116 protein-coding genes, 1 tRNA gene and 1 other RNA gene (1 of these 118 running past the window's edge) are annotated in these 110,266 nt (G+C 75.5%); 66 read left to right on the forward strand and 52 right to left on the reverse strand.

All coding sequences use genetic code 11. The annotated features are described in order from the left end of the window. Positions 1–30: 30 nt before the first annotated feature. On the reverse strand, positions 31–432 hold the full coding sequence (locus ACI781_RS00600) for a hypothetical protein (protein ID WP_456564127.1): 402 nt from the start codon (positions 430–432) through the stop codon (positions 31–33). A gap of 81 nt (positions 433–513) precedes the next feature. Between ACI781_RS00600 and ACI781_RS00605 the strand changes: the two genes are divergently transcribed. Further along, positions 514–2,055 carry an acetolactate synthase large subunit gene (locus tag ACI781_RS00605; protein WP_456564128.1) on the forward strand — a complete coding sequence of 514 codons (1,542 nt, stop codon included), beginning with the start codon at positions 514–516 and terminating at the stop codon, positions 2,053–2,055. Between the two features lie 120 nt (positions 2,056–2,175). Continuing rightward, positions 2,176–4,824 (forward strand): putative bifunctional diguanylate cyclase/phosphodiesterase, encoded by a 2,649-nt coding sequence (locus tag ACI781_RS00610; protein WP_456564129.1) that lies wholly within the window; start codon positions 2,176–2,178, stop codon positions 4,822–4,824. A gap of 4 nt (positions 4,825–4,828) precedes the next feature. On the opposite strand, the gene ACI781_RS00615 is transcribed toward ACI781_RS00610, so the two are convergent. Together ACI781_RS00615 and ACI781_RS00620 are read right to left on the reverse strand one after the other, a co-directional pair. Then, a complete protein-coding gene (locus tag ACI781_RS00615; protein ID WP_456564130.1) occupies positions 4,829–5,908 on the reverse strand; it encodes an acetate/propionate family kinase in 1,080 nt (359 codons plus the stop codon). Further along, a complete protein-coding gene (locus tag ACI781_RS00620) occupies positions 5,905–8,307 on the reverse strand; it encodes a phosphoketolase family protein (protein WP_456564131.1) in 2,403 nt (800 codons plus the stop codon). The genes ACI781_RS00615 and ACI781_RS00620 overlap by 4 nt, the downstream gene beginning before the upstream one ends. 236 nt (positions 8,308–8,543) lie before the next feature. Here ACI781_RS00620 and ACI781_RS00625 point away from each other — a divergent pair, with 236 nt between their 5' ends. The 7 genes from ACI781_RS00625 (at position 8,544) to ACI781_RS00655 (ending at position 13,203) form a co-directional block, all read left to right on the forward strand. Then, complete coding sequence (locus ACI781_RS00625; RefSeq protein WP_456564132.1) at positions 8,544–9,794, forward strand: CpaF family protein; 1,251 nt, start codon at positions 8,544–8,546, stop codon at positions 9,792–9,794. After that, complete coding sequence (locus ACI781_RS00630; RefSeq protein WP_456564133.1) at positions 9,791–10,648, forward strand: type II secretion system F family protein; 858 nt, start codon at positions 9,791–9,793, stop codon at positions 10,646–10,648. The genes ACI781_RS00625 and ACI781_RS00630 overlap by 4 nt, the downstream gene beginning before the upstream one ends. Further along, complete coding sequence (locus ACI781_RS00635) at positions 10,645–11,577, forward strand: type II secretion system F family protein (protein ID WP_456564134.1); 933 nt, start codon at positions 10,645–10,647, stop codon at positions 11,575–11,577. Before ACI781_RS00630 ends, ACI781_RS00635 begins: the two co-directional genes overlap by 4 nt. 29 nt (positions 11,578–11,606) lie before the next feature. Continuing rightward, positions 11,607–11,813 carry a hypothetical protein gene (locus ACI781_RS00640; RefSeq protein WP_456564135.1) on the forward strand — a complete coding sequence of 69 codons (207 nt, stop codon included), beginning with the start codon at positions 11,607–11,609 and terminating at the stop codon, positions 11,811–11,813. Beyond that, the gene (locus ACI781_RS00645) at positions 11,806–12,219 is read left to right on the forward strand and encodes a TadE/TadG family type IV pilus assembly protein (RefSeq protein ID WP_456564136.1); all 414 of its coding nucleotides are present in this window, start codon (positions 11,806–11,808) and stop codon (positions 12,217–12,219) included. Before ACI781_RS00640 ends, ACI781_RS00645 begins: the two co-directional genes overlap by 8 nt. Then, complete coding sequence (locus ACI781_RS00650; protein WP_456564137.1) at positions 12,216–12,698, forward strand: hypothetical protein; 483 nt, start codon at positions 12,216–12,218, stop codon at positions 12,696–12,698. Before ACI781_RS00645 ends, ACI781_RS00650 begins: the two co-directional genes overlap by 4 nt. A 331-nt stretch (positions 12,699–13,029) precedes the next feature. After that, complete coding sequence (locus ACI781_RS00655; protein ID WP_456564138.1) at positions 13,030–13,203, forward strand: hypothetical protein; 174 nt, start codon at positions 13,030–13,032, stop codon at positions 13,201–13,203. Positions 13,204–13,381: 178 nt separating this feature from the next. Here ACI781_RS00655 and ACI781_RS00660 read toward each other — a convergent pair whose 3' ends face one another. Together ACI781_RS00660 and ACI781_RS00665 are read right to left on the reverse strand one after the other, a co-directional pair. After that, the gene (locus ACI781_RS00660; protein WP_456564139.1) at positions 13,382–14,563 is read right to left on the reverse strand and encodes a beta-propeller fold lactonase family protein; all 1,182 of its coding nucleotides are present in this window, start codon (positions 14,561–14,563) and stop codon (positions 13,382–13,384) included. Between the two features lie 102 nt (positions 14,564–14,665). Beyond that, positions 14,666–15,373 carry a DUF4230 domain-containing protein gene (locus ACI781_RS00665; protein ID WP_456564140.1) on the reverse strand — a complete coding sequence of 236 codons (708 nt, stop codon included), beginning with the start codon at positions 15,371–15,373 and terminating at the stop codon, positions 14,666–14,668. Between the two features lie 313 nt (positions 15,374–15,686). Here ACI781_RS00665 and ACI781_RS00670 point away from each other — a divergent pair, with 313 nt between their 5' ends. Further along, positions 15,687–16,310, forward strand: a complete 624-nt coding sequence (locus tag ACI781_RS00670; protein ID WP_456564141.1) for a hypothetical protein — start codon at positions 15,687–15,689, stop codon at positions 16,308–16,310. A 30-nt stretch (positions 16,311–16,340) separates the two neighbouring features. Here ACI781_RS00670 and ACI781_RS00675 read toward each other — a convergent pair whose 3' ends face one another. Continuing rightward, complete coding sequence (locus ACI781_RS00675; RefSeq protein ID WP_456564142.1) at positions 16,341–17,279, reverse strand: hypothetical protein; 939 nt, start codon at positions 17,277–17,279, stop codon at positions 16,341–16,343. 206 nt (positions 17,280–17,485) lie between these two features. On the opposite strand from ACI781_RS00675, the gene ACI781_RS00680 reads away from it, so the two are divergent. Beyond that, positions 17,486–17,713 carry a hypothetical protein gene (locus ACI781_RS00680; protein WP_456564143.1) on the forward strand — a complete coding sequence of 76 codons (228 nt, stop codon included), beginning with the start codon at positions 17,486–17,488 and terminating at the stop codon, positions 17,711–17,713. 16 nt (positions 17,714–17,729) lie between these two features. Here ACI781_RS00680 and ACI781_RS00685 read toward each other — a convergent pair whose 3' ends face one another. From ACI781_RS00685 to ACI781_RS00710, 6 genes are all read right to left on the reverse strand, one after another. Further along, positions 17,730–19,733, reverse strand: coding sequence for a protein kinase domain-containing protein (locus ACI781_RS00685; RefSeq protein WP_456564144.1), 2,004 nt, complete (start codon positions 19,731–19,733; stop codon positions 17,730–17,732). Between the two features lie 49 nt (positions 19,734–19,782). Beyond that, the gene (locus ACI781_RS00690; RefSeq protein ID WP_456564145.1) at positions 19,783–21,048 is read right to left on the reverse strand and encodes a hypothetical protein; all 1,266 of its coding nucleotides are present in this window, start codon (positions 21,046–21,048) and stop codon (positions 19,783–19,785) included. A 5-nt stretch (positions 21,049–21,053) separates the two neighbouring features. Continuing rightward, positions 21,054–21,815, reverse strand: coding sequence for a septum formation family protein (locus tag ACI781_RS00695; RefSeq protein WP_456564146.1), 762 nt, complete (start codon positions 21,813–21,815; stop codon positions 21,054–21,056). A gap of 178 nt (positions 21,816–21,993) precedes the next feature. Then, positions 21,994–24,633 carry a LuxR C-terminal-related transcriptional regulator gene (locus tag ACI781_RS00700; RefSeq protein ID WP_456564147.1) on the reverse strand — a complete coding sequence of 880 codons (2,640 nt, stop codon included), beginning with the start codon at positions 24,631–24,633 and terminating at the stop codon, positions 21,994–21,996. Beyond that, complete coding sequence (locus ACI781_RS00705; protein ID WP_456564148.1) at positions 24,630–25,010, reverse strand: group I truncated hemoglobin; 381 nt, start codon at positions 25,008–25,010, stop codon at positions 24,630–24,632. The genes ACI781_RS00700 and ACI781_RS00705 overlap by 4 nt, the downstream gene beginning before the upstream one ends. A gap of 133 nt (positions 25,011–25,143) precedes the next feature. Continuing rightward, entirely contained in the window at positions 25,144–25,380 is a 237-nt protein-coding gene (locus tag ACI781_RS00710; RefSeq protein WP_456564149.1) for a hypothetical protein, read from the reverse strand. Positions 25,381–25,441: 61 nt separating this feature from the next. On the opposite strand from ACI781_RS00710, the gene cutA reads away from it, so the two are divergent. The 13 genes from cutA to ssrA all read left to right on the forward strand — a co-directional run bounded on the left by cutA (position 25,442) and on the right by ssrA (position 38,397). Continuing rightward, entirely contained in the window at positions 25,442–25,849 is a 408-nt protein-coding gene (gene cutA, locus ACI781_RS00715) for a divalent-cation tolerance protein CutA (protein ID WP_456564150.1), read from the forward strand. Positions 25,850–25,864: 15 nt separating this feature from the next. Continuing rightward, complete coding sequence (locus ACI781_RS00720) at positions 25,865–27,634, forward strand: putative bifunctional diguanylate cyclase/phosphodiesterase (RefSeq protein WP_456564151.1); 1,770 nt, start codon at positions 25,865–25,867, stop codon at positions 27,632–27,634. A 66-nt stretch (positions 27,635–27,700) separates the two neighbouring features. After that, entirely contained in the window at positions 27,701–28,813 is a 1,113-nt protein-coding gene (prfB, locus tag ACI781_RS00725; protein WP_456564152.1) for a peptide chain release factor 2, read from the forward strand. 163 nt (positions 28,814–28,976) lie between these two features. Next, the gene (ftsE, locus tag ACI781_RS00730; protein WP_456564153.1) at positions 28,977–29,666 is read left to right on the forward strand and encodes a cell division ATP-binding protein FtsE; all 690 of its coding nucleotides are present in this window, start codon (positions 28,977–28,979) and stop codon (positions 29,664–29,666) included. Positions 29,667–29,707: 41 nt separating this feature from the next. Continuing rightward, entirely contained in the window at positions 29,708–30,601 is an 894-nt protein-coding gene (gene ftsX / locus ACI781_RS00735; RefSeq protein WP_456564154.1) for a permease-like cell division protein FtsX, read from the forward strand. Positions 30,602–30,814: 213 nt separating this feature from the next. Next, positions 30,815–31,291 (forward strand): SsrA-binding protein SmpB, encoded by a 477-nt coding sequence (gene smpB, locus ACI781_RS00740; RefSeq protein WP_456564155.1) that lies wholly within the window; start codon positions 30,815–30,817, stop codon positions 31,289–31,291. A gap of 358 nt (positions 31,292–31,649) precedes the next feature. Further along, entirely contained in the window at positions 31,650–32,573 is a 924-nt protein-coding gene (locus tag ACI781_RS00745; protein ID WP_456564156.1) for an NADP-dependent oxidoreductase, read from the forward strand. After that, on the forward strand, positions 32,570–33,466 hold the full coding sequence (locus tag ACI781_RS00750; protein ID WP_456564157.1) for an amidohydrolase family protein: 897 nt from the start codon (positions 32,570–32,572) through the stop codon (positions 33,464–33,466). Before ACI781_RS00745 ends, ACI781_RS00750 begins: the two co-directional genes overlap by 4 nt. Next, positions 33,463–33,846 carry a VOC family protein gene (locus ACI781_RS00755; protein ID WP_456564158.1) on the forward strand — a complete coding sequence of 128 codons (384 nt, stop codon included), beginning with the start codon at positions 33,463–33,465 and terminating at the stop codon, positions 33,844–33,846. Before ACI781_RS00750 ends, ACI781_RS00755 begins: the two co-directional genes overlap by 4 nt. Before the next feature lie 57 nt (positions 33,847–33,903). Further along, positions 33,904–34,773, forward strand: a complete 870-nt coding sequence (locus tag ACI781_RS00760) for an SCO6745 family protein (protein WP_456564159.1) — start codon at positions 33,904–33,906, stop codon at positions 34,771–34,773. 78 nt (positions 34,774–34,851) lie between these two features. Beyond that, a complete protein-coding gene (locus tag ACI781_RS00765; RefSeq protein ID WP_456564160.1) occupies positions 34,852–36,462 on the forward strand; it encodes an SLC13 family permease in 1,611 nt (536 codons plus the stop codon). Positions 36,463–36,710: 248 nt separating this feature from the next. Then, the gene (locus tag ACI781_RS00770) at positions 36,711–37,850 is read left to right on the forward strand and encodes a magnesium and cobalt transport protein CorA (RefSeq protein ID WP_456564161.1); all 1,140 of its coding nucleotides are present in this window, start codon (positions 36,711–36,713) and stop codon (positions 37,848–37,850) included. A 173-nt stretch (positions 37,851–38,023) separates the two neighbouring features. Next, positions 38,024–38,397: a transfer-messenger RNA gene (ssrA, locus tag ACI781_RS00775) on the forward strand. Between the two features lie 210 nt (positions 38,398–38,607). On the opposite strand, the gene ACI781_RS00780 is transcribed toward ssrA, so the two are convergent. Together ACI781_RS00780 and ACI781_RS00785 are read right to left on the reverse strand one after the other, a co-directional pair. Continuing rightward, on the reverse strand, positions 38,608–39,477 hold the full coding sequence (locus tag ACI781_RS00780; RefSeq protein ID WP_456564162.1) for an alpha/beta fold hydrolase: 870 nt from the start codon (positions 39,475–39,477) through the stop codon (positions 38,608–38,610). Continuing rightward, positions 39,474–40,145 carry a DUF998 domain-containing protein gene (locus tag ACI781_RS00785; RefSeq protein ID WP_456564163.1) on the reverse strand — a complete coding sequence of 224 codons (672 nt, stop codon included), beginning with the start codon at positions 40,143–40,145 and terminating at the stop codon, positions 39,474–39,476. Before ACI781_RS00785 ends, ACI781_RS00780 begins: the two co-directional genes overlap by 4 nt. A 312-nt stretch (positions 40,146–40,457) precedes the next feature. Between ACI781_RS00785 and ACI781_RS00790 the strand changes: the two genes are divergently transcribed. From ACI781_RS00790 to ACI781_RS00805, 4 genes are all read left to right on the forward strand, one after another. Beyond that, positions 40,458–40,646, forward strand: a complete 189-nt coding sequence (locus ACI781_RS00790; protein WP_456564164.1) for a hypothetical protein — start codon at positions 40,458–40,460, stop codon at positions 40,644–40,646. Between the two features lie 62 nt (positions 40,647–40,708). Next, entirely contained in the window at positions 40,709–41,566 is an 858-nt protein-coding gene (locus ACI781_RS00795; protein ID WP_456564301.1) for an alpha/beta fold hydrolase, read from the forward strand. A gap of 70 nt (positions 41,567–41,636) precedes the next feature. Next, on the forward strand, positions 41,637–42,635 hold the full coding sequence (locus ACI781_RS00800; protein ID WP_456564165.1) for an alpha/beta hydrolase: 999 nt from the start codon (positions 41,637–41,639) through the stop codon (positions 42,633–42,635). Positions 42,636–42,686: 51 nt separating this feature from the next. Continuing rightward, entirely contained in the window at positions 42,687–43,382 is a 696-nt protein-coding gene (locus ACI781_RS00805; RefSeq protein WP_456564166.1) for a dienelactone hydrolase family protein, read from the forward strand. A 66-nt stretch (positions 43,383–43,448) separates the two neighbouring features. Here the strand turns inward: ACI781_RS00805 and ACI781_RS00810 are convergent, their stop codons facing one another. Next, positions 43,449–43,817 carry a YybH family protein gene (locus ACI781_RS00810; protein ID WP_456564167.1) on the reverse strand — a complete coding sequence of 123 codons (369 nt, stop codon included), beginning with the start codon at positions 43,815–43,817 and terminating at the stop codon, positions 43,449–43,451. Positions 43,818–43,951: 134 nt separating this feature from the next. Between ACI781_RS00810 and ACI781_RS00815 the strand changes: the two genes are divergently transcribed. Then, the gene (locus ACI781_RS00815; protein ID WP_456564168.1) at positions 43,952–44,125 is read left to right on the forward strand and encodes a hypothetical protein; all 174 of its coding nucleotides are present in this window, start codon (positions 43,952–43,954) and stop codon (positions 44,123–44,125) included. Positions 44,126–44,180: 55 nt separating this feature from the next. Next, positions 44,181–45,734: an adenylate/guanylate cyclase domain-containing protein gene (locus ACI781_RS00820; RefSeq protein ID WP_456564169.1), complete on the forward strand. Its 1,554-nt coding sequence runs from the start codon at positions 44,181–44,183 to the stop codon at positions 45,732–45,734. Positions 45,735–45,767: 33 nt separating this feature from the next. On the opposite strand, the gene ACI781_RS00825 is transcribed toward ACI781_RS00820, so the two are convergent. Together ACI781_RS00825 and ACI781_RS00830 are read right to left on the reverse strand one after the other, a co-directional pair. Beyond that, entirely contained in the window at positions 45,768–46,793 is a 1,026-nt protein-coding gene (locus tag ACI781_RS00825) for a potassium channel family protein (protein WP_456564302.1), read from the reverse strand. A gap of 101 nt (positions 46,794–46,894) precedes the next feature. Continuing rightward, positions 46,895–48,655, reverse strand: a complete 1,761-nt coding sequence (locus ACI781_RS00830; RefSeq protein ID WP_456564303.1) for a class I adenylate-forming enzyme family protein — start codon at positions 48,653–48,655, stop codon at positions 46,895–46,897. A gap of 93 nt (positions 48,656–48,748) precedes the next feature. On the opposite strand from ACI781_RS00830, the gene ACI781_RS00835 reads away from it, so the two are divergent. The 3 genes from ACI781_RS00835 to ACI781_RS00845 all read left to right on the forward strand — a co-directional run bounded on the left by ACI781_RS00835 (position 48,749) and on the right by ACI781_RS00845 (position 50,752). Next, the gene (locus ACI781_RS00835) at positions 48,749–49,600 is read left to right on the forward strand and encodes a patatin-like phospholipase family protein (protein WP_456564170.1); all 852 of its coding nucleotides are present in this window, start codon (positions 48,749–48,751) and stop codon (positions 49,598–49,600) included. Positions 49,601–49,754: 154 nt separating this feature from the next. Further along, entirely contained in the window at positions 49,755–50,309 is a 555-nt protein-coding gene (locus tag ACI781_RS00840; protein WP_456564171.1) for a PadR family transcriptional regulator, read from the forward strand. Then, a complete protein-coding gene (locus tag ACI781_RS00845) occupies positions 50,306–50,752 on the forward strand; it encodes a hypothetical protein (RefSeq protein WP_456564172.1) in 447 nt (148 codons plus the stop codon). The genes ACI781_RS00840 and ACI781_RS00845 overlap by 4 nt, the downstream gene beginning before the upstream one ends. Positions 50,753–50,807: 55 nt before the next feature. Here the strand turns inward: ACI781_RS00845 and ACI781_RS00850 are convergent, their stop codons facing one another. The 6 genes from ACI781_RS00850 to ACI781_RS00875 form a co-directional block, all read right to left on the reverse strand. Then, a complete protein-coding gene (locus ACI781_RS00850; RefSeq protein WP_456564173.1) occupies positions 50,808–53,264 on the reverse strand; it encodes an ABC transporter permease in 2,457 nt (818 codons plus the stop codon). 19 nt (positions 53,265–53,283) lie between these two features. Continuing rightward, positions 53,284–54,036, reverse strand: a complete 753-nt coding sequence (locus tag ACI781_RS00855) for an ABC transporter ATP-binding protein (protein ID WP_456564174.1) — start codon at positions 54,034–54,036, stop codon at positions 53,284–53,286. A 194-nt stretch (positions 54,037–54,230) separates the two neighbouring features. Continuing rightward, positions 54,231–54,938, reverse strand: a complete 708-nt coding sequence (locus ACI781_RS00860; protein WP_456564175.1) for a response regulator — start codon at positions 54,936–54,938, stop codon at positions 54,231–54,233. Next, entirely contained in the window at positions 54,935–56,125 is a 1,191-nt protein-coding gene (locus tag ACI781_RS00865) for a sensor histidine kinase (protein ID WP_456564176.1), read from the reverse strand. The genes ACI781_RS00860 and ACI781_RS00865 overlap by 4 nt, the downstream gene beginning before the upstream one ends. Positions 56,126–56,207: 82 nt before the next feature. After that, on the reverse strand, positions 56,208–56,726 hold the full coding sequence (locus tag ACI781_RS00870) for a hypothetical protein (protein WP_456564177.1): 519 nt from the start codon (positions 56,724–56,726) through the stop codon (positions 56,208–56,210). 58 nt (positions 56,727–56,784) lie between these two features. Beyond that, positions 56,785–57,273, reverse strand: coding sequence for a MarR family winged helix-turn-helix transcriptional regulator (locus tag ACI781_RS00875; RefSeq protein ID WP_456564178.1), 489 nt, complete (start codon positions 57,271–57,273; stop codon positions 56,785–56,787). Positions 57,274–57,357: 84 nt separating this feature from the next. On the opposite strand from ACI781_RS00875, the gene ACI781_RS00880 reads away from it, so the two are divergent. The 5 genes from ACI781_RS00880 to typA all read left to right on the forward strand — a co-directional run bounded on the left by ACI781_RS00880 (position 57,358) and on the right by typA (position 61,836). After that, positions 57,358–57,921, forward strand: coding sequence for a YceI family protein (locus ACI781_RS00880; protein ID WP_456564179.1), 564 nt, complete (start codon positions 57,358–57,360; stop codon positions 57,919–57,921). 125 nt (positions 57,922–58,046) lie between these two features. Further along, the gene (locus ACI781_RS00885; protein ID WP_456564180.1) at positions 58,047–58,547 is read left to right on the forward strand and encodes a MauE/DoxX family redox-associated membrane protein; all 501 of its coding nucleotides are present in this window, start codon (positions 58,047–58,049) and stop codon (positions 58,545–58,547) included. Then, complete coding sequence (locus tag ACI781_RS00890; protein WP_456564181.1) at positions 58,537–59,301, forward strand: DsbA family protein; 765 nt, start codon at positions 58,537–58,539, stop codon at positions 59,299–59,301. The genes ACI781_RS00885 and ACI781_RS00890 overlap by 11 nt, the downstream gene beginning before the upstream one ends. A 27-nt stretch (positions 59,302–59,328) precedes the next feature. Next, complete coding sequence (locus ACI781_RS00895; protein ID WP_456564182.1) at positions 59,329–59,661, forward strand: hypothetical protein; 333 nt, start codon at positions 59,329–59,331, stop codon at positions 59,659–59,661. Between the two features lie 282 nt (positions 59,662–59,943). Then, the gene (gene typA / locus ACI781_RS00900; protein ID WP_456564183.1) at positions 59,944–61,836 is read left to right on the forward strand and encodes a translational GTPase TypA; all 1,893 of its coding nucleotides are present in this window, start codon (positions 59,944–59,946) and stop codon (positions 61,834–61,836) included. Positions 61,837–61,962: 126 nt separating this feature from the next. Here the strand turns inward: typA and map are convergent, their stop codons facing one another. Beyond that, positions 61,963–62,733, reverse strand: a complete 771-nt coding sequence (gene map / locus ACI781_RS00905; RefSeq protein WP_456564184.1) for a type I methionyl aminopeptidase — start codon at positions 62,731–62,733, stop codon at positions 61,963–61,965. 44 nt (positions 62,734–62,777) lie between these two features. Here map and ACI781_RS00910 point away from each other — a divergent pair, with 44 nt between their 5' ends. The 3 genes from ACI781_RS00910 (at position 62,778) to ACI781_RS00920 (ending at position 64,812) form a co-directional block, all read left to right on the forward strand. Further along, on the forward strand, positions 62,778–63,047 hold the full coding sequence (locus ACI781_RS00910; protein WP_456564185.1) for a helix-turn-helix domain-containing protein: 270 nt from the start codon (positions 62,778–62,780) through the stop codon (positions 63,045–63,047). A gap of 195 nt (positions 63,048–63,242) precedes the next feature. Continuing rightward, entirely contained in the window at positions 63,243–63,737 is a 495-nt protein-coding gene (locus ACI781_RS00915; protein WP_456564186.1) for a DUF5994 family protein, read from the forward strand. 79 nt (positions 63,738–63,816) lie between these two features. Beyond that, the gene (locus ACI781_RS00920) at positions 63,817–64,812 is read left to right on the forward strand and encodes an NAD-dependent epimerase/dehydratase family protein (protein WP_456564187.1); all 996 of its coding nucleotides are present in this window, start codon (positions 63,817–63,819) and stop codon (positions 64,810–64,812) included. 100 nt (positions 64,813–64,912) lie between these two features. Here ACI781_RS00920 and ACI781_RS00925 read toward each other — a convergent pair whose 3' ends face one another. From ACI781_RS00925 to ACI781_RS00945, 5 genes are all read right to left on the reverse strand, one after another. Further along, a complete protein-coding gene (locus tag ACI781_RS00925) occupies positions 64,913–65,935 on the reverse strand; it encodes a sulfite exporter TauE/SafE family protein (RefSeq protein WP_456564188.1) in 1,023 nt (340 codons plus the stop codon). A gap of 233 nt (positions 65,936–66,168) precedes the next feature. Then, positions 66,169–67,590: an MFS transporter gene (locus ACI781_RS00930; protein ID WP_456564189.1), complete on the reverse strand. Its 1,422-nt coding sequence runs from the start codon at positions 67,588–67,590 to the stop codon at positions 66,169–66,171. A gap of 8 nt (positions 67,591–67,598) precedes the next feature. Continuing rightward, complete coding sequence (locus tag ACI781_RS00935) at positions 67,599–68,600, reverse strand: anion permease (protein WP_456564190.1); 1,002 nt, start codon at positions 68,598–68,600, stop codon at positions 67,599–67,601. A gap of 34 nt (positions 68,601–68,634) precedes the next feature. Beyond that, positions 68,635–69,252 carry a DUF47 domain-containing protein gene (locus ACI781_RS00940; protein ID WP_456564191.1) on the reverse strand — a complete coding sequence of 206 codons (618 nt, stop codon included), beginning with the start codon at positions 69,250–69,252 and terminating at the stop codon, positions 68,635–68,637. A 108-nt stretch (positions 69,253–69,360) separates the two neighbouring features. Next, positions 69,361–69,915 carry a sigma-70 family RNA polymerase sigma factor gene (locus tag ACI781_RS00945; protein ID WP_456564192.1) on the reverse strand — a complete coding sequence of 185 codons (555 nt, stop codon included), beginning with the start codon at positions 69,913–69,915 and terminating at the stop codon, positions 69,361–69,363. Between the two features lie 78 nt (positions 69,916–69,993). On the opposite strand from ACI781_RS00945, the gene ACI781_RS00950 reads away from it, so the two are divergent. Genes ACI781_RS00950 through ACI781_RS00970 form a run of 5 tightly spaced genes read left to right on the forward strand, consistent with a single transcriptional unit; the run spans position 69,994 to position 74,940 of the window. Continuing rightward, complete coding sequence (locus ACI781_RS00950) at positions 69,994–70,635, forward strand: zf-HC2 domain-containing protein (protein ID WP_456564193.1); 642 nt, start codon at positions 69,994–69,996, stop codon at positions 70,633–70,635. Then, positions 70,632–72,440, forward strand: a complete 1,809-nt coding sequence (locus ACI781_RS00955; RefSeq protein WP_456564194.1) for a copper resistance CopC/CopD family protein — start codon at positions 70,632–70,634, stop codon at positions 72,438–72,440. The genes ACI781_RS00950 and ACI781_RS00955 overlap by 4 nt, the downstream gene beginning before the upstream one ends. A 32-nt stretch (positions 72,441–72,472) precedes the next feature. Beyond that, positions 72,473–73,204: a YcnI family copper-binding membrane protein gene (locus tag ACI781_RS00960; RefSeq protein WP_456564195.1), complete on the forward strand. Its 732-nt coding sequence runs from the start codon at positions 72,473–72,475 to the stop codon at positions 73,202–73,204. Next, positions 73,201–73,881 (forward strand): SCO family protein, encoded by a 681-nt coding sequence (locus ACI781_RS00965; RefSeq protein WP_456564196.1) that lies wholly within the window; start codon positions 73,201–73,203, stop codon positions 73,879–73,881. Before ACI781_RS00960 ends, ACI781_RS00965 begins: the two co-directional genes overlap by 4 nt. Before the next feature lie 3 nt (positions 73,882–73,884). Continuing rightward, positions 73,885–74,940 (forward strand): hypothetical protein, encoded by a 1,056-nt coding sequence (locus ACI781_RS00970; RefSeq protein WP_456564197.1) that lies wholly within the window; start codon positions 73,885–73,887, stop codon positions 74,938–74,940. Positions 74,941–74,965: 25 nt separating this feature from the next. On the opposite strand, the gene ACI781_RS00975 is transcribed toward ACI781_RS00970, so the two are convergent. From ACI781_RS00975 to ACI781_RS00990, 4 genes are read right to left on the reverse strand one after another with little or no spacing between them, the layout of a single operon-like run. After that, positions 74,966–75,787 (reverse strand): phosphocholine cytidylyltransferase family protein, encoded by an 822-nt coding sequence (locus tag ACI781_RS00975; RefSeq protein ID WP_456564198.1) that lies wholly within the window; start codon positions 75,785–75,787, stop codon positions 74,966–74,968. Continuing rightward, complete coding sequence (locus ACI781_RS00980; protein ID WP_456564199.1) at positions 75,774–76,910, reverse strand: CDP-glycerol glycerophosphotransferase family protein; 1,137 nt, start codon at positions 76,908–76,910, stop codon at positions 75,774–75,776. The genes ACI781_RS00975 and ACI781_RS00980 overlap by 14 nt, the downstream gene beginning before the upstream one ends. Further along, on the reverse strand, positions 76,907–77,716 hold the full coding sequence (locus tag ACI781_RS00985; RefSeq protein WP_456564200.1) for an HAD family hydrolase: 810 nt from the start codon (positions 77,714–77,716) through the stop codon (positions 76,907–76,909). The genes ACI781_RS00980 and ACI781_RS00985 overlap by 4 nt, the downstream gene beginning before the upstream one ends. Then, a complete protein-coding gene (locus tag ACI781_RS00990) occupies positions 77,713–79,260 on the reverse strand; it encodes a mannitol dehydrogenase family protein (RefSeq protein WP_456564201.1) in 1,548 nt (515 codons plus the stop codon). The genes ACI781_RS00985 and ACI781_RS00990 overlap by 4 nt, the downstream gene beginning before the upstream one ends. Before the next feature lie 465 nt (positions 79,261–79,725). On the opposite strand from ACI781_RS00990, the gene ACI781_RS00995 reads away from it, so the two are divergent. The 4 genes from ACI781_RS00995 (at position 79,726) to ACI781_RS01010 (ending at position 81,550) form a co-directional block, all read left to right on the forward strand. Further along, complete coding sequence (locus ACI781_RS00995; RefSeq protein ID WP_456564202.1) at positions 79,726–80,505, forward strand: M23 family metallopeptidase; 780 nt, start codon at positions 79,726–79,728, stop codon at positions 80,503–80,505. A 24-nt stretch (positions 80,506–80,529) separates the two neighbouring features. Continuing rightward, positions 80,530–80,970, forward strand: a complete 441-nt coding sequence (locus ACI781_RS01000; RefSeq protein WP_456564203.1) for a helix-turn-helix domain-containing protein — start codon at positions 80,530–80,532, stop codon at positions 80,968–80,970. Next, the gene (locus tag ACI781_RS01005; protein ID WP_456564204.1) at positions 80,964–81,386 is read left to right on the forward strand and encodes a VOC family protein; all 423 of its coding nucleotides are present in this window, start codon (positions 80,964–80,966) and stop codon (positions 81,384–81,386) included. Before ACI781_RS01000 ends, ACI781_RS01005 begins: the two co-directional genes overlap by 7 nt. 91 nt (positions 81,387–81,477) lie before the next feature. After that, a tRNA-Ala gene (locus ACI781_RS01010) sits at positions 81,478–81,550 on the forward strand. On the opposite strand, the gene ACI781_RS01015 is transcribed toward ACI781_RS01010, so the two are convergent. Then, complete coding sequence (locus ACI781_RS01015) at positions 81,542–82,087, reverse strand: site-specific integrase (protein WP_456564205.1); 546 nt, start codon at positions 82,085–82,087, stop codon at positions 81,542–81,544. The two genes, ACI781_RS01010 and ACI781_RS01015, sit on opposite strands and share 9 nt — an antisense overlap. Before the next feature lie 502 nt (positions 82,088–82,589). Between ACI781_RS01015 and ACI781_RS01020 the strand changes: the two genes are divergently transcribed. From ACI781_RS01020 to ACI781_RS01035, 4 genes are all read left to right on the forward strand, one after another. Then, the gene (locus ACI781_RS01020) at positions 82,590–83,471 is read left to right on the forward strand and encodes a toll/interleukin-1 receptor domain-containing protein (RefSeq protein WP_456564206.1); all 882 of its coding nucleotides are present in this window, start codon (positions 82,590–82,592) and stop codon (positions 83,469–83,471) included. Next, positions 83,459–84,097 carry a hypothetical protein gene (locus tag ACI781_RS01025; RefSeq protein WP_456564207.1) on the forward strand — a complete coding sequence of 213 codons (639 nt, stop codon included), beginning with the start codon at positions 83,459–83,461 and terminating at the stop codon, positions 84,095–84,097. The genes ACI781_RS01020 and ACI781_RS01025 overlap by 13 nt, the downstream gene beginning before the upstream one ends. A 7-nt stretch (positions 84,098–84,104) precedes the next feature. Next, positions 84,105–84,659 (forward strand): hypothetical protein, encoded by a 555-nt coding sequence (locus ACI781_RS01030; protein ID WP_456564208.1) that lies wholly within the window; start codon positions 84,105–84,107, stop codon positions 84,657–84,659. 279 nt (positions 84,660–84,938) lie between these two features. After that, positions 84,939–86,210, forward strand: a complete 1,272-nt coding sequence (locus tag ACI781_RS01035; RefSeq protein WP_456564209.1) for a zinc-ribbon domain-containing protein — start codon at positions 84,939–84,941, stop codon at positions 86,208–86,210. 259 nt (positions 86,211–86,469) lie between these two features. On the opposite strand, the gene ACI781_RS01040 is transcribed toward ACI781_RS01035, so the two are convergent. From ACI781_RS01040 to ACI781_RS01050, 3 genes are all read right to left on the reverse strand, one after another. Then, a complete protein-coding gene (locus ACI781_RS01040) occupies positions 86,470–87,513 on the reverse strand; it encodes a hypothetical protein (protein ID WP_456564210.1) in 1,044 nt (347 codons plus the stop codon). Between the two features lie 628 nt (positions 87,514–88,141). Then, positions 88,142–88,930, reverse strand: a complete 789-nt coding sequence (locus tag ACI781_RS01045) for an SDR family oxidoreductase (RefSeq protein WP_456564211.1) — start codon at positions 88,928–88,930, stop codon at positions 88,142–88,144. A gap of 35 nt (positions 88,931–88,965) precedes the next feature. Further along, a complete protein-coding gene (locus tag ACI781_RS01050; protein ID WP_456564212.1) occupies positions 88,966–89,328 on the reverse strand; it encodes a nuclear transport factor 2 family protein in 363 nt (120 codons plus the stop codon). Between the two features lie 79 nt (positions 89,329–89,407). Here ACI781_RS01050 and ACI781_RS01055 point away from each other — a divergent pair, with 79 nt between their 5' ends. Further along, complete coding sequence (locus ACI781_RS01055) at positions 89,408–90,202, forward strand: MerR family transcriptional regulator (protein WP_456564213.1); 795 nt, start codon at positions 89,408–89,410, stop codon at positions 90,200–90,202. Positions 90,203–90,227: 25 nt separating this feature from the next. Here the strand turns inward: ACI781_RS01055 and ACI781_RS01060 are convergent, their stop codons facing one another. Continuing rightward, positions 90,228–90,863 carry a GPP34 family phosphoprotein gene (locus ACI781_RS01060; protein WP_456564214.1) on the reverse strand — a complete coding sequence of 212 codons (636 nt, stop codon included), beginning with the start codon at positions 90,861–90,863 and terminating at the stop codon, positions 90,228–90,230. A gap of 59 nt (positions 90,864–90,922) precedes the next feature. On the opposite strand from ACI781_RS01060, the gene ACI781_RS01065 reads away from it, so the two are divergent. Next, on the forward strand, positions 90,923–91,111 hold the full coding sequence (locus ACI781_RS01065; RefSeq protein WP_456564215.1) for a hypothetical protein: 189 nt from the start codon (positions 90,923–90,925) through the stop codon (positions 91,109–91,111). Between the two features lie 24 nt (positions 91,112–91,135). On the opposite strand, the gene ACI781_RS01070 is transcribed toward ACI781_RS01065, so the two are convergent. Further along, positions 91,136–91,429 carry a flagellar FlbD family protein gene (locus tag ACI781_RS01070; RefSeq protein WP_456564216.1) on the reverse strand — a complete coding sequence of 98 codons (294 nt, stop codon included), beginning with the start codon at positions 91,427–91,429 and terminating at the stop codon, positions 91,136–91,138. Positions 91,430–91,721: 292 nt separating this feature from the next. Here ACI781_RS01070 and ACI781_RS01075 point away from each other — a divergent pair, with 292 nt between their 5' ends. Then, a complete protein-coding gene (locus tag ACI781_RS01075; RefSeq protein ID WP_456564217.1) occupies positions 91,722–92,420 on the forward strand; it encodes a response regulator in 699 nt (232 codons plus the stop codon). A gap of 22 nt (positions 92,421–92,442) precedes the next feature. Here ACI781_RS01075 and ACI781_RS01080 read toward each other — a convergent pair whose 3' ends face one another. The 7 genes from ACI781_RS01080 to ACI781_RS01110 form a co-directional block, all read right to left on the reverse strand. Continuing rightward, positions 92,443–93,081 carry a response regulator gene (locus ACI781_RS01080; RefSeq protein WP_456564218.1) on the reverse strand — a complete coding sequence of 213 codons (639 nt, stop codon included), beginning with the start codon at positions 93,079–93,081 and terminating at the stop codon, positions 92,443–92,445. Next, complete coding sequence (locus ACI781_RS01085; protein ID WP_456564219.1) at positions 93,075–93,236, reverse strand: hypothetical protein; 162 nt, start codon at positions 93,234–93,236, stop codon at positions 93,075–93,077. The genes ACI781_RS01080 and ACI781_RS01085 overlap by 7 nt, the downstream gene beginning before the upstream one ends. Before the next feature lie 188 nt (positions 93,237–93,424). Next, positions 93,425–94,678, reverse strand: a complete 1,254-nt coding sequence (locus ACI781_RS01090) for a sensor histidine kinase (RefSeq protein WP_456564220.1) — start codon at positions 94,676–94,678, stop codon at positions 93,425–93,427. Further along, entirely contained in the window at positions 94,675–95,052 is a 378-nt protein-coding gene (locus ACI781_RS01095; RefSeq protein WP_456564221.1) for a response regulator transcription factor, read from the reverse strand. The genes ACI781_RS01090 and ACI781_RS01095 overlap by 4 nt, the downstream gene beginning before the upstream one ends. Before the next feature lie 179 nt (positions 95,053–95,231). Then, positions 95,232–95,903 carry a DUF3618 domain-containing protein gene (locus ACI781_RS01100; protein ID WP_456564222.1) on the reverse strand — a complete coding sequence of 224 codons (672 nt, stop codon included), beginning with the start codon at positions 95,901–95,903 and terminating at the stop codon, positions 95,232–95,234. 41 nt (positions 95,904–95,944) lie between these two features. Continuing rightward, a complete protein-coding gene (locus tag ACI781_RS01105; RefSeq protein WP_456564223.1) occupies positions 95,945–96,481 on the reverse strand; it encodes a phage holin family protein in 537 nt (178 codons plus the stop codon). A 3-nt stretch (positions 96,482–96,484) separates the two neighbouring features. Continuing rightward, positions 96,485–97,321 (reverse strand): hypothetical protein, encoded by an 837-nt coding sequence (locus ACI781_RS01110; RefSeq protein WP_456564224.1) that lies wholly within the window; start codon positions 97,319–97,321, stop codon positions 96,485–96,487. A 326-nt stretch (positions 97,322–97,647) separates the two neighbouring features. On the opposite strand from ACI781_RS01110, the gene ACI781_RS01115 reads away from it, so the two are divergent. Further along, positions 97,648–98,490, forward strand: coding sequence for a siderophore-interacting protein (locus ACI781_RS01115; RefSeq protein ID WP_456564225.1), 843 nt, complete (start codon positions 97,648–97,650; stop codon positions 98,488–98,490). Here the strand turns inward: ACI781_RS01115 and ACI781_RS01120 are convergent. From ACI781_RS01120 to ACI781_RS01135, 4 genes are all read right to left on the reverse strand, one after another. After that, complete coding sequence (locus ACI781_RS01120; protein ID WP_456564226.1) at positions 98,487–99,293, reverse strand: enoyl-CoA hydratase/isomerase family protein; 807 nt, start codon at positions 99,291–99,293, stop codon at positions 98,487–98,489. The two genes, ACI781_RS01115 and ACI781_RS01120, sit on opposite strands and share 4 nt — an antisense overlap. 72 nt (positions 99,294–99,365) lie before the next feature. Continuing rightward, positions 99,366–100,280, reverse strand: a complete 915-nt coding sequence (gene ypfJ / locus ACI781_RS01125) for a KPN_02809 family neutral zinc metallopeptidase (protein WP_456564227.1) — start codon at positions 100,278–100,280, stop codon at positions 99,366–99,368. Between the two features lie 76 nt (positions 100,281–100,356). After that, positions 100,357–101,205, reverse strand: coding sequence for a formate/nitrite transporter family protein (locus ACI781_RS01130; RefSeq protein WP_456564228.1), 849 nt, complete (start codon positions 101,203–101,205; stop codon positions 100,357–100,359). A gap of 98 nt (positions 101,206–101,303) precedes the next feature. Beyond that, the gene (locus ACI781_RS01135; protein WP_456564229.1) at positions 101,304–102,893 is read right to left on the reverse strand and encodes a helicase HerA-like domain-containing protein; all 1,590 of its coding nucleotides are present in this window, start codon (positions 102,891–102,893) and stop codon (positions 101,304–101,306) included. Between the two features lie 113 nt (positions 102,894–103,006). Between ACI781_RS01135 and ACI781_RS01140 the strand changes: the two genes are divergently transcribed. The 3 genes from ACI781_RS01140 to ACI781_RS01150 are packed head-to-tail and all read left to right on the forward strand — an operon-like array spanning position 103,007 to position 105,141. Then, positions 103,007–103,408: a hypothetical protein gene (locus tag ACI781_RS01140; protein WP_456564230.1), complete on the forward strand. Its 402-nt coding sequence runs from the start codon at positions 103,007–103,009 to the stop codon at positions 103,406–103,408. Then, complete coding sequence (locus ACI781_RS01145) at positions 103,405–104,661, forward strand: glutathionylspermidine synthase family protein (RefSeq protein WP_456564231.1); 1,257 nt, start codon at positions 103,405–103,407, stop codon at positions 104,659–104,661. The genes ACI781_RS01140 and ACI781_RS01145 overlap by 4 nt, the downstream gene beginning before the upstream one ends. An 18-nt stretch (positions 104,662–104,679) precedes the next feature. Further along, positions 104,680–105,141, forward strand: coding sequence for a nitroreductase family deazaflavin-dependent oxidoreductase (locus ACI781_RS01150; protein WP_456564232.1), 462 nt, complete (start codon positions 104,680–104,682; stop codon positions 105,139–105,141). 112 nt (positions 105,142–105,253) lie between these two features. Here the strand turns inward: ACI781_RS01150 and ACI781_RS01155 are convergent, their stop codons facing one another. Next, positions 105,254–106,225: an aldo/keto reductase gene (locus tag ACI781_RS01155; RefSeq protein ID WP_456564233.1), complete on the reverse strand. Its 972-nt coding sequence runs from the start codon at positions 106,223–106,225 to the stop codon at positions 105,254–105,256. 36 nt (positions 106,226–106,261) lie between these two features. Beyond that, the gene (locus ACI781_RS01160; protein WP_456564234.1) at positions 106,262–107,323 is read right to left on the reverse strand and encodes a winged helix DNA-binding domain-containing protein; all 1,062 of its coding nucleotides are present in this window, start codon (positions 107,321–107,323) and stop codon (positions 106,262–106,264) included. A gap of 47 nt (positions 107,324–107,370) precedes the next feature. Between ACI781_RS01160 and ACI781_RS01165 the strand changes: the two genes are divergently transcribed. The 5 genes from ACI781_RS01165 to ACI781_RS01185 form a co-directional block, all read left to right on the forward strand. Further along, the gene (locus tag ACI781_RS01165; RefSeq protein ID WP_456564235.1) at positions 107,371–107,955 is read left to right on the forward strand and encodes a class I SAM-dependent methyltransferase; all 585 of its coding nucleotides are present in this window, start codon (positions 107,371–107,373) and stop codon (positions 107,953–107,955) included. A 10-nt stretch (positions 107,956–107,965) separates the two neighbouring features. After that, the gene (locus ACI781_RS01170; RefSeq protein ID WP_456564236.1) at positions 107,966–108,175 is read left to right on the forward strand and encodes a hypothetical protein; all 210 of its coding nucleotides are present in this window, start codon (positions 107,966–107,968) and stop codon (positions 108,173–108,175) included. 11 nt (positions 108,176–108,186) lie between these two features. After that, positions 108,187–108,618: a DUF1801 domain-containing protein gene (locus ACI781_RS01175; RefSeq protein WP_456564237.1), complete on the forward strand. Its 432-nt coding sequence runs from the start codon at positions 108,187–108,189 to the stop codon at positions 108,616–108,618. A 108-nt stretch (positions 108,619–108,726) separates the two neighbouring features. Then, the gene (locus tag ACI781_RS01180) at positions 108,727–108,948 is read left to right on the forward strand and encodes a three-helix bundle dimerization domain-containing protein (RefSeq protein WP_456564238.1); all 222 of its coding nucleotides are present in this window, start codon (positions 108,727–108,729) and stop codon (positions 108,946–108,948) included. A 49-nt stretch (positions 108,949–108,997) separates the two neighbouring features. Further along, positions 108,998–110,266, forward strand: partial view of an ABC-F family ATP-binding cassette domain-containing protein gene (locus ACI781_RS01185; protein ID WP_456564239.1) — the 5' portion only. 351 nt of this gene lie beyond the right edge of the window; only the first 1,269 of its 1,620 coding nucleotides appear in the window; the start codon lies at positions 108,998–109,000; its stop codon lies beyond the right edge, outside the window.

The raw sequence follows: 110,266 nt of genomic DNA on the forward strand, positions 1-110,266 counted from the left end.
AGTGGTGTCACACGTGGTGTCGGGACGGCGTCAGGTCCGGCGGGCCAGCACCGGCAGGTAGACCGCGAGCGCCATCAGCAGCATGGCCAGCGGCACGTGCACCACCAGGTTGCCGCGCGCCTCGTCGGCGAGGGAGCCGAGCAGGTACTCGACGACCAGCAGCACGAACAGCGCCGCGGTGGCGCCGACGACCGCGCGCCGGTGCCGCATCCAGACGACGGCGGCGACCGTGGCGAGCAGGGCCAGCACGACCGTCGCCTCGCCCGCGTGCTGGTGCACCTCCACCCAGGTGCCGGCGTCGTCGGTGCCCAGGAAGAGGCCGGCCCACAGGCCCTGCAAGAGCACCCCGAGGGTGGTCAGCCCCACCAGCGCGCTGAACGCCGGGTGCGGGCGGGTGGACGGCTGCTCGGCGGTGGCGGCCCGGTCGCTCACGGGTGGCTCCTCGGTCGGTCCTGCTGGGTCGTGGTGAGTCTGGCGCAGCGGTGACGTCGGCCGCGTGCGAGGCTCCGGCTCGTGAACGGAGCGCAGGCACTGATCCGCACGCTGGTGACCGCAGGGGTGGACGTCTGCTTCGCCAACCCCGGCACGTCCGAGATGCACTTCGTCGCCGCCCTGGACGACGTCCCGGAGATGCGCGGCGTGCTGACCCTGTTCGAGGGCGTGGCGACGGGCGCGGCCGACGGCTACGCGCGGATCGCCGGCCGCCCGGCCGCCACCCTGCTGCACCTGGGCCCGGGGCTGGGCAACGGCCTGGCCAACCTGCACAACGCCCGCCGCGGCGGTGCGCCGCTGGTCAACGTGGTCGGGGACCACGCCCGCTCGCACAAGCGGCTGGACGCGCCGCTGGAGAGCGACATCGACGCCCTCGCCGGCACCGTGTCCGGCTGGGTGCGGCGGTCGCTGTCCCCGGCCGACGTCGCCGCCGACGCCGCCGAGGCGGTGGCCGCCGCGGCCCGCGGCCAGGTCGCCACGCTGGTCCTGCCCGCCGACGTCTCCTGGGACGAGGGCGCCGAGCCGGCCGCGCCGCCCGCCGCCCACCACGCACCGGTGCCCACCACCTACCGGCTCGGTGCCGTCGCCGCCGCCTTGCGCTCCGGCGCGCCGGTGGTCCTGTTCGTGGGTGGGGACGTCGTCGCCTCCGAGGCCGGTCTGCGCGCGGCCGCGCAGGTCGCGGCGGGCACCGGCGCCCGGCTGATGAGCGAGACCTTCCCGGCGCGCACCGTGCGCGGTGCCGGGCTGCCCGCGCTGCCCAAGCTGCCCTACCCGCCGGAGATGGCGCTGGCCTCGCTCGCCGGCACCGCCCACCTGGTGGTGGCCGGCGCCCGCCCGCCGGTGAACTTCTTCGCCTACCCCGGCGTCCCCGGCACGCCCGTCCCCGAGGACTGCACGGTGCACGTGCTGTCCGAGCCGGGGGAGGACGGCGTCGCGGCGCTGCGCGAGCTCGCCGACCTGGTGGCGAAGGAGGCCCAGCCGGAACTGCTGGAGGCCTCCCGCCCCGAGCTGCCCACCGGGCGGCTGACCCCGCGGGCGATGTCGGCGGTGATCGGCGCGCTGCTGCCCGAGCGGGCGATCGTCGTCGACGAGGCCGTGACCTCCGGCGTCGGGCTGGCGGAGCTGACCTCGGGCGCGCCGCGGCACGACTGGCTGGCGCTCACCGGCGGCGCGATCGGCGACGGGCTGCCGATGGCGGTGGGCGCGGCCGTGGCCGCGCCGGACCGCCCGGTGCTGGCGATCCAGGCCGACGGCAGCGCGATGTACACCCTGCCGGCGCTGTGGACGATGGCCCGCGAGCAGCTCGACGTGACCGTGCTGCTGTGCGACAACGGCTCGTACGCGATCCTCGAGAACGAGCTGAGCCGGGTCGGCGCCTCCGGTGGCGGGGACCGCGCGGGCAAGCTGCTGGACCTCGGCGGCCCGGGGCTGGACTTCGTGGCGCTCGCCCAGGGCATGGGGGTGCCGGCGACGCGGGCGACGACGGCCGAGGAGCTGGCCGAGCAGCTGCGGGCCGCGCTCGCCGAGCCGGGACCTCACCTGGTGGACGCCGTCCTGCGCTGAACCGCGCGACCGGTCCGGGATCACCCCGACGGGGGACCCGAGGTTTCGGCAGGTCCAGTTCCGTCACCTGCGGCCCGATGCCTCCCCTGACGACATCGTCGGGGACCGGGAGGCACGCGGGTGACGCGGAACGTGCGGGTGTGGGGTGCGGCCGGAACGGTCGCGGCCGTCGCGCTGCTCGCCGTCCACCTGGCGGCCTACGGCAGCTGGACCGCGACCCACCTCTACTACGGGGTCCAGGTCGCGGCCGCCGCACTGAGCTGGTGGGGCAGCAGCCGGCAGCCGGCCGGGTCCCGCTCGGCGATGCGCTGGATCGCCCTGGGCCTGACGTGCTACGCGTCGGGCAACCTCGCCTGGACGCTGGAGCACGACGTCGACCCGGACACCGTGCTCGGGGGCGGCGAGGTCCTCTACCTGGCCAGCTACGTCTTCCTCGGCCTGGGGCTGTGGCGGTTCGCGGCGGCCCGGGAGCGCACCCGCGAGGTGGTCCTGGCCGGCGGCATCGACGTCCTGGTCGTCTTCGTGTCCGGGCTGGCCCTGGTCTGGCAGCTGTCGCTGACCTCGATGGCCGCCGACTCCGGCCTGACGACGGCCACGCGGCTGATCTGGTCGCTGTACCCCACCCTGGACGCCGTGCTCATCGGCCTGGTGGCGCGGCTGCTGGTCCAGCGCGGGCGCGGCGAGCCGGCCGCGCTGGCGGTGGCCGGCGGTGCGGCCGTGTGGCTGGCCGGTGACCTCGCCTACCTGCTGGGCGCCGACGCCGGGATGATGAACGCCTGGGTCGACACCGGCTGGATGCTCGGGTCGCTGCTGATGGCGCTGTCCACGCTGCCCCGGCGCTCCCCGGCCCCGGGCCCGGCCGACGCCCGCGACGTCCTGCTGCGCAGCGGTCTGGGCCGGCTCACCGTCTGCCTGAGCGCGCTGATCGTGCCGGCCGGCGTGGAGGCGCTCAACGACGCCGCCGGCGCCGAGGACGTGCCCGGGCTGCTGCTGGCCACCACCGGGGTGCTCGTCGTGCTGGTGTTCGTGCGCGCTTCGTTGCTCGTCCGCGGCGAGGCCGCCGCCCGGGCCCGCGTCCTCTCGCAGCAGCGCTACAGCGCGGCCCTGGCCGCGCACAGCTCCGACGCGGTCGCGGTGGTCAGCCGGGACGGCCGGCTGCTCAGCGACCCGGCCGGCCTGCCGCGGGTCGTCCAGGTGCCGGCGGCGGAGGGGGCCGACGCCGGTGAGCTGCTCCGGCTGATCGGGGCCGACCCCGTCGAGGCGCACCGGGCGTTCCGCCGGGCGCTGCAGGCCGGTGGCGAGGTCGTGGACGCGGAGCTGGCCTTCCGGCGCGAGGACCGGTCGGGCTGGATCGGCGTCCGGCTGGTCGACCTCACCGACGACCCGGACGTCGGCGGTGTCGTCGTCCACGTCACCGACATCTCCGACCGCAAGCGCGCGGAAGAGGCGCTGGCCCACCAGGCGTTCCACGACGCGCTGACCGGGCTGGCCAACCGCGCGCTGTTCGCCGACCGGGTCGAGCAGGCGCTGCTGCGCGGCGCCCGCGGGCAGGGGCACGCCGCGGTGGTCTTCATCGACCTGGACGGCTTCAAGGGCGTCAACGACACCCTCGGCCACCCGGCCGGCGACGCGCTGCTGCGCGAGGTCGCCGCCCGGCTGCGCGCGGTGGTGCGCGCCGAGGACACCGTGGCGCGGCTGGGCGGCGACGAGTTCGCCGTCCTGGTCGAGCAGGCGTCGACCGGGTCCGGCGAGGCCGTCGCGACCGCGGAGCGGCTCCTCGCGGCGCTGGCCGAGCCGGTCGTGCTCGACGGGCAGAGCGTCACCGTGTCCGGCAGCGTCGGCATCGCCGTCGCCGATGCCGGGGCCACCGGCGACTCGCTCATCGGGGACGCCGACATCGCGATGTACGCCGCGAAGATGTCCGGCCGCGGCCGGTCGGTGGTCTTCGACGCCGGCATGCGCGCCTCGGCGGTGGCGGCGCGGGAGCTGGAGCAGGAGCTGCAGGGCGCGCTGGCAGCCGGCGAGTTCCGGCTGGTGTACCAGCCGGTGATCGGCCTGGCCGACGACGCGGTGACCGGCTTCGAGGCGCTGCTGCGCTGGGAGTCGCCGCGGCTGGGCAGCGTCTCGCCGGCGTGCTTCGTGCCGGTCGCCGAGGCGTCGGGGCTGATCGAGGAGATCGGCGCCTGGGTGCTGCGGGAGGCCTGCACCGCGGCCGCGGAGTGGCGGGCCGCGCACGGGCGCGAGCTGACCATGGCGGTGAACGTGTCGGCCGTGCAGCTGGCCTCGCCGCACCTGGTGCAGCACATCACCGAGGCGCTGGCCGCCAGCGGTCTGCCGGCGTCCTCGCTGGTCATCGAGGTGACCGAGACGGCGCTGGTCGACGACCCGGAGCGGGCCAGCGAGTGCCTGGCGGCGCTGCGGGCGTTGGGCCTGCGGCTTGCGCTGGACGACTTCGGCACCGGCTACTCGTCGCTGGCGCACCTGCGGCAGTTCACCGTCGACGTGTTGAAGATCGACCGCTCGTTCGTCGCGACCATCGGCGGGGACGGCGTGATGCCGCCGATCGTCCGCGGGATGATCGACCTCGGCCGCACGCTGGGCCTGGAGATCGTCGCCGAGGGCGTGGAGACCGAGGTGCAGCGGCAGCTGCTGGTCGAGGGCCACTGCGACCTGGCGCAGGGCTACCTGTTCGCCCGGCCGCTGGAGGCCGCCGACGCGTCGCTGTTGCTGCTGGCCAGCCGGCCCCGCTCGGCCGACCAGGCGTCCTGACCGGTCAGCGGCCCAGCAGCCGGCGCGCCTCGCGGTCGAGGACGACCTCCTCGTCGGCGGGGACGACGAGCACCCGCACGCGGGCACCGTCGGGGGAGACCCGGCCGGGTGCCGTCGCCGACGGGTCGAGGGCCGCGCCGAGGTGGGCGAGCATGCCGGTGACGGCGGCCCGCACGCCCGCGGAGTGCTCGCCGATGCCGCCGGTGAACACCAGCGCGTCCAGCCCGCCGAGCAGCGCGGTGTAGCCGGCGGCGGTGGTGGCCACCGCGCGGGTGAACACGTCCAGAGCGAGCCGGCAGCCGGCGTCGCCGGTCGCGGCGCGGGCCTCGACGTCCTGCATGTCGGTCACGCCGCCGGTGAGCCCGGCGATGCCGGAGCGGTGGTTGACCAGGTCGCGCAGCTGCGGGACCGACCAGCCGTGCTCGCCGAGGAACAGGACGGCGTCCGGGTCGAGGTCGCCGGTCCGGGTGGCGGAGGGGACGCCGCCGGTGGGGGAGAAGCTCATCGACGTCGCCACGGGGCGGCCGCCGTCGAGGGCGGTGACGCTGCAGCCGCCGCCGAGATGGGCGACGACGGCCCGGCCGAGGTCGGGCACGGTGTCGACGACGTGCTGCAGATTCAGCCCGTGGAAGCCGTAGCGGCGGACCCCGAGGGCGGCGGCGTCGGCGGGCAGCGGCAGCCGGGTCGCGGCCTCGGGCAGCGCGGCGTGGAAGGCGGTGTCGAAGCAGGCGACGTGCGGCAGTTCCGGCCAGCGGTCCCGCGCCGCCTCGACGGCCGCGATCGCGGCGGGCAGGTGCAGCGGGGCGAAGGGCACCAGCTCCCGCAGGGAGGCCAGCAGGGCGTCGTCGACCCGCTCGGGGGCGGTGTGCCGGGGGCCGCCGTGCACGACCCGGTGCGCGACGGCGGTCAGCTCCACGCCGGCGTCTGCCACCCGCGCCGCGAGGTCGGCGACCGCGGCGGCGACGTCGTCGGGCGGGCGGGGGACGTGCAGGTCCAGCACGCGGCGGCCGGCGGCGTCGTGCACCGCGGCCTTGAGCGAGCGGGAGCCGGGGTTGAGCGCGAGGACGGCGCCGCCGGCGCTCATCCGCGCCAGGTCCAGTCCCGCACCTCGGGCATGTCCTCCAGGTGCTCGCGGACGTAGGCGTGGTGCCGCTCGAGCTGGGCGTGGCAGAACGCGGCGAGCTCGGGGCCCCGCTCCGGTGCCCGCCGGGAGCGGCGCAGCGCCTCCAGCACGAGGTGGTACCGGCTCATCCGGTTCAGCACGACCATGTCGAAGGGCGTGGTCGTCGTGCCCTGCTCCTCGAAGCCGCGCACGTGGAAGCGGTCGGCGCGGGTGCGGCCGTGCAGCAGCTGGTGCACCGCGCGGGCGTAGCCGTGGAAGGCGAGGACGACGTCGGTGTCGGCGGTGAACAGCTGCAGGAAGCGGTCCTCGGGGAAGCCGTGCGGGTGGTCCTCGTGCGGCAGCAGCGCCATGAGGTCGACGACGTTGACCACCCGGACCCGCAGCCACGGCACGTGCTCGCGCAGCAGCTCGGCGGCGGCGAGGGTCTCCTGGGTGGGGACGTCGCCGGCCGCGGCGAGGACGACGTCGGGCGGGCCGTCGCCGTTCTCGGTGCCGGCCCACTCCCAGACGGACGCGCCGGCGGCGGCGTGCGCGCGGGCCTCCTCGAGCGTCAGGTACTGCAGGTGGCTCTGCTTGTCCGCGACCAGCAGGTTGACGTGGTCGGTGCTGCGCAGGCAGTGGTCGGCGACCGACAGCAAGGTGTTGGCGTCCGGCGGCAGCCACACCCGCACGACCTTGGACGACAGCGGGATGACGGTGTCGAGCAGGCCGGGGCCCTGGTGGCTGAAGCCGTTGTGGTCGTTGCGCCAGCAGGTGCTGGTCAGCAGGATCGTCAGCGAGGAGACCGGCGCGCGCCACGGCAGGTCGGCGGCGTGCTGCAGCCACTTCACGTGCTGCACGACCATCGAGGCGCTCACCATCGCGAAGGCCTCGTAGGTGGCGAACAGCCCGTGCCGGCCGGTGAGCAGGTAGCCCTCCAGCCAGCCCTGGCACAGGTGCTCGCTGAGCACCTCCATGACGCGGCCGTGCGGGGAGAGGTGGTCGTCGGTGGGCAGCACCTCGGCCTGCAGGCAGCGGTCGGTGACCTCGAAGACGGCCTGCAGCCGGTTGCTGGCGGTCTCGTCGGGACAGAACAGCCGGAAGGTGCCGCCGCCGTCGGCCGTGGTCGTGCGCCGGTAGACGTCGCGCAGCAGCTCGCCCAGCGGGTGGGTGGTCTCGGCGCGGGTGGTGCCGGGGGAGGGGACGTCGACGGCGTAGCTCTCCAGCGGCGGGAGGTCCAGCGGGGTGCGCCGCCGTCCGCCGTTGGCGTGGGGGGTGGCGCCCATGCGCAGGTCGCCGTCGGGGGCGAGCGCGGCGAGCTCGGGCACCAGGGCGCCGTCGTCGGTGAACAGCGTCTCGGGGGCGTAGGAGCGCAGCCACTCCTCCAACAGGGCCAGGTGGGCGGGGTCGGTCTGCACCCCGGACAGCGGCACCTGGTGGGAGCGGGCGGTGCCCTCGACCTGCACGCCGTCGACCTCGTGCGGGCCGGTCCAGCCCTTGGGGGTGCGCAGCACGATCGCGGGCCAGGCGGGGCGGACGACCTCCTCGCCGCCGCGGGCGCGGGCCTGGATGTCGCGGATGGTGTCGTGCGCGGTGCGGAGGGCGGCCTCCAGGTCGCGGAAGACGGCGCGCGGGTCGTCGCCGGCGACGACGACCGGGGCCCAGCCCTGGCTGGCGAGGTAGCCGCAGACGTCCTCGTCGGAGGAGCGGCCCCACACCGTCGGGCTGCCGATCTTGTAGCCGTTGAGGTGCAGGACCGGCAGGACGGCGCCGTCGCGGCGGGCGTCGAGGAAGGCCGGGATCTTCCAGGAGCCCGACAAGGGGCCGGTCTCGGCCTCGCCGTCGCCGACGACGCAGGCGACGAGCAGGTCGGGGGAGTCGAAGGCGGCGCCGGCGGCGTGCACCAGCGCGTAGCCGAGCTCGCCGCCCTCGTGGACGCTGCCCGGTGTCGGCACGCTCACGTGGCTGGGGATGCCGCCGGGGGTGGAGAACTGGCGGAACAGCCGCAGCAGGCCGGCCTCGTCGGGGCCCACCTGCGGGTACACCTCGCTGTAGGTGCCCTCCAGGTAGGTGCTGGCCACCAGCGCCGGGCCGCCGTGGCCGGGGCCGGCGACGTACAGGCACGGGGTGCCGGTGCGCCGGATCAGCCGGTTGAGCTGCGCGTAGATCGCCGACAGGCCGGGGCTGGTGCCCCAGTGGCCGAGCAGGCGGGGCTTGACGTCGGCGTGCTCCAGCGGGCGGCGCAGCAGCGGGTTGGCGCGGAGGTAGATCTGGCCGACGGTGAGGTAGTTGGCCGCGGCCCACCACCGCAGGTCCAGCTCCAGCTCCTCGTCGCCGTAGTGCTCGCCGACCGCGGTGCCCGTGGGGCTCTGCATCGCCATGGCGCCAGTCTGTCGGGTGCGGGGTGGCCGTGGCCGGTCGAGCCGGGGGACGGCGACGTGAACGCGGGAACACGCGGGGGCCCGGCCGCAGCTCCGGCGGGGGTCACCCGTTCCGGTGGTGACCACGCCCCGTGAGCGTGAGCTGTCCACAGGCGGTTGGTCGGCTGCCCCGGGGAGGGGCGGGTTCCTCCTAGAGTCCCGGCGTTCCGGAACGGCGGGTCTCGACGGGGGTGGGTGTGCCGACTGCGGTCAGCGCGCTGGACGTCGTCGACGGCGAGGTCCGCGAGCTCATCCGCCGGCGGGGGCTGGACCCGCTGGCCGACCCGGCGCCGGTGCGGGTGCTGGTTCGTGACGTCGTCGCCGACTACTCGGAGCGGTCGCTGACCTCGGCGCTGCCGCCGATCGGCGACGCGGAGTCGGTGGTGCGGGACGTGCTGGACCGGGTGGCCGGGTTCGGGCCGCTGCAGCGCTACCTGGACGACCCCGAGGTCGAGGAGATCTGGGTCAACGAGCCCGGCCGGGTGTTCGTCGCCCGCCGCGGCCGCAGCGAGCTGACCACGACGATCCTGGGCGCCGGGGAGCTGGCCGACCTGGTCGAGCGGATGCTGCGCACCTCGGGTCGACGTCTCGACATGTCGACCCCGTTCGTCGACGCGATGCTGCCGGACGGGTCCCGCCTGCACGTGGTCATCCCCGACATCACCCGCCGGCACATGGCGGTGAACATCCGCAAGTTCGTGCTGCAGGCGCACGCGCTGGACGAGCTGGTGGCACTGGGCACGCTGACCGCGCACGCGGCCCGCTTCCTGGAGGCCGCGGTCGCCGCCGGGCTCAACGTCCTCGTCTCCGGCGGTACCCAGGCGGGGAAGACGACGCTCCTGAACTGCCTGTGCGCGGCGATCCCGGCCCGGGAGCGGGTGATCACCTGCGAGGAGGTCTTCGAGCTCCGCGTGCCGCTGCCCGACGTCGTCGCGATGCAGACCCGCCAGCCCAACCTCGAGGGCGCCGGGGAGATCCCGCTGCGCCGGCTGGTGAAGGAGGCACTGCGGATGCGGCCCTCCCGGATCGTCGTGGGCGAGGTCCGGCAGGAGGAGTGCCTGGACCTGCTCATCGCCCTGAACTCCGGCCTGCCCGGCATGTGCACGCTGCACGCCAACAGCGCCCGCGAGGCGGTCGTGAAGATGTGCACGCTGCCGCTGCTGGCGGGGGAGAACATCGGCCACGCCTTCGTCGTCCCCACGGTCGCGTCCAGCGTCGACCTGGTCGTGCACGTGGGCACCGACGCCGACGGCCGCCGCCGGGTGCGCGAGATCGTCGCCGTGCCCGGCCGCGTGGAGGACGGCGTGGTCGAGCTCGCCGACGTCTTCACCACCCGCGACGGCCGCCTGGTGCGGGCCGGTGGGCACCCGCCGCACGCCGAGCGGTTCGCCGCGGCCGGGATCCACCTCGCCGCGCTGCTCGACGACGGCGGCCGGTGGGAGCGGTGACCGGCGCGCTCCTCGGCCTGCTCCTGGGTGTCGGCCTGCTGCTGATCTGGCGCAGCGGCCCCCGGGCACCGCAGAGGCGGACGACGCCGCGGCGTGCCGGGCGCCGGCAGCAGCAGCTCGCCGCGGCCGGCCTGACCGGCATCAACGCCGCCCAGCTGGTCGCGCTGCAGGTGGGGCTGGGCCTGCTCGTGCTGGTCGTGGTCCTGCTGACGACGGGCACGGTGACGGTGAGCGTCGCCTTCGCGCTCTTCGGGGCGGCGCTCCCCGTGGTGCAGGTGCGGCGGCTGGCGGCCCGCCGCCGCGCCGACCTGCGCGAGGTCTGGCCGGAGGTGGTCGACAACCTCGCCTCCGCCGTCCGCGCCGGGCTGTCGCTGCCCGAGGCGCTGGCCGCGCTGGCGGTCCGCGGCCCGGAGGTCATCCGGCCGCCGTTCGCGCGGTTCGCCGCCGAGTACCGCAGCACCGGCCGGTTCGGCGAGTGCCTGGACCGGCTCAAGGACGACCTCGCCGACCCCGTCGGCGACCGCATCGTGGAGACCCTGCGGGTCGCGCGCGAGGTCGGCGGCAGCGACCTCGGTCGCGTTCTCCGGACGCTGGCCACCTTCCTGCGCGAGGACGCGCGGGCCCGCGCGGAGCTGGAGACCCGGCAGGGCTGGGTGGTGCAGGCTGCGCGGCTGGCGGTCGGGGCGCCGTGGGTGGTGCTGCTGCTCCTGGCCACGCAGTCCACGACGCTGGCGGCCTACGACTCGGCGGCCGGCACCGCGCTGCTCGTCGGCGGCGGGGTCGTGTGCCTGCTGGCCTACCGGCTCATGCTGCGGATCGGGCGGCTGCCCCAGGACGTGCGGGTGCTGCAGTGATCCTCGGGATGCTGCTCGGCCTGGCCGCGGCGGCCGGCGTGCTGCTGGCCGTCACCTACGCGCCGCCGTTCCGGTCGGTGCGGCTCGTCGACCGGCTCGCCCCCTACCTGCACGACACCCCGCCACCGTCGCGGCTGCTGGGGACGGCGACCGAGCCGGGGCTGCTCGGCGCCGCCCGCCGCCTGTTCGGGCCGGTCGTCACCGACGGCGCCCGCCTGCTGGACCGCACCCTGGGCGGCCGGGTCGCCGTCCGCCGCCGGCTGGACGCGCTGGGATCGGACGCCACCGTCGAGGACTTCCGCGTCGAGCAGGTCGTGTGGGGCGGCCTGGGTCTGCTCGGGGCGGTGTCCCTGGCCGGGCTGGGCTCGCTGGCCGCCGGCGAGGTGAACGTGCTGTCGGTGGTCCTGCTCTGCGTCGCCGGGCTGGTCGGCGGCCTGCTCGGCCGGGACTGGTGGCTGACCCGCCAGGTGCAGCGGCGCGAGGAGCTGCTGCTGGCCGAGTTCCCCGTGGTCGCCGAGCTGCTGGCCCTGGCGGTCACCGCCGGGGAGGGACCCGCCGCCGCGCTGGACCGGGTCGCGCGCCTGTCGGGCGGGCAGCTGGCCCGCGAGCTCGGCGGGGTGCTGGGCCGCGCGCGGGCGGGGGTCCCGCTGACCGAGGCGTTGCAGCAGCTGGCCGATCGCACCTCGCTGGACGCACTGGCGCGGTTCGTCGACGGGCTGCTGGTCGCCATCGAGCGCGGTACCCCGCTGGCCGAGGTGCTCCGCGCCCAGGCCGCCGACGTGCGCGAGGCCGGCAAGCGCCGGCTGCTCGAGGCCGGCGGCCGGAAGGAGATCGCGATGATGGTCCCGGTCGTCTTCCTCGTGCTGCCGGTGACCGTCCTGTTCGCCCTGTTCCCGGGCCTGATCAGCATCGTCTCGCTGGCGTCGTGAGCGCAGCGACCGACCGAGGAGGAGCGCGCATGCGCCTCATCGCCCTGTTCCTGGCCGCGTGGGCGGCCCTCGCCGCCCGGGTGCGCGGGGACGATCCCGAGCGGGGTGACGTCCCCGGCTGGGTGATGATCACCGTGATGACGGCGGCGCTGGTGCTGGCGATCCTCGTGCCGTTCCGCGAGGCGATCGTCGACGCGGTGTCCACCGCGCTGAGCTCCGTCACGAGTGGTGGCTGAGCGGCCGCTGCCGCGGGAGGACGACGGTGAGCGCGGGGGCGCCGTCGTCGAGTTCGTGCTGGTCTCGGTGCTGGTCGTGGTGCTGCTGCTGGCGGTGCTGCAGGTCGCCGTCTACGTGCACGTGCGCAACGTGGTGACCGCCAGCGCGCAGGAGGGCGCCCGGTACGCGGCCAACGCCGACGTGCCGGTCGCGGCCGGCGGCGGGCGGACGACGGAGATCGTCACCGCGGCCACCTCGGAGCGGACCGCGTCGGGGCTGGTGTGCATCTCCACCCAGGAGGTCGACGGCACCGGGCTGACGCTGGTCGTGGTCCGCTGCGCCGGCGCCGTGCCGACGCTGCTGGCCGGGCTGGGGGACCTGCTGCCGCTGGAGGTCTCGGGGCGCGCGGTGCGGGAGGGCCCGTGAGGGCGCTGCTGCGGTGGGCCCGGGCCCGGCTGGCCGCGGGCGGGCACGGTGAGCGCGGCTCGGCGCTGGTCGAGTTCGTGTTCATCGCGCTCGTGGTGTTCGTGCCGCTGGTGTACCTGGTGGCGGGGTTCTCCTCGGTGCAGCGCGGGGTGTTCGCGGCGACGGCGGCCGCCCGGGAGGCCGGGCGGGCGCTGGGCACGGCGCCGGACATCGCGACCGGCCAGGCGCGGGCCGAGCGGGCCGTGGAGCTGGCGGTCGCCGACCAGTCGGTGGAGGTCAGCGACGTGCGGCTGGCCTACGCGCCGTCCGGTGCCGGGTGCGACGCCGCCGGCAGCTACCACCCGACGCTGGCGCCGGGAGAGGAGTTCTCGGTGTGCGTGACGGTGACCGTGCGGATCCCGCTGCTGCCCGAGTTCATCGACGCGAACACGGCCACCGGCCAGTTCGTCGTCGAGCGCGACCGGTACGTCGACGGCTGACGCGGTCCCGGGTGATGACGGCCCAGGCCGGCGGGCCGCGCTGCCCCGGCGGTGGCACCACCGATCGCGCCGGCACCTGGCGCGGCGGGTGGCCGAGGGAGGTGCGGATCGCCGAGAGGAGGGGCCTTCGTCCCTGTCGCCGCCGTCGGCGGGGTTCCTAGGGTCCGCGTCTGTCGGCGCTGCCAGCGGCGAACGAATCGTGGTCTCAGGGGGAGCCATGCGCATCCGCGGAACACTCGTCGTCCCGGCGGTCGTGGCCGCCGTCGTGCTGACGCCCGGAACGGCGTCAGCGCAACCGCAGCCTCATGAGGCGGACCACCCGAATCGCGGCGTGGGGGTCTGCGTCTCGCAGATCGCGATCATGCCGGAGCTCCTCGGGGTGGGGGCCACCAACCTCGGGCAGGCCGCCCGCGTGGCGGCGCAGGAGAGGTTCCTCCTGGAGGAACTCGCCGGTCTGCGGAACACCTGCGGGAACCCGCCCGGCCCTGGCCACCTGTCCGGCTGACGCGCTGCCGGTCCAGCCCGCGGTCGGCGGTGACACCCCGGCCGGTCGCCTGCACCTGGATGCGCATCGCGGTGGTCATCACGGGGCGGGTGACCACCGCGATGCGTATCCGGGCGCAGACGCGGTCGCGCAGGGTCGGCCAGCGGGCGCAGATGCGGTCGCGCCGCGCAGGGGATCGTCAGCCGGCGGGAGCGGCGTCGAGGACGTGCACCGCGCCGTCGCCGTAGCCGGTGACCAGCAGCTGCCGCCCGTCCGGGGTGACGGTGACGCTGGTCGGGTCGACGCCCGCGGGCACCCGCGCGGTCACGGTGCCGGCGGCGACGTCGACCACGCCGACCGTCCCGTCGTCCACGTTCGCCGTGTACAGGTGCCGGCCGTCGGGTGCCCAGGTGACGTCCTGCGGGCCCGCGCCCACCCCGGGCACGGTCCCGGCCACGGTGTTGGTCGCCGGGTCGATCAGCACGACGTCCCCGCCGATGTAGTCGACCACCGCCAGGCGGGTGCCGTCGGGGGAGAACTCCAGGCTGTGCGGCCCGTCGCCGACCGGGATCGTCGCCACCACCGCGTTGCCCGGCAGCGACAGCACCGAGACGACGTCGGAGAAGTGGTTGGTGACGTAGGCCGAGGCCCCGTCGGGGGAGAACGCGATCCAGTGCGGGCTCGGCGGCAGCTCGACCCGCTGCACCAGCGCGCCGGTGGCCGCGTCCAGCACGTCGAGGTGGTCCTCGTCGAAGAACGGCACGTACAGCAGCGACCCGTCCGGTGACGTCGACAGCGCGTACGGGCCGCGGCCCACCGGCACCGAGGCGATGACCTGCCCGCTCGCGGTGTCGATGGTGACGACGGCGTCCACGGTGTACTCCGCGTCGAACGCCGACACGTAGGCGCGCGTCCCGTCGGGGGAGAAGGTGACCATCTGCGGCGGCCCCTGCGGCACCGGGATCGTCGCCGTCGGCTCGCTGCGCGCCACGTCGAACCGGATCACCGCTCCGCCGGCCGGGTCCGCGACGTAGCCGAACGTGCCGTCCGGTGCCAGCACCAGGTGGTGCGGCGCCTGCCCGACCGGGACGACGGCGCCGGCCACCGGCACGGGGTCGCTGGCCGCGGTCGACGGCGCCGGCGAGGCGGCCGGGCTCGTCCGCACACCCGCGCTGTGCCCGGCGTGCGGATCGGGCGTGGCCCCGCCGGCCGCTGCGTCACCGAGGTCGTCGACGAAGCCGCCGCCGGCCTCCGTCCCGCCGCGCCACAGCAGGACCGCGACGGCGGCGCCGAGCAGGACCAGCGCGGCGAGCCCGAGCGCGGTCGCTCGCCGGTGTGCGTGCCGGCGGCGGTGCCGGCCGTGCGTGTGGTGGAGGTCCATGACCCTCGTCCCCCGGTCCGGGCCCCACTCCCCGGGAGGAGCCCGGCCCCGAGCGTAGGGGGAGCGGGCGCCCGGTGCGCGTCCGCGCGCGCGGCCGTGCGGTCAGCCGTCGGCGCCCGGGTCGGCGAACTCGACGGTCACCTCGTCCACGCCGAGCGAGTGCGCCAGCGAGGTGAGCATGTCGCGGGTGCCGTCCTCGGCGCGGTCCAGCAGGTCGCTGTCGCCGGCCGCGGACTCCAGCCGCTGCTCGGCCAGCGAGTACAGCTCGCTCTCGTCGGTCGGGCCGTCGCCCAGGGCGTCCCCGACCCGGTCCAGCAGCCCCCGGTCGCGGTCGAGCACGCGGCTCTCGTCCGGGTCGATGCGGGCCTCGCCGAGCTCCGGCGTGGGCAGCGAGATGGTCGCCGACTCCCCGTCGTCGGACAGCTTCACCGACTCCGGTCCGAGGTGGGTGAAGTCGACGTAGGCGTCCACGGTGCCCGTCGCCAGGAACTGCACGCGCTCGCCGCTGATCACCGACGGCACGTACGGGGTGTCGGACTCGACGTCGACGACGACCTGGAAGCTGCCGGTCGCCGCGTGGTACTCGTCCAGGTCGGCGAGGGAGAGCAGCAGCGGCGTGGTGCTGCGGTCCACGGTCTCCGGCGCGAACGGGTTGCCCCAGCCCACGATCTGCCCGGCGGCCAGCACCCCCAGGCCGACGACGCCCACCCCCACCCCGGCCCGCACCAGGCCCCGGCGGCTGCGGCGGCGGCGCCTCGACGCGGGCGCGGCAGTGGTCTCGGTCTCCCGGTGCTCGAGCAGAGTGGGCATGGCCTACGGGCTCCTCGCGTCGCTGGGGGGATCCCCCGGGCGCTGCGCCTCGCGGGGGTGCTCCCTACAGCGCGCCCGCCGCCGTCCCCATTCCCGCTCCTCCCGGTCCGGGCCGGAGGGCCCGGGCAGGAGGTCCCGCACCGGCCTGCGGGCGGTAGCGGCGGCCCTACCGGCCGAGACGCAACGCTGCCGTCCGCGGACGCCGCCGTCCGCGGACCCTGGCGTTCCGGCAGCCCGGTCCTAGCGTCCCGGCGCACGGAACCGGACCTGACAGGAACCGGACCTGACACGGGAGGCAGCGATGGTGCGACGGGTGGGACTCACGGTGGCGGCGGCGACCGCGACGCTGGTGCTGGGCTCGGGCGGGGTGGCCCTCGCCCACGGTGACGACGACGAGGGCCCGGCCGCCCCCGCGGGCGCGGGGGAGTGGACGCCGTTCCCCGAGGAGGCCTACGAGCCCTTCGACATCGAGGCCTGCGGCGGGCCCGGGGAGCTGGTCACCGTCTCCTCCGGGGACGTGCGGCAGGGCGAGCAGCGCGAGACCGTCCTCGCCGACGGCGCCACGTTCGTCGAGTACCGCGGCGCGCTGACCGTCGACGTGCTGCGGCACTCCGACGGCGCGTCCCTCGACGAGATCGAGGTCTCCGGCGCCGGGTGGGACCTGTTCTCCGCCGACGGTTCCGAGGCCGTCACCTCCATCGACGGCCCGTCCCTCATCGGCGTCCCGCCCGACCCGGTGTTCCAGGCGGCGTTCGAGGCCGTCGGCCTGCCGCCGCTGGTCTACTGGGCCGAGGACGCGGCGCTGGCGCGCGCGGTCACCGATCCCGACAGCGGCGCGGTCGTGCAGGTTGACGTCCTGCGGGTCCCCGCCGACGTCGTCGACGTCTGCGACCTGCTCGACCAGGCGGTGGCGCACCACCACGACGGCGCGCACTGAGCCGGCCGGCCGGCGGCCGGGGTGCGCGGGTCAGGGGACGTAGACGCCCTCGACCCCGGTCACCTCGCCGCCGGCCACGGTCAGCCGGGTGTAGGGGTGCCCGGCGTCGGAGACGGCGGGGGTGCCGGCCAGCGCCCCGACGGACGCGACGGGGACCTCCTCGGCCGACCACGGGTCGAGGTAGGAGGCGGGCGCTCCGGCGCGGACCGGCAGCGCGGTCACCTCGTCGTCGGTGTCCCGGACGTGGTAGGCGCCGCACTGCTCCCAGCCGTTGTCCGGCACCCCGTCGGCGGCGCACGCCGCGGCGGCGTCGGGGCCCTCGAACCACTCGACGAGGTCGACGTAGACGGTGTCGGCGGTGACCGCGCGGACGACGCCGACGTGGTCGCCGTCGGGGAGGTCCCCGGCGACGACGGGGCGGCCGGTGCGGACCGCGACCCGGTCGGCGAGGGCGAACGCCGACCCGGTCCAGCGGTAGCTGACGCCGGCCCAGTGACCGGGGCAGCAGGTCGGGTCGTCGCCCGCGACGGCGGTCCCGGACACGGTGAGCGTCGGGCCGTCGGTGCTGACGGCGGCGCCGGAGAATCGGATCCCCTCGCCGAGGACGCCGAGCGCCGCCGGCTCGCCCCGGGAGACGTCGAAGACGACGACGTGCTCACCGGGCTGCGACACCGGGCTCGGGCAGGCGCCGACGACGAGGACCTCCGCCGACCCGTCGCCGGTGACGTCGGCGCGGGAGGTGGTGACCGTCAGCGCGTCCCAGTCCTCGCCGGGCAGACCGTCGGCGACCCAGGCGGCGCGCGAGGGGCAGCCGGCCGCGGCGAGGGACAGCGACGTCCAGTCCGGCGACACCTCGGGGGCGGCCGGGGCCGCCTCGGCGGTGCCGGTCACCCCGGTGGTGCAGCCGCCGAGCGCGGCGCCGCCGGCCAGGAGGAGCGCGGGGAGACGCAGGGCGCGGCGGCTGGACATCGGGCTGCTCCGGGAGTCGGGCGGGCCTCGTGCCCGCACCCCTTGCATCGGCCCGGGTCCCGTGGGGCTTGAGGGGTGGATGTGACGGATGTGACGAGGTCCGCTCGTCAGGTCTGTGGCCGGCCCACCCGACACGCCGGCCGCCGCCGGCCCGGACACGCCGGGAGCGCGCATACGGCGCGGCACCGGCCGGTAGCAGGGGGTCCATGACGGTTCCCGACGACTGGCGGACCACCCTCGACGGTCTCCCGCTGGAGGCCCGCCTCACCGCCCTGCTGTCCTACGAGCTGGCCTGCGACCGCGCCGCCGGCCAGCCGGTGGAGGTCGCCTCGGCCACCCTCCGCGCGGTCGCGGCGGCCGAGGGGCTGGACGACCGGCAGCCGTGGATCGACGCCGCGGCCCGGCGGATCAGCGCCGGCCTGCGCACCTGGTGACGCCTCCGCCGGGAGGTCAGCGGCGGCGCCACCGGCGCGGCACGACCGGGCGCAGCACCTCGGCCGCGGCCCACGTGAGCGCGGTGGTGACGGCGGTCGCCAGGAAGACGCCGCCCATCTCCCCGGTCGCGCCCGCGGCCACCTGCACGGTCGTGTAGGCCACCGCGCCGACGAGGTTGGAGGCCGCCAGCGCGGCGCGCCAGCCCAGGCCGGGCCGCACCAGCCGCCAGACGACGAGGTCGGCGCCCTGCGCCACCGCGAACGCCGCCGGCCCGGCCAGGCTGCTGCCCGCGCCCTGCTCGGCCAGCACCAGCGTGCCGACGGCGACCGCGCCCAGCACCCACAGCAGGCCGCCGGCGCGGTCCAGCGCGTCCCGGACGCCGAGCGTCAGCCCGAGGAGCACCTCCCCGGCCAGGGCGGTCAGCCCGAAGCCGACCGCGATGCCCAGCGGGTACTGCCCGTCCGCCCGGTCCACGGCCGCCACGAGCGCGACGAACAGCCCGGCCAGCAGCGCGGCCAGCACCGGGCGCACCCGGGACGGCGCACGCGCCGGCGCCGGACCGGCCGGCGGTCCGGCGGCGGGGCCGGGTGGGCGGTACGGCGGCGGCGCCGCGTACCGCGGTGGCGCGGTCGCGGAGCGCGGTGCGGCTGCGTACCGCGGTGGCGCGGTCGCGGAGCGCGGTGCGGCCGCGTACCCGGGCGGGCCCGCGTACTGGGGGGCCGGGGCGTGCTGGGGTGCCGGGTCGGCCCGCCCGCCCCGCGCGCGGCGGGCGAGGAGGGCGGCCCACGGCGCCGGCCGGGACGGTGGCTGCGCCGGCCCGGCGGACGACGGACCCGGCCGGCCGGCCACGGGCGCCGGGGACGGCGCCGCGGGCGACAGCGGGGCGCGGGCCGGCGCGGCGGGGGCCGAGGCGGGAGCGGGGGACGGCGAGGCGGGAGCGGGGGACGGCGCGGCGGGCATCCGGGGTGCCGGCTGCAGCAGCGGCGTCGCCGACCGGAACGCCGGGGCCGGCACCGGCGTGGGGGTCGGCGGTGCGACCTGCCGCGTCTCGGGCTCGGAGACGGGTGCCCCCGCCGCCGGGGTGGCCACCGGGACGGACCAGGAGGTCGGCACCGGCCCGGACGTCGTCGGCCGCGGCACCGGCCGGGGGACCGGCTGCGACGCGGACGCGGCCGCGGGCCCGGCGGCCGGCGCGCTCACCGCCTGCCGGGCCTCGGCGGCGAACCCGCCGGCGGTCGGCGTGCGCCGGGCCGGGTCCCGGGCGAGCGCGCGCCGCAGCACGCCGTCCAGGGCCGGGGGCACGTCGCTCCGCCGCGCCCACAGCGGCGGCGGCTCGGTGTGCAGGTGCGCGTGGTACGCCGCGGGCAGGCCGGTGCTCGGGAACGCGCGGGTGCCGGTCAGGCACTCGTAGAGGACGCACGCCAGCGCGTAGACGTCGACCCGCGGGTCGACGTCCTGCCCGGTCACGAACCGCTCCGGGGCCATGTACTCGTAGGAGCCGATCGCCGTCCCGGTCTGGGTGATGCCGCCGCCGTCCCGGGAGGACCGGGCGATGCCGAAGTCGACCAGGTAGACGAAGGGGTCGGCCGGCGCGCCGGTGAGCAGCACGTTGGAGGGCTTCACGTCGCGGTGCACCAGACCGTCGGCGTGCGCGGCGTCCAGCGCCTCGGCGACCTGCGCGACCACCGACAGCGCCGTCGGCACCGGCAGCGGGCCCCACCGGGCCAGCCGCGACGCCAGGTCCTCGCCCTCGACCAGCCGCATGTCGAGGAACAGCCGGCCGTCGATCTCCCCGTAGCGGTGGATCGGCACGACGTGCGGGCCGCGCAGGCGCGCGCTCAGCCGCGCCTCGCGCTGGAACCGGGCGCGGTAGCCGTCGTCGGCGGCCAGGTGCGGGGCCAGCAGCTTCAGCGCGACGACCCGCTCGTGCCCGGTGTCCCAGGCCCGGAAGACCTCGCCCATCCCGCCCCGGCCCAGCGGCCCGAGCAGCCGGTAGGGGCCGAAGGTCTCTCCGTGCACCCCGCCCCCCGGTTCCGCCGCCAGGGCCCGAGGGTCCCACAGCGACCCGTCACCGGGGCAGCACTCCGATCCCGCGCGCCACCTCGGCGCCGCGCTGCAGCAGCGTCGTCACGTCGCCGACGTCCAGCGGCCGCCAGCGCAGCACCCACACGGCGAACACCCCGTCGCGGACGGCGTAGCGCATCGGGTCGGTCGGCGACTCCACCGCCACCCCGCCGGGCGCGGTGGGGGCGGCGTCGCCGGCGGGCAGCAGCAGCGCGGTCCGCCCGCTGTTGCGCTCGGCCACCGGCGCCTCCGTGTGCAGGGCCAGCCGCGCGGCCGGCGACAGACCGGGCAGCGCGCCCCGCAGCACCGCGAACGCCGTCCCCGGCACCGGGTTGGTCGGCAGCGCCGCGGCGTAGGCGCGCGGGTCCTCGGCGACCAGCCCGTACGTGGCGGCCAGGGAGCCGATGGCGGCCTGCAGCGTGGGCGGCACCCACGGCGCGGCCGGGTCGGCGGCCGGCGCCGGCAGCGGCTCGGCGAACGCCTGCGGCCGGGCGAACGGCCGGCACGCGGCGGCCAGCGCGTCACCGGCGTCGCGCGCCCACAGCAGCATCCGGTCGAGCTCGGGCACCGTCGACACGTAGCTGGAGCGCCGGAGCCGCAGCGTGCCGAACCGGTACTCCAGCTCGAACAGCGGCAGCCCGGCGCCGCCGCGCAGGACGGCGGCCAGCGGCCCGGTGACCAGCCGCTGCACGAACCCCTCGGGCAGCGGCGCCTCGCTCATCAGCGTGAGCCCGGGCAGCCCGAACTCCTCGAGCTTGGTCTCCGCCTTCGACGGCCACCAGCCCAGCGACTTGTTGGTGATCCAGAAGCGGGGCAGCAGGGCGGCCTCGGGCACCTGGGCCGCGGCGCCCGTCGCCGGCAGGGTGATGAACAGGTTGTCGGCCTCGGTGGAGGAGACGAACCGGCGCGGCGCGTTCCACAGCCGGCTCATCGGCGGCGCGATCTTGACGAACCAGAAGGTGTGGTTGCCGGCCGGCTCGTCGTCGCCGTCCAGCGGCCAGGCGTAGCGCTCGTGCCACAGGCAGCAGTCCCGGTCGCCCACCGGCCCGCGGACCACGTTGAACTGCAGCTCCGGCTCCAGCGGCAGGGCGGCGAAGAAGCCGCTGGGGTTGGCGCTGCCGACGTACTGCAGGCCGCGCGAGGCCGCGTAGGGGGTGAGGTCGACCGCGGGGTGGCCGCGCTTGGAGTCCTGCCGGTCACCCGGGACGAAGGAGGCGCGGCCGGCCAGGCGGGCGGCGACCGGCGGGACCGAGGGAGCCGTCGTGGCCATGGCGGTCAGCGCCGCGCGCCGGCGAGGGAGCCGGTCGTGGCGGGGACGGTCGGGTCGGTCGCGAGGCAGACGACGGCGTGGTCGTCGGCGCCCTCCCAGCTGCCCTCGGTCGGCACGAGGGTCTGGGTGAGCAGCACCGAGGAGCCGTAGTCGATGCCGGCGAAGCCGTAGAAGGCGCCCAGGCACAGCCCGTCGCCGGCGGCGCTGACCGCCGCCTCGCCCGGCCAGGGGGTGTCGGGCAGGTCGGTGACCTCGTACACCTCGTGGGTGTGCGGCTGGGTGCACGGCACCACGGTCACGTCGCTGACGGTGCCGGCGGTGACGCCGGTGAGGCAGTCGCCCTCGGCGAGGGTGAGGACGTCGGTGCCGCCCGGCGCCGCGCCGCCCGGGCCCGGGATCGGGGCGTCGGGGGGAACGACGTCGGGGGTGGCGGAGTCGATCTGCTCCTGCACGTCGTCGGACACGTCGCGGACGGTCTCCGCCACCGCCTGGGCGACGTCGGCGGAGGCGTCGACGCTGCGGTACACGTTCCAGCCGACGTAGGCGACGCCGAACAGGACCGCGCCCGCCACGCTGAGGCTGCCCACCTTCACCGACACGCTGCGGCCGCTGCGCGGCGCGGGCGCGGCACCGAGCGGGGCCGCCGGCGGCACGTAGGGCGGCAGCTGCACCGACGAGGACCAGGCGGGCCCCCCGGCCGGGGCGCCGAACGGGGCTGCGGTGCGGTCGTCCTGGCTCACGATGCCGGGGGTGGGGGTGCTGGTCATGGTCTCGTCTCTCCGTCGGGGCGAGGGGCTTCTCGGACGGGGAGAACGCTAGGGACGGCGGGCGCCGCGGAGCACCGTGCCGACTACGGGGAACGCACCCCCGTGGTACGGGGATCGGCGGCCGGCGGGGCGCCCCGGTACGGGGGCCGGGACGTGCCGGAGGTGCGGGGGTACCGGGTCAGGACGCCGCGGCGAGCACGTCGCGCAACTCCAGCCGGCTGGAGACACCGAGCTTGCCGAACGCCGACTGCAGGTAGCTCTCCACGGTGCGCACCGACAGGTGCAGCTCGCGGGCGATCTCGGCGTTGCTGAGCCTCGCGGCCGCCCGCGAGGCGACGTCCTGCTCGCGCGGCGTCAACCCGTCCCCGGTCGCCGCCCGGCCGGGCCCCCGGGGGGCGCCGGCGGCCCGGCGGACGGCGGTGAGCACCCGCTGCGCCGCCCGTGTCGTGTCCCGGCCGACGCCGGGCAGCGCGGTCACCGCGGTCGCGGCGTCGGCGGCGCCACCGGGGCAGCCGAGGTCCAGCAGCGCCTCGGCGGCGCGCAGCAGCACCGCGGGGTCGCCGGTGGCCAGCCCGGTGGCGTGCCCGGCGACCGCGGTGGCCAACGGCCCCGGCTGCGGGAGCGGGGTCGCGGTCAGCAGCGCCACGGCGTCGGGGGAGCCCAGCCGGGCGGCGCTCCACAGCACCTGCACGCCGTCGCCGGGCCGGCCGGCCGCCAGCTCCGCCGCGCCGAGCTCGACCAGCTCGCGCAGCCCGCCGTCGCCGACCAGCACGCTGGCCTCCAGCAGGCAGGCGCGGGCGGTCACCGCGGCCGCGTGCGGGGCGTACCGCTCGGCGCCGTGCTCGGCCAGGTGCGCGCGGGCGGTCGCCGCGTCCCCCGCGCGGGCGGCGCACAGTGCCAGCCCGGCCAGGGCGGCGCCGGTGCTGACCAGCGGGTCGCGCCGCCGGGCCTGGCCCAGCGCCGACAGCAGGTGCCCCCGGGCGGCGTCGATGCGCCCGGCGCGGGCCAGCAGCAGGCCCTGCACCGCCTCCACCGCGCCGCCCAGCACCAGCGCCTCCGCGCCGCCGGGGCCGCCCGACAGCAGCGCCACGGCGTCGTCCACCCGGCCCAGGCCCGCCAGCGCGCGGGCCAGCGCCAGCGCGGCGCCGGTGCGCTGCTCGGCGTCGATCCCCGGCTCGGCCAGCCCGGCCGCCGTCGCCGCGACCACCGGCTCGGCGTCGCGCTGCCGGCCGACGGCGACGAGGACGTCGGCCAGCAGCGCCGAGGCGACCAGCCAGGCGCCGCCGTCGCGGGCCCGCAGCAGGTCCGGCGTCGGGGCCCCCACCGGCCGCCGGGGCCCGGGCGGGCCGGCGACGTGCAGCGCGGTCAGCGGCTCCACCAGCGACGCCGCCTCCCCGCGGGCGGCGCGCAGCGCCAGCTCGGCGCCCGCCGGCGCGGCCGCGTGGCCGGGCGGCAGCGTCGCGCGCACCTCGGCCAGCAGGGCCAGCCCGCGCTCGGGACCGCCGGCCACCCACGCCAGCGAGGAGGCGGCCTCGGCGGCCAGCAGCGCCCGCGTGTCCGGGTCGCGCGCGCCCTCCAGCGCGGCGGCGGCCACCTGCCCGGCCTGCGCGGCCAGGCCCATCCGGCGCAGCGACTGGGCGCGCACCGCCGCCGCCTCCGCGGCCAGCTCCTCGCCGGTCACCGCCCCGGCCAGCCGCAGCGCCAGCTCCGGGTCGAACAGCGCGCCCGCCGCCCGCGCCGCGCGCAAGGCCACCGCCGGGTCGAGGACGGCGCCGCTGTCCAGCGTCCACAGCGCGTAGGAGAGCAGCTGCCGCGGCGAGCCCCCGGTGAGGTCCGCGCCCGCGGCGAGCACCTGCTCGCGCAGCGCCCGGCGGCGGGTGAAGGGCACCCCGCGCCGGACGACGTCGGCCACCAGCCGGTTCGCGATCCGCGCCGACGGCTCGGGCTCGCCGTCGACCACCACGACGCCGGACCGCTCCAGCCGCTCGAGCGCGGCCGGGTCGACCAGCGACAGCAGCACCCGCAGCGGCAGCCGGTCGGTGAGCGCCACCAGCTCCAGGCCCTCCCGCTCGGCCGCCGACCACCGGCCCAGCCGGGTGCCGATCAGCTGGGCGAGCCGGCCGTCGGCCGGCCGGTGCCCGCCGGTCAGCGCCCACACCCCCTCGGTCTGCACCAGCCCGCCGGAGCCGACGGCGTCCTCGACCAGGTAGCGCAGCAGCAGCGGGTTGCCCTCGCTCAGCTCGGCCAGGTGCCGCAGGGTCGCCGCGGCCACCGGGCCGTCGAGGTGACCGCGGACCAGGTCGCCGGTCTCCTCGGCGGTCAGCGCGGGCACCGCGACGGCGGTGAGGACGTCGTCGCGCCACAGCTCCCCGAACGCCGCCGGCATGTCCACCAGGTCGACCGCGGTCACCGCCAGCACCGCCGCGCCGGACTCCGCCAGCCCGGCCAGCACGTGCGCCGACAGCGGGTCCACCAGCGCGCTGTTGTCCACCAGCACCACCGGCCGGCCGCCGCCCGCGGACCCGCGCAGCGCGCGACCCAGCACCCGGCTCACCGCCAGCGGGCTCTCCGGCACGTCGCCGTCGAGGTCGGTCAGGTGGGCGTGCAGCGCCCCGTAGGGCACCTCGGCGACCAGCGCCGACCCGCGCACGCTCAACGCCGGCGCGGCACCGGCCAGCGCCTGGGCGAGCAGCGTCGTCTTGCCGATGCCCGGCTCGCCGGAGACCACGACGCCGGCACCCGTGGGGGCCCGCAGCGCCGCCGCGACCGCGCCGGCCAGGGCCGGCCGGGGCAGCACCGGCCAGGAGCGGTCGCTCACGCCGACACCACGTCCCCGCGCAGCGCGTCGACGCGGGCCCCGATCTCGGCCAGCCGCGCCGGCGGGGTGCCCAGCTCGCGCAGCGTGGCCAGCAGGTGGTCGCGGACCCGGTCGAACGCCGCGTCGTCGATGGCCAGCCCGGCGTGCGCCCGGGCCAGCTCGCGGCCCTGGTAGCGGGCCGCCGTCCCCAGGGCGGCCGGCCCGCCCAGGACGACGGTGAGGAAGTCGCGCTGGTGCTCGCGCAGCGCCGGCACGTCGACGCCGTCGAACCACGGGGCCACCGACGGGTCGGCCACCACGCGGTCGTAGAGGATCGTCACCGCGACGTCGAGGGCGGCGGCACCACCGACGGCCTCGAACAGCCGATCGTCGCCCACCCGTTCCCTCGCCGTCGTCGCCCCGCCGCGCGCGGACCCGGCGCACGGACGGCCGCAGCGTAGTGGGCCGACGCCCTCCGCGGGGGGATCGGCCGCCCGGGAGCGGGAGCGCTCCCGGGCGGCCGGCGGCCGGTCAGCCGCCCCGCTTCACCTCGGCCTCGACGATGCCGCGCAGGGCTGTGGTCAGCGCCTGGTCGCCGGTGTCGCCGGACTCCAGGGCCCGGCGGGCCCCGTCGGGCAGCGTCGCGGGGTCCACCTCGTCCAGCCAGGCGACCTCCCCGCCGGTGCGGCGGCCCACCTTCACCACGCCGTCCCCGGGTCGCAGGACGTAGGTCTCGCTGTCGATCGCGATCGTCATGTCGTCGGTCATGGCAGGCCCCCTACCCCGCCGCGCCCGCGCCGCACCCCTGGCTCCGGACGACGATGGGCGGGTGGACGACGACGAGTGCTGCGAGGTGGTCGTGACGGCCGCCGACGCCGGGTGGCTGGCCGGCCTCACCCGCGACCTGGTCGGGCGGCGGCTGGCCGCCTGCGGGCACCAGGTCGCCGCCATCCGGTCGGTCTACCGCTGGGAGGGGGAGGTGCACGACGAGCCCGAGGCCCGGGTCGCCCTGCACACCCGCCGGGCGCTGGTCCCGGCGGTCGTCGAGCACGTCACCGCGGTGCACCCCTACGACGTGCCGTGCGTGATCGCCCTGCCCCTGGTCGGCGGCTCCCCGGCGTACCTGGCGTGGATCCGGGCCGAGACGCGCCTCCCCACCCCTGCGGGGGAGGCCGGCTGTAGGTCGGACGGAGGTGTGCCGAAAGGGGAGGGACCGGGTCCACACAGCGGCCCCTGACGGCTGGAGGTGCACGTGCACGTGCTGCCCCTCGACGTCAGCCTGCCCGGCTCGGCCGAGGCGGTCGCCGCGGTCCTCGACGCCCTCCCCTCGTCGGTCCTGCTCGTCGACCCCGACGGCATGGTGCGGCACGCGAACCGCGCCTGGACGGCGACCACCGAGGCGCTCGGTCTGGACCAGCTGCGCTGCACCGCGGGGGAGACCGACTACTTCGCGATGGTGGAGCGGCTCGGGGACACCCCGGTCATCCGGACCTTCCTCGAGCGCATGCAGGCACTGGCCCGCGGCGAGCTGACCGAGGTCCGGCAGGAGTACTCGCTGCCCGGCGCCAGCGGGATGCGCTCCTACCGGCTGCACGCCGCCCGCGTCGACGACACCGGACGGTTCCTCGTCGCCCACGCCGACATCACCGCCCGCGTGCGGGCCCGGCGCGAGTCGGCCTGGCTCGCCCGGCACGACCCGCTGACCGAGCTGCCCAACCGGGCCTTCCTGCACGAGCTGCTCGACTCCGAGCTGCGCCGTCCCCGCCGCGGGCCGGTGTCGGTGGTGCTCGTCGACGTCGACGGCTTCACCGACGTCAACGACTCCCTCGGCCACGACGCCGGCGACGAGCTGCTGCGGCAGGTCGCCGGCCGGCTGGGCATGGTGGCCCGCGACTCCGACGTCCTCGGCCGGCTCGGCGACGACGAGTTCCTCCTCGTCTCCCCGGGGTGCCCCGCCGAGGGGGCCGCGGCTCTGGCCGAGCGGTGCCGGGCCGCGCTCGCGGAGCCGGTGCACGTGGCCGGCCGCACCCTGCGCCTGGACGTCAGCGCGGGCGTCGCCACCGCCGGACCGCGCTGCGCCGCCGTCCGCCCCGCCGAGCTGATCCGCGACGCCGACCTCGCCCTGCGCGACGCGCGGTCGCACGGCCGCGGCTCGGTGCGGTCGTTCGTGCCCGAGCTGCGCAGCGCCGCCGAGCGCCGGGCCGCGCTGGGCAGCGACCTGGCGCGGGCCATCGACAACGGCGAGCTGGTGCTGCACTACCAGCCGATTCTGCACGTGGCCAGCCGCTTCTTCGCCAGCGCCGAGGCGCTCGTGCGCTGGCAGCACCCCGAGCGGGGACTGCTGCCGCCGGGGGAGTTCCTGCCCGTCGCCGAGCAGTACGACCTGCTCGGGCCGCTGACCCGCTGGGTGATGCGGGAGGCCGCCGAGCAGACCGTCGCCTGGGGGCGGCAGGGCGTCGTGCTGGTCACCGGCGTCAACGTGCACGCCCGGCACCTGTCCTCCGGCACGCTGGTGGGCGACGTCCGCAGCGCGGTCGCCGCGGCCGGGCTCGACCCGCAGCAGTTCGTCGTCGAGCTGACCGAGACCTCCGTGGCCGAGGACCCGGCCTGCGCCGCCGCGCAGCTGGCCGAGCTGCGCCGCGGCGGGGTCGAGGTGTGCATCGACGACTTCGGCAGCGGGTTCTCCTCGCTGGGCCAGCTGGTCAACCTGCCCGCCGGCGTCCTCAAGATCGACCGCAGCCTGGTCGCGTTCCCGGAGGGCCGGCAGGAGCACACCGCCGCGGCCATCGCCGCCGTGGTGGCGCTGGGCCGCGCCTGTGGCATGCGGGTCCTCGCCGAGGGCGTCGAGACGGCGGAGCAGCTGGCCCTGGCCACCCGCCTGGGGTGCACCCTCGCCCAGGGCTACCACCTCGCCCGGCCGATGCCCGCCGCCGAGATCCCGGACTGGATCCGCGCGCACAACGGCGACCGCCCGGTGCCGTGGGCCGCCCTGATCGCCGAGCGCGCCGCGACCGCGCTCTGACACCGGCCCGGTCGCGGTGGGCGCCGTCCCGAGGCACCCGCCCGCGGCGCACTACCCTCGGTAGGCGTGGCTGCTGACTTCTCCGCCGTCCTGGACGAGCTCGACACGACCCTGAAGTCGATCGAGGCCGTGCTCGACGTCGACAAGCTGCGCCAGGAGGTCGCCGACCTCGAGCAGCAGGCCGCCGCGCCGGACCTGTGGAACGACGTCGAGGCCGCCCAGGCGCTCACCTCCAAGCTCTCCTACCTGCAGGGCGACCTGCGCCGGGTCGAGGAGCTGCGCAGCCGGCTGGACGACGTCGGCCTGCTGCACGAGATGGCCGCCGAGGAGGACGACGCCGCGACGACGGCCGAGGCCGAGCGGGAGCTGGAGAGCATCCGGGCGGCCATCGACGAGCTCGAGGTCCGCACGCTGCTGTCGGGGGAGTACGACGCCCGCGAGGCGCTGGTGACCATCCGCTCCGAGGCCGGCGGGGTCGACGCGGCGGACTTCGCCGAGATGCTCATGCGGATGTACCTGCGCTGGGCCGAGCGGCGCAAGTACCCCACCGAGGTCTACGACGTCAGCTACGCCGAGGAGGCCGGCATCAAGTCGGCCACCTTCGCGGTCAAGGCCCCCTACGCCTACGGCACCCTCTCGGTCGAGCAGGGCACCCACCGGCTGGTGCGGATCTCCCCGTTCGACAACCAGGGCCGCCGGCAGACCTCCTTCGCCGGGGTCGAGGTGCTGCCCGTGGTGGAGCAGACCGACCACGTCGACATCCCCGAGAACGAGATCCGGGTCGACGTCTTCCGCTCGTCAGGCCCCGGCGGGCAGAGCGTCAACACCACCGACTCCGCCGTCCGGATGACCCACATCCCCACCGGCATCGTGGTGTCCTGCCAGAACGAGAAGAGCCAGATCCAGAACCGGGCGGCGGCGCTGCGCGTGCTCCAGGCGCGGCTGCTCGTCGTCCGCCAGGCCGAGCAGCGGGCCGAGCTGGACGCGCTCAAGGGCGAGGGCAGCAGCTGGGGCAACCAGATGCGCTCCTACGTGCTGCACCCGTACCAGATGGTCAAGGACCTGCGGACCGAAGTGGAGAGCGGCAACCCCTCCAGCGTGCTCGACGGCGACCTCGACTCGTTCATCGAGGCGGGCATCCGGTGGCGCAAGCAGCAGGAGAGCGTCCCCGCGAACTGATCCGGGCACCGTCGCGGTCGTCACATCCGGGGCCTGCGGGCGACGGTGCGTGACCGCCGTCCTGGGCAGTCGCGGCCCGGTCGTCACGGTCCGCGAGATCGCTCCGGTGCGTCTCCGCGCGGAGGCGGGGGATCGGGGTCCGGGCCGGGTACCGTGGCGCCTCGTGATCGAATTGCAACACGTCACCAAGATGTACCCGGCCAGCTCGCGGCCGGCCCTCGATGACGTGTCCACGGAGATCGACAAGGGCGAGTTCGTCTTCCTCATCGGCTCGTCCGGTTCGGGCAAGTCGACCTTCCTGCGGCTGCTGCTGAAGGAGGACGACCCGACCAAGGGCAACGTCATCGTCAACGGCAAGACGCTGAACACGATGAGCAAGTGGAACGTCCCGAAGCTGCGCCGCACCATGGGCTGCGTCTTCCAGGACTTCCGCCTGCTGCGCAACCGCACCGTGGAGCAGAACGTCGCCTTCGCGCTCGAGGTGATCAACAAGCCGCAGCGCACGATCAAGCGCGTCGTCCCCGAGGTCCTGGAGATGGTCGGCCTCGAGGGCAAGGCCAACCGCCTGCCGGGTGAGCTCTCCGGTGGTGAGCAGCAGCGCGTCGCCATCGCCCGCGCCTTCGTCAACCGCCCGCTGGTGCTGCTCGCCGACGAGCCCACCGGCAACCTCGACCCGGAGACGAGCGAGGGGATCATGCTGCTGCTGGAGCGGATCAACCGCACCGGCACCACGGTGATCATGGCGACGCACGACTACCACATCGTCGACTCGATGCGCCGGCGCGTGATCGAGCTCAACGGGGGCGTCATCACCCGCGACCAGTCGCGCGGTGTGTACGGGGTCGGCCGCTGACGCGGCCGGCTGCCCCCGACTGAACTCAGAACAGGGAATCCATGCGCGTCAACTTCGTCCTGTCCGAGGTGGCCACCGGGCTCCGTCGCAACCTGACCATGACGGTCGCGATGATCCTGACGACGGCCATCTCGCTCGGCCTCATGGGCACCGGCCTGCTCATCGCCGGGATGATCTCCGACATGAAGGAGATCTACTACGACAAGGTGCAGGTCTCCATCTTCCTGGCCGACGACGTCACGCCCGAGCAGCGGACCGCCGTCGAGACCCAGCTGCAGCAGCTCGAGGACGACGGCGAGGTGAAGGACTACCTCTACGAGTCCAAGGAGGACGCGTACGCGCGCTTCCAGCAGCAGTTCAGCCAGCAGCCGGAACTCGTGCAGAACACGCCGGCCGACGCCCTGCCGGAGAGCTTCCGCGTCGAGCTGGTCAACCCCGAGCGCTACGACGTCATCGCCGCGGCGTTCCCCGACGGCGCGGACGGCGTCGACCAGGTGCGCGACGAGGGCGACTTCCTCGACCGCCTGTTCAGCCTGCTCAACGGCGCCCGCAACGCGACCATCGCCGTCGCGGTGGTGCAGGCGCTGGCGGCGTTGCTGCTGATCTCCAACACCATCCAGCTGGCGGCGTTCAACCGGCGCAACGAGACCAACATCATGCGGCTGGTCGGCGCCTCCCGCTGGTACACCCAGCTGCCGTTCATCCTCGAGGCGGCGCTGGCCGGCCTGATCGGTGCGCTGCTGGCGATCGGTGGCCTGGTGCTGACCAAGCTGCTGTTCGTGGACAAGGCACTGGCCGGGCCGATCAAGGCGGGCATCATCCCGCCGGTCGACTGGAGCGCGATCGCGACGATCTCGCCGATCATCGCCGCCGCGGGTGTCGGCCTGGCCGCGATCGCCGCGTACGTCACGCTGCGCCTCTACGTCCGCCTGTAGCCCCGCACCCACCACCCGGCGCCCGCGCGCATCCCCCGCGCGCGTCCGCTCCGGCGCCCCCGGCTTCCCCGCCCTCCCTGCACCCGCCCTCCCTGCACCCGCACCGGGTGCCGAGATCGGCGATCTCGGCAGCATCAGCGTCTGATGCCGCCGAGATCGCCGATCTCGGCGTGAGGGGGAGGGTGGCCGGCGGGACGCCGGTAACCTGGGGGGATGCCGCGGGAGCAGGGGCGCAAGTTCATCGCCCAGAACAAGAAGGCGCGGCACGACTACTCGATCCTCGACACGTTCGAGGTGGGCCTGGTGCTCACCGGCACCGAGGTGAAGAGCCTCCGTGCCGGCCGCGCCTCGCTGGTCGACGGCTTCGCCAGCATCGACGACGGCGAGGTGTGGCTGCAGCACGTCCACATCCCCGAGTACACCGAGGGCACGTGGACCAACCACGCCCCGCGCCGCAAGCGCAAGGTGCTCATGCACCGCGCCGAGATCGACAAGTTGATCGGCAAGACCAAGGAGGGCGGGCTGACGCTCGTGCCCTTGGACATGTACTTCAAGGACGGCCGGGTCAAGGCCACGCTCGCCCTCGCGCGGGGCAAGAAGAGCTACGACAAGCGCCACGACCTGGCCGAGCGGGACTCCCGTCGCGAGATCCAGAAGGCGTTCGGCCGGTACGTGAAGGGCCGCCGCTGACCCACCGCGGGCGCTGACCCGCGGGCGCTGACCCACCGGCGCTGACCCACCGGCGCTGACCCACCGCGGGCGACCTGCCGCTGCCCCTCGCGCAGCACGGTCGTCGATGCCCTCGCCCGCGACCCCGCCGTCCCGCGGCAGTGCCGCAGTGCGAGGGCGGGTGCCGCGCTGCAGCGCGGCGGTGGCCACCACGGCGCGGCACTGCCGCGGTGCGGCAGGGGCGGCGGGGTCGGCAGGGGCGGCGCGGCCTGCGGACGGGGACGGTGGGGCCGGGTCGGCGGGCACCACGAGCGGGTGCGGCGGGACGGCGGCGGGGCTGCACGAGCCGGTGCCGGCCGGCCGCCATACGGTGGCCGGCATGCGCGGAGTGGCCTACGACCGGTTCGGGGACGTCGACGTCCTCACCCTGCGGGACGACCTGCCCGAGCCGCCGGTCGGCCCCGACACGGTCCTGGTGCGCGTGCACGCCGCCGGCGTCAACCCGGTCGACGCCGGCATCCGGGCCGGGGCCCTGCGGTCGTCCTTCCCGCACCGGTTCCCGATCGTCCCGGGGTGGGACGTCGCCGGCGTCGTCGAGACGGCGGGGCCGGCGGTCGTCGACTTCGCGCCCGGTGACGAGGTGTTCGGCTACGTCCGCCGGGACGACGTCCAGTGGGGCACCCAGGCGGAGTTCGTGCCGGCGCCGCAGCGCTGCCTGGCGCACAAGCCGGCGTCGCTGTCGTTCGCCGAGGCCGGCGCGCTGCCGCTGGCCGGGCTGACCGCCTACCAGGCCCTGACCGAGGCGCTGGACGTCGGCGAGGGCGACCGCGTGCTGGTGCACCGGGCCGCGGGTGGGGTCGGGTTCAACGCCGTCCAGATCGCCGTCGCCCTGGGCGCGCACGTCATCGGCACCGCGAGCCCGCGCAACCACGGCTTCCTGCGCGAGGCCGGCGTCGCCGAGTGCCTGGACCACGACGCCGGCCCGGTCAGCGAGCAGCTGTCCGAGCCGGTCGACGCCGTCCTCGACCTGGTCGGCGGCGACACCCTCGCCGACGCGCCCCGGCAGCTGCGCGAGAACGGCCGGCTGGCCAGCGTGGTCGACCCGGGCGTGCGGGAGCTGGGCGGGCGGTACGTGTTCGTCCGGCCCGAGCGGCACGACCTGGAGGAGCTGGGCCGGATGGCCGACGCCGGCCAGTTGCGCGTGCCGATCGCGAAGGCGTTCGGCCTCGAGCAGGTCGCCGACGCGCAGCGGCTGGTCGCCGAGGGGCACGTGCGCGGCAAGGTCGTCGTCACCGTCCGATGACCGGGGTGCTGCCGCCGGCCGACGACGCCGACGTCCCCCGGTACTGGCGCGAGCTGGGGCTGCCCGGGCTCGTCGACGGGCACGTGCACTTCCTGCCCGAGCGGGTGCAGGCGAAGGTCTGGTCGTACTTCGCGCACGCCGAGGAGCACTACGGCACGGCGTGGCCGATCACGTACGCGCAGCCGGTCGAGGACCGTCTGGCGGTGCTGGCGCGCCTCGGCGTCCGGGCGTTCCCGACCCTGCCGTACGCGCACAAGCCGGGCATGGCCGCGTGGCTCAACGACTGGTCGGCCGAGTTCGCCGCCGCGCACCCGCAGGTGCTGCACTCGGCCACCTTCCACCCGGAGCCCGAGGCGCCGGCCTACGTGGCCGAGGCGCTGGACCGCGGGGCGCGGGTGTTCAAGGTGCACGTGCAGGTGGGCGGGATCGACCCGCGCGACCCGCTGCTCGACCCGGTGTGGGGCCGGCTGGCCGAGACGGGGACGCCGGTGGTCATCCACTGCGGCTCGGGGCCGCTGGCCGGCGAGCACACCGGTCCGCGGCCGATGGCCGGCGTGCTCGACCGGCACCCGCGGCTGCAGCTGGTGATCGCGCACCTGGGCATGCCGGAGTACCGCGAGTTCCTCGACCTCGCCGAGCGCTTCGAGCGGGTGCACCTGGACACGACGATGTTCGCCACGGACTTCACCGAGCGGCTCATGCCCTTCGACCCGGCCGACCTGCCGCGGCTGTCCGCGCTGCGGGACAAGGTGCTGCTGGGCAGCGACTTCCCGGCCATCCCGTACCCCTACGCCCACCAGCTCGCCGCGCTGCACCGGCTCGGGCTGGGGGAGGAGTGGCTGCGGGCGGTGCTCTGGCACAACGGTGCCCGGCTGTTCAGGATCGACCGATGACGCCGCAGCTCCGCCTCACCGCCGCCGTCCTCGGCACCCCCGACCCGCGCGGCCTGGCCCGCTTCTACGGGCAGCTGCTGGGCTGGCCGCTGCGCGACGACACCGACGAGTGGGCGACGCTGCGCCCGGGCGGTCCGGGACTGTCGTTCCAGCTGGAGCGCGACCACGTGCCGCCCGTCTGGCCGCCGGCGCCGGGCACCCAGCAGATGCAGCAGCACCTGGACTTCGAGGTCGACGACCTCGCCGCGGCCTGCGCGCACGCCGAGTCCCTCGGCGCGCGGCGCCTGGGCGGGTACACCGCCGACGACGAGGACGTCGCGGTGTTCGCCGACCCGGCAGGCCACCCGTTCTGCCTCTTCGTGACGCTGCCGGCCCGCTGACCCCGCCGCTCTCCGGTCCGCCTGCCGCCGCGCCGCCAGCTCAGTAGGGTCGGCGACATGGTCAGCCTCGAGCAGCCCGCCGTCGAGCCCGCCCTGGCCGGCCGGGCCCACCGCGCGACCGAGCCGCTGCACAACCACCTGTACTTCGCGCCCGAGCAGGACGAGCACCTCACCGCCGTCGGCATCCGTCCCGGGCGGATGGCCTACTTCGCCGGCCGATCCGCGCCGATGGGGGCCGTCGGGCCGGGCGTGGTGACGGCGACCTTCCACAACTTCTCGCCCGCGCTGATCGGCCGCCACATCCCCCGGGCCTGGACGCTGGCCGGCCCCGAGCAGGTGGTCACCGCCCGGTTCGCCGCCGCCCGCGCCTCCCTGACCCGCCTACTGGGGGACGCCGCGACCGGCCCCGAGGTCGAGGAGCTGGCCGGCCTGCTGCGCGAGGCGTGCGGCGCGCTCACCCCCGAGGGACGGCCGCTGTACGCCGGCCACGCCGACCTGCCGTGGCCGGAGGACCCGCTGCTGCAGGTGTGGCACGGCGCGACGCTGCTGCGCGAGCACCGCGGCGACGGGCACATTGCCGTCCTGGTGCGGCACGGCCTGTCGGGCATCGAGGCCCTGCAGACGCACAGCGCGACCGGGCGCGGGTTCACCCCGTCGTCGGCGCAGGCCCTGCGCGGCTGGACCGACGAGGAGTGGGCCGCCGCGGCCGCGCGCCTGGCCGACCGCGGTCTCGTCGTCGACGGCGACCTCACCGAGGCGGGGGAGCGGCTGCGCGCCGAGATCGAGACCGAGACCGACCAGCTGGCGCTCGAGCCGTGGTCGCACCTGGGCGCCGAGCGGACCGCCCGGGTCGTGGAGCTCGCCAAGCCCCTGTCGGCCCGGCTCGCCGCCGCCGGCGCGTACCCGGACGGCGTCTTCGGCAGGTGAGCCGCCCGCGGTGAGCTGCCCGGCTGACCGGGCCGGGTCGAGTGCCCTGGGTCACACTCGACTCGGAGGTGGGGCACCGTGACGGCGACCGAGAACAGGCCCGGCAGCGTGCAGCGGACCGACGTGGACGCGGCCTTCCGGGGGAGCGCGACGTACCGCAGCCTCGGCGAGCAGCAGCTGAGCCCGGCCGAGGAACGCTTCGAGCGGGGACGCCGCACCGTCGGCCTCTTCCTCGCGCCCGTGGTGTCCGTCGTCTTCGCGCTGCTGCCGCTGGACCTGCCCGGCGACCAGCAGCTCCTGGGCGCCGTCCTGCTCGGGGTCATCGTCCTGTGGGTCACCGAGCCGGTGCCGATCCCGGTCGGTGGCCTCATCGGGGTCGCCGCCATCGTCGTCCTCGGCGTCGTGCCGGCCGACGACGCGCTGTCCCCGTTCGGCTCGACGACGGTGTTCACCTTCATCGGCGCGTTCATCCTGGCCGCGGCGATGCTCAAGCACGGCGTCGCCCGCCGGTTCGCGATGTTCATCCTGTCGCTGCGGTGGGTCGGCACCTCGACCGCGCGGGTGGTCATCGCCTTCGGCCTGATCACGGCGCTGCTGTCGGCGTTCGTCTCCAACACCGCGACCGTGGCCATGCTGCTGCCGACGGCGCTGGGCATCCTCGCCGTCATCGCCAAGCTCCTGCAGGACAAGGAGCTGGTGAAGCCGGACTTCGACCCGCTGCGGCTGCGCGTGGGCACCGCGCTCATGCTGATGCTCGCCTACGGCGCCAGCGTCGGCGGCCTGCTCACCCCCGTGGGCACGCCGCCGAACCTGATCGGCCGCGGGCTGATCGAGGAGGCCACCGGCGAGCGGATCGGCTTCCTCGACTGGATGCTCATGGCGCTGCCGATCTGCGCGCTCATGTTCGTGGCGCTGGCGCTCGTGCTGCTGCTGCTCAACCGCCCGGAGATCAAGCGCATCGAGGGCGTCGCCGAGTACATCGCCGCCGAGCGGGCGGAGATCGGGCCGGTCACCCGGGCCGAGCGCAACACGCTGACCGCCTTCGTCATCACCGTGGCGCTGTGGATCCTCCCCGGCGTCATCGCGCTGGTCGCGGGCACCGAGTCCGACGTCTACACGACGGTCAGCGACCGGCTCGACGAGGGCGTGGTCGCCGTGCTCGGTGCCTCGCTGCTGTTCCTGCTGCCCACCGACTGGAAGCAGCGGGAGTTCACGCTCAACTGGTCCGACGCCGCCAAGATCGACTGGGGCACGATCCTGCTGTTCGGCACCGGCATCATCTTCGGCTCGCTGCTGGCCGACACCGGGCTGGCCGAGACCATCGGCACCAGCTCCGCCGACTGGCTGGGCCTGACCAGCACCTTCGCGATCACGGTCTTCGCGGTGGTCCTGGCGATCATCATCTCCGAGACGACGAGCAACACCGCCTCGGCGGCGGTCGTCGTGCCGATCGTCATCCCGGTCGCGGCCGCGGCGGGGATCGACCCGTTCGTGCCGGCCCTCGCGGCGACGTTCGCGGCCTCGTTCGGCTTCATGCTCCCGGTGTCGACGCCGCAGAACGCGATCGTGTACGGCTCCGGCGTCGTGCCGATCACGAAGATGATCCGGTCGGGCATCAGCTTCGACGTCCTCGGAGCGCTGCTCATCGTGGCGCTCCTGCCCGCGCTCATCTCGATCGTCCTGCGCTGACCCGCCGGGTGTCCGGCGGGTGACGGGTGGGTGATCTCCGTCCTGCGGGCGGTCCGCGGCGCTCACGTCGTGTCACGATGGACGGCGGCCCGCGCGACGCCGGCCGACCGACCCGGGGAGGTGGACGCGATGCTCGGCGAGCCGCCCAGTCCCAGTCCCGAGGTCCTCCCCGCCTGACGCCGCGCCGCGGTGCGCCGCGGAGGGGACCACCGCTGCCTCCTCCGCCCAGCGTCTCCCGGGAGTCCGTCATGGTCGAGCGCCGCCGCGCGCCCCTCACCGCCCTCACCACCCTGCGCCGCCCGCGCACGGAGGTCGTCCGCCGTCCCGCGCCCGCCGAGGTCCCGCCGCCGGCCGCGGGCAAGCCGTCGCTGATCGTCGACAACGCCGTCTACGCCGGGGGACGGCGGGTCGCCACGCCCGAGACCGCCGCCGACAGCCACGAGTGGCTGACCGAGGGCTTCGACGACCGGATGGTCTGGCTCGGCCTGTACCGGCCGGCGCCCGCCGAGCTGGGGGAGCTGGCCGAGCAGTACGCGCTGCCCGAGCTCGCGGTCGAGGACGCCATCCAGGCCCACCAGCGGCCCAAGTTCGAGCGCTACGGCGACACCCTGTTCGTCGTCCTCAAGGCCGCCCGCTACCTGGACGCCGCCGAGGAGGTCGAGTTCGGCGAGCTGCACCTGTTCCTGGGGCGCAACTTCGCGATCACCGTCCGGCACAGCGAGTCGCCGGACCTGTCGCGGGTGCGCCGCCGGCTGGAGAGCGAGCCGGCGCTGCTCGCCAAGGGGCCCGAGGCGGTGCTGTACGCGATCCTGGACGCCGTCGTCGACGGGTACGCGCCGGTGGTCGCCGGGCTGTCCAACGACATCGACGAGATCGAGACCGAGGTGTTCCGCGGGGACCCCGGCGTCTCCCGGCGCATCTACGAGCTGTCGCAAGAGGTGCTGGAGTTCCAGCGCGCCGCGGCGCCGCTGATGGGCATCCTCGGGGCGATCACCGCGGGGTTCGACAAGTACGGCGTCGACGAGGAGCTGCGCAGCTACCTGCGCGACGTCGCCGACCACGTGACGCAGGTGATCGAGCGCGTCGAGGGCTTCCGGCTGCAGTTGCGCGACATCCTCACCGTCAACGCCACCCTGGTGGCGCAGCGGCAGAACGAGGAGATCCGGGAGCTCACCGAGGCCTCGATCGCGCAGGGCGAGGAGGTCAAGAAGATCTCCGCCTGGGCGGCCATCCTCTTCGCGCCGACGCTGGTCGGCACCGTCTACGGGATGAACTTCGACGAGATCCCGGAGCTGCACTGGCACCTCGGGTACCCGTTCGCGCTGGTGCTGATGGTCGGGGTCAGCGTGACGCTCTACGCCGTCTTCAAGCGCCGCAACTGGATCTGACGGGCGCCTCCGGCGGGGTGCTCTTGCGGTGTCGTGCGACCTCGTGCGGTGCTGCAGGACCGCGAGAGCACGAGGAACACCGCAAGAGCAGCGGCGGGGGCCCGGCCGGGAGTGGCGCGTGGCGGGGAACAACCGCCTGGACGGTGCCGTTACCCTGGGCGCACAACTACACAGGGGGTGATTGGTCTCGACTGCGGTCGGATGACCAGGGGAAGCGAGCCGAGGAAGGCAACGATGAGCTCGTAAACCACGCGTTGCAAACAACACAAGCGCCGACTCCAGTCAGCGCGAGTTCGCCCTCGCTGCCTAAGTAGCGAGGCGACTCTGTCAGCCCGGGTTCGTCACCGGCCCGGATCCTGGCATCAGCTAGGTGACTGACCTTCCGCTCCGGTCACGGGAGCGGCGGGGACATCTCACAGTGACTGGGCCCGTCACACCGACCTGTTCGTGGGATCGGTGGGGTCGAGCAGAGACGCAGCGGACTGCGCTCGGAGAAGCCCTGGTGATGCGTCGTAGGACGCGGGTTCGATTCCCGCCACCTCCACCCAGGAGTTCTCCTCGAGGAGCCGGATCCGGCCCTCGGAGGGGACCCCCAGGTGAACCCCCGTTCCACCACGTAGGGCCCGGTCGGACGACCGGGCCCTACGTGCGTCCGCCGGGCGACCCCGCCGTGATCATCGGCAGGTGGTGGCCGACGCGCCGGGTGGGGGCAGCCGGCTGACGATGATCACGGAGGTGGGCCAACGGGTCGCAGCCCTCAGCGGGGGAGGGCTCCGATCGCGGCGACCACGGCGTCGGGGCGGTCGAGCATCACGAGGTGCCCGGAGTCGGGCAGCTCCACGCACCGCTGCGGGGCGACGCTCGCCCGGAGGACGGCGCGGTGTCGTCCATCCGGCAGCGGCGGGGCGAGGAGCACCGAGGTGGGGGGCGCCAGGGGCCCCGTCCGCCGCCGCAGCGCACTCAGCTGGGCCGCCTGCCGCCGGTAGCTCAGGAACTCCGCGGCGATCGACCGCAGCGTGTCCGGGCTCCGGTAGGGCTCGCTGAGGACCCGGCCGTCGAGACCGCTCGAGGCGGTCTGCTGCCGGAACCCCCGATCCGCGGCCCGCGCGGCGAGCGAGCGGACCGGCCCCCACCCGGACACCGCCGCCAGTCCCCGCAGGACGGTCTCCCGGACGAGCAGGTCGGCACGCCCTCGCTCGCGGAGGCTCTCGATCGACGGGTCGACGAGCACGAGGCCGGCGACGAGCTCCGGGTGCAGCCGGGCGAGCGCCTCGGCGCGGAAGGCGGCCATGGAATGGGCGACGACGACCACGGGCCGGCCCCGCCCCGCACCGCTGATGACCCGCCGCACCGCCGCGACCTCGCTGGGGAGGTCCGGCAGCCGGCCGTCCCACGGGGTGCCGGCGAAACCCGGGCGGTCCATGGCGAGCACGTCCCGGTCGGGCAGCGCGTTGAGGACGGGCAGCCAGCACGCAGCGGGCAGGGCGCAGCCGTTGAGCAGCAGCAGCGGGGCGCCGCCGGGGGCGCCCGCGTCCGGGGACGGTCCCCGGGGACGGAGGTAGTGGGTGGAGCCGTCGACCACCTCGACGGCCCAGCGTCCGAGCGGGTCCTCTGCGCGCACCGTCATGCCCTGCTGCCGGCGCCCGGCCCGGGGGACGGCTGCAGCCCCACGGTCCGTCCGGCGCCGGCCGCCCGGTGGCCGGCCGCGGCGGACAGCGCGAGCGCGCCGAACCAGAGGGAGAAGAGGACCACCTGGACGGCCTGCACGTAGCCCTGCCCGGACTGCCGGGTCAGCTCGACGACCCAGCTGCCCAGGCCGAGGACGAGGGTGAGGGCGGCGAGCGCGAAGTGCCCGACCCCGCCGCTCCCCGACAGGCCGCGACGGCCCAGCCCGGCGGCGACGAGGCTCCCCGCGACGCCGAGCGGCACGAGCACCGAGGCGACGGTGTGCAGCGCGAACCCCGACCCGAACTGGGCGGCGTCGTAGATCTCCCGGCAGGCGGGGCTGAAGGTCGGCGCGCAGGCCATGGGCGCCAGCACGTCGAGGATCGTCGCCGCCCCGGCCAGCGCCAGTGACAGCGCGACCCACCCGGCGGCCGCGCCGTACCGGCTCCGCCAGCCCGTGCGTCCCCGCCAGGCGAGGAGGAGCAGGAGGAGCCCGGTCAGGCCGTCACCGGCGCGGAAGAGCCAGGAGAACGGCTGGCCGCCGGCCGCGAGCTCGGAGATGAAGCCGCTCAGGGGCCGGGGGTGGGGGTTGAGGGCGGCCAGCAGCCACGTGTTGTAGGAGAGGACCACGGCGACGGCCAGGACCCACCCCCACAGCGGGACCCTGGATGGCGGGTGCGTCGTCTCGGGGTCCGTGCGCAGGTCAGCGTCCCTTCGGTACGGCCGGCGGACGGGCGGTCCGCGACCGGGGGCTCGGGTCGGGGACCAGCATGACGGGCCGGCCCCGGACCGTGCCGACGACCACGCCCACGCCTGGCCGGCATGCGGCCGGGTCCTCCGGGAGCCCGTCGTCGGAGGCGGGCTCCAGGGCGGACCCCGACCAGCTCCTGGACCGTCCTGCGGGCGTTCGACGTGCCGGAGGTCGGTGACGTCAGCGGGGGCGTGGCCCTCACGCTGAGCGCCGCCGCCCCCGACGGCTCCGCGGTCACGGTGACCTCCCTGCTCGCGGTCGCCGTCGACGAGCACCGGATGCTGTTCCTGCAGCAGGTCGCGCAGGACGGGGCGCCGGCCGACGAGGCCGGCTTCCGCGACCTGTTCACCTGGGCGTTCGAGGCGCAGCAGGACAGCTGACGCCTCCCGCAATCCGGTCGACCGCGGGCCGGGGGCGGTGCCAGGCTGCGGCGGTGCAGCACATGGTCGAGGTCGCCGAGGACGTGCAGGTGTGGGCCGAGGAGCGCGGTGACCCGGCGGGGACGCCGCTGCTGCTGGTGATGGGCGCCAACGCCAGCGGCCTCACCTGGCCCGACGAGCTGGTGGACGCGCTGGCGCGGCGGCACCGCGTGATCCGGTACGACCACCGCGACACCGGGCGGTCCACGCGGGCCTTCGCCGCCCGGCCCTACGCGATCCGCGACCTCGCCACCGACGCCGTCCGGCTGCTCGACGGGCTGGGCATCGCGCGGGCGCACGTCGTCGGGATGTCGATGGGCGGCACGCTCGTGCAGCTGCTGCTGCTCGACCACCCCGACCGGCTGCTCAGCGCCACGGTGTTCGCCACCTCCGCGCTGGGGGCCGGCCTCGCCGACGTCGAGGGCGCGGCGGACCTGCCGGGCCCGGACCCGCGGCTGCTGGAGCTGTGGGAGTCGCTGGGGGCCGAGCGCGACGAGGCCGGGGAGCTGGACTGGCGGGTGGCGCACTGGCGCCTGCTCAACGGCGACGTCGTCCCGTTCGACGCCGCCGCGTTCCGGGCCCTGGAGGAGCGGGTCGTGGCCCACAGCGGCACCGCGGCCGGGTCGACCGCCCACGCGCTGGCCGACCAGGCGGGGCTGGACCGCGCCGCCGAGCTGGCCGGGGTCACGGTGCCGACGCTGGTGGTGGAGGCACCCGAGGACCCGGTCAACCCGCCGCCGCACGCCGCCCACCTCGCCGCCGTGATCGGCGGCGCGCGGCTGGTGACCGTCCCCGGGATGGGGCACGCGATCGCGCCGGCGGTGCTGCCCGCGCTGCTGGCGGCGATCACCGCGCACCTGGACGCCGTCGACGGCCGCTGACCGGCGCGGACCGCGCCCGCGCTCGCTACGGTGCCCGGCAGGGGGCCGGCGGCGGAGCGAGGGAGCGGACATGGCGCGCATGGACCTGCGGGTGCGGTTGCTGGGCCGGCTGCTGCGGGCGACCTCGATCGCCACGATGGACGACGAGCAGATCCGCCGCGCGCAGGCCGCGCGCCTGGGCCACAACGCCGTCACCGACCTGCTGTTCGGCGGCATCGCCCCCGGCGTGCGGCTGGAGGAGGGGACGGCGGCGGGGGAGACCGGGCCGCTGCCCGTGCGGGTGTACCGGCCCGAGGGCGCGGCGGGCCCGCTGCCGCTGGTGGTGAACCTGCACGGCGGCGGCTGGGTGCTCGGCTCGCTGGAGTCCGGCGACTGGCTGTGCAGCAACGTCGCCCGCAGCGTCGGCGCCGTCGTCGTCTCCGTGGACTACCGGCTCGCGCCCGCCCACCGGTGGCCGGCCGCGCCGGAGGACTGCTACCGGGCCACCGTCGACCTCGTCGCGCGGGCCGCCGGGCTCGGGGCCGACGGCACGCGCCTGGCCGTGATGGGCGACAGCGCCGGCGGCAACCTGGCCGCCGTCGTCGCGCTCATGGCCCGCGACCGCTCCGGCCCGCCGATCGCGCTGCAGGCGCTGCTGTACCCCGCGACCGACCTGACGCTGTCCAGCCCGTCGGTCGTGGAGAACGCCGAGGCCCCGGTGCTCACCGAGCCCGAGTGCCTGGCGTTCCGCGACCACTACCTCGGCGGCCAGGACCCGCGGAACCCCTACGCCTCGCCGCTGCACGCCGGCGACCACACCGGGCTGCCGCCGGCGCTGGTGCAGGTGGCCGAGCACGACCCGATCCGGGACGACGGCCTGCGCTACGCCGCCGCGCTGGAGGCCGCCGGTGTCCCCGTGCGGACGACGACCTACGTCGGGATGCCGCACGGCTACCTGTCCTTCCCCCGGCTGTGCCGCAGCGCGCCCCAGGCGCTCGGCGAGCTCTGCGCCGAGCTGCACGCCGCGCTGGAGCCGGCGGCGCGCGCCGACGACGGGCACGCCACCCGCCGCGGGGAGGTCCTGGCCTGAACCCCGGGGCGCCGCCCGCCGGTGGGGCCCGGTAGGCATCCCGGTGTGCCGATGACGACGTTCGACGCCCCCGCCGGTCCGCTGCCCGGGTACCTCGCCGAGCCGGCCGGGGAGGGGCCGTGGCCGGGGGTCGTCGTCGTCCACGACGCGTTCGGGCTGAGCGCCGACCTGCGCCGGATCACCGACCGGTTCGCGGCCGAGGGGTACCTCGCGCTCGCACCGGCGCTGTTCCGCCGCGGCAACCGGCTGCGCTGCGTGGTCACCACGCTGCGGTCGCTGCACGACGGGCGCGGCCCGGCGGTGGACGACGTCCTGGCCGCCGCGGCCACCCTGCGCGCCGACCCCCGGTGCGCGGGCAGGGTCGGCTCGGTCGGCTTCTGCATGGGCGGCGGGTTCGCCCTCCTCACCGCGCCCAGCGGCGCCTTCGACGCGGCGGCGCCTAGCTACGGCATCTGGCCGGGCAACCGCGAGGAGCTCTCCCGCGCCTGCCCGACCGTCGCCAGCTACGGCGCCCGCGACTGGATGCTGCCCGGCGCCGCCGCCGAGCTCGAGCGGCGGCTGACCGACGGCGGGGTGGCGCACGACGTGCGCGAGTACCCGGGCGTCGGTCACTCGTTCATGAACGACTGGCGGACGCCGGCGCCGCTGCGCTTCGTCGAGCGCACGGCGGGCCTGGCCTACTCGCGCCCGGAGGCGGAGGACGCGTGGGCCCGGATCCAGGCGTTCTTCGCCGAGCACCTCCGCTGAGCGTGTGCGTCCAGGCCGTGGGATTCGGCCGATCCCGCGGCGTGCGCGCACACGCTCGGGCCCCGTTCAGCCCGGCGGCGGTGAGTGGTGCTCGTGCACCACGAGCCACCGGTCGCCGTCGCGCCGCAGCCCGACCGTCAGGCGGATCGGGAAGCCCTCGCTGCCGGCCGCGCCGACGGTGATCTCGCCGAAGGCGAACGCCACGTCGGCGCCGGCCACGACGGTGAGCCGGGAGACGTCGAACTGCCCCCGCCCCTGCGCCTGCCAGAACAGCTCCCAGCTGGCCCGGTAGGCCGCCGGCCCCCGCACCTCGGCCGGCGGGACGACGTCGTAGAGGACGACGTCCCCGCTGTGCGCCGCCACCGCCCGGTCGGCGTCGGCTGCGCGCACCGCCTCGGCCCAGTCCTCCAGCGCCCGCCTCACCGCGTCGTCCATGCAGGTACGACCGCTGTGAACGGCGGGAGTCATCGCGCCCCACGCGTCACCCCGAGGGGGTGGATCGGGCCACGCGGCTGGATAGTGGCCGCCGCCCTGCCGATCTCCTCGGTATCCGACGAGGGGAGCCGGTCATGGACACGGCATGCAGGGCAGTGGCACGGGCGGGCACCGCCGCGGCGACGGCGTCGCTGGACTCCGAGCAGGAGTGGCCGATGCTGCTCGTCGCGGGCTGGCTGACCACCGCGACGGACTCGGCGCTGGCCGAGGGACTCGTGGCCGACCTCGAGGCCGAGCTCGCCCGCTGACCCGGACACGGCACCGGGGGCGCGCGGGGCGTCCCGGTCCGGGGATCATGGGCCGGTGACCCCACCGCCCGCCTCCCGCCTCGGCGCGCAGCGGGCCAGGGCGGCCCGTGCGGCCGCGGGGGCCGCCCGGCGCGCCGACGAGGTCCTGTCGTGGGCGCCGCGCGGCCGTTTCGCCGTCCCGGTCATCGTCGTCCTGGTCAACCTCGCGAACCTGGTCGGCGTCGCCACCGTCGCCCTGCTGCTGGCGCTCGGCGAGGCCGCGACGCCCGGCCGCACCCGCGTGCTGGTCGCGGCGCTGGTCTACGTCGTCGTCGCCTTCCCGATCGGGACGTGGGCCGGGCTGCGCCACCAGCGGGGGACGACGTCGTGGGTGTTCGCCGGCCGGGACCCCACCGCGGACGAGGCGGCCCAGGCGCTGCAGCTGCCCGACCGCGCCGCCGAGGTCACCGCCGGTGTCTGGGTCCTCGGCGCGGCGCTCCTGGGCACGGTCGCCGCCGTCAGCCACCCCGACGCCCGGGTCGGCATCCGCGTCGCCGTCGCCGTCCTGCTCGGCGGCCTGGTGGCCTTCGCCTTCACCTACATGCTCGTCGCCCGCGCGGCCCGGACGGTGACCGCCCGGGCCCTGGTGGCCCGCCCGCCGACGGCGCCGCTGGTCATGAGCGTCCGGCGGCGGCTGCTCTACAACTGGAGCCTGACCAGCGGCGTGCCGATGCTGGCCGTCCTGCTGCTGTTCCTCGACCCGACCAGGCCCGAGGGGCCCGGGGCGACGACCGTCGCCTCCCTGGTGACCCTCGCCCTCGCGGTCGGCCTGCTGGCCACCCTCATCCAGGCGCGGTCGGTCGGGGCGCCGTTGCGGGAGCTGCGCGAGGCGGTGCAGCGGGTCGGCGCCGGCGACCACACCGTCCGGGTCACCGTCGACGACGCCGGGGAGATCGGCCTGCTCCAGGAGGGCGTCAACTCGATGGCCACCGGCCTCGCCGAGCGGGAACGGATGCGCGACCTGTTCGGCCGGCACGTCGGGGCCACGGTCGCCCAGCGCGCCCTGGCCGACGGCGTCTCCCTCGGCGGCGAGGTGCGCACGGTCGCGGCGCTGTTCGTCGACATCGCCGGCTCCACCGCGCTGGTGCGCCGCACCGGCCCGGAGGAGGTGGTGGGGCTGCTCAACCGGTTCTTCGCCGTCGTCGTCGACACCATCGAGGCCGAGGGCGGGCTGGTCAACAAGTTCGAGGGCGACGGGGCGCTGTGCGTCTTCGGGGCGCCCACCGAGCACCCCGACCCGGCCGGGTCGGCGCTGCGGGCGGCCCGCCGGATCTGCGCCGTGGTGGCGCGCGCGGGGGAGGTCGACGTCGGGATCGGCGTCGCCTGCGGTCCGGTGTGGGCCGGTCAGGTGGGCGCGGCCAGCCGGCTGGAGTACACGGTGATCGGCGACCCGGTGAACGAGGCGGCCCGGCTCACCGACCTCGCCAAGGACCACCCGGGCCGGGCCCTGGCCAGCCAGGCGGTGGTCGACGCGGCCGGTGGCGACGAGCGCGACCACTGGGCCCCCGACGCGGAGGTGGTACTGCGCGGCCGCGGCGAGCGCACGGTCACCTGGGCGCGCGCCTCCTGACCCCCGCGCCTCCAGACCCCGCGGCGCCCCGCCTCAGTTGTGCGCGCGCACGACCACCAGGTCGTCCGCGGCCTCCAGGGTCCCGATCAGCGGGTCGTCGAAGCGGAACGTCCGCCCGCCCCGGGTCACCGACAGCACGATGTCGGTCAGCTGCCGCGGGCCCAGGCCCACCTCGCCGGCCTTGACGGGGCGCTGGTGCAGGTCCAGCCCCTGCCCGCCGGTGACCAGGTCCTCCACGACGTTGACCACCCGCGGGTGGTCGGTCGACAGGCCGAGCAGCCGGCCGGAGGTCGCCGAGGTGGTGATGACGGTCGTGGCCCCCGACTGGCGGAGCAGGTTGGCGTTCTCCTCCTCGCGCACGCTGGTGGTGATCGGCACGGTCGGGTTGAGCTGCCGCACGGTCAGCGTGACGAGGACAGCGGCGTCGTCCCGGTTGGCGGCGACGATCACCGCCCGGGCGCGCTCGACGGCGGCCCGCTTGAGCACCTCGCGCCGGCCGGCGTCCCCGACGACGCCGGTCAGCCCGGTCGTCGTCGCCTCGTCGACCAGCCGGGCGTCGGTGTCGACGACGACGATCTGCTCGGGCGGCGTCCCGTTGGCCCGCAGGGCGCGGATGGCGCTGCGGCCCTTCGTCCCGTAGCCGCAGACGATGACGTGCTGGCGCACCGTGGACCTCCACCGACGGATCCGGAACTCCTCGCGCGAGCGCGCCGTCAGCGCCTCGAGCGTGGTCCCGATGAGGACGATCAGGAACATGATCCGCAGCGGCGTGATCAGGATGATGTTGACCAGGCGGGCGCCCTCGGTGACCGGCGTGATGTCGCCGTAGCCGGTCGTGGAGAGCGTCACGGTCGCGTAGTAGAAGGAGTCCAGCAGCGAGATGCCGCGCTCGTCGCCGTCCCGGTAGCCGTCGCGGTCCAGGTAGACGATGAGGACGACGACCAGCAGCACCAGGGCCGCGGCCAGCACCCGCCGCCACACCTGGCGGACCGGCGACTCCTCGACGTGGGCCAGCACGACCCCGGTGTGCGGATCGTCGGCGTCCCCGCGGTGGCCCATCACGTGGACCGACGGTAGCGGGCGCCGGTCACGCGGGCGTGGCGCCGCACCCGTCCGGGGGAGGAGGACCTGCTCCCGTGCCCCGGACGGGTGCGCCGGGCTCAGCCTCCGGTGCCGGCCCGCTCGCGGGCGGCGAGCTCCCGCTTGAGGACCTTCCCCGCGGCGGAGACGGGGATCGCGTCGATGAACACGACGTCGCGCAGCCGCTTGTAGGGCGTGACGTGCGCGTTGACCGCGTGCATCACCGACTCGCGGGTCAGCGCGTCGCCGTCGTCGTCGGCGCGCCGGACCACGTAGGCCACCGGCAGCTCGCCGGCCTCCTCGTCGGGGCGGCCGACCACCGCGGCGCCGGCGACGCCGGGGAGCGCGAACAGGTGCTCCTCCAGCTCGCGCGGGAAGACGTTGTAGCCCTTGTAGAGCAGCATGTCCTTGGTGCGGTCGACGATCGCCAGGTAGCCGTCCTCGTCGACGATCCCGACGTCGCCGGTGTGGAACCAGCCGTCGGCGTCGATCGACTCGGCGGTCGCCTGCGGCCGGTGCCAGTAGCCGCGCATGACCTGCGGCCCGCGGATGCAGACCTCGCCGCGCTCTCCGGCCGGCAGCGGGTCGCCCCCGCCCAGCGAGCGGATGCTGATCTCGGTGTCGTAGATCGGGACACCGACGGTGCCCGGCTTGCGGGTGCCCGAGCGGAACGACGGGTTGCCCGTCGCCATCATCGTCACCTCGGTGAGCCCGTAGCCCTCGCCGATCTTGGCGTTGGGGAACAGCGCGGTGAGCCGCTCGATCAGCGGGACCGGCAGCGGGGCGGCGCCGCTGGACAGGCCGACCACGTGCGACAGGTCCGCCTCCTCGATGCCGGGCACCTGCAGCAGGGCGACGAACACCGGCGGCGCGCCGCCGATGCCGGTGACCCGGTGGCGGACGGCGTCCTCGACGTAGCGGACCGGGTCGAAGCGCTGGTGGATCACGACCGTCGTCCCGGACATGACCATCCCGCTGAGGTAGCCGATCACGCCCATGGCGTGGAACCAGGGCGTCAGGTTGATCAGCCGGGCCTCGCCGAGCCGGGTGGGGTGCTCGTCGGGGCCGAGCACCTGGCGCACCGTGACGTCGCCGGCCTCGTCGAGCTCGGGCAGGGAGCCGCTGGACCAGCAGCCCGACTGCAGCACGTTGGTCACCACGTTGCGGTGGGTCAGCTCCACGCCCTTGCTGACCCCGGTCGTGCCGCCGGTGTAGGCGAGGTGGGCCAGGTCGGCGACCGGGTCGACCGCCGCGTCGAGGTGGCGGTCGGTGGGGTCGCCGGCCAGCAGGTCGGCCAGGTCGACGTCGCCGGCCTGCAGCCCCTCCAGCCGGGCGGCGAGGTCGGCGGAGTGCGCGGGGCCCGTGACGACGACGGTCTGCACGGGGGTCTCGGCCAGCGCGCTGCGCACCAGGGGCAGCACCTGGTCCCAGGTGACCAGCACCCGGGCGCCGGCGTCGGTGAGCTGCGCGGCGAGGTCGGGCGCGGGCAGCAGCGGGTTGGTGGGGGAGAAGGTGGCGCCGGCGAGCAGCACCCCGTAGTAGACGGCCGGGTACTGCCGGCAGTTGGGTGCGTGCACCGCGACGACGTCGCCGCGGCCGATGCCGTGGTCGGCCAGCCAGTTGGCGACCGCGTGCGCGCGCCGGCCCAGCTCGGTGAACGTCAGCGGCACGTCGTCCTGGACGAACGCCGTCGCGTCGCCCCACCGGCGCACGGCCGCCCGGAGGACGGAGCCGACCGGCACCGTCGGGTAGTCCAGCGACCGGGGCATGCCGGGCGGCCAGGAGACGGCGCCGGGGCCGGCGTCCGGGTCGGCGCCGGGGACGGTGGTGGCGGCAGGCACGCTCAACGCGGGGGTCCTCTCGTCGGTGGACCCCCAGCGTGGCGCAGCTCACAGCGGGTGTCGAGATCTGCACGCGCCGGTCAGGATGGCCGGATGAGTGGGAAGGAACGCGCCCTCGTGCTGGGCGGCGGAGGGATCACGGGGATCGCCTGGGAGATCGGCGTGCTCGCCGGGCTCGCCGAGGCCGGCGTCGACCTGGACGGGGCGGACCTGGTGGTGGGCACCTCGGCCGGCTCGGTGGTCGGCGCGCAGGTCACCAGCGGGACCGATCTCGCGCAGCTGTACGCGCGCCAGCTGGAGCCGCCGTCGGCGGAGCGGGCGGCGCGGATGACGCGCATGACCGTCGCCCGGTACACGTGGGAGATGCTGCGCAGCCGCCGGGACGACGCAGCGTTCCGCCGCCGGGTGGGCGCGCTGGCGATGGCCGCGGCGGACGCCGGGCGGACGCCGACCGAGCAGCAGCGGCTGGCCGTCGTCGCCTCGCGGCTGGTGGGCACCGAGTGGCCGGACGCGCCGCTGGTGGTGACCGCGGTCGACGCGGAGACCGGGGAGTTCCGGACCTTCGACCGGGACTCCGGCGTCCCGCTGCTCCACGCGGTCGCGGCCAGCTGCGCGGTGCCCGGCGTGTACCCGCCCACGACGATCGACGGCCGCCGCTACATCGACGGCGGCATGCGGTCCGCGGCCAACGCCGACCTCGCCGAGGGGTACGACCGGGTGGTGGTGCTGGCCCCGATCGTCCGGGGCTCCGGGCTGATGGCCGGTGTCGACGCCCAGGTGACGGGCATGGTGGCGCGGGTCGCCGTCGTCTCGCCCGACGAGGCCAGCCGGCGCGCGATCGGCGCCAACGTCCTGGACCCGGCCGCCCGCCGTCCCTCCGCCGAGGCGGGCCGGGCGCAGGCCGCCGCGGTGGCCGCTCAGGTGCGGGAGGCCTGGCTGGGCTGACCCCCTCCGCAGGGGGCGGTCGCCGCCCGGATGCGCACGGCGGCGGTCTCCGGGCCGGAGGTGACCACCGCCGTGCGCACGGGGGCGGTCTCGGCGGTTGTCGCCGGAACTGTGTATCTGGTAGATGTATCTGACAGATACTGAGGGAGGTGGCATGGCCCGGACCGGTCAGACCCAGGCGGCGGTGCTCGGCGCGCTCAGCGTGATGCCGATGACCGGCTATGCCCTGCGCACGGAGATCCGCGAGACCCTCGGTCACTTCTGGAGCGAGAGCTTCGGGCAGATCTACCCCGCCCTCGCCGAGCTGGCGCGCGAGGGCCTGGTCGAGCGCCGCGGCGGCGAGCGCACGGGGTCCTCCACCTTCGCGATCACCGACGCCGGGACGGCGCGGCTGCGCGAGCTGCTCGCCGAGCCGGTGCAGCCCGCGCCGCCGCGCAACCCGCTCCTGCTGCGGCTGTTCTTCGGCCGCCAGCTGGGGCCGGTGGCCTGCCGGGAGCTGGTGCACGACGCCCGCGCCCGCGCGCAGGCCCAGCTGGACCGGATGACGGCGATCCGCGCGGAGCTCGACACCGACCCGGCCGCGGACCGTCCCTACTGGCTGATCACCGTCGCGGCCGGCGAGCACGCCGCCCGGGCCCAGCTGGACTGGGCCGACGAGGCGCTCGCGGCCCTCGCCGACCTGCCCACCGACCCCGAGGAGCGCCCGTGACCACCCCGACCCCCACCGCCGTCCCGCCGCGCCGCGCCGGCCGCCCCCGCCCCCGGCGCCGCGCGGGCGTGCTGGCCGCCGGCTTCCTCGTCGTCTCCTCGTTCCAGGTCGCCCTGGCCGCCGGTGCCCCGTTCGGGGCGGCCGCCTTCGGTGGCGGGCACCCGGGGCAGCTCCCGGCCGACCTGCGCGCGGCCAGTGCGGCCGCCGCCGTGGTGTGGCTGGCCGCCGCGGGGCACGCGCTCTCCCGCGGGGGGTGGCTGGCGGCGCCGGCCTGGACGGCACACCGGCGGATCAGCTGGGCGCTGGCCGCCGTGTGCACGGTCGGCACGCTGATGAACGCCGCCTCGTCCAGCCCGTGGGAGCGGTTCGGCTGGGCCCCGTTCACGCTCGGGCTCGCGCTGCTGTGCCGGGCCCTCGCCCGGTCGGGCGCGGCCGGCCGGTAGGCCCGGCCGACCGGTGGCCCGGGTGCGTCGGCGCACCCGGGCCACCGGGACGTGCTCAGCCGGCCAGCGCGGCCACCGGGGGCGTGCGGGCGGCCCGCCGGGCCGGCAGCACCGAGGCGAGCAGGCCCGCCGCGGTGGCGACGACGACGATCGCGCCCACCTGCAGCCACGGCATGGTCAGCACCAGGTCGCCGCGCTCGCCGAGGACCGAGGCCAGCCCGACCAGCCCGTAGCCGGTGCCCAGCAGCACCCCGAGCACCGCCGCGACCCCCGCCACGAGCGCCGCCTCCCACGCCAGCAGGCCGCGCACCTGGCCACGGGTGAGCCCCAGCGCCCGCAGCAGGCCGTTCTCCTGCCGCCGCTCCACCACCGACAGCGCGAGCGTGTTGCCCACCCCGATCAGGGCGATGAGCACCGCCACCCCGAGCAGCCCGGTGACGATGAGCAGCAGCAGGTCCACCACCTGGTCCAGTGCCGCCCGCTCGCTGGCCAGGCCGGTCACCGACGCCGTCGGCACCGCCGACCCCGCGACGTCGGTGATCTCGTCGACCGCGCTGCCGGGGTCGACGCCGTCGGCCAGCCGCACCCACAGGGTGTCCACGACCGGCTGCGCGGCGAGCGAGGCCAGGTCGGTGTCGACCAGCAGCGGGGAGTCGGTGTCGCCCAGGCGGGCGGTGAACGTCCGCTCGCCCCCCGCGCCGGTGAGGGTCACCTCGTCGCCGTCGGAGACGCCCCAGCCCTCGACGGTCCACCACGGGAGGACCACCGTCCCCGGGGCCGGCAGCGGCAGGTCGTCGGTCGAGCGCAGGACCGGCGCCGCCGCGGCCGGGTCGACACCCAGTGCCGGGGACTCGTAGCCGTCCGGTCCGGTCAGCGGCGCGGTGGTCAGCGGCGCCACGGCCCGGACCCCGTCGACCGCCTGCAGCCGGCCGGCCAGCGACGCGGGCATGCCGCCGTCGGTGTTGCCCGTGACCACCACGTCGGTCGGGTACTGGGCCTCCAAACCGGCCTGCGCCGTGGCCCGGGTGGAGGCGGCGCCCACCACCATCGCCGTGGTGAGCGTGACGCCGATCAGCAGCGCCGTCGCCGTCGCCGCCGTCCGGCGCGGGTTGCGGGTGGCGTTGCCGCCGGCCAGCCGGGCGGTCACCCCGCGCCGGCGGACGAGCAGCCCGGCCGCGGCGACCACCGGGGGCACCGCGCGCTGGGCGAGCAGCACGATGCCGAGGAAGCTCAGCGCCCCGCCGCCGACGGAGACCACCAGCTGGCCGAGCGCCACGCCGGCGCCCATCAGCAGCACGCCGGGCACGGTGAGCAGCAGGCCCGCCACCAGGCGCCGCACCCCGCCGCGCGAGCGCAGCGGTGCCGGGTCCAGCGGGCGCAGCGCGGCCAGCGGCGGGACCCGTGTGGCCGCCCGCGCCGGGGCCAGCGCGGCGACCAGGGTCGTGAGCGTCCCGATCGCGAGGCCGCCGAGCACGGCCGACAGCGGGACCGAGACCCCGGCCAGCGGCACCGGGGAGTCGGTGCCGACGAGCGCGGAGACCAGCGCGGCCAGCCCGATGCCCGCCCCCACGCCGAGGACGGAGGCAGCCAGGCCGGTCGCGGAAGCCTCGGCGAGGACGCTGCGGCGCACCTGCCGGGCGGTGGCGCCGACGCAGCGCAGCAGCGCCAGCTCGCGGGTCCGCTGGGCGAGCAGCACGGCGAAGGTGTTGGCGATGACCAGGCCGGCGACCAGCAGGGCGACGGTGCCGAACACCAGCAGCATCAGGGTCAGGACCGTCGCGTCGCCGGTCAGGCTCCGGACCACCTCCGCGGCCTGCTCCTCGCCGGTGCGGACGTCGACGTCGTCGTCCAGGGCGCCGCGCACCGCGGCGGCCAGCGTGTCGGGGTCGGTGCCGGCGCTGCCGGCGACGCGCAGCTCGTCGGGACCGAGCCCCTCCCACTGCTCGACCTGGGCGCCGGTGGCGAACGCCCGGCCGTTGATCCCGGCGCTGGGGTCGCCGCGGAGGTCGACGACGCCGACCACGGTGGCCTGCGACGTGCGCTCGACACCCTCCTCGTCGTAGGTCGTCACGGTGAGCACGTCGCCGACGTCGGCGCCGACCCGCTGGCTGACCGCGACCTCGCCGGGCCGGTCGGGCAGCGCCCCGTCGGCGAGGTGCTGCCAGCGCAGGACCGGGTCCTCGGCGACGGAGTCGACCAGCAGGTACTGGGCGCCGGTGCGGCCGGGGACCAGGGCCTGCACCGAGGTGGAGGTGGCGACGTCGACGGCCCGCACGCCGGGGAGGGCGGCGACCTCGTCGGCCAGGTCGGCCGTCGGCTCGCCGGCGCGGCCGGTCACGACGACGTCGGTGCTGACGTAGCGGGCGCCGACCGCCTCGAGCATGGTGCTGCGCGTCGTCTCGCTGAGGGTCAGCGTGGCGACGACGAAGGCGACCGCGATGACGATCGCCACGGTGGAGGCGACCAGCCGCGCGGCGTGGGCGCGCAGGCCCGCCGTGACGACGCGGTTCATGCCATGGGTGCGCACGGGGTCAGGCCCCCAGCCCGTGCAGGGCCGCGACGACCGAGTCGACGGTCGGCCGGTCGACGTCGCCGGCGACCCGGCCGTCGGCGAGCAGCACGACGCGGTCGGCGTAGGCGGCGGCCGCGGGGTCGTGGGTGACCATCACGACGGTCTGGCCGGTCTCGCGGGCGCTGCTGCGCAGCAGGTCGAGCACCTCGGCGCCGGCGCGGGAGTCCAGGTTGCCGGTGGGCTCGTCGGCGAAGACCACGTCGGGACGGGGGAGCAGCGCCCGGGCGACGGCGACGCGCTGCTGCTGCCCGCCGGACAGCTCCGACGGGCGGTGCCGCAGCCGGTCGCGCAGGCCGAGGCGGGCGACGACGGCGTCGAACCAGGCGGGGTCGGGGCGGCGGCCGGCCAGCTGCATCGGCAGCACGATGTTCTCGCGGGCGTCGAGCACCGGGAGCAGGTTGAACGACTGGAACACGAAGCCGATCCGCTCGCGGCGCAGCCGGGTCAGCTGGTCGTCGCGGAGGCTGGTCAGCTCGGTGTCGCCGAGGAACACCCGGCCGCCGGTGGGGGAGTCCAGCCCGGCCAGGCAGTGCATGAGCGTGGACTTGCCCGAGCCGGAGGGGCCCATGATCGCGGTGAAGGCGCCACGGGCGAAGGCGACGTCGACGCCGGCCAGCGCGTGCACGGCGGTGGCGCCGCTGCCGTAGGTGCGGGTCAGGCCGCCGGCGCGGACGGCGTCGGCCGCCGGCGGCGGCTCGCCGGGAACGGTCATGAGGGGGACGGCAGCGGACACGGGACGGGGCCTTCCGACGGCGGGGCGGGACGTCGTCCACGCTGCCGGGGGCGGCCCCCTCGCCGCGTCGGAGCGGCGGCCCATCTCCGCGCCGCCGCCCCTCCCTCCGGGGACGCACCCGACCTCATACCGGGGTCTGACGGCCCCCTCGTGGGTGGCGAGGGGGTCCTTCGTCAGGCGTCGCGCAGGAGGTCGGCCGGCTGCACCAGGCCGGTCCGGTAGGCGAGCACGACCGCCTGCACGCGGTCCCGCGACCCGGTCTTGGCCAGCACCCGCCCCACGTGCGTCTTCACGGTCGCCTCGCTGACCACGAAGTGCGCGGCGAGCTCGGCGTTCGTGGCGCCGTAGGCCATCTGCACGAGCACCTCCCGCTCCCGCGGGGTGAGCTCGGCCAGCTCCGGCGGCGGACCGGAGGGCGCGCGGCCACCGGTGCCGCGCAGCAGCGGCGCCACGTGCTGCAGCAGCCGCCGGGTGGACGACGCCGCGATGACCGAGTCCCCCGCGTGCACGGTGCGCACCGCGGCGAGCATCTCCTCGGGCGGGGCGTCCTTGAGCAGGAAGCCGCTGGCCCCGGCACCGATCGCCGCGACGACGTACTCGTCCAGGTCGAAGGTGGTGAGCACGACGACCCGCGGCGGGTCCGCCAGCGCGGTCACCCGCCGCGTCGCCTCGATCCCGTCGGTGCCGGGCATGCGGACGTCCATGAGGACGACGTCGGCCGGGGTGCGGGCCAGCAGGCGGACGGCGTCGTCCCCGGTGCCGGCCTCGCCGACGACCGTCAGGTCCGGCTGGGAGTCGATCACCATGCGGAAGCCGGCGCGGACCATCTGCTGGTCGTCGACGAGCGCGACCCGGATCTGACCGTCCACGGCGGCGCTCACCGCGGCCGCCGGTAGGGCAGCAGGGCGTGCACCTCGAAGCCGCCCCCCGACCGCGGGCCCGCGGTCAGCCGGCCGCCGTGCAGCTGCGCCCGCTCGACCATGCCGCGCAGGCCCTGCCCCGCGCCGTCGGGGGCGCCCTCCACCAGCGCCGCCGACGCGCCGCGACCGTCGTCCAGCACAGCCACCTCCAGTCCGGTGTCCCGCCAGGACAGCCGCACCCAGGCCCGGCCGGCGGAGCCGGCGTGCTTGAGCACGTTGGTCAGGGACTCCTGCACGATGCGGTACGCGGCCAGCTGCGGCCCGGCGGCCATCGGTCGCGGGGTGCCCTCGACGAGCAGGTCGACGTCCAGGCCGCTGGCCCGCACGTCCTCGACCAGCGCGGGGACGGCGGCGACGTCGGGCTGCGGGGCGTACTCCCCGCCCGGGCCCTCGCGCAGCACGCCCAGCAGCGCGCGCATGTCGGTGAGGGCCTGCCGGCCGGTCGCGGCGATCGCCTCCAGCGCGCCGGTGGCCGCCCCGGGGTCGGTGCGCCCGGCGTAGCGGCCGCCGTCGGCCTGCGCGATGACGACCGACAGCGAGTGGGCGACGACGTCGTGCATCTCGCGGGCGATCCGGGCGCGCTCGGCCGTCGCGGCCAGCCGCATCTCCTGCTCGCGCTCGATCTCCAGCAGCCGGGCCCGCTCCTCGAGGCCCGCCTCGCGCTGCAGCCGCACCCGGCGCAGGTGGCCCAGGGCCCAGGCGGCGACGACGGCGATCCCGATGAACGCGGTGACCAGCAGCAGGCTCTCCGGGTCGCCCTGCGCGGCGTAGTAGAAGGTGGCGACGAGGACCGCCCCGAGCAGCCCGAGCACCAGCCCGGCCCCGCCGGCCCAGCGCGGCCCGTAGGCGGCCAGCGCGTGCACCATGACCAGGGCCGCGACGTTGGCCGGCAGGAAGTCGGGGACCACGCCCAGCTCGAGCAGCCCGACCACGGTCAGGACGGCGGCGGCGGCCACCGGCGCGCGGCGCCGCCAGGCCACCGGCGCGACCACGAGCGTGCCGAGGACGAACGCCGGCGCCTCGTAGGGCGACCACGTCTGGGCGGGCAGTGCGACGAGGGCGAGCCACAGGACCCCGGCGGCGGCCGCGTCCACGGCGAACGGGTGCCGTCGCAGCCCGGCGGCCAGGGCGTCCAGGGGGTGGTCCATCGCCCGTCGAATCTAGGCAGTGCGCGGCCGGACGTCGTCCTCCCGCGGGATGATCCGGGCGTCCCGCCGGAGGACGACGCGGTCAGCCGCCGACGTTGCAGCCGACGAGGACGGAGACGACGTCGATCGGCGCGAAGGCCGTGCCGTCCTCGGCGACCAGGCCCTCGATCCGCAGCCGGCCGTCGCTCTCGCCGCAGTCCTCCCCCGGCGGGTCGACGGTCATCGCCAGGTCGCCCGCGACGGCGGACTGCCGGCCGGTGGGCTCGACGCCGACGAGCGCGTCCGTGCAGAGGTCCACGGTCAGGTCCCCCGGGCCGCGGAGGACCTCGACCGTGACGCCGGGGTCGGGGAGCCGGGCGGAGACCTCCGTCGGCCCGTCGGCGGGCCGGTCGGCGACGTCCACGGTGACCGTCACCGCGAGCTCGCCGGACGCGGTCGCGGCCCAGAAGAACACGTCCCGGCAGGCGTCGCCGCGGACGAGCTCGACCGTGCCGGCGAGTGCACCGGCGGGCGACGCCGCGCCGCGGACGTCGGTCGTGCAGGCGACCAGCGACGCGGCGAGCGCGAGGGCGGATCCGGTCCGTCGGAGGGCGGCGGGCATCGGCGCAGTGTGCCGCGCGGGCGGCGGTTCCGGGGCCGTCGCGGCGCGGGTGGGGCGCTCAGCGGCTGCCGAGGTGGCGCAGCAGCGTCTCGCCGACGTCGCGCATCGCGGCGACCTGGGCGGGGCTCAGCTGGTCGAACAGGTGCGTGCGGACGCTCTCCACGTGCACGTGCGCGGCGGCCTCGAGCGCGGCGAAGCCCTCGTCGGTGAGGACGGCGAGCTGGCCGCGACCGTCCTCGGCGCACACCCGGCGCTGCACCCAGCCGCGCTCCTCGAGCCGGGAGACCGCGTGCGAGAGCCGGCTGCGCGAGGACAGGCAGCGGTCGGCGAGCTCGCTCATCCGCAGCGCGCGGCCCGGGGTCTCCGAGAGCGCCACGAGGATCTCGTAGTACGCGTGCGAGATGCCGGTCGCCGAGGTGAGGTCGCGGTCGAGCCGGTCGGTCAGCAGCTGGGTGCTGTAGAGGTACGCGCGCCAGGCCTTCTGCTCCTCCGCGTCCAGCCAGCGCGTGCCGCCCGGGGTGGGGTCCGGCGATCCCGACGAGGTCATGTCGCCAGCCTACTGGCGGAATAGTCAAGCCTTCAACTACGCTCTGTCGGCAGAAGGTCAAACGCTCAACCACTGGAGAACACCATGACCAGCTCCACCGCCGTCCAGATCCCCGGCTACGTCGCCGGCACCTGGGACATCGACGCGACCCACTCCACCGTGGGCTTCTCGGTCCGCCACATGATGGTCAGCAAGGTCCGCGGCTACTTCCGCGAGTTCTCGGGTGAGATCACCACCGCCGCCGACCCGGCGCAGTCGACCGTGACCGCCCGCATCGACATGGACTCCATCGACACCCGCCAGGAGCAGCGCGACGCGCACATCCGCTCCGCGGACTTCTTCGACGTCGGCAACCACACCGAGATGACCTTCCGCTCCACCGAGGTCCGCACCGACGGCGCCGACTGGAGCGTCGTCGGCGACCTCACCATCAAGGGCATCACCAAGCAGGTGACCCTGGAGCTCGAGCTCAACGGCTTCGGCCCCGACGCCTACGGCGGCACCCGCGCCGGCTTCAGCGCCAGGACCGAGATCTCCCGCAAGGCCTTCGGCGTCGACATCGACATGCCCATGGACGGCGGCGGCGTCGTCGTCGGCGACAAGATCAGCGTCGAGCTCGAGATCGAGGCCGTGCTCCGCACCGCCTGAGCCCCTTGCCGCCGGTGACCCGGCGGAGCCCACGACGGAGGTCCCGGGTCGCCCGGGGCCTCCGTCGTCGCGTGTCCTGCGTCACGGTCGGGAACCCGGGGCCCTCCGGCGCCGACCAGGGGGACGTGCGAGAGAAGCGGGCGGCCGCCTGGCCGTGGGTGGCGACGGCGGCACGGCTGCTGCTGGGCGGGGTGTTCGTCGTCGCCGGTGTCCTCAAGCTCCCCGACCCGGCGGCGGCCGAGCGGGCGGTGCGCGCCTACCGGCTGCTGCCCGAGGGGCTGGTCGACCCCGTCGCGTTCGGCCTGCCGGTCGTCGAGATCGCCGTCGGGCTTGCCCTGCTGGCCGGCGTCGCCGTGCGGGCGGCCGCCGTCGCCTCGGCGGTCCTGCTCGTGGTCTTCGTGGCGGCCGTGGCCTCCGCGTGGGCCCGCGGCCTGCAGATCGACTGCGGCTGCTTCGGCGACGGCGGCCAGGTGGCCGCGGCCGACACCGCCTACCCCGCCGAGCTCGCCCGCGACGGCGCGCTGCTGCTGGTGGCCCTCGCGCTGGCCCGCCGGCCGCGCTCGCGGCTGGCCCTGGGCGGCGCGCCGCTCACCGTTCCCGAGGAGGTCCCCGCCCGTGCCCGCTGACCGCGACCGCCGCGAGGTCGCCCGCCGGCGGATCGAGGAGAAGCGGGCCGCCGAGGCCGCCCGCGCCGCGGCCCTCCGCCGCCGCCGCACGCTGCTCGGTGCGGTCGTGGCCGCCGTCGTCCTCGTCGTGGCCGTCGTCGTCGTCATCGCCGTGCAGTCCGGGCGCACCGCGACCTCGGCGGACGCGCCCGTGCCCGCCGGCACGAGCGAGCAGGGGACCGCCGTCGCCGTCGGGACGGCGGGTGCCCCGGTGGTCGTCGACGTCTACGAGGACTTCCAGTGTCCGCACTGCGCGACGCTGGAGGAGCAGGTCGGCCCCACCTTGCGGCAGCTCGCCGACGCCGGGACGGTCCTGCTGCGCTACCGGCCGATGGCCTTCCTCGACGAGGCCTCCACCACCGACTACTCGACCCGTGCGCTCAACGCCGCCGGCGCCGTGCTGGACGCCGCCGGCCCCGACGCCTTCGGCACCTTCCACGACCGGCTGTTCGCCGAGCAGCCCGCCGAGGGCGGCGCGGGTCTGTCCGACGACCGGCTGGTCGACCTGGCCGCGCAGGCCGGCGCGACGGGCCCGGACGTCGCCGACGCCATCCGCGACCGGCGCTACGGCGACTGGACCGCGCGGGTCACCGACGCCGCCAGCCGCGCCGGGATCACCGGCACACCCACGGTGCTGGTCGACGGCGACCGGCTCGACCCCGGCCAGCTGACCGCCGACGGCGTGACCGCCGCGGTCCAGGCCGCGGCGGCCTGAGCCGGGCGGCGGGGGAGACTGGGGGTCATGACCACGTCGCCGCTCGCCCGCGCCCGCACCCGCTTCCCGTCCGCCGCCCTGGTCGCGGCCGGGCTCGCGGCGGGGTTCGGCATCGCGCAGGGCACCGGCGTCCGCGCGCTGGGCGGGGCGGTGTTCCTGGCCGGGGGAGCGGCCGCGGCCTGGCTGTGGGTGCAGCGCCGCGGCTGGGCCGTCGCGCTCGGCCTGGGCGGGCTCTACGTCGGCGCGTTCGTGCTGGCCCACGTCCTGGCCCTGGGCGTGGGCATGCCGGCCTGGCTCGCCGTCGGGCTCGTCACGCTGGCCGCCGCCGGCGTCACCGCCGCGGTGGCCGACCGGCCCTGACCCAAGCTGCCCGGCGGTCCGCAGGCCCGCACCCCGCGGTGCCGTCGTCGCCGCGCCGCGCGACGGGAGCGCCGGCCGGTGACGGTCCCGCCCGCGGTGAGACTGATCACGATCACCCCCGCCGACCCCTCTCGCGGGGCTCGCGGGGGACGGGGCGCGCCTGCCGGTCCACTAGCATGGGAAGGTCGCCGCGCCGGCGGCCGTTGAACCCGGTGTCTGTGGTGCCCCGAGGCCGTGAGCCCGGGGGTGCCGACTCCCGAACCCCCTGAGGTGCCTCTCCGCATGCCCACTCGCAACGACCTGCGCAACGTGGCGATCGTCGCGCACGTCGACCACGGCAAGACCACCCTGGTCGACGCCCTCCTCCGCCAGGCCGGCGCCCTGGGCCGCGCCAAGGGCGAGGGCACGGACGCCGACACCACGCAGGACCGCGTGATGGACTCGATGGACCTCGAGCGCGAGCGCGGGATCACCATCCTCGCGAAGAACACCGCGATCCGCCTGGCCGACGACGAGGGCAACCCCGTCGTGGTCAACATCGTCGACACCCCCGGGCACGCCGACTTCGGCGGTGAGGTCGAGCGCGGCCTGTCCATGGTCGACGGCGTCGTGCTGCTGGTCGACGCCTCCGAGGGGCCGCTGCCGCAGACCCGCTTCGTGCTGCGCAAGGCGCTGGGCAAGGGGATGCCGGTCATCCTCGCGGTCAACAAGACCGACCGCGCCGACGCCCGCATCGAGGAGGTCGTCGACGAGAGCTACGAGCTGTTCATGGAGCTGCTCGAGGACTCCGGCCTGGACTCCGACGCGCTCGAGTTCCCGATCGTCTACTGCAACGGCCGCACCGGTCAGGCGTCGCTCAACCGGCCGGAGAACGGCACCGTCCCCGACAGCCCGGACCTCGCGCCGCTGGTGAAGACGCTGCTGGACACGATCCCGCCGCCGTCCTACGACGCCGAGGAGCCCCTGCGGGCGCAGGTGACCAACCTCGACGCCTCGCCGTTCCTCGGCCGACTGGCGCTGCTGCGCATCCACTCCGGTGAGATGAAGCGCGGCCAGCAGGTCGCCTGGTGCCGCACCGACGGCACCATCAAGAACGTCAAGATCACCGAGCTGCTCGTCACCGAGGGCCTCACCCGCACCCCGGCCGAGAGCGCCGGCCCCGGCGACCTCGTCGCCATCGCCGGCATCGAGGACATCATGATCGGCGACACCCTCGCCGACCCGAACGACCCGCGCCCGCTGCCGCCGCTGACGGTGGACGAGCCCTCGATCTCGATCACGATCGGCATCAACACCTCGCCGATCTCGGGCAAGTCGGGCAAGAAGCTCACCGCCCGCCTCATCAAGAACCGCCTCGACCAGGAGCTGGTCGGCAACGTCTCGGTGCGCATGCTGCCCACCGAGCGCCCCGACACCTGGGAGATGCAGGGCCGCGGCGAGCTCGCCCTGGCGATCCTCGTCGAGCAGCTGCGCCGGGAGGAGTTCGAGCTCACCGTCGGCCGGCCGACCGTCGTCACCAAGGAGATCGACGGGAAGCTGCACGAGCCGGTCGAGCGGGTCACCATCGACGTCCCCGGCGACTACGTCGGCACGCTCACCCAGGCGCTGGCCACCCGTCGCGGGCGCATGGAGAACCTGGTGCACCACGACACCGGCTGGGCGCGGATGGAGTACGTCGTCCCCTCCCGCGGGCTCATCGGGTTCCGCACCGAGTTCCTCACCGAGACCCGCGGCACCGGCGTCCTCAACCACAACCTCGAGGGCTACGAGCCGTGGCTGGGCGACATGCGCGCCCGCCCGACAGGCTCCCTGGTCGCCGACCGGCAGGGCGTGGCCACCTCCTACGCGATGTTCTCGCTGCAGGAGCGCGGCTCGCTGATGGTCGCCCCCGGCACCGAGGTCTACGAGGGCATGATCGTCGGGGAGAACTCCCGCCCCGACGACATGGACGTCAACATCACCAAGGAGAAGAAGCTCACCAACATGCGGTCATCGACCGCGGAGGAGCTGGAGCGGCTGATCCCGCCGCGCATCCTGAACCTGGAGCAGGCGCTGGAGTTCTGCGCCGAGGACGAGTGCGTCGAGGTCACCCCGGCCGCCGTCCGCGTCCGGAAGGTGATCCTCGACCAGAACGAGCGCGGCAAGTCCAAGAACCGCAAGCCCAAGCCCGCCTAGTCCCCGACGCCCCCGGCCCCTCCCGGCCGTGATCACGGGGTCGTTGCCGCCGCGCCCGGTGTGTCCGGGCGTGTCCGCGGCAACGACCCCGTGCTCGTCTCGGGGAGGGGGCGCCGTCCGCGCGGCTCAGCGGGGGGCGGTGAGGATGCGGGGGCCGTCCTCGGTGACCGCGACCGTGTGCTCCACGTGCGCGGCGCGGCTGCCGTCGGCGCTGCGCAGCGTCCAGCCGTCCGCGTCCACCCGGTAGTCGTCGCTGCCGCCGGCCAGGAACCACGGCTCGATCGCGATGACCAGGCCCGCGCGCAGCCGCAGCCCGCGGCCCGGGCGGCCCTCGTTGGGCACGTGCGGCGCCTCGTGCATGGTGCGGCCCACGCCGTGGCCGCCCTGGTCGGTGTTGATGCCGCAGCCACCGGCCCGGCCGACCCGCCCGATGGCGGCCGAGATGTCGCCGACCCGGTTGCCGACCACGGCCGCGGCGATGCCCGCGGCCAGCGCCCGCTCGGTGGTGGCGACGAGCTGCAGGTCCTCGGGGCGGGGCGTGCCGATCGGGTAGGTGCGCGCCGCGTCGCCCACCCAGCCGTCGAGCGTGGCCCCGGCGTCGACGCTGAGCAGGTCGCCGTCCTCCAGTTCCACCGGCGTCGGGATCCCGTGCAGCGCCACGTCGTTGACCGACAGGCACACCACGCCCGGGAACGGCGGGGTGGTCGCCGCCGGCGCGTAGCCCAGGAACGGCGAGGTGGCCCCGGCGTCGGCCAGGACGTCGCGGGCGACGGCGTCCAGCTGGGTCAGCCGCACCCCGGGTGCGGCCAGGGCCTGGATCGCCGCGTGCATGTCGGCGACCACGGCACCGGCCGCGCGCATCGCGTCGATCTCCCCGGGGGTCCGCAGCTCGATCATCGTCCACCTTTCGGTATTGGTATCCCGGTATTACTATCACGGCCATGGTGCGACCGCCGCTGAGCCCCGAGGAGCGCGAGCGCGGCCGCCGGCTGGGGGCGCTGCTGCGGGCCGCCCGCGGTGACCGCACACCCGCCGAGGTCGCGGCGGCGTCCGGGGTGAGCCTCGAGGCGCTGCGCAAGATCGAGGCGGGCCGGGTGCCCACCCCGGCGTTCTTCACCGTCGCGGCGCTGGCCCGGGCCCTCGACGTCCCCCTCGACCGGCTCGCCGCCGACCTGGCCGACCCGGCGCCCGGGGCCGTGCTCTCCGCCTGACCGCGACCCCTCCCGGGTGATCGTGATCGGCCCGTGACGTGCCGTGATGACCGGCCGGGCGGCGGCGGCGCGCCCGCCGCGGACGCGCCCGTCGGCGCGCCGCGCCGGACCTACGTTCGTCTCGGGCCTCCCTGACCGCTCCGGTCCCGGCGGGGCGCCGCACCACTGGCACGGACGGAAGGCGGGCTGACGCTGATGAGGACTCCCCGAACGGGACTGCTGCCCGAGGCCGAGGGGCACCGGGGTGGGATCGACGTCCGGGTGAGCATGCGCAGCGACGCCGGTGACGGCGACCCGGGCTTCGACGGCGCCTGGTTCCCCCGCAGCCGTGACCTCGCCGTCGAGGTCCCCGAACTGGTGGCCGCGCTCGACCGGCGCGGCGTGCACGTCGAGCGCTTCACCTACGCCATCGACGCGTGGCTGCCCGCCCCGCGCAAGCTCGTCGTGGGTGGCCGCGTGGTGCGCACCGGCGGCTTCCGCAGCATGGAGCCCGGCGCGGTGTGCCTGACCTGGGCCGGCGGCAACAAGCGGGCCGACCTGCTCGTCGTGCCCCCGGAGACCGACGTCGTCACCGGCGCCCGGGCGCTGCGGCTGTGCACCCGCCGCGGCCTGCCCCGCTCGCCCCAGATGGTGCTGGCCGCCGCCCGGGCCACCCCGCTGCCCCAGGTGCCGGTGCTGCGCGCCGTCTGAGCCCGGCGCCCGCGGACCGCGTTGCGCCCTCGGTGAACCGGGTGGACGGCGGGGGAGGGCGGCCGCTGTCCTGAGGGGCATGCGACTGCTCGTCCTCGGCGGCACCCTGTTCCTCGGCCGGCACGTCGTCGCCGCGGCGCTCCGGCGCGGCCACGAGGTGGCCACCCTCACCCGCGGCGTGACCGGCCGGCCTCCCGCGGGCGTGCGCGCGCTGCACGGCGACCGCGACGACCCCGCGACGCTCCCCGCCGTCCTGCGGGACTGGACGCCCGAGCTCGTCGTCGACACCTCGTGCCAGACCCGCGCCGCGGCCCGCAACGCCGCCGCGGCGTGCCGCGACGGCGCGCTCGGGGACCTGCGGGGCTACGCCTTCGTCAGCAGCCTGAACGCCTACCGCCACTGGCCGCCGGGGCCGGTGCGCGGGGAGGACGAGCCGGTCTGGGACGACGGCGACGACGACGGGTACGGCCCGACCAAGGCCTTCGCCGAGCGGGAGCTCGCCGCGGTGCTCGGGGACCGTTTCCTGACCGCGCGGGCGGGCCTGGTCGCGGGCCCCTACGACACGGTGGACCGGCTGGGCTGGTGGCTGCGGCGGATGGCCCGCGGCGGGGAGGTCGTCGTCCCGGACGCCCTCGACCAGCCCATCGCCCTCGTGGACGCGCGCGACCTGGCCGGCTGGCTGGTGGCGATGGCCGAGCGGGGCGTGGGCGGCCCGGTGAACGCCACGGCACCGGCCGGCACGACCACCTACGGCGGGCTGCTCGAGACCTGCCGGGAGGTCACCGGCGGCGGTGCCCGGCTCGTGCCGGTGCCGGAGGAGGACCTGCTCGCCGCCGGGGTGGAGCCGTGGCAGGACCTGCCGTACTGGCTGCCGCGGGAGATGGCCGCCACGGCGTGGGACGTCGGCACCGGCCGCGCCCGCGAGCTGGGGCTGGCGTCCCGGCCGCTGCGCGCGACCGTCGCCGACACCTGGGCGTGGCTGCGGACGGCGGGCGAGCTGCCGCTCCCGCCGCACGGCCTCGCCCGCCCGGGTCTGGCCCCCGACCGGGAGGCGGCGCTGCTCGCGGGCCGCTGAGAGCGCGCCGCCGGGCGCCGGGACGCCGACAGCGTGCGCAGCGGTGCAGGGAACCGGGCGGTTCCTGCACCCCCGCGCACGCTGTCGGGGAGGGGTCGGGTCAGTCCTGCGGCGCGGCGGGGCGGCCCGCGGTGAGCGAGCGCTGCAGGTCGGCGACGTCGGCGGCGTCGGCCGGCGGCACCACGTGGTTCGGCTCGCGCTCCTCCGGAGCGGCCAGCCGGGCGGCCTCGGCGGCCAGGGCGTCGGCGGACTCCTGCGCCCGGTCCTTGCGGTACTGGACGAACGACCACGCGACCGCGGCGGCCCAGACGACGTACAGGACGGCGTAGACGGCGTACCGGACGCCGTCCGGGGCGTCGATCCAGTCGCTGCGCAGCAGGGTGCGGGTGTTGGTGACGATGATGATCCCGCCGACCAGGGAACCCAGCAGCCGGGGCGGCACGTGGCGCACCAGCCAGGCGGCGATCGGCGCGGCGACCATGCCGCCGATCAGCAGGGCCAGCACCCAGCCGACGTCGATGCCCTGCGAGCCGAGGGAGAAGAGGAAGCCGAGGCTGGCGGCCAGGGCCACGAGGAACTCGGACGTGTCGATCGAGCCGATCACCTTGCGCGGCTCCATGCGGCCGCTGGCGAGGATCGCCGGGGTGCCGACCGGGCCCCAGCCGCCGCCGCCGGTCGCGTCCACGAAGCCGGCGACCAGGCCCAGCGGGCCGAGGAACCGCTTGCGCATCGGCTTGCCGAGGTTGCGCCGGTCGATGCCGCGGAGGGTGAACCGGACCAGCAGGTAGACGCCCAGGCCCAGCAGGATCATCGACATGACCGGGGCGGCCACCTCGGTGGAGAGGTTCGACAGCACGGTCGCGCCCGCGAAGGCGCCGATCGCACCGGGGATGCCGATCTTCGCGACGACCCGCCAGTCGACGTTGCCGAATCGCCAGTGCGCGACCCCCGACATCAGCGTGGTGCCGATCTCGGCCAGGTGCACGGTCGCCGACGCCGCGGCCGGGTTGGTGCCGATGGCCAGCAGGAGCGTGGTCGACGTGACGCCGTAGGCCATGCCGAGGCTGCCGTCGACGAGCTGGGCGCCGAGGCCGGCGAGGGCGAGCAGGACCAGGGTCTTCATCAGGCAGGGCTCCGGGAGGGGGCCCGCGGGCGCGCGGGGGCGCGCGGCGCCGCGAGGAGGGGCGGGAGGGGGTGCGGGAGCTCAGCAGCCCGGACAGCGCGCGGTGCAGACGCGGAGCAGGTCGACGTGGATCCGCCCCACGAGGAACACCGCCGTCGCCGCCACGGGCTCAATGTCTACCAGACCGGTCGACATACGCCACCCCGGGTCCCGCAGTGTGGGAGAGGACACCGTCACCCGCGCAGGACGTCGTCGCGGACCGTCGTCCACGCCAGCAGGCCACCGAGGGCGAACAGGCCGGCGCAGGCCAGCATCGCCGTCCGGTAGGCGGTGGTGAACGCCGCCGGGTCGGCGTAGTCGTCACCGGCCAGGCCCACGGCCACCGGCAGCGCGGCGACGGCGAGCAGCTGCGCGGCGCGCGCCACGGCGTTGTTCACCCCGCTCGCGGCCCCGGTCAGCGCGTCGGGTGCGGCGGCCAGGACCGTGGCGGTCAGCGGGGCGGCGGTGGCGGCCATCCCCAGTCCCAGCAGGAGCGACCCGGGCAGGACGTCGAGCACGTAGGGCCCGCCGCCGTCGACGCCGGCCAGCAGGGCGGTGCCGGCCGCGGCGATGAGCGGACCCGCGGTCATCGGCCGGCGCGGCCCGTGCCGCGCAGCCAGGGACCCGGCGCTCGGCGACAGGAGGCTGACCAGCGCGATGGAGGGGAGCATCGCCGCACCGGCGGCGGTCGCGCCGTAGCCGAGCACCGTCTGCAGCTGCAGGACGAGGAACAGCAGGACGCCGCCCAGCGCCCCGTAGACGGCGAGGGTGGACAGGTTCGCGCCGGTGAACTGCCGGTCGGCGAACAGCCGCGGCGGCAGCAGCGGGTCGGTGGTCCGCCGCTCGTGGACCACGAACGCCGCGGCGGCCAGCAGCCCCGCCGCGCCCACCGCGAGGACCTCCCCGACCGGTGGCCGCTCCCCGGCGCGGATCAGCGCGTAGGTCACCCCACCCAGGGCCAGCACCCCCAGCAGCGCCCCCAGGACGTCGAACCGGCCGGCCGGCCCCGCCGACCGGCTCTCGGGCACGTGCCGGCCGGAGACGACCAGCACCACAACCGCCACCGGCACGTTGAGCAGGAAGACCAGCCGCCAGCTCCCGGCGTCCACCAGCGCCCCACCGAGGAAGGGCCCCACCAGCCCGGCCACCCCGCCCAGCGCCGACCACAGCCCGATCGCGCGCGCCCGGTCGCCCGGTCGCACCGACGCCTGCACCAGCGCGAGGCTGCCCGGCGTCAGCAGCGCGGCGCCGACGCCCTGGACCGCCCGCGCGGCCACCAGTTGGCCGGTGTCCTGCGCCAGGCCGCACAGCAGCGAGGCCACCGCGAACCAGGCCACGCCGACCAGGAACACCCGGCGGCGGCCGTAGCGGTCGCCCAGCGCGCCGCCGAGCAGCACCAGGGCGGCGAGGGCGAGCGTGTAGCCGGTGACGGTCCACTGCAGGCCCGCCAGCGACGCGTCGAGGTCCGCGCCGATCGCCGGCAGGGCGACGGTGACCGCGGAGGCGTCGAGGAACGCCATGCCCGACGCCAGCACGGTGGCGGCCAGCAACCAGCGGGCGCGGGCGGTGCCCAGCGCCACGGGTCCGGGGCCGCCCGCCGCCACGGGCTCCGGCACGGCGGGGCTCAGCCGACGACCAGGCCGGTCAGGAGGTAGGCCACCGCCGCCACCGCGCCCGCCGCGGGCAGGGTGACGACCCAGGCCACGACGATGCTGCGGGCCACGCCCCAGCGGACCGCGGAGAACCGGCGGGTCGCGCCGACGCCCATGATCGACGTCGTCGTGATGTGCGTGGTCGACACCGGCACGGCGAACACCGTCGCCGTCGTCACCATCACCCCGGAGGCGACGGTCTGGGCGGCGAAGCCGCCCGCGGGGGTGAGCTGGATGATCCGCCGGCCCAGCGTGCGCATGATCCGGAACCCGCCGGCGTAGGTGCCCGCGCTCAGCGCGAGGGCCGCCGCGAAGACCACCCACAGCGGCACCTCGAAGTCGTCGATCTCCCCGGCGGTGTACAGCGCCAGGGTGATGACGCCCATGGTCTTCTGCGCGTCCTGCAGGCCGTGGCCCAGCGCCATGGTCGCCGAGCTGACGATCTGCGCGTAGCGGAACCCGCGGTTGGCCCGCGAGACGTTGGCGCCGCGGAAGGTCCACAGGATCGCGAGCATGAACAGGTAGCCCAGCCCGAAGCCGACCAGCGGCGAGGCCACCATCGGGATGACGACCTTGTCGAGGATCCCCATCCACTGCACGCTGTGCGCGGCCGCGAGCGCCGCCCCGACGAGACCGCCGATGAGCGCGTGCGAGGACGACGACGGCAGCCCGAAGTACCAGGTGATCAGGTTCCAGACGATCGCACCGATCAGGGCCGCGAAGACGATCTGCAGCCCCTCGTCGCCCTCCGGGGCGTCGATGATGCCCTCGCCGACCGTCTTGGCCACCTCGGTCGACAGCAGGGCGCCGATGAGGTTCATCACCGCCGCCAGCGCCAGCGCGATGCGCGGGGTGAGGGCCTTGGTGGAGACCGCGACGGCGATCGCGTTGGCCGCGTCGTGGAAGCCGTTGGTGTAGTCGAAGGCCAGGGCCACGAGGACGATCGCGATGAGCGCGAGGAACGCGGCGTCCATCAGGTGAGGTCCATCAGGTGAGGTCCATCCCGGCCTACGACTCCTTGACCGTGATCGTCTCGACGACGTTGGCCACGTGCTCGAAGGCGTCGGCGGCCTCCTCGAGCTGGTCGGCCACCTCCTTGAGCTTGAGGATCTCCAGCGCGTCGAACTCGCCGCTGTAGAGCCGCGACAGCAGCCGGCGGTACAGCTTGTCCGCCTCGTTCTCGATGCGGTTGACCTCGATCCAGTAGTCGGAGAGGTCCTTCATCGTGCGCAGCCGCGGCATCGCCTCGGCGGTGGTCTGCGCCGCGCGCTGCAGGAGCGCGGTCTGCTGGTGCATCTCGGCCGGCAGCGTGCCCAGGCCGGTCAGGATGACCAGGTCCGCGGCCGCCTCGACGAAGTCCATGACGTCGTCGAGGTCGCTGGCCAGGTTGTAGATGTCCTCGCGGTCGAACGGCGTCACGAAGCTCGAGTTGAGCTGCCGGAAGATCGCGTGGGTGGACTGGTCGCCCACGTGCTCCAGCTCGCGCAGCCGCGCCGCGAGCTCGTCGCGGCGCGCGTGGTCGTGGATGAAGTCGCTCAGGACGTCGGTCGCGGCCACCAGGTTCTCCGCCGAGGCGGTGAACAGGGGGAAGAAGCTCGAGTCCTTGGGCGTGAGGCTGAAGGGCACGTGTCGCTCCGGTCGGCAGTGGGTTCCCGGACGGCCGCTCGCGAGGGGAGCGGTCGCACGGCCGTCGGGGAGCATAGGTGCCCGGTTTGCGCGTTGTTCACCGTGGCGTCACCCGCGCGCCGCGTCGTCCCCCCGCGCGGAGAGCGCTGTGACGAGGTCCTCACGCGCACGGGCGACGCGGGAGCGGATCGTGCCGACCGGGCAGCCGGCCACGTCGGCCGCCTCGGCGTAGGGGAGTCCGAGCAGCTGGGTGAGCACGAAGGCCTCCCGGCGCTCGGCGCTCAGCCGGGCCAGCAGGTCGCCGACGACCGCGCCCTCGGCCACCTCGTCGGCGCCGCCGCCCGCGGCGGGGTCCAGCGCCTCCAGCACGTCGTCGTCGCCGACCAGGGTCAGCCGGCGGCGCCGCCGGGCGCGCAGCGCGTCGGCGCAGACCCGGCGGGCGATGGCCAGCAGCCAGGTGCGCAGCGTCGACCGGCCGGCGAAGCGGTGCAGCGAGCCGAACGCCCGCAGGTAGGTCTCCTGCGTCAGGTCGTCGGCGCTGGACCGGTCGACCAGGGCCGCGCACAGCCGCCAGACGTCGGACTGCGTGGCGCGCACGAGGGCGGCGGTGGCGAGGGCGTCCCCCTCGACGGCCGCGGCCGCGTACCGCTCCAGCTCGTCCACTGCCCCGCTCCCGCCGTCGTCGTCCAGGTCACACAGCCGACCGGGAACCACGGGGGCTCGGGGGACGACTACACCACCATGCAGTGTCCCGCATTCCGTGAGGCGGCCTCCGCGCGGCTCGACGGTGAGTCGCCCGGCGTGCCCGCGGCCGAGCTGGACGCGCACCTGGCGGCGTGCGCCGCGTGCGCCGGCTGGGCCGCCGACGCCGCCGCGGTCACCCGCCGGGCGCGGCTGGCCCCCGCCCCGCCGGTGCCCGACCTCACGGTCGCCGTGCTGACGGCCCTGCCGCGCACCCTGCCCGGCGCCGCGGCGGCCGCCCGCACCCGGCTGGCCGACGCCGCGCTGCGGCTGGCGCTGCTGGCGGTCGGGGCGGCCCAGACCCTGCTGGCCTGGCCGGCGCTCGTCACGGGGACGGCGTCGATGAGCGCGCCGGTGCACATGGCGCACGAGACCGGCGCCTGGAACCTGGCGGCGGGCGCGGCCTTCGTCGCCGTCGCGGCCGCCCCGCGCCTGGCCCCGGGGGCGCTGCCGTTCCTGGGCACCTTCGTCGTGCTGCTCACCGCGTTCACCGCCCGCGACCTGGCCGCCGGGCACGTGCACGCCGACCGGGCGGTCGCGCACCTGCTGCTGGTGGCCGGCGTCGCGCTGCTGGCCGCCGTGGCGTGGCGGGGCCGGCGGCGCACGGCGCCGGCCGTCGCCGCGGAGCGCGTGGCCGCGTGAGCGCCCCGACCCCCGCGGCTCCGATCGCGCGCCGCCGTCCCGGAGCCGCGCTGCTCCTGCTGCTGCTCGGCTGGCTCGTCGCCGGGGTCGTGACCGCGGGGCCCGCGGCCGCGCACGCCGAGCTGGTCGGCACCGACCCGGGGGAGGGGGCGCGGCTGGCCGCGGTCCCCGACCGGGTGTCGCTGGAGTTCAGCGAGGGCGTCTCCGTCGGCGCGGGCTACCTGCGCGTCCTGGACGCCCGCGGCGAGCGCGTGGACGCCGGGTCGGTGGAGGTCGACGGCCGCACCGTCGGCGTCGCCCTGCGTGCCGGCCTGGCCGACGGCGGCTACCTGGTGACCTACCGGGTCATCTCCGCCGACTCGCACCCGATCGCGGGGTCCTGGTCGTTCGTCGTCGGCGACGGCCCCCTGGTCGACCCCTCGGTGGCCGGCGCGGCGGACGACACCGACCCGGCGGTCGCCGCGGCGCTGCCGGTGGCCCGCTGGATCGGCTTCGCGGGCCTGGCGCTGGCCGTCGGCGTGCCCGCCTTCCTCGCGCTGTGCTGGCCGGGTGGCTGGGGCTCGGTCGTGCTGCGCCGGGCCGGCACCGCCGGGCTGGGGGCCGTCGCCCTCGGCGCGGTGCTGTCCTTCCTGCTGCAGGGGCCCTACGCCGCGGCCGCCGGCCTCGGGTCGGTGGCCGACCCCGCGCTGCTGTCGGCCACCGCCCGCTCCGAGCTCGGCATCGCGCTGCTGCTGCGGGTGGCCATGACCGCCGCCCTGGCCCTGCTGCTGCGCCCGTGGCTGCGCCGGGGCGCCAGCCCGCCGCGGCGGAGCCTGGCCGTCGGCGGGGTCCTGGCCGCGGGGCTGGTCGTGACCACCGCCGCCGTCGGGCACCCGGTGGCCGGCCCCTACCCGGCGATCGCCGTGGCCGCCGCCGTCGCGCACGTCACGGCCATGGTGGTGTGGCTCGGCGGGCTGGCCGCGCTGCTGGCGGCCGTGCTGCGCGACGGCGTCCCGGCCCGGGAGATGGCCGCCGCGCTGTCCCGCTTCTCGCGGCTGGCGGCCCTGGCGGTGACCGTGCTGGTCGTCTCCGGGGTCGTGCAGGCGGTGCGCGAGGTCGGGTCGCCGGAGGCGCTGTTCTCCACCGGCTACGGCCGGGTGCTGCTGGCCAAGCTCGCCGTCGTGCTGCTCCTGCTGGCGGCCGCCGGCGTCTCCCGGGTGTGGGTGCAGCAGCGGCTGGGCGTCCGCCGCCCCCGGCCGCCCCGCCGCCGGGTCACCGCCCACGCGTTCGCCGCGCCCGGGGAGCCGGAGCCGGCGCCGGAGGTGGTGAGCGCCGCCGCGGCCCGCGAGGAGGAGCTGGCCGAGGGGGCGGGCGCCGAGCGCGGGACGCTGCGGCGGTCGGTGCTGGTGGAGCTGGGCCTGGGCGTCGTCGTGCTGGCGCTGTCGGCCGTGCTCGTCGGCAGCCCGCCCGCCCGCGCCACCGCGGCCGAACCGGTCGACGTGACCCTGCCGCTGCAGTCGGCGGGCGGCGAGGACGGCTCGGTGCAGATCTCGCTGGACCCGGCCAGCCCCGGCGCGAACACCCTGCACGTGTACCTGTTCGACGCCGAGGGCCGGCTCAGCCAGCCCGAGGACATCCGGGTCACCCTCACCGAGCCCGGCCAGGAGATCGGCCCGCTGGCCGTCGAGCTGCAGCCCGCCGGGCCGGGGCACTACGTCGGCGACGGCGTCGCGATCCCCGCCGCCGGGACGTGGACGCTCGCCGTCTCCGTGCGCCTGGACGAGTTCACCGCCACCACCGCCAGCACCGACTTCCCGGTGCGCTGAGCGCCCCGCCCGACCCGACAGGAGCACCTCCCGTGAACGCCCCGACCCGCGCCCTGCCGCGCCCGCTCGCCCGCCTGGGCGTCGTGCTGCTGGCGGCGCTGACCGCCCTCGCGGCGACGGTCGCCCTCGCCGGCTCGGCGTCGGCCCACGTCACCGTGTCCTCCGCTGATGCCGCGCCGGGCGGGTTCGGCAAGATCACCTTCCGGGTGCCGACCGAGAGCGCCACCGCGAGCACCGTGGCGCTGACGGTGCAGCTGCCGGCGGACGCGCCCCTGGCGTTCGTGAGCACCCAGCCGGTGCCCGGGTGGACGGTGACGACGACGAGCGCCCAGCTGCCCGAGCCGGTCGAGGTCGAGGGGCAGCAGGTGACCACGTACGTGTCGCGGATCGAGTGGCGGGCCGAGGCCGGGGCCGGCATCGCGCCCGGCCAGTTCCAGGAGTTCTCGCTGTCCGGTGGCCCGCTGCCCGACGCCGCCGAGCTGGTCCTGCCCGCGGTGCAGACCTACAGCGACGGCACCGAGGCGGCCTGGATCGAGCCGACCGTCGAGGGCCAGGACGAGCCCGAGCGCCCCGCGCCGGTGCTGACGCTCACCGGGGCCGGGGCCGGGGCCGGTGCACCCGCCGCCGCCCAGGACCCCGACGGGTCGGGGGACGACGCCGCCGCCGGCGGCCTGGCCCTGGGCCTGGCCGTCCTGGCGCTGCTCACCGGCATCGCGGGCGTCGTCCTGGGCCTCCGGGCGGGCCGACGTACCGTGTCCTCGTGACCGCTGCGACCCGCCGCCTGCCCGCGGCGCTCCTGGCCGCCGGCCTCCTGCTGGGCGCGTGCTCGTCGGCCGAGGCGGACTCCGACCCCGACGGCGGGGGTGCCGCGGCCTCCTCGTCGTCCGGGCACGACCACTCCGGCGGCGCGGTCGTCGAGGGCCCCGACGACCGCTACGCGGGCATCGACCTGCCCGAGCCGTACCAGCGGCCGTCGTTCACCCTCACCGACACCTCCGGCGCCGCCTACGACTTCGCCGAGCGCACCGCCGGGACGCCCACGCTGCTGTTCTTCGGCTACACCAACTGCCCCGACATCTGCCCCACGACCATGGCCGACGTCGCGCTGGCCTACCGCCGGCTGGACCCGGCCGTGGCCGAGCAGGTGCAGATGGTCTTCGTGACCACCGACCCGGCGACCGACACCGCCGAGGTCCTGCGGCAGTACCTCGACCGCTTCGACGCCGACCTGCCGGTCTCCTTCGTCGGCCTGACCGGCGACCAGGGCGCGATCGACCGGGCGCAGCTGGCGGCGGGGGTGCCGCTGGCCGAGGAGCAGGGACGGCTGCACTCCACGCAGATGAACCTGTACGGCACCGACGACCTGGCGCACGTCGCGTTCAACGGGGGCAACACCGCCGCGGACATCGCCGGGGACCTCGTCACCGTCGTGGGGGAGTAGCCCGTGCGCAGGACGGCGGCCCGCCTGCTGGTGCTGCTGGCGGGGGTCGTGGCGGTGCTGGCGGTCGCCGGACCGGCGTCGGCGCACGTCGGCGGCGACGTCGCCGGCAGCGACTTCGACGGCCGGGTCACCTCGGTCACCCCCGACCTCCCGGGGGTGACCGTGCGGGTGCTGCAGTTCGGCGACGAGCTCGAGGTCGTCAACACCACCCGCACCGACGTCGAGGTCCCCGGCTACAGCGACGAGCCCTACCTGCGGATCGGCCCGGACGGCGTCTGGCGCAACAGCCGCAGCCCGGCGACGTACCTCAACCTGGACCGCTACGGCCGCGCCGACGTCCCCGACACCGCCGACGCCGAGGCCGAGCCGGAGTGGGTGCAGGTGTCCACGCAGCCGCAGTACGTGTGGCACGACCACCGCACGCACTGGATGAGCGAGGGGCAGCTGCCGCCGCAGGTCGCCGCCGACCCCGACCGCGCCCAGGTGGTGTCGCGCTGGGTGGTGCCCATGACCCACGGGGGGACGGCGGTGGAGGTCGCCGGGGAGCTCACCTGGGCGCCGCCGCCGTCGCCGTGGGTGGTCTGGCCGGCGCACCTGGCGGTGGCCGGGCTCGCGGTGGCCGCGGGACTGCTTGCCCGGGACGCCCGCCCCCTGGGCGTCGCCATGGCCCTGGGCGGGATCGCGGCCCTGGTGCACGCGCTGACCACGCCCGCGCCGCCGGCCAGCATCGCCTCGCACGGCGGGGCGATCGCCGCTGCCCTGTTCCCCGCGCTCGCCGCGGCCCTCGTCGCCGCTCTCGGTGCGCGGGCGGCGTGGCGCGGGAAGGGCGCCATGGCCGGGCTGCTGGCGGTGGTGCTGGGCTGGCTGCTGCTGGTGCAGGGGCTGCCCGACGTCGACGTGATGTGGAGCGCCCACGTGCTGGCCGCCGGCCCGGAACCGCTGGCGCGGGCGGTCGTGGCGCTGCTGCTGGGGCTGGGCGCGGGCCTGGTGGTCGGCGGGGTGGCGGCGGTCCGTCGCTTCCGCGAGACCGCCGCCCCCCGCCCGGACCCGGTGGGCTGAGCCCACCTCCGCGGCGCGCGGCAGGTCAGGCGGTGGCCTCGACCGGACGCAGCCGGCCCCGGCCGGAGAACAGCTCGTTGGCGCGCTGCAGGTCGGCCTCGAAGTCCACCTCGACGGCGGAGAACGAGCTGATGTCCACCGGCACCACGCGCAGCCCGGCGGCGTCGATCGCGGTCTCGATGCCGCGCTCGAAGTAGTCCTGCGCGCCGCAGGCCTCCAGGTGCTCCACCAGCACCGGCTTGTCCGCCCCCGACACGTAGTTGATCCCCACGGCCTCGCCCAGGCCGCCGCGGACCGTCTTGGACAGCTCGGCGATGCAGCCGTCGGCGTCGAGGGTGTACTTGACCTCCTCGTCGGCGACGGTGGAGGTGTCGACGCAGACGAAGCTCTCGTCGGCACGGACCCGGGGCAGCGCGGCCTCCAGCACCGCCGCGTCGAACACGACGTCGCCGTTGAGCCAGAGCACGCCGCCGTCCCGGGTGGCCCGCAGCGCGCGCAGCAGGCTCTTGGACGTGTTGGTCCGCGCGTAGTCCGGGTTGTAGGTGAACCGCACGTCGGGGGCGGCCCGCATGACCCGCTTGGCCTTGAAGCCCACGACGACGGTGACGTCGACGGCCGGGCCGAACACCTCGCGCAGCGTGTCCAGCTGGCGCCGCAGGATGCTGCGGCCGTCGTGCAGCGGCGTCAGGGGCTTCGGGTGCGGGCGTCCCAGCCGGGTGCCCATCCCGGCGGCCAGGACGACCACCTGGACCGGGTCGGTCGCCGGCTCCCGGGGGGTGGCGGAGTGGGCGATGCCCCGCGGACCGGTGGCCGGTGCGGCGTCGAGAGCGCTGTCAGCGATGCGCACTGTCGTCCCCTCCTCGGGTGTCGGTGGCGCCGGCGGACACCGTGTCCGCCGGGAAGAGCAGGTCGAGGACGCGGTCGGTGGCGTGCCCGTCCTCGAGGGAGCAGAAGGTCTCGCGGAACCGCGCGTAGCGCTCCGCGCTGCGGGCCATGACGCCGTCGAGGTCGGCGAGCGCCTCGACGAGCTCGGCGCTGGTGCGCAGCAGCGGCGTGGGTGCGACCTCGGCGAGGTCGAAGTAGAAGCCCCGCAGCTCGTCGGAGAAGTACTCCAGGTCGTAGGTCAGGAACAGCAGCGGCTTCCCGGTGATCGCGAAGTCGAACATCGTCGACGAGTAGTCGGTCACCATCACGTCCGCGGCCAGGTACAGGTCGCGGATGTCGGGGTGGTCGCACACGTCGCGGACCGCCGACCCCGGGGGGACGTCCAGCCGGTCCCGGACCATGTTGTGCAGCCGCAGCAGCAGCACGTGGTCCTCGCCGAGGCGCGCGGTGAAGTCGTCGAGGTCGACGGCGAACTCGAAGTCCCGCGGCCCGGTCCGCTCGAACACCAGGTCGTCGCGCCACGTGGGCGTGTAGAGGACGGCGGTCTGGTCCTCGCGCAGCCCGAGCTCGGCGCGCACCCGGGCGCGCACCGCGTCGCGCTCGGGGCTGCTGAGCAGGTCGTTGCGCGGGTAGCCGGTCTCGTGCACCGGGCGGTCGAAGCCGAAGGCGCGCCGGAAGCGGGGCGTGCTCGCGGGGTTCGGCGACAGCAGCAGGTCCCACCGGGCGATGTCGTGCTCCAGGTAGGCCAGCCGCCCCTCCGGCGCCCACAGGACGTCGTTGTGGATCCGCTTGAGCGGCGTGCCGTGCCAGGTCTGCAGGTAGGTGCTTCCCGGCCGCTTCTCCCAGTCCAGCGGGATGTGGTCGTTGGAGACGACCAGGTCGGCCCGCTCCAGCGCGGCGATGGACTCCGGGCTGCCGAACTCGACGGTGCGCACGCCGGCGGGGAAGCCGGCCTGCGTGTGCGGCGCGGACAGCCACGTGTGGGTGGCGTCGACCCCGCGGCGCAGCAGTTCCTCGTACAGCGCGCGGGGGCTGTCGGAGAAGTGCCCGCGGAAGGCGACGTAGACGATGTCGGTGGTGGTCACCGGGTTCCTCCCGTGGTGGATCCGCCGCGGCGCCGCAGCACCGGCAGCAGCAGGTCGGCCAGCTCCCGCCAGGAGCCGACGACGGTCAGCGCGCCGGCCTCGCGGAGGGCGGCGGCGCGCTCGGCCCGCTCGGCGGGGGCGACGAAGAGCAGGTTGCCGACCGTGGGGCAGCCGGCGCGGACGGCCGACAGCGTCCCGGCGACCGAGTCCTCCACGGCCAGGCCGGTCTCCGGCGCGATGCCCAGCTGCTCGCAGGCGTGCAGGTAGACGGCGGGGTCGGGCTTGCTGGTCGGCACCGGCAGCGAGTCCTCCGCGCTGTAGCGGACGGCGGCCGGCAGCACGCCGTCCAGGCCGGTGGCGCGGAAGCAGGCGTCGAGCCGGGTCAGCGCGCTGGAGCTCACCACCGCCGGCAGCAGGTGACCGGCCAGCTCGGTGACCGCCGCCGTGGTCTCCTCGTGCGGCCGGAGCACCTCGCCGAGGTACGCGGTGACGGCGCGCTTCTCCTCGGCCACCCACGGCTCGACGTCGGCCTCGGGCCGGCCGGCCTCGGCGGCCAGCCGCCGCGACGTCGTCCGGAAGTTCATCCCGGTCGTGGCCAGCCGCAGCTCCTCGGCGGTGAACCGCTGCGGGGAACCGATCTCGGCGAGGAAGCGGTTGGTGACCTCGGCGGAGGCCACGAACGCCGGCTCCTCGCTGGGGAACAGGTTGCCGTCGGCGTCGCACAGCAGGGCCCGCAGCCCGGCGACGACGTCGTCGGGCAGGGCGGAGTCCGGGCCGGCTCCGGCCGGCGAGGGGGGAGCGTTCACCGGGTCGGCCCCGGCGCGCGGGTGAGGGCGGCGGCGACGGTGGCGCGGACGCCGTCGCGGGTCAGGTCGGTCAACAGGGCCTCCAGGTCCTGGGCGAACCCCGGGTGCCCGCCCAGGTCCCCGAAGACCGGGCGGACCGCGAGGACGGGGCGCGGGTCGGTGCCGCCGGCGCGGGCGAGGTCGCGCAGCCGCGGGCCGAGCGGGTCCTCGACCGGCTCGTGCTGCTGCAGGTACCGGATCCAGCCGGCCACGGCGAGGGTGAGCAGCGGCGCCCGCCCGCCCCGCTCCAGCGTCTCCGCCAGGGACGGCAGCAGGTGGTGGGCGACCTTGGTCGAGCCGCGCCGGCACAGCCGGTGCAGCCGGTCGGCGATCGCGGGGTTGGCGAAGCGCTGCACCAGCAGGGCCTTGTACTCGGTCAGGTCGACCCCGGCCGGCTGCGGCAGCAGCGGGGTCACCTCGGCGTCCATCAGCCGGGTGACGTAGGCGGCGAAGAGCTCCTCGCCCATCAGCGCGTCGATCCGGTCGTGCCCGGCGAGCGTGCCCAGGTACCCCAGGGCCGAGTGGCCGGCGTTGAGCAGCCGGGTCTTCATCAGCTCGTAGGGGGCGACGTCGGGGACGAACCGGACGCCGACGGCGTCCAGGGGCGGCCGGCCGTTGCAGAAGTCGTCCTCGATGAACCACTGGGAGAACGGCTCGGTGATGACCGGCCAGCGGTCGTCGACGCCGTAGCGGCGGGCCACCGCGGCGCGCTCGTCGTCGGTGGTCTGCGGGGTGATCCGGTCGACCATGCTGCTGGGGAAGGCCACCCGGTCGGTGATCCAGCGGGCGAGGACCTCGTCGCGCCGGCGGGCCAGCCCCACGACGGCGGCCCGGGTGGCGTCGCCGTTGCGGTGCATGTTGTCGCAGGAGACGACGGTGAACGGCGCGGTGCCGGCACGCCGGCGGCGGTCCAGGGCCTCGACGATGTAGCCGAAGGCGGTGCACGGCCGGGCCGGGTCGGCCAGGTCGCGCTGCAGGTCGGCGCAGGCGAGGTCGAGCTCGCCGGTGTGCGGGTCCAGCGGGTAGCCCGCGCCGGTGATGGTCATGGTGACCATCCGCGTGCGCGGGTCGGTGAGCCGGTCGAGCACGGCCGCGGGGGCGTCGGGGGCGAAGAGGTAGTCGGTCATCACCCCGACGACGCGGGCGCGCTCCCCGTCGGGGCTGCGCTCGACGACGGTGTAGAGGTGGTCCTGCGGGGCCAGCGCCTCCTGCATGCTGCGGCCCCGCAGCCCGACGCCGACGACGCCCCAGCCGCCGGAGATCCGCAGCTGCGCGAGGTCGTCGAAGTAGAGCAGCTGGTGCGCGCGGTGGAAGCCGCCGACGCTGAAGTGGACGACGGCCGGGGTCAGCGCGGACCGGTCGTAGGTCGGCACGGTGAGGTGCTCACCGTGCAGGAGCAGGGTCTTGTCCGAGAGTGGGCGGACGGGGGCGACGGCCGGCGCGGCGGTGCGGGCGACCTGACCGGCGCCGGCCGGGAGGTCGAGGGAGCGTTCCGGCGTCGTCATGCGGCATCCGTTCCTTCACTCTCGTCGGTGCGATGACCTCCAGTCGGGTCCACCGTGGGCGGCCCCGCGACGGGCGTCGTGCTCCGGGGCGCGACTGACCAGCGGGAACGCTGATCATCGGTTCACGGCGGAGCCGCTGTCCACTCCGGGGCGGGGAGGGCTCCTCGTGCGCCCGGCCGGACGGCGGCCCGACGTCGCGACCGTCGGACCGGCGCGTCGGTTCCACGCCGGGAGGGCGTCCATGCCCGTCCCGGTGACCGTCAAACTCCCAGGTGGTCCGGACGGTTCCGTTCGGGGTGCGGTCGTGACCGGACCGATACGGGTGGGGCGTGCGGGACGTCACACGCGGCGTGTCGGGACGTACACGCCGTCGAGGGGGTCACGGATCGGTCACGCAGTGTTTGCATACGCGGGCCAGCGATCCGGCCCGACCCGGGCTCTTCCCCCCACGGAGCAGGCAGGTACATGCGCAGCACCTCCCCCGCGGACGTCGTCCCCCCCAGCGACGCGTCCGGCCCGCAGACCGGCTCGCACCGCGCCGCGACCGGCCGCCGGCGGGGGCTGCGCGACCGCAGGCCCCCGGCCCTGCTCGGGGCGCTGGTCGCCGGCGGGGTGGTCGCCGCGCTGCTGGGCCTGCAGTCGCCGCCGGAGGCGTCGGCCGCGTCGACGAGCGTCCTGGGGGCGCAGCAGGAGCTGGGGATCGTGGACGCCGAGGCGGAGGTCATGCCGATGGCCTCCATCACCGAGGCCGAGGCCCAGGCCCGGCTGCAGGAGGTCACGGCCACGCGCGCGGCGCGGGCCGAGGAGGCGGCGCGGGCCGAGGAGGCCGCGCGCGAGGCCGCCCGACCCAAGGCCGTGCTCCCGGTGGCCGGGGCGCGCTACACCAGCTGCTTCTGCGCCCGCTGGGGCACCTTCCACTACGGCATCGACCTGGCCGCGCCGATGCGCACACCCGAGTACGCCGCCGCGGACGGTGTCGTGCTGCGGGCCGGCGCGGCCAGCGGGTTCGGCCTCGCGGTCTACGTCCTGCACGACAACGGCGACGTCACCGTCTACGGGCACATGGACGAGATCCTGGTCGAGGTCGGCGACTACGTGGACGCGGGCGACACCATCGCGCTGCTGGGCAACCGCGGCCAGTCCACCGGCCCGCACCTGCACTTCGAGGTGCACCGGGGCGGCATGGACGGCGAGCGGATCGACCCGGTCGGGTGGCTGGCCGAGCGGGGCGTGCAGGTCGGCTGACCCGGCGCCTGCTGGGATGGCCGGGTGGGCAGCGCCGTCGAGGACCAGAACCGGCGGATGCTGCGCGCCCGGGACGCGATGGACCGCGCCTACGCCGAGCCGCTCGACGTCCCCACGCTGGCCGCGATCGCGCACGTGTCGCCGGCGCACTTCATCCGCACGTTCCGGGCGACCTTCGGCGAGACGCCGCACCGCTACCTGCAGCGGCGGCGGGTGGAGCGGGCGATGTTCCTGCTCCGCACGACCGACCGGAGCGTGACCGACGTCTGCATGGCGGTGGGGTTCAGCAGCCTCGGCACGTTCAGCCGGGTCTTCCGCGACGTCGTGGGGGAGTCGCCCAGCGCCCACCGCCGGCGCGGGCCGCTCCCGGCGGCGCCGTCGTGCTTCGGGATGGCCTGGCTGCGACCGAGCAGTTTCGGAGAAGCGCCGGGGGAGCGGGGTTCCCTACCGTCGTCCCCATGCTGACCGGGATCACCATCACCCAGATCTACGTCCCCGACCAGGACGCCGCCCTCGACTTCTACGTCGGCAAGCTCGGCTTCGAGGTCCACACCGACCAGAGCTTCGGCCCGATGCGCTTCCTCACCGTCGCCCTGCCGGCGCAGGACGGCCGCCCCGCCCAGCAGGTGCTGCTGGAGCGGCCGGGGCCGCCGTCGATGAGCGAGGAGACCGCGGCGGAGGTGCGGCAGGCGATCAGCAAGGGCGTGGCCGGCGGCCACCTGTTCCTCGCCTGCGACGACGCCTACCGCACGCACGCCGAGCTGAAGGCGAAGGGCGTGGAGATCACCGAGGAGCCCGTCGACCAGCCCTACGGCATCGACTTCGGCCTGCGCGACCCGTTCGGCAACCACATCCGTATCGCCCAGCTGAAGCAGGGCTGACCCCCCGCCGCGCCCACCCCCCTCCGCCGGGTCCACCGACGGGGGATGTACAGTTCTCCACGGCTCGGGGGTACTCGACCGGGGCCGGAACGGGGCTGTGGCGCAGCTGGTAGCGCACCACACTGGCAGTGTGGGGGTCAGGGGTTCGAGTCCCCTCAGCTCCACCCGTTCGACCAGGCCGTCCTCCCTCCGGAGGGCGGCCTGAGTCGTCTCCGGTTGCAGTTGTGGTTGCAGTCTTGCCCACCCTCACCCGGCAGCAGCAGGGTTCTCATCCGGTCGGCCGCCTCGCGGACCAGGGCCGGCCTGACGTGGCTGTAGCCGTCCATAGTGGTGCGCATCTGACTGTGGCCGAGCAGCTCCATGACCACCCGCGGGTGCACGTTCTCGCTGAGCAGCAGGGTGGCGGCGGTGTGCCGGCCGTCGTGCAGCCGGACGTGGCGGACGCCGGCGGCCTGGAGCAGGCGGGTCCAGTCGTCGTGGTCGGTCTTCTTGTCGATCGGCCGGCCGTTGGGCTGGGCGAACACCAGGTCCTCGTCGTGCCACTCGGAGCCGGCCAGCATCTGCTGGCCGAGCTGCGCGGCCTTGTGGCGGTGCAGCTCGGCGACCAGGGGCATCGGTAGGGCCAACGTGCGCTGGCTGCGCTTGCTCTTGGGCACCTCGTAGATCAGGCCACCGCCGCGGACCCGGTGGATGCTGCGCACCCACAGGTCGTCGCGGCGGCCCGTCGCTCAGGACCGTGCACGTCCGCTAGGGCCGGGTTTGAACGGGCCTTCGGGGTCGCCCGCTCGGCTTGCTGTCGCCGTTGTCGCTCCCGCTCCCGCCTCCGGGCTCGGTACTCGGGGCGGCCGCTGGTTCTCATGCCGCGAAGGCTCCGGACGAGTCTCCAGAAACCCGTCACCACGAGTCTCGGAGGCCCAGGTGCATGAGGTGTGAAGGCCCGTGATCTTGTCTTCTCCAGCAGGCCGTTTGAGAGTCGCCGGCGCGAAGTCGGGGCCGGCTGGGCGAAGAGAGTCGGCGTCCAGCCTTGGTCACGAGAAGCCCGGCATCTGAACGCGCAGCTGCGGGTGAGCTCAGCGGCCCGCGAGAGTCGGGTTGCCCTACAGGTCGGGGAGCCTTGCGGGACAAGCTCGCTCGCCGCGACACCATTGCTCGCAGCGCCCAACCAAGAGCTCGCTTGTCGGTGCCCCAACCTATGTTGAGGACATGAGCCCGGACGAGGGAAAGCACGTCTTCGTTTCGTATGTGCGCGAGGACAACAGCGAGGTCGACAAGCTGTGCGCGGTTCTGGAGGCTGCGAGGATCCCGTACTGGAGGGACCGCACGTCCCTCGGTCCGGGCGACGCCTGGAAGGCGAAGATCCGCGAGGCCATACGGGGCGGCTCGTTGGTCTTCTTGGCCTGCTTCTCGGACAACTCGCGTGCGAAGGACAAATCGCACATGAATGAAGAACTGACGACTGCGGTCGAGGAGTACCGCAAGATGCCGCCAGGGCGCACATGGCTCATCCCAGTCCGCTTCGACTCGGGCAACGTTCCAGAATGGGACCTCGGCGCAGGACGAACCCTGAACGACCTCAACTACGCCGACTTGTTCGGCGACGCCTACGCAGCCCAGGCAGCATCACTGGTAACGACGATCCACGGTGTGATGGGCGATAAGCAACTCGGTCCAGCGGCAGCCTTGGAAGCCGTTGAACAGGCGACAGCCGCTGACCGCGCCAACCTGTTGAAGCGTCTGACCAAGGAGATGCTGGTCGACCCTGCGCGTCGTATCGAGCTGGACGACCTGGTGTCGCAGGAAATCCAGCGCATCTTGAAGGTAATCAGCGACCCCGAGAGGGTGGCCGGGCCCTTCGGCGGGACCAGTGACGAGCAGGTGGTGCGGCTCGCTACCGAGGCGCAGGAGCTGTTCCAACTGACCGAGCCCTTCTGCGCCTCGCTCCAGGTCGCGGCGCGCTGGGGGTCTCCAGACGCGCTGGCGCCTTGGGCAAGCGGGATTCGTCGTTCGTGCAGGCGGCCAGCAAGACTCAAGCCGGCGTCCAAGGCCTGCTCGCGCTTCGGCACCTTCCAGGCATGGTATCGGTGATGACCGCGGGGCTGGCCTGTGTGGCGAGTCGGCGCTGGGGAAACCTCAAGGCAGCGGTGGTTGACAGCACTATCCGCGACCGATACGAGGGCAAGCCTCTCGCCTTGTTGGAGGCAACAGACCCGTACAAGCCGTTCGACCACGGAGATTGGACGACCAACACGCTCGCGCGTGCTGCGCAGTCCGGCAAGTCGCTCGGCGAGGCCCTGGAGGAACTCACCCAGAAGCGGGCGGGGAAGTTCCATACCCCGGTTGCGGAGTGGCTCTTCACCATGCTGCGGCCTGTCTTCAAGGATCAGCTGCCGGACGACGACGCCTATGGCGCCGAGTTCGACCGGGCCGAGGTTGTGCTGGGCGTGCTCGCCCAGGACGCCGTCAATGTGCGCATTGCCGCTTCGCCTGACGGGGGCTGGGGCGGGCGCTCTCACTGGTTCGGTAGGTCGACCTGGCGAGCGGCCCACTACCACGGCAACCCGGTGGACGACCTGCAGCACGAGCTAGCCACAGAGGGAGCGACGTGGGGACCTTTGCGGGGTGAGCTCTTCGGTGGCGAGGTCGACCGGGCCAAGGCGGCGCTGGACAGCTACGCGGAGACCTTTGCGAAAATCGCCAGCCAGCGCTTCTAGGGTCGGAATGGAAGTCATCGCGCTGATCGTGTCCGCGCTCTCGCTGGCAGTCGCTGCCGTGGGGACCACGCTGGCGAATAGGCGTGCCAACGAGGCACTTGCCGAGTCCCGCAAGGCGGCGGCCAGCGCCCTCTGGTCCGGCGTGCAGGAGGCGGTCCAGCGATTGGTCGGCTTTGACCCAACGACGGAGCCCGTCGGCGAGCGCCTCGCCAACCTCCGGATCGCGATGATCGCGTTGGTGGATGGGCTGCCCGACTGGGCCGGTTTGGACACCTGGCTAGAGGCCGAACGGGCACTTGGTGCGGTGCTCGGACGGCAGGTCATGGAGCGGGCGAAGCCGCAAGACTCGGTGGACGAGCGACTGCTGGCTCTCGACCCGTACCTGCGCTGGGCGCAGGTGTTGGGGCATAACCTGCGTCGGTTCAGAGCCGTCGGCTACGACGCCGCCGCTGCCGCGGAGCTCCGGAGGCACGCCGAGGACCAACTGAAGGAGATTTCGCAAGCCAACGGTTGGCAGCTGCCGCCGACAACCATCCCCGGCCTGACGGCGCTCGATGATTAATCGCTGGTGGACGTGCTGGGCACAGTCCGCATCGCGTCCCCGTCCGTCGGCTGTTCTCGCCCCTACAGCGTTGCGGATCAACGGGCACGCAGACTTTGCTGCTGTCCGTCACAACGAATCGCGCCGTCCGAAGTGCAAGACGTGTGTGGCACATGATCTTGTGCATTCTCCAGTGAGAGTGGCGCCCGTGGCCCGAGTCGCCGCGCCGCGCTGCCCGCCGCGACGCCGCAGCCCGTGTCGTCGAGGGTCCACGGCTATTGGTGTCTTTAGCATCGACGGGTGGTGTCGAAGGCTGGCCCGCTGAGCGAGTCTCATCCCGAGTTGGTCATGCACTGGATGGGTGACGTGAAGCCGACCGATACCCGAACTCCGGACGACTTCAGCATCAAGGCCCGGCTGGAGTGCTGGTGGTGGTGTGGCAAGACAGGGCACGAGCGCTTCGTGGACGTTCCGGGAGAGCACCTGTACGGCTTCCGCTGCCCCACATGTCGAGCCGAATCGAGGGCTGAGTACCAGCGCCTCATGCAGCGCAAAGTAGGCGAGGTTCCCGAACTGGTGGCCGCGTGGCGAGGCGGACGGCCGTACGACGGACTTCGAGTAGTGGATCTGTGCGGGGGAGTCGCCGGCCAGAATTTCGGCGAGACGTTCTCGTTGCGCTGCCCGAGCGGCCACAAGCTCGACACGGTTGTGCGCCGCTTCGTCGACATCGGCTGCCCCTGGTGTCGGGGCAACGTGACCCGGGTTCGTCCGCGCTCGTCGCTATCCGAGGCCGACCCAGAATTGGCCGCGACCTTCCACCCGTCGAGGAACGACGACCTGACCGAAGACGCCGTGCCAGAGAACTACCGCATGCCACTGTGGTGGAAGTCCGTGCAGTGCTGCGGCCACGAATGGCAACAGACGGTCGCCGAACGAACGCTGGGACGGCGACCCCAAGCCGGTCGCGGGCATTACTACTGCCCGCGCTGTGAGTCCGTCTGGGGCAGCCTGGCCTGGCTGGACCCGGAACTCGCCGCCGAGTGGCACGAGGAGAACTCACTTACCGCGTGGCACGTCAAGCCCTACTCCGGTGGTGTCGTCGTGAAGTGGCGGTGCAGAGCGAACCCCGAGCACGAGTGGGAGGCGTCCGTCATCGATCGCTCCGCTGGCCGACTCTGCCCGTTTTGCTCCACGGCGGGGACCTCTCGCATTGAGAAGGACTTTCTCGCGGCCGCGCAGTCCCATGACCCGGATGCCGTCTCGACCCGGATTGGGCGCTGGAAGGTCGACGTCCTAGTCCCGTCTGTGCGTCTCGTCATCGAGTACGACGGCGTCTACTGGCACCGAGACAAGCAGGAGATCGACGCCCGCAAGACTGTCGACCTAATCCAGTCGGGTTTTCTGGTCGCCCGCCTCCGCGAGAACGAACTGGGCAACCTCGACCTGAGCAACCCGCACTTGCGTCAATTATCCTTCCGTCCCGGCTTCGGGCGCGTCGACGACATCACCGCCGAGTTACTAGGGTGGGCGTCCGATCAGCGGTTGCTCACCCGATGGAGCCGAACGCCGTGAGAGCGTCATGTCGGCGCCGGTTGTTGATCCGCGGCGGTGTGCGGCGGAGACGCGAGCGGAGCCAGGGCAGCGCCTCTTTGGCCGCCATGCTGACCACCGGCGAGCCGTTCATGGTTTCCCCTACGCCGCTGCATTTGGCGCCTCTTCGGGTCCAAGTGGCTGGGGGACCGAGGTCGCCTCACGTGTCAGACCGGTCGGCACTGCGACACTTGTAACTGTTCGCCGGTGTTCTGTCGTCAGCCTCCCCGGTGCGTGCAACTTACCCCTGGGTTGCCCTCGGAGTGCGTCGCCGAGACGCTGGTGTAGTCGTGAACACCTCCCGCGGCTGCTGGCGTGCCGCGTGCTCTGCGGGTGGGATGTAAACGGACTGAGTCACGTGACTAGCCCACTTGTCGTTGGCGCGTTCGAGGGTTAGAAGTGCAGTTAGGCTGAGTGTGAGCCCACAACTGTGGCAGGCGAACGCGAGGATGCTCCAAGACTCGCCGAGAAGAAAACTCTTGGGGTCGCCGGGATCCTCGACTGGTTCCCCCTGGGCTTCGTAGAGGACGACACCTTGTTGGCCGCATGCAATGCACTTGTGAGTGCCCTGTGTGGGTGTGGTCAGGAACGGGCGACCGTGGTCGTCGAACAAGCTCGCAGATTCGTTGTCCAAAAAGTTGCTTGCCCGCCGTTGTGCCCAGTCAGCGAATCCCGGGGATTGGCTACGCTCTGAATACTGTTGCTTATAATGATCAATGTCTCGGCGCACGAGGTCGAGTCGACTTTGGCGATGCCAGGCAATGAAGCCCTCGACGTTATTCCTCTCGTCCGAGCCGCGTGGCCATGGCACGATCGGTGTTCCCTTGTGCTCGACTGAGAACATCAAGTAGAGAGTCGTGAACACGGCCTCTCGGACCGCGGGCGCTGGGGCATCGACGGCGAGATGTGCTGCGGCATTCCGCAGGTTCAACGCCTGGCTGAACTCCGCCTTGCTGACCCTGATCATCGTCGCGTTGAGGCTCTTCGCCATATTGAAGGCCTCGGTGGCGCTGCAGGTGCGCACGTCCAGGAGGTCGTGCCCGTCGCGTGAGAGTGCAAGCCTAGTTGTCATGCCTGCTTCCGCCGTATCGCTCTTGAGTTCGGCGAGCAGTACCGGGTTGGCGAGAGCTAATAGGTGCTTAAGGGTCAATTCGATCGCGACTCCGGCACTCATGGCGGCGTCGAGTCGGACGCGTCGATCGCTTGAGTTCATGCCTGCAAAAGCTCGTTCGGCATGCCAGCCGGCGAACTCTCTCAGAGAGTCTGATAGCTCCTTGAGTTGCATGCCTGTAGATCCTCTTCCGCCTGAATCGGGAGCGTCCGGGCTCTGGTGAGTCTGCTGGACACTTCACCATCGGACGTAGTCCACCGAAGCTATAGTCCTCCGACTAGGCTTGGCAGCCGACAAGCCACCTTGCCACATCAAGTTCGCCGAACCGGGGTGCGCGACGTATTGCACTTTTCGATGAGGGGCGGGCGTCCCCTCCGCTCGACGACCGGTCCATGCGACCGGCGACGTCCGACTTTCGCCAGGCTTTCAACGACCACCCAGGTTGCTCATGGGCCGCGCTCGACCGGCATCCTTGGTTGCAGTTCTGGTTGCAGTTCTCTCTTATCGATCTTGGTTCGTGCTCGTTCAGCGTTGTCCGGCGAAGCCGTGAACCTCCTGCTCAACGGGCCCTTTCGGACATGGGCGATCGTCGGCACACGCGATCATGGCGGCCTGGCAGTGTGGGGGTCAGGGGTTCGAGTCCCCTCAGCTCCACCCATACGACTCAGGCCGTCCTCCCTCCGGAGGGCGGCCTGAGTCGTCTCCGGGCGCGGCACCGTGGTCGATCCGGCGCCGGTCGATCCGGCGCCACGAGGTCCGTGGCCGGCCCGTGGCGCCGGATCGACAGCAGCGGCTCGCCGCCTCAGACGGTCGGGACGGTCCCGCCGTCGATCACGTACTCGGCGCCCACGACCGCCGAGGCCCGGTCGGAGACCAGGAAGCCGACCAGGTCGGCGATCTCCTCGGGGGTCGCGAACCGTCCCAGCGGCACGCCGCCGAGGGAGTCGAAGACCGTCTGCTTCGCCTCGTCCCGGCTGATCCCCCGGCCCTCGGCGATCCGGTCGACGAACCGCTCGTACGCCTCGGTCTCGATCCCGCCGGGGCTGATCGCGTTGACCCGCACACCGCGCGGGGCGAGCTCGTTCGCCAGCCCCTTGTTGTACGTGCGGAGCGCGGCCTTGGCCGCCGCGTACGCCAACGACGCCTCGTACTGTGGCAGCTCCCGCTGGATCGAGGTGAAGTGCAGCACCACCCCCGATCCGGACTCGATCATCGCCGGGAGCAGCGCGCGGTCGAGTCGCACCGCCCCGAGGAGGTTCAGGTTCAGCTCGGTGAGCCACTGCTCCTCGGTGATGACCGCGAACCCGCCCGCCGGTGTCGAGGCGCCGCCGACGACGTGCACCAGGACGTCGAGCGCGCCCCCGGTGGCGGCGATGCGGTCGGCCACGAGCCGTGCGCCCTCGGGTGTCGAGGTGTCCGCAGCGATGAACCGGTCGGGGCGCTCGTACCCGTCGGGCATCGTGCGGGCGGTCACGAACACGTCGGCCCCCATCTGGCGGAGCCTGTCGACGACGGCTCGGCCCGAGCCCCTCGACCCGCCCGTCACCAGCGCCCGGCGCCCGTCCAGGCGGTCCCGGTCCCCGGTCGTCATGCCGCTGTCCTCCGATGTGTGCGGTGCGGTGCCGGTCACGGCTGGTGGTTGCCGATGACGATCTCGGCGACGAGGTCGTCGGCGAACGCGAACCGGTAGTCCAGGTCGGCGGTGCCGCCGGGGAACGTGCCCTCGAGCCGCACGGTCAGCACCCAGTGGGTGTCGTCGACGCGGTGGGCGCCGATCTGCTCGGTCGTGTACTCGAACTCGGAGCCGGCGTGGCGCAGGAACGCGTGCACCTCGTCGCGGCCGCGGAACGTCTCGTCCTGGTCGACGACGACCACGTCCTCGGTCAGGTACCGCGACGCGGTGTCGGCGTCGCGGACGAGGTGCGCGGCGAAGAAGCCGCGGGCGGCGGCCGGGAGCTGCTGGGCGGGGGTCTCGGTGGTGTGTGCCATGACCGCACCGTGCGGCGTGACCCCGCGGGAGGGTCAAGCACCTGGACCCTCCCCCCGGGGGAGGGTCCAGGCTGCAGGGGTGCTGACGATCGGCGAGCTCTCCCGGCTGACCCACCTGAGCGTGCGGACCCTGCGCCGCTACCACGAGGCGTCGCTGCTCGAACCCGCCGTGGTCGACGAGGCCACCGGCTACCGCTACTACCGCGTCGACCAGATCCCGGTGGCGCAGGTGATCCACCGGCTGCGCGAGCTCGACGTGCCGCTGGGCGACGTGGCCCGGATCCTGCGGACCCCCGACCCCGGTGTCCGGGCGGCCCTGGTCGCCGAGCACCTGCGCCGCCTCGAGGACCAGCTCGAGCGCACCCGGACCGCGGTCGTGTCGTTGCAGCGGCTGCTCGAGCCCGACCCGGCGCCGATCGACGTCCGGCTGCGGGCCGAGCCCGCCCGGACGGTCGCGGCGGTCGAGGCCGTGGTGGAGAGCGGGGACGTCGCGGCCTGGTTCGCCGGCGCGATGGCCGAGCTGGAGGCGGCCGTCGGCGACGCCGCCACCGGGCCGGCGGGCGGCACCTACGACGACGCCCTGTTCCAGCACGACCGTGGTCGCGCGCTGGTGTACCTGCCGACGGCCGCCCCGCCGCGCACCGGACGCGTGCACCCGGTGACGCTGCCGGCCGCCGAGCTGGCCGTCACGACCCACGGCGGCGAGCACGAGGGGGTCGAGGTCACGTACGGCGAGCTCGGTACGTGGGTGGTGCAGAACGCCATGTCGGTGGCCGGGCCGGTCCGGGAGGTCTACGTCGTGGGCCCCCGCGACACGCCCGATCCCGCCGCGTGGCGCACCGAGATCGGCTGGCCGGTCTTCCGCGTCGGCTGAGCCGGCTCCCGGGACCCGCCCCGGGTCAGGGGAGCGAGCCGCCCGCGGAGAGCACGCCGCCGGTGTACAGGTGACGGGTCCGCGCGGCCCGCAGGTGGTCGACCGCGGCGGCGACGACCCACGCGTGCGGTCCGGCGCCGTCGAGCAGGTCCGGCGGGATCTCGGGCGCGGGCGCCCCGTAGCCGAGCTCCCGGAACGGCCCGACCAGGTGGGCGGTCGCGCCCAGGGCCGCCACCGCCGCGTCGGCGGGGCTGAGGTCCTTCCGGGAGGGGTCCAGCCGCACGTCGTCCGCCGCCCGCGCCCGGTCGAGCACGAGGTGGCGCCGGCCGAGGACGGTCCGGCGCACCTGCCACCGCCGCCCGGCGACCAGGGCGTCGACGACCCGCCGCGCGGTCAGCCGGCGCTCGCCGAACCAGGCGTCGAGGGGGCGCTCGGGCTCGACGGCGATCGCGGCCAGCAGGTCGTCGAACAGCGGGGCGCCGGTCGGGGAGGTGTCGACGTCCACCGCCTCGCCGGTCAGGGTCAGGCGCCCGGCGAGCGCCAGGTCGACGAGCAGGCCGCAGCGCACGGCGTCGTCGACCAGCAGCCGCCCGGACAGGCGCCCCCGGCGGTCCACGTCCAGCGCGACCAGCCGCGCCGCCACGCCCTGCGCCCAGTCCACGGCGGGCACCGTACGACGCCGCCGTCCGCCGCTCTGGACGGGATGGCTACGGTTTTCCCATGCCGTTGGTCTTCCACTGGGGCGGCCCGCGCCACGGACAGGTGGACGACGTGGCGGCCGAGGAGCTCCGCTCCGCCGTCCTCGTGTACTCGGGCCCGCACTGGTACGGGGTCTACGAGCGCTTCGAGCCCGTGCAGGTCCGCGACACCCCCGAGGGGCCGGCCGAGGTCTGGGTCGTCCGCGAGTAGCGCAGCGCTGCGTCCCGGGCGGCGTCAGTACCGCTGACCGCTCACCGGGCAGCCGCGGCTCTCGGCGATCTCGGAGAGCATGTCCTGCAGCGCGCGCGGGTCCCCGCCGCCGTGGCCGCGGTCGAGCTCGTAGCAGGTCACGATGTCGACCGCGCGGGCGTCGCGGATCCGCAGGGCCACCTGGTCCACCGTCTCCTGCACCGAGACGTGCGTGCCGTCGACCAGGAAGACCACCGTGTCCGGCGTGCACTCCACGCGCTGGATCGCGACGGGGTCGAGGCGGCACGGCTCACCCGTGAGACGCGTGAGACCGATCATGGCGGTCCTCCTCCTGGGCGGGGCTTCGGGCCCCGGCGGCGCCCTTCCGTGGGCAGGAGAGGGATCGACGGGCGGGCCGGGGTCCTTGAGTCGAGGTCGCGCCCGTCCCGCCCCTGGGGGTGAGGCGCCGCCCGTCCCGCTCCTGGGGGTGAGGCGCCGCCCGTCCCGCTCCTCACCCCGGCGGGGGAGGACGGCGGGCCCCGGGTCAAGCGCGCCGCCGGCCGGACCGATCCCCCGGTCAGGTGACGCGACCCGCGCCGCCGCTGACCCATCGGGGACGGAGGAGCACGTCGTGACCGAGCAGTCCGTGCTGGTCGTCGAGGACACCGACGAGATCCGGGAGCTGGTCGTCACCGTGCTGTCCCGCGCCGGGATGGACGTGCGGGCGGTCGCCACCGGCGCCGAGGCGCTGGCCGAGGTCCGCCGCCGCGCGCCGGACGTGGTCGTCCTGGACCTGGGCCTGCCCGACGCCGACGGCACCGAGGTCTGCCGGCAGATCCGCGCCGAGTCCGAGTGCTACGTCCTCATGCTCACCGCGCGCGCCGAGGAGGTCGACCTGCTGATCGGCCTCGCGGTCGGCGCCGACGGCTACATGTCCAAGCCGTTCTCCCCGCGCGAGCTCGTCGCCCGCGTGCAGGTGATGCTCCGCCGTCCCCGGGTGCCCGTCGCGGCCGAGCCGCCCGCCGCGGACGCCGTCCGCCGGCTGGCCGACCTGGAGGTCGACGAGGACACCCGCGAGGTCCGCGTCGACGGCGCCGTCGTCGACCTGACCCGCACCGAGTTCGACCTGCTCGCGGCCCTGGCCTCCCGGCCCGGCCGGGTGCTGCAGCGGGAGACCCTGCTGCGCGAGGTCTGGCAGACCGACTGGGCGGGCAGCGTGCGCCTGGTCGAGGCCCACATGTCCAACCTGCGCCGCAAGCTGCAGGCGGCCGGCCTGCGCGCGGCCGAGATCAAGACCGTCCGCGGCGTCGGCTACCGCCTGGTCGCCTGACGGCCGTCCGCGGGACCGCCGCTCAGGCCGTCGCGAGGCCGAGCAACCGGTCGACCAGGTCGTGGGCGAGCACGCCCCGGCGGGCGTCGGCGGCGATCGCCCGGCAGAGCCCGGCGACCTCGGGGTGCCCCAGCTGGGCGCTGGTGCCGGCCAGGGTGGTGGACGCCGCCGCCAGCGCGGGGGCGTCCCCGGCGCGGGCGCGGTCCCCGATCGCGGACAGCCGGCCCGGGAGGGCCCGCGCGTAGAGCTCCTGCAGGTGCCCGGCGAGCTCCGCGCCTGCGGCGACGGGGCCGTCGGGAGCCGCGCGACCGGTGGTGAGCCGGCCGAGCAGGAACCGGACCAGGACGCCGGCGTCGACCGGCGCGGGTAGCACGGCGAGCGCTCCGGCGTCCCGCGCCGCCGCGACCACGTCCCCGGGGACGGCGGCGTCGGCGGTGCCGAGCAGGTGCGCGCGGCAGCCGGCCAGGCGCAGCCGCCGCAGGAGCGCCACCCCGTCGCCGCCGGGCATCCCCAGGTCGGCCACCACGAGGTCGGGCGCCTCGGCGCGCGCCGCGGCCAGCGCCTCCCGGACGCCGGGCACCTCGTGCACCCGCCACCCGGCCGCGGCCACGAGCGCGGCCGTGGCCGAGCGGTCGGCGCCGACGACCAGGGCGGTCAGCACCGGCCGGCCCCGGAGGCGGCCGGCGCGTCCGCGCACGCCGGGGCCCGGTCGGAGGCGGCCGCGGCCCAGACCGGCAGCGAGCCGGTCACGCCCAGCGCGACCAGCAGGCCGGCCAGCGCCGCCCAGACGGCGGCGGTCCGCCGGTCGTCGCTCACGGCGTCCCCGCCCGGCGGCGGCCGGTCGCGGCGAGGGTCGTGCCGGTGGTGCGGGTCGTCGCGATGTCGTCCTCCTGTGCCGCGCGCCGGGCCCTGGTGCCCCGGCGACGCGGACGACGCTGCCCGCGCCACCGCACGGCCGCCGCGCCCGTTCCGCAAGATCCGCGCAAGGCGGGGCCCGGCGGCGGTCAGCGGGGGAGCGTGAGGGTGAAGGTGGTGCCGCGGCCCTCGGTGCTGGTGACGTCGAGCGTGCCGCCGTGCGCGGTGGTGATGGCCCGGGTGATCGACAGGCCGAGGCCGACGCCCGTGACGGCGTGGCGCCGCGCGGTCGAGGCGCGGAAGAAGCGGGTGCACAGCTGGTCGAGCTCGGCGGCGGGGATGCCGTAGCCGGTGTCGGTGACCGCGATCCGGGCCACCGGCTCCGCGCCCGGCGCCGGCTCCTCCCCGAACCCGCCGTCCGGCGCCTGCCAGCCCGCGCGCAGCGCCAGGGTCACGCGGCCGCCGGCGGGGGTGAACTTCACGGCGTTGGAGACCAGGTTGTCGCAGGCCTGGCCCAGCCGCACCGGGTCGCCGGACACCACCAGCGGCCCGCCGGGCAGGTCGAGCACGAGCGCGACCCCCGCGGCCGCCGCGGCGATCCGGGCGGTCTCCTCGGCGGCGTGCAGCAGGGCGCCCAGGTCGACGTCCTCCGGCTGCAGCGTGAACCGGCCGGCCTCGACCTGGGCGGTGAACAGCAGGTCCCCGACCAGCCGCAGCAGCCGCTGCGCGTTGCGCTCCACCGTGGCCAGGTGGCTGCGCTGCTCGTCGCTCAGCGGCTGGTCCGGGTCGTCGAGGACGAGTTCCAGGTACCCGAGGATCGAGCTCAGCGGGGTGCGCAGCTCGTGGCTGATGAGGCTGACGAACTGGTCCTTGAGGCGTTCGGTGGCACGCACCTCGGTCATGTCGGTGCCGACGAAGTTCCAGCCGGCGTGCCCGCCGGAGTCGTCGCTGCGCGGGGTCACGGCGACCGACACCGTGCGGTGCTCGCCGGAGGCGGTGACGTAGGTCCAGTCCCGGACGTCGCGGCCCTCGGCCCGCGCCACCCCGACCAGCGCCCCCAGGCCGCCGCCGGACGCGGCCAGCTCCTCGGGCAGGTGGAAGTCGGTGACGTGCCGCCGGCGGACGACGTCCGCGCGGGGGAGGCCCAGCAGCCGCTCGGCCCCGGGGTTCCACACGCGGACCAGGCCGTCGACGTCGGTGCCGATGATCGACTGCTCGGTGACCGCGTCGATCACGCTGGTCATCGTCTGGGCGCGGGCGGCCAGCATGCGGGTGGCGACCTCGAGCTCGTCGTCGCGCGCCTGCATCCGCGCCCGCAGGGCGTCGCGCTCGGCGGTCAGCCGCGCGACCTCGGCGGTCAGCCGCTCGACGTCGGGGGCCGGCGTCCCCGCGACCGCGGTCACGCCGTCAGCTCCCGCACGCGCGCGACCAGGCCGGCGACGGTGAAGGGCTTGGCCAGGTAGCTGTCGGCGCCGGCGGCCAGGCCGCGGGCGACGTCGTCGGCCGACGCCCCGGCCGACAGCAACAGGACGGGGACGGCGGCGGTGGCGGCGTCCGCCCGCAGCGCGGTGCACACCTCCAGGCCGGTGGCGCCGGGCATCGTCACGTCGAGCACCGCCAGGTCGGGCAGGTGGGTGCGCGCGGCGTCCAGGGCGGCCCGGCCGTCGGCGGCCTCGGCGACGACGGTGCACCCGGCCCGGCGCACGGCCAGCCGCACCAGCCCGCGGATGTCCTCCTCGTCGTCGGCGACGAGCACGCGGGGTGCCGGCTGCTCCACGGTGCGCTCCCTCCGTCGGCGGTCTCCCTCCTCGACGTCGGCGTCCCCGGGGCGCGGCTGCAGCGCGCGGGCGGCGGGCTCACCCGACCAGGTGACCCGGCCGCACACGGCAGCGCGCCCCGCCGGGGAGGACCCGGCGGGGCGCGCTGCGTGCTCGACCCCTGGACGGGGCCGCCGGCTCAGCTGCTGCCGGCCTGGCTCTGCACCGTCTGCTTGGACTGCTGGGCCTGGCCCTGCACGTCGGCCGCGGCCGACTGGCCCTCCTGCTTGACGGTCTGCGCGGCGTCGGTCGCGGTGGACCGGACCTCCTCGACCGCGTGCTGCGCGACCGGCTTGAGCTCCTCGCCGATCTCCTGCGCGGCCTGCTTGGCCGGCGCGAGCAGCGCGTCCTTGTTCTCCCGCAGGGCCGTCTCGGCCTGCTGGGCCAGCTGCTGCTCCTTCTGCGTGGCGGGCAGCAGGCTGGAGACCAGCCAGCCGGCGCCGAAGGCGATCAGCCCGGCCGCCAGGGGGTTGCCCTGGGTCTGCCGCACGATCGTGTCCGGGGCCTGCTGGACGGCGTGCGCGGCCTGCTGCGCGGCGCCCTGCACCGAGTCGGCCGCGCTGGAGGCGGCGCCCTGCACCGATCCCGCGGCGTTGTGCGCGTGGTACTGGGCCGTCGAGGTGGTGTCGTGCGCGGTGCCCATCACCTTCTCCTTGACTCGGGTGACGCGGCTCTTGGCCGCGGTGACCCGCCGGTCCATGACACGGGCGGGGTTGACCTTCTCGTTGAGGGCGTCGACGTCGTAGCTGAGCTCGCGCCGGGTCTCCTCGATCTGCCGCCGGATGACGTCCGGGTCGTTGCTCGTGGTCATCTGTGGTCTCTCCAGGGATGTGGGGGGCCGGGGGCCGCGGGTCAGGAGGGCTTCAGGGCGCCGGGCACCTGGGACAGCGTGTCCACGGTGCGCTCGGGCTTCGGGTTGACCTTCTTGAGCTGGTTGCGGCCCATCACGAAGGCGATCCCGCCGATGACGCCCCAGAGGACCGCGACGATGAGCGCGGCCAGCCCGGCGTCCATGACGTTCTCCAGCGCCCACCACAGGGCGATGGAGAGGAACAGCAGCACCATGTAGCCGGCGAAGCCGGCGGCACCCATGAGCCCCGCGCCCTTGCCGGCCTTGGTGGCCTCGGCCTTGACCTCGGCCTTGGCCAGCTCGAGCTCCTGGCGCATCAGGGTGGAGAGGTCCTTGGCGACCTCGCCCATCAGCTGGCCGACCGAGGTGCCCTCGACGGCGGGGCGGCCCTCGGGGGTCATGGGCGTGCCGAGGTCACCCGAGACCGGGGCGCCGGCGTGGGCGCCGTACTGGTCGGGGCCGACGGCGTAGTTGGGCTGTGCCTCGCCGTAGTTGGGCGGGGTGCCGACCGGGGTGGCGCCCGAGTAGGGGGACGTCATGGCTCAGACCACCCCGCCCGGGCGACGGGCCGGGTCGTCCCAGCCCGCGGGGGCCGTCGGCGGCAGCGTGCTGTCCGCCGGGGGCACCGTGCCGTACGGCGGCGGCGGCACGGGGGCGCCGTACGTGCCGGGCGTCGGGGTGCCGTAGCCGGTCGTGGCCTCGGTGTAGGTGCTGGTCGAGTCGGCGTAGCCGGAGTAGGCCGGCGCCGGGTCGACGTAGTTCGCCGGGGTCCGGTAGGTGGCGCTGCCGGCGGAGCTGGTCGGTCCGGAGTCGGTGTGCGCGGCCTTGACGCCGCTGGTCAGCCGGCCGGCCACGATGCCGGCGAGCGCGGCACCGAGCAGGAACGTGCCGGGCTTGCGCCGGGCGAAGGAGCGGACCTCCTCCAGGAGGTCGCCCGGTTCGCGGTTCTGCAGGAGGTGGGCGAGCTCCTCCATCTTGCCGGCGCCCTGGCGCACCAGGTCGGCGGCCGGTCCGGGGGCCGGGGCGTTGCCCTCGGCCATGCCGCGGAGGGCATCGGCGAGGCCGGCCAGGCCCTGCCCGGCCTTCTGCTGCTGGGACACGACCTGCTGGCGCAGCTGGTCGCGGCCCTGGGCGAGCACGTCCTGGGCCTGCGCCTTGGTCTCCTGCACGACCTCCTTGGCCTGGTCGGCGGCGGTGGAGGCCACCTGACCGGCGCCCTGCGCGGCGGTCTGGCCCACGTTGCGCGCCTCGTCCCGGGCGACGTCGGTCGTGGACGGCGACCCGCCGGTGGGGCTGGTCGCGCCGCTGGCGGGGGTGGTCGTGCCGGTCCCGGTGGTCGGGGGCGGCGGCGGGAACGGGGTGTCGATCGAGTGGGTCATCGGTCCTCCTCGGGCGATGGGGATCGGGGTCTGCGCGCTGCTCGACCGCTCGGCGCTCCTGTGGTGCGGAGCGCGCAGCCGGCCGCGTCCGTGCGGGCCGCGCTCAGGCTCCAGCCGGTCGCGTCGACGCGACCTGGGAGCGGTGGAGGGAGGCCGGCCGGCGACCCCGCGGTGGGCGCCGGCCCGGCGCCCCCACCGTGTCTGAGTGGGCCACCGGCCTGCGGATCAGCCGGTACCCGCCCGTGATCGACCGAAACGAGCGGGCGGGAGGCTCGGGTCGGCGTGCGGAGTAAGGTGAGGCTCTCCTATGCCGACTGGAGGCCCGCATGGCCGAGTCCACACCCCGTCGCCGCCGCGCCGCCCGCCAGGCCACGGTCGTCCGCACCGAGCGGGTCACCCCGCACCTGGTCCGCGTCGTGCTCGGCGGGGAGGGGCTGGCCGGCTTCGCGCCCGAGCACACCGACTCCTACGTCAAGCTCGTCCTGCCGCCGCGCGGAGCGCCGTACGGGGCGCCCTTCGACCCGGACGCCGTGCAGGCCGAGCACCCGCGGGAGCTGTGGCCCGCCACCCGCACCTACACGGTCCGCCGGTGGGACGCCGCGGCCGGCGAGCTGACCCTCGACGTCGTCACGCACGGCGACGAGGGGCTGGCCGGCCCCTGGGCGCAGGCCGCCCGCCCCGGGGACGCCGTCGTCCTGTTCGGCCCCGGCGGCGCCTACACGCCGGCGCCGGAGGCCGGCTGGCACCTGCTGGTCGGGGACGAGACGACGCTGCCGGCGATCGCCGCCACCCTCGAGCGGCTCCCCGCCGGAGCCCGCGCGCTCGCCTTCGTCGAGGTGGCCGACGCGAGCGAGGAGCAGGCGCTGGACCTGCCCGCCGGGGCGGAGCTGACCTGGGTGCACCGGGGCGACGCCGTCCCGGGCGCCGCGCTGGTGGACGCCGTCCTGGCCGCGCCGCTGCCGGAGGGGGACGTGCAGGCGTTCGTGCACGGGGAGGCCGGCGCCGTCCGCGCGCTGCGCCGGTGGCTGCGCACCGACCTCGCCGTCCCGCGCGAGCGCCTGTCGGTGTCGGGCTACTGGCGGATCGGGCGCACCGAGGACCGCTGGCAGGCCGAGAAGCCGGAGTGGAACGCCGCCGTCGAGGCCGACGAGGAGTCCGTGGCGGTCTAGGCGGCCGGCCAGGGGAACGCGGGGGAGCGGCGCTCGGCGAAGGCGGCCACGCCCTCGGCGAGCTCCCCGGCCGCGATCGTCTCGCGGTACCAGCGGGCGGCCTCGGACCGGCCGTCCCCGCCGGTGAGCAGCGCGGCGACGACCTCCTTGGTCGCCCGCTGGGTCAGCGCGGACCGGGCGGCCAGCACCGCGGCGAAGCGGCGCACCTCCGCCTCCAGCTCGGCGGCGGGCAGCAGCCGGTCGACCAGGCCGGCGCGCAGCGCGGTCGGGGCGTCCACGAGCTCGCCGCTGAACAGCAGGTACCGGGTCAGCCCCGGGCCGACGAGGTCGAGCAGCGCCTTGGTCGACTCGGGCGTGTAGACGATGCCGACCTTGGCCGGGGTCACGCCGAAGACGCCGGTGTCGTCGGTGAAGCGCAGGTCGCAGCAGGTCGCCAGCTCCACGCCGCCGCCGATGCAGTGCCCGCGGACCATCGCGATCGTCGGCTTCGGGAACTCGCGAAGCGCCGCCTGCGCCGCGAGGTTGTCCCGCCGCAGGGCCGCCATCGGGTCCTCGGCGTCCGGGCCGCCGAGCAGGTCGGTGATGTCGGCGCCGGCGCAGAAGCTGCTGCCCGCGCCGGTCACCACCAGCACCCGCACGTCCGGGTCGGCCGCCGGGCCGGCGAGCACCGCGGGCAGGTCCCGCCACATGCCGGCGGTGAGGGCGTTGCGCTTGGCCGGCCGGTCGATGGTGAGGACGGCGATCCCGGGGCCGAGGCCGTCGCGGGTGAGGGTCAGGTGCTCGGGAGTCGGGTGCGCCGCCATGCCCCCATCCTGTCGGCCCCCTCGCAGGGGCCCGCGCCGAGCCTGCGAGGTGTGGGGGCGAGGGGTCCTCCGTCAGCCCAGGTCGTCGGTGCCGAACGTGTCGCAGCGCGCCGGGTCGCCGGTCTCGTAGCCGGTGCTGAACCAGCGCTGGCGCTGCTCCGACGAGCCGTGGGTAAACGTGTCCTGGTCGACGGTGCCACCGCCGAGCTCGCGCTGGATGAAGTCGTCGCCGATCCGGCTCGCGGCGTCCAGCGCGCGGTCCACGTCGTCCTGGGTGATCTCGGCGATCAGCGGCTCCCCGGACTCGTCGGGCACCGTCTCGGCGTGGTTGGCCCAGCTGCCGGCGTAGCAGTCGGCCTGCAGCTCCAGCCGCACCGTGCCGCTCGCCAGGCCGGTCTCCCCGGGCGTCACCTGCTGGTTGGTGCCGAGCAGGTTCTGCACGTGGTGGCCGTACTCGTGCGCGATGACGTAGGCGTTGACGAACGGTCCGCCCTCGGCGCCGAACTGCTGCTGCAGGGTCTCGAAGAACGACAGGTCGATGTAGACCAGCCGGTCGGCCGGGCAGTAGAAGGGGCCCGAGCCCGCGGTCGCCCCGCCGCAGCTCGTCTGCACCTGGCCGGAGAAGAACACGGTCTGCGTCGGCTCGTAGCGGTCGCCGAGCACGCCGGACCAGTAGTCCTGGATGGAGTCGATGTCGGCGACGACGGCGCAGTCGACGGAGTCGTTCGCGTCCGCCCCGGTCCGGCACTGCTCGGCGAGCTGACCGTTGTCGGCGGTCTGCCCCTGGCCCAGGGACCCCAGCTGCCCGAGGGCGGCCCCGGCGCCGCCGCCACCGTCCCCGCCGCCGAGCACCTGGAACAGCACGAGGACCAGGACGCCGACCAGCCCCAGCCCGCCACCGCCGACGGCGAGGCCCCGGCCGCCGCCCATGCCCCGGCGGTCCTGCACGCCGGAGGTGTCCAGCCGCCCGCCCTCGCGGTACCTCATCCGTGGTGCCCTCCCGGTCCGCCGGGCACCCGCGTCGGTGCCGCCCGGCCCGGGCACTGCCCCGGCCGGGCGCCGCTCATGCGCGCTCGGCCGCCTCGCCGCCGCCGGCCGGGACGACGGCCGGCTGGTCGCGGAGGAACAGGTACCAGTACGACGTCGCCACGAAGACGACCGCGCCGACCAGGTTGCCGAGCCCGGCGAACAGCCAGTTCAGCAGGGTGTCGCCCCAGGTGATCCCGTCGACGCCGGCGAACATCGCCGCGGGCAGGAAGAACATGTTGGCCACGACGTGGTCGAAGCCCATGGCCACGAACGCCATGATCGGGAAGAAGACGGCCAGGATCTTGCCGGCGACGCTCGTCGTCGCCAGCGACATCCACACCGCGACGCAGACCAGCCAGTTGCACCCGATGCCGCGCAGGAAGACCTGCCAGTGCGACTCGCCGGTGGCCTTGGCCCCGGCGATCGCCGAGAGCCGCTCGAAGGTCAGTCCCGCGCTGCCGCTGGCACCGGAGTGCCCGATCACGCCGGTCTGGACGGCGAGGAAGAACGCGACGACGAGCGCGCCGATCAGGTTGCCCAGCAGCACCAGGGTGAGGTTCCTGACGACGTCGCGGCCGGTGATCCGCCCCTGCATCGCGCTCAGCGGGACCAGCATCATGTTGCCCGTGGCCAGGTCCGAGCCGGCGACGAGGACCAGCACCAGGCCGAGCGTGAAGGCCGCGCCCATGAACAGCGTCGGCAGCGTGCCCCACGTCCCCGGGTCCAGGCCCGAGGAGACCGTGATGGCCACCAGGGCGCCGAAGGAGATGTAGGCGCCGGCCAGGAAGCTGCTCACCAGGACCCGGTCCCAGGTCCGGTGCACCTTCTTCGCCCCGGCCTCGGCCGCGACCTGCGCGATCTCGGGCGGCTGCTTGTCGGTCATCAGGACCTCCGGGCACGGCAGCGGGACGGGCTCCCGTGCAGCGGGACGCTATCGCCGCCGGAGCGCCGCCGCCCGGCGACGAGGGGACGGCGGGGGAGTCAGCGCCGCCGTCGGCGGGTGCCGAACAGGCCGCGGGTGATCTCCCGGCCCAGCGCCGTCCCCACCGAGCGGGCGAAGGACCCCAGCGCCTTCCCGAACAGGCCGTCGTCGCGGTCCGCCGGGCTCCGGCGGCGGGGCTCCGGTGGCTGTTCCGTCTCCGGCCAGGGGCTCGGCAACGGCCCGGGGTCGGGCGCGGGCGCCGGCTGCGGGGCGGGCGCCGGCGGTGGCGCCAGCCGGGCGGCGAGCATCTCGCGGGCCGACTCGCGGTCGACCGCCGTGCCGTAGCGCGCCTGCAGCGGGGAGGCGGCGACGGCCGCGGCCATCGCCTCGGGCTCCACGGTGCCCATGTGCGAGCGCGGCGCGCGCAGCATGGTCCACGCGACCGGCGTCGGCGCGCCCCGCTCGGAGAGCACGGTGACCGCGGCCTCGCCGGTGCCCAGCGAGGTGAGCAGGGTGGCCACGTCGTAGTCGGCGCTGCGGGGGAACGTCTTCACCGTCTTGGCCAGCGCGTCGGCGTCCTCCGGGGTGAAGGTGCGCAGCGCGTGCTGCACCCGGTTGCCCAGCTGGGCCAGCACCGGCCGCGGGACGTCGGTCGGGTTCTGCGTCACGAAGAAGACCCCGACGCCCTTGGAGCGGATCAGCCGCACGGTCTGGGTGACCGCCTCCAGGAACGCCTTGCTGGCGCCGGTGAACAGCAGGTGCGCCTCGTCGAGGAAGAAGACGAGCCGGGGCCGCTCGAGGTCGCCGACCTCGGGCAGCTCCTCGAACAGCTCCGCGAGCAGCCACATGAGGAACGTCGAGAACAGCGCCGGCCGGTCCTGGATCGCGGGCAGCTCGACGGCGCTGACCACCCCGCGCCCGTCGGGGGTGGTGCGCAGCAGGTCGGCCGGCTCGAACGCGGGCTCGCCGAAGAACACGTCGCCGCCGAGGTCCTCGAGCGCGACCAGCTCGCGGAGGATCACGCCGGCGGTCGCCTTCGACAGCCCGCCCAGCCCCTCCAGGTCGGCCTTGCCGGCCCTGCTCGTCAGCCAGGTGAGCACCGCGCGGAGGTCGGCGAGGTCCAGCAGGGGCAGCCCGGCGTCGTCGGCGTGGTGGAAGACCAGCCCCAGCGAGCTCTCCTGGGTGGCGTTGAGGTCGAGCACCCGGGCCAGCAGCACGGGGCCGAAGTCGGTCACGGTGGCCCGCACGGGGACCCCGGTGCCCAGCCCGCCGAGCGCGAGGTACTCCACCGGGCAGCCGGCGGGCGCCCAGTCGTCGCCCGTCGCGGCGGCACGCTCGCGGACCCTCTCCCCGCCGGCCCCGGGCCGCGCCAGCCCGGCCAGGTCGCCCTTGAGGTCGGCCACGAGCACCGGGACCCCGGCCGCCGACAGCTGCTTGGCGAGCAGCTGCAGCGTCTTGGTCTTGCCGGTGCCGGTCGCCCCGGCGATCAGCCCGTGCCGGTTCAGCACCGCCAGCGGCAGGCCCACCTGCGCGGTGGGCTCCGCCCGGCCGTCGACCACCACGGCGCCCAGGTGCAGCGCCGGGCCGTCGACGGCATACCCGGCGGCGATGCGCGCCGCCACCGCGACAGGGTCGTCCGTCTCACCCATCCGGCGACGCTAACCCGGCCGCGCCGCCCCGGCCCGTCGCCGGCCGCCGAGTGCACGGGGGCCGGGAGGACCTCATCTAGGGTCCAGGGGTCACGACGAGCGGGGGAGGGTCCGTGGCGGTGTCCAACCGCGTGAAGAGCGCCCTGACGACGACGGTCCTGGCGACCGCCGCGACGGGGTTCCTGGCCGCCTGCGGCTCGGACGACGACGAGGAGCAGGTCGCCTACTGCGTCGACGAGGACGGCGAGATCGTCGACGACGACTACTGCGACGACGGCTACTCCGGCGGTGGCGGCGGCGGGGGACTGTTCTTCCTCTACGTGGGCGGGTTCGGCCGCGGGCTGCCGGTCGGCACCGTGCTCCCGCGGGGCGGCACCCGCATCGACCCGCGGGACACCACCGCGCGGCGCAACGCCGGCCTGCCGGCCAGCGGCAAGGTCTCCGGCGGCACGCGGGTGAGCGGCGGCATCGGGTCGGGCACCGGCGGGCGCGTCGGGACCGGCTCCGGCAGTTGAGGCGGATCGAGGGCGGCGTCGTCCGGCCCGGCTGGGAGGCCGAGATCGAGGCCCAGGGCCTGGTCTACAACCGCACCTACCTGCCCGGCGGCGAGGTCCGCAGCTACTGGCGCGAGGGCCCGTTCTACGACTTCACGGCGGACGAGGTCACCCGGCTCGAGGGCTGGGTGTCCCAGCTGTTCGAGATGTGCGTCGCGGCCGGCGACCACGTGGTCGAGCGGGACCTGTTCGACCGGATGGGGATCCCGCCGATCGCCCGGCCGGAGATCCGCCGCACCTGGGAGGCCGAGCCGCCGAGCGTCTACGGCCGCTTCGACCTGCGCTACGACGGCACCGGCCCGCCGAAGCTGCTGGAGTTCAACGCCGACACCCCCACCGGCCTGGTCGAGGCCGCGGTGACCCAGTGGAACTGGCACCTGTTCACCGGCCAGGGCGAGGACCAGTGGAACGCGCTGCACGACAAGCTCGTGGCGGCCTGGCAGCGCAACCTGCTGCGCTGGGAGCGGCGCACCGGCATCCGCCCGCGGGTGCACCTGGCGTGGACCAGCGAGGAGAGGTCCGGCGAGGACCGGATGACGGTCGCCTACCTGATGGACACCGTCGTGCAGGCCGGGTACGAGGCGGTCGAGCTGCTGGTGGAGGACGTCGTCCTCGACGACGGCGACGGCCGGTTCTACGACCAGCAGGGCCGCCACCTCGACGTCGTCTTCAAGCTCTACCCCTGGGAGTGGCTGCTCGAGGACGAGTTCGGGCCCGCCGTCCTCGCCGACGGCGCCCGGCCCGGCGGGACCACGTGGGTCGAGCCGCCCTACAAGATGCTGTGGAGCACCAAGGCGCTGCTGCCGGTGCTGTGGGAGATGTTCGGCAGCGACCCGGTGCTGTCGCAGCTGCTGCTGCCGGCCTTCTTCGCCGACGAGATGCCGGCCTCGTGGCGGACCTACGTGCGCAAGCCGCTGTGGGGCCGGGAGGGCGCGAACGTGGCGATCGTGCGCGACGGGCAGGTGGCCGTGGAGCTGCCCGGCCGGTACGGCACCGAGGGCTTCGTCGCCCAGGAGTTCGCGCCGCTGCCGGACTTCGCCGGCGTGGACGGCCCGCACCACCCGGTCCTGGGGGCCTGGGTGGTCGACGGGGAGCCGGCGGGGCTGGGCATCCGGGAGAGCGAGGGCCTGGTCACCGACAACCTCAGCTTCTTCGTGCCGCACACCGTGGACCACCACGCCGCCTGGCCCGCCCACCGCGCCGCGGACGGCTGACCGGCCTACGTTCGGGGCATGCCGCTGGAGGGGGAGTACGAGCCGAGCCCGCAGGCCTGGGTGCGCGAGCAGGTCGAGCGCTACGAGGCCACGGGCGGCCGGGAGGCCAACACCCTGCGCGACACCGGGCTGCCGGTCTGCGTCTTCAGCACGCGCGGGGTGCGGTCGGGCAAGGTGCGCAAGCAGCCGCTCATGCGCGTCGAGCACGGGGGCGCCTACGCCATGGTCGGGTCGCAGGGCGGGGCGCCGACGGACCCGGCCTGGGTGGCCAACCTGCGGGCGCACCCGGACCAGGTGACGGTGCAGGACGGGCCGCAGCCGTGGGACGGCGTCGCCCGCGAGGTCACCGGCGAGGAGCGCGAGCAGTGGTGGGAGCGGGCGGTCGCCGCCTTCCCGCCCTACGCCGAGTACCAGCGGAAGACCGACCGGCTCATCCCGGTGTTCGTGGTCGAGCGGGCGGAGCCGGCCAACCCCGCCTGATGAGGGCCCCCACGCCCGCCTGTCCCCCCGCGATCACGGGGAAGGCGCCGCCGACACGCGCGGACGCGCCGGGCCGGGCGGTCACTCGCCCATGATCGCGGGGGAGTCGGGGTCAGAAGCCGACGACCTCGTGCGGGCGGTAGGGCTCCTCCAGCCGCGCGATCTCCTCGTCGGTCAGCCGCAGGTCGACGGCGGCGACGGCGTCGTCCAGGTGCGCGTCCTTCGTGACGCCGACGATCGGCGCGGTCACCACCGGCTTGGACAGCACCCACGCCAGCGCCACCTGAGCCCGCGGGACGCCGCGGGCGGCCGCGACCTCCGCGACGCGCTCGATGATCGCCCGGTCGGAGGCGTCGGCGTAGAGCGTCCGGCCGAAGTCGTCGGTCTCCGACCGCGTGGTGCCCTCGTCCGGGTCGCGGGTCAGCCGCCCGCGGGCCAGCGGGCTCCACGGGATCACCCCGATGCCCTGGTCCACGCAGAGCGGGTGCATCTCCCGCTCCTCCTCCCGCTGCAGCAGGTTGTAGTGGTCCTGCATCGACACGAAGCGGTGCCAGCCGTGCTCCCCGGCCAGGTACAGCGCCTTGCTGAACTGCCACGCCCACATCGACGAGGCGCCCAGGTAGCGCACCTTCCCCGACCGGACGGCGGAGTCCAGCGCCTCCAGGGTCTCCTCGATCGGCGTCCGCCTGTCCCACCGGTGGATCTGGTAGAGGTCGACGTAGTCGGTGCCCAGCCGCCGCAGCGAGGCCTCCAGCTCGGCCAGGATCGCCTTGCGGGACAGCCCCGCGCCGTTGGGGCCCGGCCGCATGCGCCCGTGCACCTTGGTGGCGAGGACGACGTCCTCCCGGTCGGCGAAGTCGCGGATCGCGCGGCCGGTGATCTCCTCGCTGGAGCCGGCCGAGTAGACGTTCGCGGTGTCGAGGAAGGTGACGCCCGCCTCCAGCGCCCGCTTGATGACCCGGCGGCTCTCCTCCTCCGGCAGGCTCCAGGGGTGGGGCCCGCGGGCGGGGTCGCCGAAGCTCATCATCCCGAGGCAGATCCGTGAGACCTCGAGGCCGGTGGTGCCGAGACGGGTGTACTCCATGCCCCCACCCTGGTCCGGCGCGGCGGACGCTGCACGTCAGGGCAGGTCGGCGGCCCGGATCGCGGCCGCGACCGCGGCGGGGAACGTGGTGAAGGGCTCGGCCGCGACCGCCCGCCGCGCGCCGCTGCCGGACCGGCGCCAGGTGCCCAGCGCCCGGCCGCCGCGCACGACGGTCGGCCGGAACATCCCGTTGCCGCCGGGCACGATGCGGTCGGCGTGCTCGACCGGCACGGTGCAGGTCCGGTCGGCGTAGCCGAGGACGAGCTCGTCGAAGCCCGGCAGCAGCAGGACGGCGTCCTCGGCCGCGGCCCGGCAGGCCGCCAGCCGGTCGGGGAGGTCGGGGGCCATGAACAACTGCCGCCCCTCGACCTCCACCGTGGCCAGCTCGTCGCGGACGGCGGCGATGCCGGTGCGCACGTCGCGCAGCGTGAGCCCGGCCCAGCGGGCCAGGTCGGCGTCGGACGCCGGGCCGTGGCCGGTGAGGTACCGGCGGGCGAGCTCGGCCAGCGCCTCCTCGCCCGACAGCCGCCGCGGGGTCTGCACCCACTCGTCGAGCAGCACGAACGCCTGCTCGCCGCCGTCGGTGGGGCCCAGGCACGTCGTGCCGGTCTGCGCGGTGTACCAGAGCAGGTGGTAGCCCCGCTGGCCCTGCACGTCGACGACCTGGCCGAGCTCCGCCAGCAGCGCGGCGCGGCCCAGCCGCCGGCCGCCGGAGAGCACCTGCACCGCCCGCTCGCGGGCCCGCTCGATGTCGGCCTCGGTGATGCCGAGGGTGGCCCGCCGCCGCGCCGCGCCGGCCAGCACCCGCGGCCCGCACAGCTCCAGCAGCCAGGGCAGCTCCTCGGCCGGCAGCAGGTGCAGGGTGCTGCGCATCGGCCAGGAGCGCACCACCTCGCCGGCGTCCAGGGCGGCCCGGACGCCGGCCACCGACCGCTCCCGGGTGCGCAGCGCGACCGACGTCAGGGCACCGGGCAGGTCCTGCCCCTGCGCGCACAGCAGCCCGCGGACGGCGTCGGCGGCGCTCGCGGCCGGCGGCCCGGCCAGCCGCTGGGCCACCAGGCGCAGCAGGGCGAGCTCGCCCGGCGGGATCGAGGTCATGCCCGCAGCCTGGCACTGCCCGGGGACGGTCCTGCCAGGATCGGTGCGTGGACGCGCAGGCGTGGGACGCCCGGTACGCCGAGCAGCAGCAGTGGTCCGGTGAGCCGAACGCGCTCGTGGCCGAGCTGCTGGCCGACCTCCCGCCGGGGACGGCGGTGGACCTGGCCGCGGGGGAGGGCCGCCACGCGCTGTGGCTGGCCGCCCGCGGGTGGCGGGTCACCGCGGTGGACTTCTCGGCGGCCGGCCTGGCCCGCGGCCGGGAGCGCCCCGGGGCCGCGCAGGTGGAGTGGGTGACCGCCGACGTCCTGACCTGGCCCGGGCCGGCGGGGCCGGTGGACCTGGTGCTGGTCGCCTACCTGCACCTGCCGCCGCCCCAGCTGGAGGAGCTGCTCGCCCGGGCGGTCGGCTGGCTGCGGCCCGGCGGCCGGCTGCTGGTGCTCGGCCACGACGTCGACAACCTCGAGCACGGGGTGGGCGGGCCGCAGGAGCCGGCGGTCCTGCACGGCGTCGCCCGGCTGGGGCCCGTCGCGGCCCTGCTCGACGTCGACCGGCTGGCGCAGGTGACGCGGGAGACCCCGGCCGGGACCGCGCTGGACACGCTGCTCCTCGGCCGCCGCCCCTCCCGGCCGTGATCATCGGCGGGTGGCTGCCCGACACGCCGCCGGGGGCAGCCACCCGACGATGATCACGGGAGGGATGTCGGTCGCCGGCGGTAGCGTGCGGCGCGTGATGGGGATGGGTGGCGCCGGTGGCCGGGACGCCGAGCGGCGGCGGCGGCTCGTCGCGGCGGTCGTCGTGCTGGTGATGCTGCTGGCCGCGGTCGCCACGGCGCTGTCCCTGGTCCTCGGCTGAGGGGAGGCGCGGTGGAGGCGTCGCAGGAGATCGAGCGGTGGTTCGCCGCGGCCGGTGACCGGGAGGCGGAGCTGCGCCGCGTCGACGCGCTGGTCACCGCGGCCGCGCCGGGCATCGACCGGCAGCTGGTCCCCGCCGGCAGCGGGCAGATGCTCGGCTACGGCCTGATGCCCTACAAGCCGCGGAGCGCGAAGGTCGCCGGCACCTGGCCGCTGGTCGCCCTGGCGGCGCAGAAGCGGCACCTGTCCCTGTACGTGTGCGCCGTGGTCGACGGCGAGTACATCGCCGAGGCGCGGGCCGAGCGGCTGGGCCGGGTGTCCTGCGGGAAGAGCTGCATCCGCTTCCCCACCCTGGACCGGGTGGACGCCGGTGAGCTCGCCGCCCTCGTGCGCGACGCCGTTGCCGCGACCGCCGAGGGTCGCAACGGGTACGCCAGCGGCTGACCTGCGGGTGGGCCCTAGGTCCCTGGTCTCCCGCCGCCGGCCGGGGCACGGTGTCCTCGCGCCGGTCGGAGAGCCGGCCCGGCGCGGACACCAGGGGGAGGATCACGGATGACGCGCGTGCTGGACAGGACGACCGACGACGACGCCGCGGTCGACCAGGCGGTGAACCGGCTGACCGCCGAGTTCCGCGCCACGCTCCGCCCGCAGGTGATCGGCACCGTGGTGCGCAGCTGCCGCCGCGACCTCAGCGGGGTCCCGGCGACCGCCCTGCCCGAGCTCGTCGAGCGGCTGGCCCGGGCGCGGCTGCAGTCGGGCGACCGGCCCGCCTGACGCCGGGCCGGCCGCCGAAAGCGCTTGCCCGTCCCCGGAGACTGTCCGGGTGGGTTACGTCGACGTCAGCGGGATCCGGCACACCCTGTCCGACGGGCGGGTGCTGCTGTCCGACGTCTCCTTCCGCGTGGGGGAGGGCGCCCGGGCGGCCCTGGTCGGGGAGAACGGCGCGGGCAAGACGACGCTGCTGCGGATCGTCGCCGGCGACCTCGTGCCGGAGGACGGCAGCGTCGCCCGGACCGGCGGGCTGGGCGTGATGCGCCAGTTCATCGGCTCGGTGCGCGACGACACCACGGTGCAGCGCTTCCTGGTCGACCTCTCCCCGCCGCCGCTGCGCGCGGCGTGGGTCGCGCTCGAGGACGCCGAGCTCGCGCTCATGGAGGCCGACGACGAGCCGACCCAGCTGGCCTACGCCGAGGCGCTGGCGGCCTGGGGCGACGCCCGCGGCTACGACGCCGAGGTCACCTGGGACACGGTCACGGTCGCCGCCCTCGGCGTGCCCTACGACCGCTGCAAGTACCGGGAGCTGTCGACGCTCAGCGGCGGGGAGCAGAAGCGGCTGGCGCTGGAGGCGCTGCTGCGCGGGCCCGACGAGGTGCTGCTGCTGGACGAGCCGGACAACTACCTCGACGTCCCCGGCAAGCGCTGGCTGGAGGAGCGGCTGCTGGAGACCCGCAAGACGGTGCTGTTCGTCAGCCACGACCGGGAGCTGCTGGCCCGGGTCGCCGACCGGGTGGTCACCGTCGAGGGCGGGACGGCGTGGGTGCACGGCGGCGGCTTCGGCAGCTACCCGGAGGCCCGAGCGGCGCGGCACGAGCGGCTGGGCGAGGTCCGCCGGCGCTGGGAGGACGAGCACGAGCGGCTGGTCGAGCTGGTGCGCACCCTGCAGCAGCAGGCGAAGAACTCCCCGGCGATGGCGTCGCGGTACTCGGCGATGCAGACCCGGCTGGCGAAGTTCGAGGCCGCGGGGCCGCCGCCCGAGCCGCCGCCGGAGCAGCAGGTGTCGATGCGGCTGCGCGGTGGCCGCACCGGGGTGCGCGCGGTGACGGCGGAGCGGCTGGAGCTGACCGGGCTGATGCAGCCCTTCGACGTCGAGGTCTTCTACGGCGACCGGGTGGGGGTGCTGGGCGCGAACGGGGCCGGCAAGTCGCACTTCCTGCGGCTGCTGGCCGGCCAGGAGGTGGCGCACACCGGCTCGTGGCGGCTGGGCGCGCGCGTCGTCCCCGGGCTGTTCGCGCAGACCCACGCGCACCCCGAGTGGCTGGACCGCACGCCGGTGGACCTGCTGTGGCACGGCGAGCCGGGCCGGCCCGGCGTG

Source organism: Blastococcus sp. SYSU D00695 (assembly GCF_054050555.1).

What these genes read in the sequence shown, in the direction of transcription:
- ACI781_RS00880 (WP_456564179.1), top strand. Translation starts at nt 57,358, where the DNA reads ATGACCAGCTCCACCGCCGTCCAGATCCCCGGCTACGTCGCCGGCACC.
- ACI781_RS00780 (WP_456564162.1), bottom strand. Translation starts at nt 39,477, where the DNA reads ATGACGGTGCGCGCAGAGGACCCGCTCGGACGCTGGGCCGTCGAGGTG.
- ACI781_RS00910 (WP_456564185.1), top strand. Translation starts at nt 62,778, where the DNA reads ATGGTGCGACCGCCGCTGAGCCCCGAGGAGCGCGAGCGCGGCCGCCGG.
- ACI781_RS00640 (WP_456564135.1), top strand. Translation starts at nt 11,607, where the DNA reads ATGCGCCTCATCGCCCTGTTCCTGGCCGCGTGGGCGGCCCTCGCCGCC.
- ACI781_RS01130 (WP_456564228.1), bottom strand. Translation starts at nt 101,205, where the DNA reads ATGACCGACAAGCAGCCGCCCGAGATCGCGCAGGTCGCGGCCGAGGCC.
- ACI781_RS00695 (WP_456564146.1), bottom strand. Translation starts at nt 21,815, where the DNA reads ATGACCAGCACCCCCACCCCCGGCATCGTGAGCCAGGACGACCGCACC.
- ACI781_RS01180 (WP_456564238.1), top strand. Translation starts at nt 108,727, where the DNA reads ATGACGCGCGTGCTGGACAGGACGACCGACGACGACGCCGCGGTCGAC.
- ACI781_RS00615 (WP_456564130.1), bottom strand. Translation starts at nt 5,908, where the DNA reads ATGAGCGCCGGCGGCGCCGTCCTCGCGCTCAACCCCGGCTCCCGCTCG.
- ACI781_RS01065 (WP_456564215.1), top strand. Translation starts at nt 90,923, where the DNA reads ATGCCGTTGGTCTTCCACTGGGGCGGCCCGCGCCACGGACAGGTGGAC.
- ACI781_RS00690 (WP_456564145.1), bottom strand. Translation starts at nt 21,048, where the DNA reads ATGGCCACGACGGCTCCCTCGGTCCCGCCGGTCGCCGCCCGCCTGGCC.
- ACI781_RS00675 (WP_456564142.1), bottom strand. Translation starts at nt 17,279, where the DNA reads ATGTCCAGCCGCCGCGCCCTGCGTCTCCCCGCGCTCCTCCTGGCCGGC.
- ACI781_RS00990 (WP_456564201.1), bottom strand. Translation starts at nt 79,260, where the DNA reads ATGACGACGCCGGAACGCTCCCTCGACCTCCCGGCCGGCGCCGGTCAG.
- ACI781_RS00660 (WP_456564139.1), bottom strand. Translation starts at nt 14,563, where the DNA reads ATGGACCTCCACCACACGCACGGCCGGCACCGCCGCCGGCACGCACAC.
- ACI781_RS00760 (WP_456564159.1), top strand. Translation starts at nt 33,904, where the DNA reads ATGGTCAGCCTCGAGCAGCCCGCCGTCGAGCCCGCCCTGGCCGGCCGG.
- ACI781_RS00810 (WP_456564167.1), bottom strand. Translation starts at nt 43,817, where the DNA reads ATGGACGACGCGGTGAGGCGGGCGCTGGAGGACTGGGCCGAGGCGGTG.
- ACI781_RS00835 (WP_456564170.1), top strand. Translation starts at nt 48,749, where the DNA reads ATGAGTGGGAAGGAACGCGCCCTCGTGCTGGGCGGCGGAGGGATCACG.
- ACI781_RS00870 (WP_456564177.1), bottom strand. Translation starts at nt 56,726, where the DNA reads ATGCCCGCCGCCCTCCGACGGACCGGATCCGCCCTCGCGCTCGCCGCG.
- ACI781_RS00770 (WP_456564161.1), top strand. Translation starts at nt 36,711, where the DNA reads ATGGTCGAGCGCCGCCGCGCGCCCCTCACCGCCCTCACCACCCTGCGC.
- ACI781_RS00935 (WP_456564190.1), bottom strand. Translation starts at nt 68,600, where the DNA reads ATGGACGCCGCGTTCCTCGCGCTCATCGCGATCGTCCTCGTGGCCCTG.
- ACI781_RS00840 (WP_456564171.1), top strand. Translation starts at nt 49,755, where the DNA reads ATGGCCCGGACCGGTCAGACCCAGGCGGCGGTGCTCGGCGCGCTCAGC.
- ACI781_RS00800 (WP_456564165.1), top strand. Translation starts at nt 41,637, where the DNA reads ATGGCGCGCATGGACCTGCGGGTGCGGTTGCTGGGCCGGCTGCTGCGG.
- ACI781_RS00895 (WP_456564182.1), top strand. Translation starts at nt 59,329, where the DNA reads ATGACCACGTCGCCGCTCGCCCGCGCCCGCACCCGCTTCCCGTCCGCC.
- ACI781_RS01040 (WP_456564210.1), bottom strand. Translation starts at nt 87,513, where the DNA reads ATGCAACTCAAGGAGCTATCAGACTCTCTGAGAGAGTTCGCCGGCTGG.
- ACI781_RS01155 (WP_456564233.1), bottom strand. Translation starts at nt 106,225, where the DNA reads ATGGAGTACACCCGTCTCGGCACCACCGGCCTCGAGGTCTCACGGATC.
- ACI781_RS00865 (WP_456564176.1), bottom strand. Translation starts at nt 56,125, where the DNA reads ATGGACCACCCCCTGGACGCCCTGGCCGCCGGGCTGCGACGGCACCCG.
- ACI781_RS00745 (WP_456564156.1), top strand. Translation starts at nt 31,650, where the DNA reads ATGCGCGGAGTGGCCTACGACCGGTTCGGGGACGTCGACGTCCTCACC.
- ACI781_RS01160 (WP_456564234.1), bottom strand. Translation starts at nt 107,323, where the DNA reads ATGACCTCGATCCCGCCGGGCGAGCTCGCCCTGCTGCGCCTGGTGGCC.
- ACI781_RS00855 (WP_456564174.1), bottom strand. Translation starts at nt 54,036, where the DNA reads ATGACCGTTCCCGGCGAGCCGCCGCCGGCGGCCGACGCCGTCCGCGCC.
- ACI781_RS01150 (WP_456564232.1), top strand. Translation starts at nt 104,680, where the DNA reads ATGCCGCTGGAGGGGGAGTACGAGCCGAGCCCGCAGGCCTGGGTGCGC.
- ACI781_RS01135 (WP_456564229.1), bottom strand. Translation starts at nt 102,893, where the DNA reads ATGGGTGAGACGGACGACCCTGTCGCGGTGGCGGCGCGCATCGCCGCC.
- ACI781_RS01115 (WP_456564225.1), top strand. Translation starts at nt 97,648, where the DNA reads ATGGCCGAGTCCACACCCCGTCGCCGCCGCGCCGCCCGCCAGGCCACG.
- ACI781_RS00805 (WP_456564166.1), top strand. Translation starts at nt 42,687, where the DNA reads ATGACGACGTTCGACGCCCCCGCCGGTCCGCTGCCCGGGTACCTCGCC.
- ACI781_RS01120 (WP_456564226.1), bottom strand. Translation starts at nt 99,293, where the DNA reads ATGGCGGCGCACCCGACTCCCGAGCACCTGACCCTCACCCGCGACGGC.
- ACI781_RS00875 (WP_456564178.1), bottom strand. Translation starts at nt 57,273, where the DNA reads ATGACCTCGTCGGGATCGCCGGACCCCACCCCGGGCGGCACGCGCTGG.
- ACI781_RS00850 (WP_456564173.1), bottom strand. Translation starts at nt 53,264, where the DNA reads ATGAACCGCGTCGTCACGGCGGGCCTGCGCGCCCACGCCGCGCGGCTG.
- ACI781_RS00620 (WP_456564131.1), bottom strand. Translation starts at nt 8,307, where the DNA reads ATGGCGATGCAGAGCCCCACGGGCACCGCGGTCGGCGAGCACTACGGC.
- ACI781_RS01045 (WP_456564211.1), bottom strand. Translation starts at nt 88,930, where the DNA reads ATGACGACCGGGGACCGGGACCGCCTGGACGGGCGCCGGGCGCTGGTG.
- ACI781_RS00915 (WP_456564186.1), top strand. Translation starts at nt 63,243, where the DNA reads ATGAGGACTCCCCGAACGGGACTGCTGCCCGAGGCCGAGGGGCACCGG.
- ACI781_RS01020 (WP_456564206.1), top strand. Translation starts at nt 82,590, where the DNA reads ATGAGCCCGGACGAGGGAAAGCACGTCTTCGTTTCGTATGTGCGCGAG.
- typA (WP_456564183.1), top strand. Translation starts at nt 59,944, where the DNA reads ATGCCCACTCGCAACGACCTGCGCAACGTGGCGATCGTCGCGCACGTC.
- ACI781_RS00950 (WP_456564193.1), top strand. Translation starts at nt 69,994, where the DNA reads ATGCAGTGTCCCGCATTCCGTGAGGCGGCCTCCGCGCGGCTCGACGGT.
- ACI781_RS01100 (WP_456564222.1), bottom strand. Translation starts at nt 95,903, where the DNA reads ATGACCACGAGCAACGACCCGGACGTCATCCGGCGGCAGATCGAGGAG.
- smpB (WP_456564155.1), top strand. Translation starts at nt 30,815, where the DNA reads ATGCCGCGGGAGCAGGGGCGCAAGTTCATCGCCCAGAACAAGAAGGCG.
- ACI781_RS01070 (WP_456564216.1), bottom strand. Translation starts at nt 91,429, where the DNA reads ATGATCGGTCTCACGCGTCTCACGGGTGAGCCGTGCCGCCTCGACCCC.
- ftsX (WP_456564154.1), top strand. Translation starts at nt 29,708, where the DNA reads ATGCGCGTCAACTTCGTCCTGTCCGAGGTGGCCACCGGGCTCCGTCGC.
- map (WP_456564184.1), bottom strand. Translation starts at nt 62,733, where the DNA reads ATGATCGAGCTGCGGACCCCCGGGGAGATCGACGCGATGCGCGCGGCC.
- ACI781_RS00665 (WP_456564140.1), bottom strand. Translation starts at nt 15,373, where the DNA reads ATGCCCACTCTGCTCGAGCACCGGGAGACCGAGACCACTGCCGCGCCC.
- ACI781_RS00815 (WP_456564168.1), top strand. Translation starts at nt 43,952, where the DNA reads ATGGACACGGCATGCAGGGCAGTGGCACGGGCGGGCACCGCCGCGGCG.
- ACI781_RS01105 (WP_456564223.1), bottom strand. Translation starts at nt 96,481, where the DNA reads ATGACGTCCCCCTACTCGGGCGCCACCCCGGTCGGCACCCCGCCCAAC.
- ACI781_RS01110 (WP_456564224.1), bottom strand. Translation starts at nt 97,321, where the DNA reads ATGACCCACTCGATCGACACCCCGTTCCCGCCGCCGCCCCCGACCACC.
- ACI781_RS00920 (WP_456564187.1), top strand. Translation starts at nt 63,817, where the DNA reads ATGCGACTGCTCGTCCTCGGCGGCACCCTGTTCCTCGGCCGGCACGTC.
- ACI781_RS00995 (WP_456564202.1), top strand. Translation starts at nt 79,726, where the DNA reads ATGCGCAGCACCTCCCCCGCGGACGTCGTCCCCCCCAGCGACGCGTCC.
- ACI781_RS00755 (WP_456564158.1), top strand. Translation starts at nt 33,463, where the DNA reads ATGACGCCGCAGCTCCGCCTCACCGCCGCCGTCCTCGGCACCCCCGAC.
- ypfJ (WP_456564227.1), bottom strand. Translation starts at nt 100,280, where the DNA reads ATGAGGTACCGCGAGGGCGGGCGGCTGGACACCTCCGGCGTGCAGGAC.
- ACI781_RS00710 (WP_456564149.1), bottom strand. Translation starts at nt 25,380, where the DNA reads ATGACCGACGACATGACGATCGCGATCGACAGCGAGACCTACGTCCTG.
- ACI781_RS01030 (WP_456564208.1), top strand. Translation starts at nt 84,105, where the DNA reads ATGGAAGTCATCGCGCTGATCGTGTCCGCGCTCTCGCTGGCAGTCGCT.
- ACI781_RS00925 (WP_456564188.1), bottom strand. Translation starts at nt 65,935, where the DNA reads ATGAAGACCCTGGTCCTGCTCGCCCTCGCCGGCCTCGGCGCCCAGCTC.
- ACI781_RS00750 (WP_456564157.1), top strand. Translation starts at nt 32,570, where the DNA reads ATGACCGGGGTGCTGCCGCCGGCCGACGACGCCGACGTCCCCCGGTAC.
- ACI781_RS01005 (WP_456564204.1), top strand. Translation starts at nt 80,964, where the DNA reads ATGCTGACCGGGATCACCATCACCCAGATCTACGTCCCCGACCAGGAC.
- ACI781_RS01025 (WP_456564207.1), top strand. Translation starts at nt 83,459, where the DNA reads ATGGTATCGGTGATGACCGCGGGGCTGGCCTGTGTGGCGAGTCGGCGC.
- ACI781_RS00825 (WP_456564302.1), bottom strand. Translation starts at nt 46,793, where the DNA reads ATGGGCCACCGCGGGGACGCCGACGATCCGCACACCGGGGTCGTGCTG.
- ACI781_RS00795 (WP_456564301.1), top strand. Translation starts at nt 40,709, where the DNA reads ATGGTCGAGGTCGCCGAGGACGTGCAGGTGTGGGCCGAGGAGCGCGGT.
- ACI781_RS00680 (WP_456564143.1), top strand. Translation starts at nt 17,486, where the DNA reads ATGACGGTTCCCGACGACTGGCGGACCACCCTCGACGGTCTCCCGCTG.
- ACI781_RS01050 (WP_456564212.1), bottom strand. Translation starts at nt 89,328, where the DNA reads ATGGCACACACCACCGAGACCCCCGCCCAGCAGCTCCCGGCCGCCGCC.